Origin of the sequence: Vibrio gangliei (assembly GCF_026001925.1) — a bacterium.
Lineage (GTDB): Bacteria > Pseudomonadota > Gammaproteobacteria > Enterobacterales > Vibrionaceae > Vibrio > Vibrio gangliei.
Genome location: NZ_AP021869.1, coordinates 1,614,800 through 1,730,142, shown reverse-complemented (window position 1 = coordinate 1,730,142; position 115,343 = coordinate 1,614,800). Strand labels below are relative to the sequence as shown.

Sequence of the window (115,343 nt, the reverse complement as noted above, 5' to 3'; positions counted from 1 at the left end):
ATCTACTCAACATTGATGCTAGAGCACGGCTTTATTGCCCCAAGCATTAACGTTGAAACGCTTGACCCTGAAGCGGAAGGTTTAGACATTGTCACTGAACCTCGTCAACAAGCGCTTAAGACAGTTATGTCAAACAGCTTTGGTTTCGGTGGAACTAACGCGACGCTTGTGATTAAAAAATACGAAGCTTAATACCTTTCGTACTTGAAGCTACAGCTTTGTTGACGGCGTTCATTCGCCCCAATCACTTAGTAAACTAAGCTCATGGGGACTCATTCACTTGTCGCCTCGCTGTAGCTCCAATTACTTTAGGTATAAATATTCAGTTTAATTAAAAAATCCTCGGTTTATGCCGGGGATTTTTTTATTATGGCCATCTTGTTCACTACCGAGATCTCCGAATGAAAATCGTCATTGATGAAAATATGCCATACGCCGAGGGTTTATTTAGCCAGTTAGGTGAAGTAGAAATGAAGCCAGGGCGAACCTTGTGTGCGGATGATCTGGTGGATGTGGATGCATTAATGATTCGCTCTGTGACTAAAGTCAATGCCGAGTTACTGAGTAAGGCCAATAAGCTGAAATTTGTTGGAACGGCAACCGCAGGTATGGATCATGTTGATCAGGCGTTATTAGCGGCAAAAGGCATTGCTTTTACTTCAGCGCCGGGTTGTAACAAAGTCGGTGTAGCCGAGTATGTGATTAGCTCATTATTGGTGATCGCTCAGCAACAAGGCTTTTCACTGTTTGATAAAACCGTGGGTATTATTGGCGCAGGGCAAGTTGGCAGTTATTTAGCGCAGTGTTTGCAGGCGATTGGAGTGAAAACTCTGATTAATGATCCCCCTAAACAAGCCGAAGGCGATGCACGCTCCTTTACCGAATTGAACATGCTGCTGCAACAAGCGGACGTGATTTCACTGCATACCCCAATCACCAAAGAGGGGACATGGCCAACGCATCACTTAATTGGTCAAGCAGAACTGAGTTCATTGCGGGCTGATCAAATTTTGATTAATGCCGCTCGTGGGCCGGTGGTGGATAATCAAGCCTTAAAGCAGCGCCTAGCAAAGCAAGATGGATTTACCGCCGTGCTCGATGTGTTCGAGTTTGAGCCTTGTGTGGATTTAGAGCTCCTGCCATTGCTGACTTTTGCCACCCCGCATATCGCTGGCTATGGTTTAGAAGGCAAAGCACGTGGCACGACCATGATCTTTAATCGTTTTTGTCAGCATCTTGGGTTGGAATTGCGTGCGTATCCTGAGCAATTGTTGCCGGTTGCACCTGTCTCAAGCGTGAACCTCTCGCAAGGTTGGAGCAAGAAGGATGGTAATAAAAACCAAGCATTACTGCACAATTTAACTCAGTTGATTTATGATGTGCGCCAAGACGATGCATTATTTCGCCGAGTGATCGATGAAACCGACGCGAAAAAACAAGCAAAAGCCTTTGATGTAATACGAAAAGACTACTGGGATCGACGTGAATATTCGGCGATATCGGTATCTGGCTATCCATCAGCAGAGGTTGAACTGACACCTTTTTATCAATTGGGATTTAAGCAGGCATAATTGGCTGCTTAAACTATGTTTATTCCCATACGCTCCATATCTAAATTGAGGTTTTAATGAGTCAAGAATTTAACGTTGCTATCTTTGGCGCAACCGGCGCAGTTGGTGAAACCATGCTGGAAGTATTGCAAGAGCGCAAATTCCCAGTTGGCGAACTTTTCCTATTGGCCAGTGAACGTAGCGAAGGCAAAACATACCGTTTCAATGGTAAAACCATCAAAGTGCAAAACGTTGAAGAATTTGATTGGTCACAAGTGCATATTGCGCTGTTTTCTGCCGGTGGCGAATTGTCTGAAAAATGGGCACCGATCGCAGCGGATGAAGGTGTGGTTGTGATCGACAATACCTCGCAATTCCGTTATGAGTTTGATGTACCGCTTGTGGTGCCAGAAGTGAATCCAGAAGCGATTGCAGAGTTCCGTAACCGCAATATCATTGCGAACCCGAACTGTTCAACTATTCAAATGTTGGTGGCTTTAAAGCCGATTCATGATGCGGTAGGCATTGAGCGTATTAACGTATCCACTTATCAATCCGTGTCTGGTGCGGGCAAAAAAGGTATCGATGAATTAGCAGGCCAAACTGCGAAATTGCTCAACGGTTTACCCGCAGAGAATGATGCTTTCCCTCAGCAAATTGCATTCAACTGTATTCCTCAAATTGATGTGATGATGGAAAACGGCTACACCAAAGAAGAAATGAAAATGGTGTGGGAAACACAAAAAATCTTTAACGACCCATCGATTCAAGTGAATCCGACCTGTGTTCGTGTGCCAGTGTTTTATGGTCATGCCGAATCGCTTCATATCGAAACACAGGCTCCGATTGATGCGGAACAAGTTATGGATATGCTTGAGCAAATGGAAGGCGTAGAAGTGTTCCGTGGTATTGACTACCCAACGCAAGTGCGTGATGCAGGTGGAAAAGATACCGTTATGATTGGCCGTGTACGTAATGATATCAGCCATCACAGCGGTATTAATATGTGGGTTGTGGCGGATAACGTACGCAAAGGTGCAGCCACCAACGCGGTACAAATTGCTGAAGTGCTGATTAGAGATTACTTCTAATCGCCGAAAACATTGTGATACTCAGAGCCTCACCCATCGGTGGGGCTTTTTATTGGCGTTGTGCTTGCCGAGAGAAGCTTGTCAGATAAGAGCGAAAATACTGCTCATGGCGCAAAAATTCCCTGAAAAATGAATGTTTTTTGTCATCTTTACTACCCGAATAGGGGTATTATCCTATATATTTAAATTTATTGATGAAACCTTTGGATTAGCCGATTTTTTATGCGCCGTACATTTAAGCACCTTATTACACCGGTTGTACTTTTATTCGCTGCTCAAATGCCGACTGCTTGTGCAGATGAAGTGAAAACAGCAGAAGTGCCAATAAGCCATGTGTCGAGCCAACCTGAATCAGTGACACAATCTGAAGATTCATCGAATGCTCTCAATGCTGATATCGCATCAATTTATGGTCCGACCCAAGAAGATGAAACCTTGTGGTCTATTGCTAAGCAATATCGGCCCTCTAAAACAGTGTCTGTCGCGCAAACGGTATTGGCAACCTATAAACTCAATGCCAAAGCGTTTGAAGACAATAATATCCACGGTTTAATTCCTGGCAGCATGTTGCGCTTGCCAACCTTAGCCGCGATAAAACGTGAAACAACGGATAATGCTGTGGCGGTTATTCAAGCGGATAAACAGCGCCCTGTGCCATCTCAGGTTGATCCAAGTATCACGCCACCACCACCGGCAACATTAGAAGATTATGTGACTTCTTCGGCGAATGAGGAAACAGCGACGGCTGATAATGCACCCAAACCGGATGTTACCGCGGAATCACAACAAAATGTCGTCTCTGACAATGAATCTGATGAGCCGGCTTTGTCTGTTGATCAAGTGGTAAGAGTCGAATCAGAACATTCTCCGCAAAGTGCTGCCCAATCCACATTACCCCAAAGCTCTACTTCGAGTGATGTAACCAGTTCCGAAAAAATTGATATCGAAAAAGTGGAAGAGATGAACTCTCGCTTGACCACAGAGCTGACTAAAATTCAGCAGCAATTAAATGAGTTAAAAGATACATTGGCGATGGATGAACACAACCGAGCCAACGTAGTGCAAGCTGAAGAGGCGCCATCGACGTCGATTGATTCACCGCAAGCATTTGTTCGTATTGCTAATCAACACCCTTGGTTGTGGGGCATTATCTTACTGCCGATTGTGTTGATTTTATTGATTATTCGTTTGTTGTTCACGCGTCAATCCAAACATGTTGAGCCACTCCAAGCGCTTTCCCCATTGGCGGTTGAACATAAAGCTGACTCAGAAAAAAGCGATACCAAGGCTGAAGTTTTGCTTGCGGATGTTTCTGCTGTAGATAACCATTATCAAGAAACAGAAACAGAAACAGAAACAGAAACAGAAACAGAAACAGAAACAGAAACAGAAACAGAAACAGAAACAGAAACAGAAACAGAAACAGAAACAGAACTCTCTGATCTTTCTGAGTTAATTTACGATGAAGAGCAAGCTCGTCTTGACGCAGAAAATGAACCTGATGATTTCGATGTCGAGCAGCCTGAAGCCACGGATAATGAGCCCCATGAGTTTGATGAATCCTTGATCACCCAAGCGCCGTTATCAGAGGCGGTTGATCAACAAAACCTCGAACATACTCAGCAGGAAGGGGTGGAAAGTGATGTCGATATTGATCTGAATGTCTCACCACAAACCTTTCCAGATGTTTTATCTATCGATGATATTCAAGAAGATTCTCAAACTGAGACAATGGCGCAACCGGAGAAACATACCGCCTATGCGGATTATCAAGATAGCGATGAAGATCCTGACCTAGATGTTGGCCTCGATGATTTCCCTGATGTATTGGGTGATGTGAATGCGTTTGATGTGGATGTTGATGCTGAAATGAATAGCAACCTTGATCTTGCAAAAGTTTTCATTGAAATGGATGACAAACGCACAGCCGAAAAATTGCTCAAAGTCGTGCTGGCGAAAGGCGATGATACTTTAAAAGCGGAAGCAACCAAACTGTTGGCTTCGCTTTGATGGTGTTCATTTAGAGTCACATCGCACCTCGATTGGACTTGATCTCAGTTGAGTATATACTTTGCAGCCCATTTTTGATGTAGAAAAAAGAGTAACCACACATGCGCATTGCTTTAGGTATTGAATATGATGGTAGCAAGCTATTTGGCTGGCAACGACAAAAGGATGTTCCGAGTGTTCAAGAACATTTAGAGAAAGCGTTGTCGATTGTCGCGAATCATCCTGTCGAAGTGCAATGTGCTGGTCGAACGGATGCTGGCGTTCATGGTACCGGACAAGTCGTGCATTTTGATACAACCTCTAAGCGTAAATTGGTAGCTTGGACAATGGGTGTTAATGCCAATTTACCAAGTAACATCGCGGTTCGTTGGTCACATGAAGTGTCAGATGAGTTCCATGCTCGCTTTACCGCGACCGCTCGTCGTTATCGCTATATCATTTTCAATAATACGTTTCGTCCTGGCATTTTGAGCTCAGGTGTTAGCCATTACCATAATCCACTTGATGAAGATAAAATGCACCTTGCTGGGCAATATCTGCTTGGCGAAAATGATTTTACTTCTTTCCGAGCAGTTCATTGTCAATCACGTACCCCTTGGCGAAATGTGATGCATTTGAATGTTTCACGCCAAGGTCAGTATGTGATTGTGGATATCAAAGCCAATGCTTTTGTGCATCACATGGTGAGAAATATCGTCGGCAGTTTAATTAAAGTTGGCACAGGTGAAGAAAAGCCGGAGTGGATTCAGTGGTTGCTCGAACAAAAGGATAGAACTTTAGCGGGCGCCACGGCTAAAGCAGAAGGGTTGTATTTGGTCGATGTTGATTATCCGGAAACGTTCAATTTACCGCGTGTCGATATCGGTCCACTGTTTTTACCCGCGAACTAATGAATGACAACTATGTATTTCTTAGGGTCTGTTGACCTTTCGTGATTGTTTTTGCAGCGAATTGTTGGGTATTTGAACAAGGCAGAGGCTCCGTGGTGTAGCTAGCCTACACGAGGAGCCGATAACGCAGTACAAATGACCAACAAACGCTGCCCGAAGGGTTCGGCTAAAAGCATTTTATACCTTAGTTTATAATAAGACAGGTTAAGTCTCATTTACTTAGAGTAACTAGGCTACAATCGACTTGCCTCGCCTAAAATGCTTTTATCTCGAACAAAATTTAACCACGAAAGGTCAACAGACCCTAGGAGCGGCGGCTTATATAGGCTTTTGATGACTCAATGCGGCTAATAGCCTTATCAATAGATTAGTTGGATTTTTTTTACATTCTGATTACACTAGCGTGATAGCGTCACTTTACAGTGTGAGCTGAAGAGATAAGCTGGTTAAAAACTGTCCTGCTTAGAAGGGCGAAATGGTTTTTTTGCTGTTTTTTGAAGCGCGTAAATATAGGTACAACCAGTTTTTTATCTACAGTGTGGGCATTATGTGTTTTAATTTGCCCCGTTATTTCATTCTCAAATTCTCATCTCTTGCATTGAGCGAGAGATCTAGCTAAAAGGTCTTCCCATGAGTTGGCTTGAAAAAATTTTTACAACTACCAACATTGTTAACACTCGTAAAGCCTCTATCCCTGAAGGCATTTGGACCAAATGTACTTCTTGTGAGCAAGTGTTATATCAAGCAGAATTAGAGCGCAATCTTGAAGTGTGTCCAAAATGTGATCATCACATGCGCATGAAAGCCCGCCGTCGCTTAGAAACGTTTTTGGATGCGGGCACTCAAGTTGAAATCGGCCAAGAGTTAGAGCCCAAAGATAAACTGAAATTTAAAGACTCAAAACGCTATAAAGACCGTTTGTCTACTGCTCAAAAAGAAAGTGGCGAAACGGAAGCATTAATTGCAATGAAAGGTGAACTACAAGGTATGCCACTAGTGGCATGTGCATTTGAGTTTTCTTTCATGGGCGGTTCAATGGGTTCAGTGGTTGGCGCACGATTTGTTCGTGCAGTTGACGCGGCCATTGAAAATAATTGCGGCCTTGTGTGTTTCTCTGCTAGTGGCGGTGCGCGTATGCAAGAGGCATTGATGTCTTTGATGCAAATGGCGAAAACCAGTGCGGCACTTGAGCGTCTATCACAAAAAGGTCTACCGTTTATCTCTGTGATGACTGACCCAACTTACGGTGGTGTTTCTGCAAGTTTGGCGATGTTAGGTGACATTAATATCGGTGAACCTAAAGCTATCATTGGTTTTGCTGGTCGTCGTGTTATTGAGCAAACGGTACGTGAAAACTTACCAGAAGGTTTCCAACGCAGTGAGTTCTTATTAGAGCATGGCGCAATCGATATGATTGTTGACCGTCGTCAAATGCGCTCACGTATTGCTGGTTTAGTAGCAAAAATGACCAACTACACATTTGAAGATGATGCGAAAGAATCTGATTATGAAGTTCCATTTGCTGCTGAGAAATAAATCTCATTAAAGTTTGATAATCGCGGCGTTATTATGACGATAATGCCGCAGATACATGCTATCTTATCGCTCACTGATGTAAAGATATAATGAGTTTAGCCTTTCATGAGCAAACAACATTCTCCTGAAGCCACATCACCTTTGTCGATGTGGCTTCATTATTTAGAAAACATTCATACCAGCGCCATCGATCTTGGCCTGGATCGAGTGAGCCAAGTCGCTCAATCTGCCCAACTAACAAAACCCGCACCCAAAGTGATTACCGTCGCCGGGACAAATGGTAAAGGTTCAACTTGCGCCTTAATGGAAGCCATTCTCCTCGATGCTGGCTTTACGGTAGGGGTTTATAGCTCTCCTCATCTTATCGAATATAACGAACGCGTTAGAATCAATGGCGTTAATGTATCTGATCAACAATTATGCGAATCTTTTGATTTTGTTGAAAAAGTGCGTAAAGACATTAGCCTCAGCTTTTTTGAATTCGGTACCTTATCAGCGTTGCGCATTTTCCAAGTAGAACAAGTTGATGTGGTTTTGTTGGAAGTAGGCTTGGGTGGCCGTTTAGATGCGACCAATGTAGTGGATCACGATGTTTCAGTTATTACCAGTTTGGCTATAGACCATGTTGACTGGCTTGGTAGTGATATTAATGTCATTGGGTTTGAGAAAGCGGGTATCTTCCGTTCTGGAAAACCGGCGATTTGTGGCCAACCTAAAGCGCCACATACTGTTGCAGCACATGCCGATGATATCGGCGCAGAATTTTTTCAAGTTGGACAACAATTTCAATATCAAGTGACGGATGAAACTCATCAACAGTGGCGTTGGCAGTCTGGCGGTTTTGATCTTGTTGATCTGCCTATCCCATCTTTACCGCTTGCTAATGCAGCGACCGCATTGATGGCGTTAAGCACCTCTGGTTTAGCGTTAAGTGACATTAATATTGTTAATGGCTTACGCAACGTTAAACTTGCTGGCCGTATGCAAGTGCTTGTTGAACAGCCCTTGGTTTTACTGGATGTCGCGCATAATCCTCATTCAGCAGAGTATCTCGCTCATCAATTGCAGACAAAATTTGCAGGAAAAACGATTCGCACGGTGGTTGCTATGTTGCATGATAAAGACATCGCTTCTACCTTAGCGGTGTTATCACCTGTTGTTACACATTGGTATCCTGCTTCTTTGCATGGTCCACGAGCGGCAAAGGTCGAGGAACTCTTGGTTCATATTGGTGAGGCTGAAGGACAATTCGACCAACCGGTGGAGGCATTTCAAGCAGCATACGATCAAGCTCAAAAAGACGATGTTGTGCTTGTGGTAGGTTCTTTCCACACTGTAGGTGAAGTTTTAGATTATTGGCAAAAAATGAATAAAGGGAGTCAAAATGGCGAGTAAATTTCAAAGCCGTTTGATTGGTACGGTCATTCTGGTCGCAATAGGTGTGATCGTATTACCGGATGTATTTGATGGTCAGAAAGAACATTACAAAGAAGAGTTTGCTGCGATTCCCATTAAGCCGACCGATGAGGTTGAGCAGAGTGGTTCAGTGGCCGAAGTGAAACAGCCGGTTGAGTTGGATGTGGCTTTGCCTGATGAGCCTGTGAGTGCAACGGTAGAATCAGAGCCAGCGGTTTCGCAGACAACGAATATTTCGCAGACAGCACCACAGCCCGCTGTTAAGCCAGAAGCGAAGCCAGAGCCTAAACCTCAGGCAGTCGCTGAGAAGCCAGCCCCGAAAAGGGAAACGAACCAATATGCAGACAGCGCATGGATTATTCAACTGGCAGCTCTTAGTAATAAAGAAAATGCTCAAAAGTTGGTGGCCGATTTACAAAAACGTGGATTTCAAGCACACCTAAAACAAGATGGTAGATTATCTCGAGTGATTGTTGGTCCTGATGTTTCGAAAGAAAAAATGGAACAACAAATTGATAAGCTACAAGAAATTACCGGTCTAAAAGGTCAATTGCAGACTTTTAAGCCACTTAATTAAGAAGAAAACGTTTGCGTCGCGTATTTTTCTGTTAAAATGCGCGCCAACTTAAGATGTAAATTTTATGATTTGGATAGATTTTGTCATTTTAGGGGTGATCGGCTTTTCCGCTTTGATCAGCTTAGTTCGCGGTTTTGTAAAAGAAGCATTGTCATTAGTGATTTGGTGTGGGGCGTTTTATATTTCGACCCAATATTACCTAAAGCTAGCCGCTTACTTTACCAATATTGAAAATGACATGGCTCGTAATGGGGCAGCCTTAGGGGCTTTGTTTGTTGCGACTTTGATTGTCGGTGCTTTACTGAACTATGTGATAAGCCAATTGGTTGTCAAAACCGGTTTATCGGGAACGGATAGAGTACTTGGCATTGTATTTGGTACGTTACGAGGCGTACTGATTATTGCTGTCATGTTATTTTTTATGGATGCGTTTACCGCGTTTCCAAGCTCAGATTGGTGGAAAGCATCGCAATTGATACCGCATTTCAAGGTCATCATTGCACCATTTTTCGATCATATAAAACAAACTTCTAGCTTTTTATCTGGCGCGCCTCTCTAACTGGGTCGGAGGCGCCAGTTCTCTATCAACCGAGGGTTTAAGACATGTGTGGTATTGTTGGAATCGTAGGGGTAACGCCTGTCAATCAATCGATTTATGATGCTTTAACGGTATTACAGCATCGCGGCCAAGATGCTGCCGGTATTATTACCATAGATAGCAATCGTTTTCGTCTACGTAAAGCCAATGGTTTAGTGAAAGATGTGTTTGAAATTAAACATATGCAACGTCTTCAAGGGACAGTCGGAGTTGGTCACGTTCGTTATCCAACCGCTGGCAGTTCTAGCGCTTCTGAAGCTCAGCCGTTTTATGTGAACTCGCCATATGGGATTACATTGGCTCACAACGGTAACCTGACAAACGCCAATGACATTCGTGACTGGCTATTTGAACAAGGTCGCCGCCACATTAATACCACCTCCGATTCAGAAGTACTGCTTAACATCCTCGCACAAGAAATTGACCAATCAGAAAATTACCCACTCACCCAAGCCGATGTATTCGGTGCGATTCGTAAAGTGCACAAAATTGTAAAAGGGGCCTACGCGGTTGCTGCGATGATCATTGGTCATGGTATGGTGGCCTTCCGTGACCCGAATGGTATTCGTCCATTATGTCTAGGCAAACGTGAAGTTGAAGGCCGTACCGAATACATGGTGGCTTCTGAATCGGTTGCGCTTGATGCTGTTGGTTTTGATTTTGTGCGTGATGTTGCGCCTGGTGAAGCGGTTTATGCGACCTTTGATGGACAGTTATTCAGTGAGCAATGTGCTGAAGAACCAAAATTAAATCCATGTATTTTTGAATTCGTGTACTTCGCTCGCCCAGATTCTTTCATTGATAAAATTTCTGTGTACAGCGCACGCGTTGAGATGGGCAAAAAGTTGGGTGAAAAAATTAAACGTGAATGGGATGATTTAGACATCGATGTCGTTATCCCTATTCCTGAAACCTCATGTGATATCGCGTTAGAGATTGCTCAAATTATTGAGAAGCCATATCGCCAAGGTTTTGTGAAGAACCGCTATGTTGGCCGTACTTTCATCATGCCGGGGCAGCAGCAACGTAAGAAATCAGTACGTCGTAAATTGAATGCGATCCGTTCTGAGTTTAAAGGTAAAAATGTCTTGTTGGTTGATGATTCCATTGTACGTGGGACGACATCTGAGCAGATCATTGAAATGGCTCGTGACTCAGGCGCTAAAAATGTGTATATGGTATCTGCGGCGCCTGAAGTGCGCTTCCCTAACGTGTACGGCATTGATATGCCAAGTGCGAATGAATTGATTGCGCATGGTCGTGATATTGATGAAATCGGTAAGATGATTGGTGCCGATGCGTTGATGTTCCAAGACTTAGGCGATCTTGTTGATGCGGTCGGTGTAGGTAACCCAAGTATTACTCAATTTGAAACTTCAGTATTCAGCGGTCAATATGTCACGGGTGATATCGACCAGGCTTATCTTGATCATATCGATGCATTGCGTAATGACGATGCGAAGTTAGACCGAGATATGCAAGATGTTGCAAACCTTGAGATGCATAACGAAGGCGCTTAAGAGAGCTTATTGTTAATAGGTATGGAAAAGCCTGAGTATTGAATGAAGTGACCCCCAATAGTTGGACACCAATTATTGGGGGTCTTTTTATGTCCAAGTACAGTCGAGCATTGAAATGCTCTATTGCTAAACAATATCTACAAGGCGAGAGTTCATCTGAAGAGCTTTCTCGTCTTCATTCCATACCATCACGTCAAATACGTTACTGGGCACAAGTGTTTGATATTCATGGTTATCAGGCATTTAAACCTCATGGATTTGCGAAGACCGCACAAACCAAACTGCAAGCTTTAAAACACACGTGGACGAATGGTTGGTCTGTCAGTCACACTAGTGCGATATTGAATTTTTCGTCTCCTGGCACTCTCTCTGTTTGGCTCAAACAATATCAAAGAGATGGTATTCAGGGACTTGAGCGCAACAAAGGACGACCAACAATGAGTAAACACCCTTTTATTCAAGATAAGCACGATGATGAGAAAACACTTGAAGAGCTCAAAGAGGAGTTAGCGTACTTGCGAGCAGAGAACGCTGTCCTAAAAAAGTTAGAGGAGCTGGAACAGGAGAAACGTCGTCGAACAAAGAAAAAACGAAAGTAGTTCTAGCTCTTAGAAATCAATATTTACAACAACATCTCTTATATACCCTTAAGTTAGCGAGAAGTAGCTTCTACTATCATACGCAATCAAGCAACGCCGCAGATAGTTATCAAGATGAGAAGCAGTTGATCGAGAAAATATACCATGACCATAAAGGGAGGTATGGCTATCGTCGCATTCACCTAGAGTTAAGGAAGCAGGACGTGATGTTAAACCATAAGACAGTTCAACGTCTGATGAGGTTACTTGGCTTGAAATCAACGGTTAGGCCCAAGCGGTACAGCTCATATAAGGGAGGAGCAGGAACAACCGCGCCGAATGTACTAGATCGTGACTTCAATGCAACGAAGCCAGATGAGAAATGGGTAACAGATGTCACTGAGTTTAAAGTTAAACAGCAGAAGGTGTACTTATCACCAATCGTCGATCTATTTACACAGGAAGTCGTCGCTTATAAGGTTGCTAAAAACGCGTGCTTACCTCTCGTCACTGACATGCTAACAGAGGCAGTTTCGACCTTAGATAAGAACGCAAAGCCAATCGTTCATAGCGATCAAGGGTGGCAATATAGGCATAGGAAATATCAGAAAGCTCTCGCTGACCGAGGGTTAACTCAAAGTATGTCGCGAAAAGGAAACTGTTTAGATAATGCAGTAGCAGAGAACTTCTTTGCCTTGCTGAAAACAGAAATGTACCATAACCAGCACTTTGAAAATGCGGATGACTTAATCACACAGATTGAAGAATATATCGAGTACTACAATACGAAACGCATCAAGGTGAAATTAAAAGGCCTGACTCCGATAGAATATCGAAATCAGGCCTTACAAGCCGCTTAACAGAACTGTCCAACTTTATGGGGTCACTTCAGAACTCTGGCTTTTTTGTTTGCACGAGGCGCATTTCTGAATTTGAATCGATAATTAAATCACTTCATGTTGGGCAATGAAGTCGATTAGTAAGCGTACTTTTTCAGGTTGATGATTTTTGTGATTGTACAACATGTAAATATCACGAGAGTTTGCACTCCAGTCATCTAAAACGCGAACGAGACGGCCTTCACGAAGATAGGCTTCAATCATGACATCAGGCAATAAGCTGATCCCTAAACCATAGCTACAGGCTTTTCGTACGACGTTTAATTCACTGGCTTCTAAACGGCCTTTTTCATTAATGGTGACGGTTTCGCCTTGAGAATTCGTCAACTGCCACTTCACCAAGGGTAAGCCTTTCAGTAGAGCATGATGGCGTAAGTCTTCTGCATGATGCAAATCACCACAGTCAGCCAAGTACTTCGGGCTAGCTACGAGAATATCTTTCACTTGGTTGATTTTACGTGCAATCAATGTGGAATCACGTTGAGGGCCGACACGGAAAATCACGTCCCATTCAGTTGGGTCAAGTTGATCAGCATAATTCGTCATGGAGAGTTCAATACGAATTTGTGGGTACTTGGCCATGAATTCGTTCAGCATCGGCATGATCATGCGCTTAGCGGTATTAGATGGCGCAGAGATGCGAAGTTTACCTGATGCACCACGGCATTCATCGGAGATGTTTTCAGTCGTCTCAGCCAAATGTTTCAGCAGTGGAGAACATTCATCGTAGAAACGTTGGCCCGCTTCAGTAAGAGACAGTTTACGGGCATTACGATTGAGTAAACGTAGATTCAAGCCTTCTTCTAGAGCTTGAATGCGTCGAGTAATCGTCGCGACAGGGATATTGGTTTTACGGGATGTCGCTGTATAGCTTCCATTGTCAACGACTAGTCGAAATAGATTCAAATCATCAAGTTTCATGGTGTGCGCACTTATCTGTTACATCAAGTAATGAAGTAGTGTAACCAAACATTAGGCTGGATGGTTGTTTAATATCAAAAATGGTTGTTTATTTTTAAAATTTGTTGAGATAAACCGAAGCATCATCATTACGTCATACCGTTTTAAACTCAAGTCTTATGTGAGCTATTCTACCTAATTGATAAAAGTTCAAATAAGTATGATTTTTTGAGAGCTAGCCATAATAATCTAGAGCGTGAGTTGAATTTAAACCCTTTGGTTACTACCTTTTAAAAGGTTCAATCAATGCACTGGATTGAATACTTTCTATTTTCGGTTGTAATCTCAATAAGCCAAATTGGCAGTCAGCCGTCCTAATTAAAGTTGGTTTTACCTTTCAAATTAAAGGGTTGTAGGGCCTGAATAATCACAAATAAGAGGTTATCCCAATATGCATAAATGTGTTTCTCATATGCAGAGTGTTGATACCGCTCTAAGTCGTGCAATGCAAACCATTATGTTGGTGGATGACGACCCGACATTTCGCACAATGATTGCTGCTTACCTTAAAACACTCAATTATGATGTTATTGAAGCCGGTGATGGCTTGGAGGCGTTGAAAGCATTGCGTCAACATGTGCCGGACTTGATGATCTGTGACTTAAATATGCCGATCATGAGTGGTATCGAGTTAGTTGAAGAAGTCAGCTGGCAGTTTCCCATGCTGCCGATGATTGTGGTATCTGCAACAGAAGACATGGGCGATGTGGCAAAAGTGCTGCGCTTCGGCATCAAAGATTTCTTAACCAAGCCCATCACTGAGCTTGAGCATTTTACTTCCGCGATTAAGACAACCTTAGCGGAATCACACGATAATCCTAGCGTTGTTCGTGACTTTTCGAGTCAATGGTTTCAGCTTGATCACGCAGGCCAAATTGACCAAGAGAAAGAGCTGTATTGGCACCTTAATCACCTCAAAGATAATGTCGTGACATCACGTGATTTACTGCATGCACTGCAACCAGAACGCGACACGCAACAGGGCAGGTGGAAATGCAGTTATTTGGTGTTGCAACCATCAGAAATGATGCCATTGGTGTTTGATTATGCGTGGTTAATGGATGGACGTTTTGCGTTTTATTTAGTGGACTCTTCTGACGGTGGTGAAAACGGTGTCGGTACAGCTTTGCTAATTCGTGCCTTGTTTAATGACTTTCTCCGTACTCGAAAACGTTGTCAATCCGATCTAAAAGATTTAGCTGATGCCGTTGAAAAGGGGATCAGTTGTACTCAATGTTCCTCACCTATCAATGCTCTGTTCGGCATTGCCGATATGGTTGAAGGTACCATTTCAATTCTTCCTGCTGGTTTAAAAAGTAATTGGTTTCATGACGGACGTAATCAAGCGATAGAAACAGGCATTAAACTAGGCGAGGGATGCACGAAAAATTTCATCACAAGTGATTTACCTATGAAGCAGGGCGGTGAGCTCGTGTTGAGTGAATTGGGCGTGCGTAGTTTTAAGCTGGTGATTAAAAATATGAGTTATTAGCTGTTGAGTTAACATTTCTACGGAGAAGTGGCTATTTTTGTGATTACAGTTGCAGCTTGATAATAACCACTGTTTTTGTCTGTTTTTGTCGCAGGGTAAATCTCCTATATTGCGCTATTCGAACTTGTCACAGACTACCCGCGCAAAAGGAATGAACGATGGCTGATGAAAACTTCAACGAACCATTCAATATTTTTTACTTTTTAGGTGTTATCCTCGCTTTACTTTTACCTACGCTTCCTGCAACACTTACATGGATTAAACTTCTTACTCAATAGTGTTGTTATAAGCGGTAGCGGTAAGAAGTCATACCGTGTCACTGTTTGATTAGGAAGTACCACCATCATACGTAAAATATTATTGAATGCCGTAGGTGGCTTAGCGCTTATTTTAGGCGTTTTGGGGATTTTCCTGCCCTTACTCCCAACCACTCCCTTCTTATTACTTGCTAGCGCTTGTTTCATTCGTAGTAATGAGCGCTTTCATTATTGGATTCATCATCATCCGCACTTAGGGCCGATTATCGATAATTGGAATCAACATAAGGCGGTCAGCTCAACCATGAAAAAACGGGGCTATGTTTTATTGGCGGCCAGTTTTCTTTTTTCATTAGTGATGTTGCCACATTGGTGGATGAAACTGGGTTTGGTGATGGGGTATAGCGTGTTGTTTTTCTTCTTTCACCGTTTACCGATTCATGATCCCCATGGTGATGTTGCTGAAAATGGCGAAAATCACTAACATATACCCAAGTGACCTCAAGATGCAGAATTCAGAGCTATCATCCAAGTTCTTAGGCAAGGAAGATTTATGCGGAATGTAAACACCTTTCAATTAAATCTGACGAAGGCTAAGGACTTGGATGAAGCTCCCGAAGGGCAAGTTAAAACAAGCTTTATGCTGCGTTAAATTGAATAAAGATAGAATGACTATGATCATATTCAATTCGCCTTGCCTAAAACTTGTTTTATTCTTGCTGAAACTTGCACCTTGAGGTTTTTTGGGTATACATCCATTCAACATCGCCCTAGGGTATAAATCATTACCCCTAACCTTTAGGAGTGTTATGATTACTTCTAAAGTTACTAAAGAAAGAATTCAATTATGACAACAGAAACTCAGGCTTTTATTCAAGCGAGCATTAAAACCATTCCAGATTACCCAAAAGCAGGGATTTTATTCCGTGATGTAACGAGCTTGATGGAAGATGCAAAAGCCTATCAAGCGACCATTCAATTGCTGGTCGAGAAATATAAAGATCAAGGCTTTACTAAAGTGGTCGGTACCGAAGCCCGTGGTTTTCTATTTGGTGCGCCGTTAGCACTTGAACTTGGTTTAGGTTTTGTACCTGTACGTAAGCCGGGTAAATTGCCGCGCGAAACCGTGTCACAATCTTATGAATTAGAGTACGGCACCGATGTTTTAGAAATTCACACGGATGCCATTCAAGCCGGTGACAAAGTGTTGGTAGTGGATGATTTACTGGCGACTGGCGGTACTATCGAAGCGACGGTAAAACTGATTCGTCAACTGGGTGGCGAAGTGACGGATGCGGCCTTTGTGATTAACTTGCCAGAGATTGGCGGTGAAGAAAAACTGAAAAGCCTTGGCCTGAATGTGTATAGCATTTGTGAGTTTGCTGGCCATTAATTACTCGCGTATTGGCCCTATATCCAAGTTATTTGATATCACTTGGAATACTCTTTTCACTTATCGGAACAACTAAGCCGGAATCATTAATGAGTTATTTAGCGTTAGCCCGAAAATGGCGACCAACTAAGTTTGAAAATGTCGTTGGCCAGAGCCATGTCATTACCGCTTTAGAAAATGCATTGAAGCAGAATCGCTTGCACCATGCTTACTTATTTAGTGGAACGCGTGGGGTAGGTAAAACGTCCATCGGTCGATTATTTGCTAAAGGGCTTAACTGTGAAACCGGCATAACCGATAACCCATGTGGTGTTTGTGATAGCTGTGTTGAGATCGACCAAGGTCGTTATGTCGATCTACTCGAAATTGATGCGGCTTCACGTACCAAAGTCGAAGATACGCGCGAGTTGCTTGATAATGTGCAATACAAACCTGCGCGTGGACGCTTCAAAGTTTATCTTATTGATGAAGTTCACATGTTATCGCGTCATAGCTTCAATGCGCTGTTAAAAACGCTTGAAGAGCCGCCGGAATATGTGAAGTTTTTACTTGCCACTACGGATCCGCAAAAATTGCCGGTGACGATTTTGTCACGCTGTTTGCAGTTCCATCTTAAGCCTATCAATGCTGAACAAATTCATGAGCAGTTAAGCTATGTGTTAGGTGAAGAAAATATAACTTCTGAGCCAAGAGCGTTAAGTCTGATTTCACACGCAGCGGATGGCAGTATGCGTGATGCGTTAAGTTTATCTGATCAGGCTATCGCACTCGGTAATGGTCATATTGATAGTGCGACTGTGTCGAATATGCTTGGCACATTGGATACTGAGCAAGCGATTTACTTACTGGAAGCGATCAGCAGTAAGCAGCCGCAAACCGCGATGGATTGTTTAGATCAACTGGCGGCAAATGGCATCGATTGGGATGGTTTATTTAAAGAACTGAGCACTCAATTGCATCGTATCGCCATGTACCAAGCCTTGCCTGCCAGTTTAAACAAAGAACAACCGGATGCCGAGCGTGTTGAATTACTCAGCCAATCTCTCACGCCGCAAGATGTGCAGCTGTACTACCAAATGACGCTCAAAGGTCGCCAAGATTTACCGCTTGCACCTAATGAAAAAATGGCAGCAGAGATGCTGGTATTAAGAATGTTGGCATTTAGACCTGCAGCGGCGATTTCGGGTAACCCGATCGTGGAGCCAAGTAAGCAAGCGCATGTCATTCCTGTTATTGAGCAAAAAGCGATGACACAGGCTCCAGCGCCTCATCGTCCGATGAATGCTCCTGTTCAGTCTAATCATGTTCGACCACATCAAGGCAATACTTCGGTTCCAACGGCGAATCAGATGGGTAACAGCGATTATACTGCTGCGAGCTTACCCTCGGTGGAACATCCTACGCAGTCTGTTCAGCCTCCTCAATCTCAGGCGCCTCAGGCTAAACCTCAACAGTCACCAGCACCACAGTCGGAAGCTCAGCCAGCGGCTCCTGCCTCACCACTGACAGGATTAAGGCATCAGTTGCGCAGTAAGCGAGAACATTTAAAGTCTGCGCCTCAGAGTAATCAAGGGAACGATGGCGTAAAAAAGTCTGACGCGACGTCTGCTAAACCAACAAAAACTTCCGTGCTAGATCGTATTGCGAGTAAGCATACGGCGGCTGCGGTAGAAGCTGTGCAGGGGTCGCCAATATCATCTAATGGCACACCGATTTCTGGGGCCGGTGCGCCGGATAATCCAGACGAACCATATCAGTGGAAACCGTCACAACCTCAACAACAGGTTGAAAATACGGAGCTGACTCCCACACAAATTAAAAAAGCGCTTGAGCACATTAAAACGCCAGAAATGGTGGAAAAGTTATTTCAAGAAAGTATTGAGCAAGATGAGTGGGCAGCGATTATTGCCAAACTCAATACCGCAAAGTTGGTTGAGCAATTAGCACTCAATTCTACTTACCAAAAACAAGACGGTAAAATTACCCTTGGTTTGAGAGTAGAACAATCACACTTAAATACCGACAAAGCGCAACAAGAATTAACAGAAGCTTTATCTCAGCACTTTCAACAAAGTTGCGAGCTCATTATTGAGATCAGCGAAGAGGGGATTACCCCACTTGAGCTGCGAGAAAAGCTTTATCAAGAGAAGTTAAAACAAGCATTTGAGCATCTGGATTCAGATCCTAATGTTCAATTCTTCATGAAACGATTTGCAGCGGAGTTGGACCCTGATAGCGTTCGCCCGGTGTAAGTTACTTGGGTATAACAACTGGCTGATGGATAATTGTGCATTTAGTTTGCTTAGCATTGAAATCGACACTAAGTAACCCCATAAACACAGTAACCTTTTTTTATTCTATTTAGACAACAAGCGAGAAATGAGCATGTTTGGTAAAGGCGGAATGGGCAACATGATGAAGCAAGCCCAGCAAATGCAAGAGCGTATGCAAAAGCTTCAAGAAGAAATTGCGAACATGGAAATTGTTGGCGAATCTGGTGCGGGCTTAGTGAAAGTGACCGTAACTGGTAGCCATAGCGTTCGTCGTGTCGAGATTGATGAAAGCCTAATGGAAGATGACAAAGAAATGCTTGAAGATTTGATTGCTGCTGCATTCAATGATGCTTCTCGTCGTATCGAAGAAACACAAAAAGAAAAAATGGCTTCAATCACTGGCGGTATGCAACTACCACCAGGTATGAAAATGCCGTTCTAATTGAGCCAGTAGAGAGCAATACATGCGCACAAGCGGTATGCTGGAACAATTGATGGAGGCCTTACGTTGCTTACCTGGGGTTGGCCCCAAATCGGCACAACGTATGGCCTTTCATTTATTGCAGCGAAACAGAAAAGGCGGTCTACAACTGGCCGAAGCGTTATCGCAAGCGATGACGGAAATTGGCCACTGCGATCAATGCCGTACTTTTACTGAAAATGACACCTGTCATATATGTACTAACCCTAAGCGTCAAGCCAATGGGCAAATTTGTGTGGTGGAAACACCGGCAGATATTGCCGCTATTGAAGCGACAGGCCAGTATTCAGGGCGTTATTTTGTTCTGATGGGACATTTATCGCCGTTAGATGGCATTGGCCCAAGTGATATTGGTTTGGATTTACTCGATCGCCGTTTAAGTCAGGGCGATATCGAAGAAGTGATTTTAGCCACCAACCCGACCGTGGAAGGTGAAGCGACGGCACACTACATTGCTCAATTGTGTAAAGCGCACGAAGTGAATGCTAGCCGTATCGCACATGGTGTACCCATGGGTGGGGAGCTGGAGCTCGTAGATGGCACTACGCTGTCTCACTCTTTGCTTGGGCGCTTGAAGTTGTAGATAAAATTCGAAGCTTGATTTCAATGTTGATGTTTTTAACATGCTTTCGAGTTTCGAGTTTCGAGTTTCGAGTTTCGAGTTTCGAGTTTCGAGTTTTCTAAGTGATCTTTTCTAGATCAGAAATAATAAATAAAGCCTCCTGATCGGTTTTGCCACAAATCGATTCTTCTGCTTTAAAAGCGTGACATACCGCTGGCCTTTCTGGCTGACCAAAAAGTTTACATAGATTCTGCTCATTAAGTTGAATACAACGAACACCAGCCGGTTTACCATTTGGCATGCCTGGGATCGGTGATGAAATGCTTGGTGCAATACAACAGGCTCCGCAGCCGAGACGACATTCCATAAAACGAACCTTTTTTGAACACTTATTTAGGGCGGCAGAGTGTACCAAAGTGACTAGCTAGAAAATAGTCAAACTTGAATTCTAGTGTCAATGAGCGTATAAAACGCAGCCTATACTTATCTTAGTATGCATTTTTTGAGTAATACCTTTTCAGTACAAGAGCAGGCATCGTTATGACAACCCCTTTTTGGCAAGCAAAAACATTACAGCAGATGAGTGAGCAGGAATGGGAGTCCTTGTGTGATGGCTGTGGTAAGTGTTGTCTACATAAGTTAATGGATGAAGACAGCGATGAAGTTTATTACACCAACGTGGCGTGTAGTTGGCTAAATAGTAAGACTTGTAGCTGTAAAGATTATCCAAATCGCTTTCAGTCGGGCGAAGAGTGTCTCAAATTGACTCGTGATAAAATCGATGAATTTAATTGGCTACCAGAAACTTGCTCTTATCGTTTGCTCGCTGAAGGCAAACCGTTACCAGAATGGCATCCATTGATCACTGGATCAAAATCAGCCATGCATGCCGCAGGTGAAAGTGTACGTAATAAAGTGGTGTATGAGATCGATGTTATCGACTGGGAAGACCACATCATTAATCATCCGCATAGATAACTTTGCACAGGTAACCTATAGATAAAGCCGATAACTCGTTTTTCGCGATTAATCCGCATGTATCATCGTGAAAGGTTAACGCTACTAAAACCGCCTTATCCATTGTTTGGGTAAGGCGGTTTTATTTATGTCACTATCCACCGTTGAGGTACGTTAATTACATTCCAACGGTTTGGATTGGGCAAACATGCTCTTGAATGCGGCCTGCTGGTTTTCTTCTTTTATGTAACGAACCGGTGGTGTCAGTACTTTCAATTGGTAATCACTACTTTGCTCGCTAACTTGCTCAACAGGCGTGACCATCATGACTTTAAGGTTAGGGTTGAGCTTGTGGATTTGCGCGGCAGTTCCCAGTCCATTTTCGGTATGAAATTTACCCGCAGTGTGAAGAACGGTTGTGCCTGGATGTTGGCTTAGGTAGCGGACAATGCTTTCAGCCATGGTTGCATCCCACGTCAATTGTGAAGCGTACATATTGATGTGTTGGCTAGGCTGGCCGTGGTGCATCGATGCCATGAACTTCGCTTTATAAGGAGAATCCTCAAGGTCAATTTTTTTAGCAATAGTCGCGCGTTGGTCTGAATCGAGCTTATCCAAATAACTTAACCCTTGCTTAGCGATACAGCGAACAATGGGTTTAGGGGCATTCGTGGCAATGACATCAATTTGGGCTGTTTTCGCAAGTTCTATTAAAGGCCGGTAATCACTTTCATAATTTGGCCATGCGTTACCTTGCGCGATTAAGGTTTGCTCGCCAATCTCACCTTTCAAGTATTCATCCACGACTGCTTGCGTATCACGACTAAATTGTTCCATCGAAAGGGCAACAGGCTTCTTACTTTGCTTTATCAGCTGTTGTAAAGCTTCGGTCTGAAAGCGATGGATACCCGCATGTGTGTGCCACTCACCGACAAGAATAACATCAGCTTCCTTAGCCGTGTGTGCCCATTGTTCTAGCGTCAGCGGCTGCTGCTGAGGGCTATACAGCTGGTAGTCGTAAAATGAGCTAACAGTCGGTGAGTCGGAAACAGTATTGCTACTGCTACAAGCATTGAGTAATAAGGCTGTGGATAGTGCGGAAACAAGGCGAGTTAAATGAGTGAGTTTTGGCATGATGATCTCCGTATGTGCGAACATCTTAAATGGCATGAGAAAATCAATCAATACAATTGAGAATTATTTTTATTTGGGTTTGTTTGGTGGTTTATTGAGCAGGTTATAAATAATAAGTATGAAAAAAGTATTAAATAAACCGTAAAATAGAGGCTTCACAAAAGGAAGTCTAAAATGAAAAAATGGCCAGTTGTAGCGCGTGCTGTGCTCCCGTTAGTATTACTCCCATTCACATTGTTATCTGGAGTCGCGTCGGCAAATCAAAATACGCAAATCGATTCATTTTCTAAAGCAAAACGTTTGTTAATGGAAAATGTCTATAACTCACCACAAATGCGTAAAACCGTTTATTGTGACGCCGCATTTGATGCCAAAAAGAACGTCACCTTGCCTGCGGGCTTTGATGATAATTTGTATACCTCTCGCTCTAAACGAATCGAGTTTGAACATATTGTCCCTGCGGAAAACTTTGGCCGTGCGTTTGTTGAGTGGCGTGAAGGTGATGCGCAATGCGTCAGTAGTAAGGGAAAGCCTTATAAAGGTCGTAAATGTGCCGATAGGGTGAATAAAGAATATCGCTTCATGCAAGCCGATGGGTACAACTTATTCGCCGCTATTGGCAGCGTGAACGCTTACCGCTCAAATTACAATTTCCAGATGATGTCGGGGACAAAATCTGACTTTGGTAGTTGTGATTTTCATGTTGAAGACCGCAAAGCTCAACCGCCAGAAAATGCACGAGGTTTGATTGCTCGGACTTACTTATATTTTGAGGCAACGTATCCGAAGTTTCGCTTGAGTAAGCAGCAAAAACAGCTCTTTACCGCTTGGGATAAACAATACCCAGTGAGTGTGTTTGAATGTAAAAAAGCCGAAATTGTTGAAAGTTATCAGCACAACGTGAACCCTATTTTAGCTCAGCGTTGCGCAGCTCGTTAAGCTAACTTCTTATACACACGTTTTTTATACACACGTAGTATGAAATCGGCTTCGCATTCAAATTGCTCGGTCGATTTCAACTCGCCACGCATCGCCTCTGATGCTTTCCATGCAAATGGCGTCATTTGCAATAAATCATCCGCTTGCTCGCCATTCATTGTCATGGTGTAGTGCAACTTGGTTTCGACTGTCAGTTCAAAGCCATTAATGACTTCAGGTGTTTCATCATGCAAATGAACATCCTGGTACACCATTTCGCGTAATTGATATAAGTGGCGTGCTGCTGGAGTGACTGTGATTACCAATCCGCTATCTGTGGTTACCCTAGCTAATTCTGCGGGTTGGCACGGTGCGTAAATACGTAACACGGCATCTAAACTGTTATCGGCAAAAGGTAGTCGGTGACTCGATGCGACACAGAACGGTAAGTCATCACGGCTATAACGCTTGGCCGCATAACGAATAGCGACTTTTGAAATATCTAACCCATAGCAGGTAGCTTGAGAATGTTGCTGCTGTAATTGTGTGGCAATAAAATCGGTGTAATAGCCTTCTCCACAGCCTATATCGAGCAGTTGATGTGACGTATTAGTTAAGTGCTCGACACAGAGCTTAGCCACGGCTTCACGCATGGGATGATACTGGTTCGAATCTAAGAAGCGACGGCGTGCTTGCATCATTTCTGCATTGTCCCCAGGCTGTTTCGAGCGTTTATGCTGTACAGGCATTAAGTTGACATAGCCTTCTTTTGCTCGATCAAATTGATGATTACGTTCACACTTGAATCCACTAGGCATGGCGGTCAGTGTTTGATGGCAAAGAGGGCATTGATAAGTCATAGTCTTTTCTTACGCAGGGAATGAAGCGGGATGATAGCAGAAAATGAATGCTCGTTGTCTAAAAGCGATTAGGCTTTTTGAGCAACGAGCAACGAGCAACGAGCAACAATTACTGCAGTTTTATCTTAGTACTGAGTAAATAGCTTTCGCCAGGCTCAAGTGAGTGGCCATCTTCTAGCGTTTCAGCGAAAAGAGTGGATTCTACACACACCATATTGATGTAGGCTTCATCTTTCATGTCCACCATGCCTTGAGCAATTTCCCACGGGTTCCAAATCACCGCTGCCGTGTCGCCTTCATTCTCCACACTGATCGTACGTTGATTGTTTGGATCAGAGATTAAGATTTGTTTTGATGGATGGGTGTAAACACGGTCAACACCCGCTGTGATGTTCAGTGTATCACCGCCTAGACACACTTTACCGGCTTGCAATTTGTCGATGTAATGATCACCCATGCCAGTAATTTGAGTATCCAGAATATTGGCAATGTTGAAGTAAGTATGTAACGCACCAGAGAACTTCCAAGCGTGGTCATCCGTATTTTTAATGCGTAGGCTCGTGGTTAATTGTTCTGAGACTTCAATATCAAGAAACACTTCAAATTGATGTGGCCAAATCGAGAGTGTTGCTTCAGAAGGCTTTAATTCAATACGAACCATCACGCCATCTTCATTTTCACGATGCTCAACTAAATGCCATTCTGTTGTGCGTGCAAAACCATGGCTAGGTTCAGCAGCTTTAGCAAACCATGGCCAGCAGACAGGAATACCACCACGTAATGGCGTTTCACCATCATAAATAGCATCTTCACTGGTAAAGATAAGATCTTGTTCGCCCTGTGGTTTAAAGGAAATAACATGACCGCCAAATAAAGAAATGGCCGCTTCGGCTTTAGGGTGCTGAACTCGGATAATTTTAACTTGGTCTTTTTGAACAACCGTAATGCAATCAGATAGGGTACTGATAATCGGTAGATGAGTAAGGTTCATAGAGCGTCGTTCCTCGTTGCTAGGGTTTTCGTTTCTCGAATCGTCTGTTTTTTATTTATTAAGTTCGCTCGAGATACGAGCGACGAGATTCCGAGTATCGTAAATCAAAAAAGGCGACACAATGGCCGCCTTTTATTCGCTTATCTTCTATAGAAGAAGACCTTTCAAAGAAAGTTTACGCTAATGCTTACTTAGAGATGTGAGCGATTAGGTCAAGAACTTTGTTTGAGTAGCCGATTTCGTTGTCGTACCAAGATACAACTTTAACGAATTTGTCGTTTAGAGCGATACCAGCAGCTGCATCGAATACAGAAGTGTTAGTTTCGCCGATGAAGTCTTGAGAAACAACTGCATCTTCAGTGTAACCTAGAACGCCAGCTAGTTCGTTTTCAGAAGCGCGTTTCATTTCTGCACAGATGTCAGCGTAAGAAGCAGCGTTAGTTAGGTTAACTGTTAGGTCAACAACTGAAACGTTAGCAGTTGGTACGCGGAAAGCCATACCAGTTAGTTTGCCTTGTACAGCTGGTAGTACAACGCCTACAGCTTTAGCAGCACCAGTTGAAGATGGGATGATGTTTTGAGAAGCACCACGACCACCACGCCAGTCTTTCGCAGAAGGACCGTCTACAGTTTTTTGAGTAGCTGTAGTAGCGTGAACAGTAGTCATAAGACCAGACTCGATGCCCCACTTGTCGTTAAGAACTTTAGCGATTGGCGCTAGGCAGTTAGTAGTACAAGAAGCGTTAGAAACGATGTCTTGACCAGCGTAAGTTTCGTGGTTTACGCCCATAACGAACATTGGAGTTGCGTCTTTAGAAGGACCAGTAAGAACAACTTTCTTAGCACCTGCAGTGATGTGTTTACGTGCAGTTTCGTCAGTTAGGAAGATACCAGTTGCTTCAGCAACTACATCAACACCGATTTCGTTCCACTTAAGATCTTCTGGGTTACGCTCAGCAGTTACACGTACAGTTTTACCGTTAACGATTAGGTTACCGTCTTTAACTTCAACAGTACCGTTGAAACGACCGTGAGTTGAATCGTACTTAAGCATGTATGCCATGTACTCAACGTCGATAAGGTCGTTGATACCAACAACTTCGATGTTGTCACGCTCAACAGAAGCACGGAAAACGAAACGTCCAATACGGCCAAAACCGTTAATACCTACTTTGATAGTCATTGTAGTTGCTCCACAACTTAATTTTCAGATTAAAGATAACTGGTAGTAAAATTACAAAACCCAGTCAGTGACTGCAAGGCATAATCGGCTTTTACTTGTTTAAAGTCAAAAAAAAGAGTTACTTTCTTTCTGAATTCATCAAAATCGGTCAATTACTGCCCATACGTTCACGTTTCAAATTTTGCTGTTACTACAAGTTTGTACATATCCTATGTGTACAGACAAGAACCATACTCTAACGTGATTCAAGTCACTATTTCAAATCGTTGGAAAGTATGTGCCACATTGTAGCCAATACGCAAGTTTTTGTTGAAAAACATTCAGTGTTAAATTCAAAGGTTCGTAAAATAGAGACTTATTTATCAGATTGATCGGCTGGTTGTTGACTTAGTTGCCAGCAATGTTGAACATCAGCACCATCATGAGTATTGATCTTATGTTGTTAATGATAGTACCAATCCAAATGGAGTCATCCGGTGAAGAAAACAGATAAAGAATGGAAACAAAGTTTAACCGAAGAGCAGTATCGTGTATGTCGCTTGGGAGGAACGGAAGCTCCATACTCAGGAACATTGCTGCATAATAAAGACACCGGAACTTATCAATGTACTTGCTGCCATGCGGATTTGTTTTCATCGGACGATAAATATGATTCAGGCTGTGGTTGGCCTAGTTTCGATAAACCGATTTCTAAAAGCGCCATCCGTTATTTGGAAGATCATAGCCACGGTATGATTCGTACTGAAATTCGCTGTGCTCAGTGCGACAGCCACCTAGGTCATGTCTTTTTAGATGGGCCTCAAGATACGACAGGACAGCGTTTTTGCGTGAACTCGGTATCTTTAATTTTTAACCAGTAACGCAGGGTGTAAATCAACGCGCTTAAGCTGTATTAAGGAAAGCACATGAATGTAGAACAACTTCTTAACGCCATGACACCGGAAGTGTATGAGCGATTGAACTATGCCATTGAAACTGGTCGTTGGTTAGATGGTACGCCGATTACAAAAGAACAACGCGATTCTTGCATGCAGGCGGTGATGCTGTATCAATCGAAACATAACCACGATGCACAACACATGACGGTTGCCGCGGGTGGAGAAGTTTCGTTTAAATCAAAAGCAGAATTGAAAAAGCAGTTTGTGCAAAATGAAGCGGATATTGTGAGAGTGAAAGTAGATAATGAGTTTTGACAAAGCCGCCTCTCATTTCTCGGGCGCTTTGCTGCTCGTTGCTCGAATTATCTTTTCCGAGCAACGAGTAACGAGAACCCGAGTAATGTTTAAATACTCATCTCCCCACGCAGTACTTGTTGCATCTGCGCTTTGATTTCTTCGTAGCTTAACTCTTTACTTAATAAATAATGTAGCTTGGCAAGGGCGGCTTCGTGCGTCATATCAAATCCACTGATCACACCAGCTTCTGCTAATGAAACCCCAGTAGCATAACCATCCATATTTACTTTCCCAGTTAAGCATTGGGTTAGGTTCACCACAATCACGCCACGTTCTGAGGCTTCTTTTAAGTGCGCAAGCATCTCTTTATTTTGTGGTGCGTTACCGACACCAAAAGTGAGCAAAATCATCGCATTTACTGGTTGGCGTAATGTATTGCGAATAACCTCATGAGAAATGCCCGGATACATAGTAATCACACCGATCGGTTGTGGCGTGATGTTGTGTACTTTGAATTCACCTTGTGGCTTCTTGTTGATCAGTTCAGGGTTACTCACTTGAATGCTGATCCCTGCTTCTAACAAATGTGGCAAGTTAGGTGAAGTAAAGGCATTAAAACCATCAGCGCGAGACTTGGTGCTGCGGTTACCTCGCATGAGTTGGTTATTAAAAAACAACGTCACTTCATTGATCGGGTAGTTTGCCGCAATATGTAAGGCATTCAGTAAGTTTGCTTGACCATCAGAACGCAGCTCAGCTAATGGGATTTGTGAGCCCGTCACGATCACCGGTTTACCCAAGTTTTCAAACATGAATGACAACGCAGAGGCGGTGTACGCCATGGTATCGGTGCCGTGTAAAATCACGAAACCGTCGTATTTGTCGTAATTAGCTTTGATGTCATCAGCGATATGCTGCCAATCGTTAGGCGTCATATCGGATGAATCCATTAGAGGTGAATACTCGTGCACGGTAAACAATGGCATTTCTTCACGATGGAATTCTGGCATTGCAGCAAGTTGTTGGGTCATGAAACCATCAGCAGGTACGTAACCGTGTGAGGAACGTTTCATGCCAATGGTGCCACCAGTGTAAGCGATGTAGATGTGTTTTCTTGTCATAATGAATATCAAATTGAGTAGGGGGAACAGTTGGGCGCAATTATAGCGGCATTTATCCCAATAAGAAAATGGCAAACACGCAAAGAAAAAAGCCAGCATTGTGAGTTACTGGCTTTGATTATTGTTTTATTTTTCAGTTAATTAGTTTGGCAATTTAAACAAAAAGCATAATAGCCTTTCGGATCATTAAAGCTGTTGAGTAAATCGGCACTTTGGCTAATTTGTGCGGCGGCTGGTTTTAGCGCATCCGGCAAATATTTTTCTAGTGGGTTACCTAGTGATGCATCGACAGTGCTGAATAAATCTTGCAGCATTTGTTGAGTTGGCGTGAGTGGCTTATCAACCCAAGTTAACTGGTAATCTGTCACTTTAGCTAACTTAGCCGCTTCAGTAATCGCATCATCAAAGTCACCCATTTGATCCACAAGACCACGTTTCATGGCATCTTGACCGGTCCAAACTCGACCTTGGGCGACTTTATCAACCTCTTCAGTTTTCATGTCTCGGTTCTCACCCACCAGTGAGATAAAACGATGATAACCATGCTCAATGCCCATTTGCATTGCTTCTGACGCACCTTTTGATAGACCATTGGTTAAGCCAACACCAGAGAATGGGCTGGTGCCAATTCCATCCGTATGCACGCCTAGTTGATTTAAGCCTTTTTCAAATGTGGTGATGACACCAAAGATACCGATTGAACCCGTGAGCGTGGTTGGCTGAGCGATGATTTTATCGGCACTCATTGAAATCCAGTAACCACCCGATGCTGCAAGGCTAGACATTGAAACAACCACAGGTTTCCCCGCTTGCTTTAATGCTTCCACTTCATTACGAATGACTTCAGATGCGAAAGCGCTGCCGCCTGGGCTGTCGACACGCAATACCACAGCTTTAATGTCTTTATCTAGGCGAGCTTGGCGTAATAGACGAGCCGTTGAATCACCACCAACACTGCCTTTAGGTTGATCGCCATCTAAAATCGTACCACTGGCAACCACGACTGCAATTTTATCTGGGCTGGTTGTGATTGGTTGTGTCACGGTATTTTTATATTGATAGTAGCTTATGCCGTTGTAGCCATTCTTATCCGTGCCGCCAAATTTATCACGTAAGAATTGGGTCGCTTGTTGGCGAGTCATAAGCTCATCAACCAAACCGACTTGTTTCGACAATTGTGCTAAATCACCATCAACGACTTTCATTTGTGCAAGGAAATCCTCCATGCTTGGCGTTAGCGTTTTACCATCTACGTTACGGTTATGAGCAACATCATCAATGTACGCCCCCCACAATTGAGTTAACCATGCGCTGGCAGACTCTTTTGCAGCGGGTGACATATCATTACGAATAAAAGGCTCTACCGCCGATTTATATGTGCCTACACGGAAAATATGAGTAGAGACATTGAGTTTTTCCAGAAAGTCTTTGAAGTACAAATTGTAAGCGCTGTAGCCTTTTAATAGCACTGCTCCATCTGGTGAGAGCATGATTTTATTGGCGTAACTGGCTAGGTAATATTGGCTTTGATTATAAAAATCACCATACGCGTAGACTGGCTTGCCACTGGCTTTGAACTCACTGATGGCTTTAGCTACATAGCGTAATTTGGTTAGGTTGGTTTCTGGCATCTGCTTTAAATTCAGTACGAGCCCAGTAATGGATTCGTCTTTTGCTGCTGCACGAATCGTCGTCACAATATCGTAGAGCACATTTTCTTTTGGCAGATCTTTTTCCATCAATGTTCCCGATAAGGAGTCGAACGGATTGATATAAGAACGTTGCTCAACAATCGGCCCTTCCAAATTGAGGATTAAGGCTTCTTTTTTTGACGAGATATCATCCGGTGCTGCTGATTTTTGCGGGAAAAAGGTGAAGTAGGCGAAAACTAAAATAGCGAGAAAGGCAAGATTCAACATTGCGACACGTAGAAAACCGATAAATTTCCAAATGCCTTTGATGATCTTTGCGATAAAGCAAAACAGTTTTTTCATATTTCTGTCCGGTTAAACATGATGTAAATCTGAGGTCGCTTAAGCATAAGCGTAAGACTATTTGCAACAATGTAACATAAGCAATGACATTAATGTTACGGTAATTTGGGTTACTTGGGGATAACCCCTCAAGCAGTAAGAAAATTTGTGCCTTTGAATCAACTTTACGATGAAAATTGAGCTAGGTTACAAAAATGTAAACGGATGTTTGAATAGTTGAAGTGCAAGCGATACTCTGGTCAGACCATATAATAATTATTAGCTTGAAAGGTGAGATATGTACCCACATCTACTAGCACCACTGGACCTCGGATTTACACAATTACGTAATCGCGTCTTGATGGGTTCAATGCACACCGGTTTAGAAGAAGAGCGCGGTGAACTGAAAAAGCTAGCAGCATTTTATGAAGAACGTGCAAAAGGTGGCGTTGGTTTAATTGTGACTGGCGGCTTTTCTCCTAACTTACGTGGCCGTTTAACCCCGTTTAGCGCACAATTAAGTCGTCAATCTCATGTGAAAAAGCACCGTGTTGTGACTGAAGCGGTTCATAAACATGGCGGTAAAATTGCACTGCAAATTCTGCATGCCGGTCGTTATGCCATGCATCCTTTTTCTCAAAGTGCCAGCGCAACTCGTGCACCGATTTCAAAATTCACTCCCTGTAAAATGAGCGCACGACAAATTCGTAGCACCATCGATGATTTTGCCAATACCGCGAATCTAGCCAAAAGTGCTGGATATGATGGGGTAGAAGTGATGGGCTCAGAAGGGTATTTGATTAACCAATTTATTTGTCAGCGTACTAATCAACGGGGCGATGAATGGGGGGGCAGCTATCAAAATCGAATTCGTCTGCCTCTTGAAATCGTTAAAGCTATTCGTGCCAAAGTGGGTAATGAGTACATTATTATTTTCCGCTTATCTATGCTGGACCTCGTTGAGCAAGGCAGTACTTTTGATGAAGTGGTGGAGCTGGCAAAAGCGTTAGAACAGGCAGGCGTGACGCTGATTAATACTGGTATTGGGTGGCATGAAGCACGGATACCAACGATAGCAACTCAAGTACCCCGCGCCGCCTTTAGCTGGGTGACGGAAAAAGTGAAACCACATTTGTCGATCCCGGTGATCACTTGTAATCGTATTAATACACCGGAAGTGGCAGAGGACATTTTATCGCAAGGCCATGCGGATATGGTGTCAATGGCACGTCCTTTCTTGGCTGACCCTGATTTTGTCAATAAAGCGGCAGCACAAAAATCAAAATTAATTAACACCTGCATCGGCTGTAATCAGGCTTGTTTGGATAATATTTTCAAAGGCAAGCAAGCCAGTTGTTTGGTGAATCCGCGTGCGTGTAATGAACTTGACATGCCGGTTAGAGCGGCAACCACGAAGAAAAAAGTGGCAGTGATTGGTGCTGGTCCCGCGGGTTTAGCATGTGCAACAATTGCGGCTGAGCGTGGTCACCATGTTGACTTATATGAGAAAAACGACCGTATTGGGGGGCAGTTCCGTCTTGCGATGCAAATTCCTGGTAAAGAAGAATTCCGCGAGACGATTCGATACTTTGCAAACCGCATTGAAGAAACGGGTGTGAACCTTAAGCTTGAAACCGAAGCAACCTTTGAAATGCTGACACAATACGATGAAGTGGTGATGGCATCGGGCGTTAAGCCTCGAGTGCTGAATATTGAAGGTATGGAAGGCAGCGACAAAGTTATTGATTATCAAACCTTGATTCGTGAAAAGAGTGCATTAGGTAAGAAAGTGGCCATTATTGGCGCTGGTGGTATCGGCGTTGATGTAGCAAGTATGATCACAGAGCCTAACCAGCATGGTATTGGTGATTGGCTGGATGATTGGGGGATTGACCAAAATCTACAGCATGCGGGGGGGTTAGTGCCCATGTCGGAAATGTTGAGTGATAAACACGTGTGGTTGATGCAGCGCCGTCAAGGGCCAGTCGGCAAAGGGCCAGGTAAAACAACCGGTTGGATTCATCGTGCTACTTTGAAAAAACGCGGTGTTAATTTGATGGGGGGAGTGAGTTACCAGAAAGTGAGTGAGCAAGGCCTACATATTACGCTCAATCAAAAAGAAACAGTGTTGGATGCCGACAATATTATTGTGTGTGCCGGGCAAGAGTCTGTGCGTCCCTTTGAAGAAAAATGGGCGTCTCTTAATGGCAAGTTACATGTGATTGGTGGCGCAGATGTTGCCGGTGAATTGGACGCGGTACGTGCCATTCGTCAAGGCACTAAGATTGCGATATCTATTTAACGGTAGCGGAGGTTATTTAGATTCTAGCTTTACGTTAAATCGATTAAATAGATGAAATGCAATGAGAGTCATGGTCAAAGAAGTGATATTTGATTATGATTCTCATTTGTCGTTTTAAAGCCAAGGAATGATTATGCAAGCGTTAGATTTATTGTTGGAGCGCCGTTCTGTAGCCAATCTGATTGAACCCGCACCGGAAGGCAAAGTGTTGGAAAACATCATTAAAGCGGGATTCCGAGCGCCTGATCACGGCAGCTTAACACCTTGGCGCTTTGTTATCGCGCAAGGTGAAGGGTTACGCAAATTGGCGGATATTCTTGTGCACGCTGCAAAGGCAAACAATAGCGATGAAGCAGTGATTGAGAAGTTGAAAAAAGCACCATTTCGAGCCCCTATGGTGATCACCGTGATCGCTAAGGTCACGCCTCATGAAAAAGTGCCAGCGTTCGAACAACACCTTTCTGCTGGTTGTGCAGCACAGGCAATGCAAATGGCGGCGATCGCACAAGGTTTTCAAGGCTTTTGGCGCTCGGGTGAATGGATGTTTCATCAAGAAGTACACCAAGCCTTTGGACTTGAAGGAGAAGATCAAATCGTGGGCTTCTTATATTTAGGCACACCGGGAACCACACCAATGAAAGTACCTGAACGTAAAATTGGTGATTTTGTCTCTTTCCTTTAATTGAAAATCACTGTATAAAATCACAGTTAAATTGACTCTAAAAAGGTGACCTTGAGTGTTGCCTTTTCTTTTATATTTTCGCTATTTGAGATTGCTGTGCGTTTATTTATTGCTGAAAAACCAAGCTTAGGTCGCGCCATTGCGGCTGCTTTGCCTACACCTCATAAAAATGAACAAGGTTTTATTCGTTGTGCCAACGGCGATGTGGTGACTTGGTGTATCGGGCATTTGCTGGAACAAGTGGAGCCAGATGCTTATGATGAGCGTTATAAAAAATGGAATATGGCGGATTTACCCATCATTCCACAGCAATGGCAATTACGCCCACGCGCCGCCGCTAAAAAACAACTCTCAGTGATAAAACAGCTTTTTAAGCAAAAACCAGAACTTATCAATGCGGGAGACCCTGATCGTGAAGGGCAGCTGCTGGTGGATGAAGTCATTGATTATCTCAAAGCGACCAAAGCACAAAAGCAATCCACTCAGCGTTTATTGATCAGCGATTTAAACCTACCTGCGGTAAAACGCGCGTTAACACAAATGCGTTCCAACCAAGAATTTGTTCCTCTTTCTGTTTCGGCTTTAGCGCGCTCTCGCGCCGATTGGTTGTATGGAATGAATATGTCGCGTGCGTATACCTTGCTCGGGCAAAAAGCTGGTTATCAAGGCGTTCTGTCGGTAGGGCGGGTACAAACCCCTGTACTGGGTTTGGTGGTGAGACGTGATGAAGAAATCGAAAATTTTGTACCACGAGATTACTTTTCCTTACATGCGTTGATCCCGTATCAAAATGGGAATGAAGAATTTGATATTCGCGCTAAATGGAAACCAAGTGAAGCAATCAAACCGTGGCAAGACGAAGAAGGGAGAGTGCTAAACCGTAAGTTGGTAGAAAATGTGGCGAGTCGTATTCAAGGTCAGCCCGCGATGGTAAAAGACTCTGAACAAAAGCAAACTAAACAAGCGCCACCACTACCTTATTCCCTTTCTGCTTTGCAAATTGAAGCGGCAAGACGTTTTCAAATGAGTGCGCAAGATGTGTTGAATGTGTGTCAGTCGTTATATGAGAAACATAAGCTGATTACTTACCCTCGTTCAGACAGTCGTTATTTGCCTAAAGAACATTTCAAACAAGCGGGAAGCGTGGTTGAGGCGATAAATAATAACGATGCTCAATTACAACAAGCGGTTGCTGGCGTAGATCTGTCTTTAAAATCAAAAGCGTGGAATGACAGCAAAGTGGATGCTCACCACGCCATCATTCCAACCCCAAAGAAAATGGCGAGTCATGTTCTGTCTGGTCACGAAGCAAAAATTTATCAAATGATTGCACGTCAGTATTTGATGCAGTTTTATCCTGCTGCGGTCTATGCCGAGTCGAAGTTAGAGTTTGATATTGCCGGTGGCGTGTTTATTGCCAAAGGTCGAGTGCTGATTGTCTCAGGTTGGAAAATACTTCAATCTTCAAAAACACAAGAGGCCGATGAGGAGGGGATTGATCAAGTCCCTGCGCTAGCTATCGGGGAAAAACTATTGTGTCGAGAAGGTGAAATCAAAGATCATAAAACTGAGCCACCACGTCACTTTACTGAATCTACATTATTGCAAGCCATGACGGGTATTGCGCGATTTGTCGCCGACAAAGAATTAAAGAAAATTCTCCGTGACACAGATGGACTTGGAACGGAAGCCACGCGAGCTGGGATACTCGATACTTTATTCAAGCGTCAGTTACTAGTTCGTGAAGGTCGGTTTATCAAAGCCAGTCAAGCGGGAAGAGGCTTAATTCATGCGCTACCCGCAGAATCGACTTATCCTGATATGACCGCCCATTGGGAACATCAATTACAAGCCATGGCTGAAAAGCAACAAGCCTACACACCATTTATGCAACACTTGCAGCAACAAATTGAACAGTTGATCCACAATGTAAAAACCGCGCCTGTACCAGACTCGTTACGCTCGTTACCGCCAGTGAAAAAGCCCGCATATAAGAAAAAGGGAACCGCCCGTAAAATCTATAAAGCTAGGAAAAGCTAATTTGTAAGGCTAAGAAATGCTAACTTGCACTATTTCTCATCCATTTTGGATCAAACTTGTGCATGATTTTTTATGCCAGTAATCTAAGTGTCTGTTACAACGAATATTTAAAATTGGCTTGGTTATTGCTTAATTGATTACTGCTTAGATTGTAATGTGCTTTGCGCTTGATATTTCAGGTGTAGGCACATGTATGCAGCAGCATAGGTAGAAGTATTGCAGCATAGGTACATGCATTGCAGATGGAAAGCAATGCCGTCCATATTCTTAAGGAGAAGCATTATGGCAAGTCAATACCCAACCAAAAATCAATCGACTTTGATGAATAAGTGCAGTGAATTCTTTCATTCATTATCGGAACAAATGCATCAGGCATCACTGGATCACTTAGACGAATTACAGCATCAAAAATTGTTATCAGGCTCACCGTATTCAAATATTTGGGAGCAAGAATATTTGCGCCAGCAAACTTAAAAGTAGTCTGAGATTCTTTATGTGAAAGCCTACCATTGTGCAGGCTTTTCTTATTTTTATCATCCTCACTTTAGAAATCAGGTTTTTTTTGCGTTAGCACATGCGTTTCTATTCACCATATAGAGAGCCTTTCAGGTAAAGTAAGGAGGTTGAAGCAAGGAGAGTAACGTACCTTATGAGTATTATTTTAGAGTGCATTCGTACCGTCGGACGTGGCGAGCGAGGACGAAAACCATTATCTGAGCAACAAGCGTTCGATGTCATGGACGCCTATTTAAGTGCGAAAGAAAGCGGAAGCAATGCAATTGGTGATGATCAAATAGCGATGCTACTCATGCTTATTCGGGTTCAAAATGAAACGAACGATGAAATTGCAGGGTTTGTGAAAGCATTTCAATCGCGAGTACCGAGTATTGGTGCTGACATAGATTGGCCTTGTTATGCTGGTAAGCGCGCTGGTGATGAGTCTTTTCCCTGGCATGGTCTTGCTGCAAAAATATTATCTTTAAATGGCTATAAAGTGCTTTTGCATGGCTATAACGAACCGAACAACGGCCGAGTACACGTTGAAGATCACTTGATGGACCTTGCTATTCCTTTGGCTCAAGATGCTGAGCATGCAAGACAATTACTCGCGGAACATCACATCGCTTATTTGCCATTACAGGCATTTGCTCCCATTGCCCAAACTATGATTGGATGGAAAGCACGATACGGATTACGAACGCCTATTAATACTGTGGTACGAGCATTAAACCCAGGGGCTGCAAAATTAGGTGTTCGTGGTAGCTTTCACCCAGGTTTCCAGCAACTTCATGCTGAAATTGATCAAGTTATAGACAGAAAGAGCTTGTCTGTCATTTCATATAAAGGTCAAAATGGCGAAGCGGAATATAATCCTAAGGTCAGCCAAACCGTATGGTTGAGTAGTGCTCAAGGGGTTGAATCTTTTTATTGGCAAGAAAGCCTAGAAGAAGGGCTTCCATTACCGTCAACACAACCACCAGGCTTGATGAGTCCAATGTCAGAACAGGCGATAAATGTGGTTATTTCAAGCATGGCGGCGGTATTGTTTGCTGAATGTAAAGACTATGAAATGGCCAATTTACAGGCAAAACAGTATTGGATGGATTATTGTTTAAAGTAGAAGTGATGTGACTTAGATACCAATTAGTACAAGTGGTATTAGATGTCGATGGAATAAAAGTTAGGATAAAGGGAGTTTTATCAATATGCCGCTAGGGAGAAGTTCGCATTCATTTTTCTATCTCTTTGCCACTTGTATAGCGTGCTGGATTGCCTATACCTGTGTGTCTATTTTTAATTATCTTGAAGGTGTGAGCTCTGCGGTTAAAAATGATTTATCCCAATATTTTTCCGTGAATGAACGTATTACCAATAATATTGAAACTCTATTACCTGAGATAAGCGTTCAAGCTAATCATAATGCTGGTTTTGCATTAGAAAAGAATGAGCAAATTGGCATTGAAGGTGTAAATATTATGCCAGACCATTATTCCTTTTATTCAGGTAGTTTTATCGCGTAAGGCAATGTGCAATCGGTGAATTTTGATTTATCGAAACGACTACATAAACTCGATGAATTTTGGATGGAAGAAGACCGAAATGCTTCACCTCAAGCCTTCTTTGTATATTACGGACAAGGTCAAGAATTTGCTTACATTAAATCTCGCATTAATTTAACGGCCACCCCTCCAGAGTTTTCTCCGTTGAGATATCGGCAAAATGGAATCAGTTTAGAACACTCTATCTCATTTTTAACTTCACTTGAGCAGGCTTACCCAAGGGGAAGAAGTGTTGTTATTTTAGTCACGCCAGTGTTTTCTCAAGGAAAATTATTAGGTGATCTAGGCATGACGTTTGATTTGCAGCAATTGATGCAAGATTCATTGGGGCCCTGGTTAAGTCAATACATGGGGCTTGATATTGATTTCAGAGATCAAAGCTATTCAATTGGTGAAAGTCGCTTCTTACCGTTCCTCTTTAATAAACACATTCATTTTAACGACATAACGATCAAGGCCTACATACAAAATGCTTATATCACGCAATATGTACTGCCTTGGTTTATGGCTATGTTGCTGATTATGACGATGGTGTACTACGTGCTAGAAAAAATAAACAGGCCGCTGTGCGATTTTCATTTTTATCCAGAACAGATGAATTAACCGGTTAGAGGGGGCGCTAGACTTGTGATGCCTCGATAACTTGAACACCTGCGTCTTCCAACTCTTGATATAAGGTATTAAGATTATCTTGAGTTGGTATTACTGCTGCAGTTAAATCTTTGATAAAGAAAGTTTTGTATCCAAGCATTGCACCATCAATAGCCGTTGCCTTGACACAAAAGTCAGCCGCTAATCCAACGACATATATATCAGTCACAGCATGGGATTTAAGTACATCATCTAAATCCGTTTTAGCTTGATTATTGTTATCTTTAAAGCCGCTGTAACTATCGACCTTGGGATCGGTCCCTTTGTATGTGATATGAGCAATGTTATCTATGTCTAAGCCATCAACAAACTCCGCACCAATCGAATGTTGCACGCAGTGATCAGGCCAAAGAATTTGCTCAACGCCATTTAACGTTGTCATATCAAAAACGTTTTTCTCTGGGTATTGACTAGCAAAGCTACCATGATCGGCAGGGTGCCAATCTTTGGTGGCAATGACTAAATCAAACTTTTGCTGAAATTGATTAATTCCTTCAACTAATTCACGTCCGCCTTGAACCGCTAAACTATGCACGGTTAGGTCATCACCTTCAACAAAGCTATTTTGCATATCAACAATAATCAGGGCTGATTTATTAATGGATTGCATAGACATATCCTTAGTTAAATTTATTGGGATAGTGATTATACGCACACAGAATATGGGATGGGAATAAATTCCTGATACTCAGATACGACAAAGCCCGCTAAAACTAGCGGGCTTTTGAATAGTGGTGGAGGGATAGGGATTTGAACCCTAGAGCCGCTATTAACGACTGCCGGTTTTCAAGACCGGTGCTTTCGACCACTCAGCCATCCCTCCAAACGCGGTAAATAATATATAGCGATTAAGTTTTTGTAAACCCTTAATTTTAATGGTTTGAAGTATTTTTGAGCGGTTAAACATGAAAATATCAGAAGACTAGAATTTTGGTAGTTACATCTAGGGACTTAAGTATTTCGGTGCTACCAAGATATTCTCAATAACGATCAGATACAAAAAAGGCGCTGTATCTACAACGCCTTTGAATAATGGCCGGTATGAGAGGATTTGAACCACTAGCTGTGATATCCCCATGTTTTGTGGGTAACGACGCTACCAAGCTACGCTAAAGGTACTCTCAATAACCAGTAGATGTAAAAAAGGCGCTGTATGCACAACGCCTTTGAATAATGGTCGGTATGAGAGGATTTGAACCACTAGCTGTGGCATCCCCATGTTTTGTGGGTAACGACGCTACCAAGCTGCGCTAAAGATATTCTCAATAACCATTAGATAGAAAAAAGGCGCTGTATGCACAACGCCTTTGAATAATGGTCGGTATGAGAGGATTTGAACCTCCGACCCCTGACACCCCATGACAGTGCGCTACCAAGCTGCGCTACATACCGATGTCGATAATGTAAGTGATGAAACAGAAACTCGTCAATATGCTTTGTATATCAATGAGAACCGTTCGACTAAAATTTAATCGCTTTGACGATAAAAACGTTTCAGCTCAGATAATCCTTGTAAAACAATCGAAAGTTTCGGTTTTACATCATCATTGCGCTGGTAGTTTTTGTCATAAACTTTGTAATTACCAAATTCATCAACTACGGTGGTTGTATCGTCGGTAATCAGCGCAATATTGTCACTATCACCCGCGAGTATCCAAGGGCGGTTGGTGACATTGAATAGGTTCTTACCACTGCCAAAATCGTATGGATTCGATGAAGACTGGAAAAGGTCTTGCATTAGCGTGGCTGACAAATCCAGATGGCTAGTTTTGTGTTGATATAGTTCGGGGGCTTTGCCAGGCCAATGGATCACCATAGGTACCTGCAACTGGTAACGGCTAAAGTTGCTGTCTGAGCCCCAGCTGTTGCTCTTAGTTTCGTTAAATTCGATACCATGATTTGATGTAATCACCACAACCGTATTATTCAGCATATCTTTGCTATCAAGTTCTGTCAGGATTTGATTGACTTGCTGATCAGTTTCAAAAGCGGCTGATTTATACTGAGCAAGCAGTTTTTCTTTTGCTGATTTAGAGTCAGTCTTGAATCGCTCTAGTACTGTGGGTTTATCTTCGTATTTTTCAACATCAGATAATTCAACATAGCTAAACCAAGGCTGTGTGCTATTCGTGTTGAGCCAATGCTTCCATTCAGAAACGGTATCGGCATCACCATTTATTTTACGGTTGCTTAGCTTTGCAATATCAATGGGTGCAAAAATTTCGTCATAAAATTGTGCGTTATCAAACTCATCACCACTAAACGCAGACATGGCATAATCGCGATTACTCATGGTGGTTATGAATAAAGGCGACGTATCTTGTGATTTGATACTGGCAGCATAACTGCTAGGAAGACCATAAAATAAGCCAAACACGCCATACGTATTGTTACTTGCACTGTAATGATTGATAAAATTTTGATTGTTTTTAGCAAAATCAAATGTCATCGGCATCACGTCTTGTGCCAGCATATCGCTGCGTAAGTTGTCTACCATCACGATCAAAACATTGTATTTTTTACCGCGACCTTCGAATTTTATTGGTTCAAGCGGGTAGTTCACTACTTCACTTGGTTTACCATTTTTTTCTAAACGCTCTAGATATTCGTCTTTATCAAGTAAGCCGTGCTTTTCCATGAACGACTTCGCTGTCATAGGGTAAGACAGTGGGAAGTTCGCTTTTTGATTGGTTATCGGGCTATAGAAAAACGCATCCGCCCAAATATAAATCAGGTGGCTGCTAATAAAGCATAAAAAGAAAATAATGGTGGCAGGTTTGCCGACTTGCTTGCGAGACAGTTTACGCTGCTTTTTCCAAATCCATTCTGAAATGGCGATTTGTAATAGGAAAATAACAGGGACAGCAGCAAACAAGTATTGCCACTCAGCATTGAAAGAAGTTTTCTCTTTACTCAGCAATAGCTCCCAAACTACGGGGTTTAGGTGCAAATGGAGACGTTCGTAAGCTTGAGTATCAAGTATGAGTAGAGTCAAACAAATGGTAGCAAAACACACGCTGATTAAGCGTAAGAGTTTTCTTGATGGAATGATAAAGGTGAGCGGAAACAACACCAAAATATATAAGCCAAAAACAAGGAAACTGAAGTGACCTACCCATGAAATGAGTAAATACAACTGTCCTAGGAAAGTATCAGGCCATGGTGACTGAGCAACAAAGCTCGTACCAATAAGCATGGCTATGATGATGTTAAAGAAGGCGAACCAATGTCCCCAACTGACCAGTCGAGAGACACGCTCTCCGTATGAATTTCCGCTATCTACCATGTAAGATTTCGTTCTAACTCAATTAGTTTTAAGAATACATTTTAGTCATCAAGAGATGATAAAAGAGCTTGAGAAAATTTATCTGCAATGAGTTTACGTTGAGATTTTGGCACATTTGAGTTCAAGATGTTAGTGGCTATATTACCAGCAATCATTAAGCTCAAATCTGGATTTGCATCATGCTTTTTTAATACGGCAGCGATTTCTGCCAGAATTTGTTCGATTTTTTGGTCGCTGTATTTAGAGTTAATAGGCATAACGTTCTTAAATTGTTTCCTAGATTTCAGTTAATGATAGAACCCGATGATATTTTTGCTATTCGATTTAATATCTTGTTGCAGAACATCTTGTTGTAGAGAAGTTTATCTCACTTGGGTATGCAAAGCGGCTTATGATAACCTAGTCTTCCTCACAACTGAAACATCAACTGAAACTAATTTACCATGAGCCTAGATATTTCCAACGTCATACTGCATAAATTGACAAAAAATGACCAAGATGAGCTAGTTGTTAGCTTGCGTGATTCTGCCTTACCAAATGATGGTGTGACTGAACAACTCGTGGCTGAGCTGCACCGAACCTTCAACGCTAAAGCGGGTAAAGGATTTGGCGTCTATAAAGAAGAAAGTGAATTTCAGTCTTGGATGAAGCAATTGCGCCAAGGTGAATTGAAATTTTATGACTTTTCGCAGCAGTCGGCAGAGCGTTTAAAATCTGAATTAGCCAAATATCCCTTTGCAGAAGAAGGTGTATTGGTACTTGCTGAATACCAATCTTTGGCGACAGATTATCTTTTCATTGCCTTGTTACCTTCGAATCAAAGCCTGAAAGTGAACGATGAACTGGATATTAGCGGCACTGATTATCTTGATATCAACAAGATGGATATCGCAGTACGAATTGATTTATCTCGGTATGAAACCGATCCCGATTCAAATCGATACTTATCTTACATTAAAGGTCGTGTGGGCCGTAAAGTGGCGGATTTTTTCTTGGACTTTTTGCAAGCTGAAGTCGGCTTAGACACGAAAAAGCAAAACCAAGTATTAATGCAAGCGGTAGATGATTACTGCGCAGATGCTCAATTGAATAAAGAAGAAACCGTCGCTTGTCGTAAACAAGTGCATGATTTTTGTAATGAGCAGCTGAAAGCCGGCGATGAAGTGACGATTAAAGAGTTATCAGGTGAGTTAAGTGGTGCGGGACATCACGATAATTTCGCTGAATTTACACAAAAACAAGGTTACGAGCTGGAAGACAGTTTCCCTGTTGATCGTTCTACCATTCGTAAACTTGCGAAATATGTTGGCGCGGGGGGCGGATTGTCAATTAACTTCGATAGTATGTTGCTAGGTGAACGCGTTTTTTATGATCCAGAAACCGATACTTTAACCATTAAAGGCATTCCGCCTAATTTGAAAGATCAGCTGACACGTCATTCTTAATATGCCCAACTAAAGCGTAAAAAAGAGTGAATATTACCGATATTGTTCAAAATGGGATTTGAAGATTATCGGCAGCAATGAGATAGTAAAGACAGAATAATGATTGGCGGGCTGAATTGGCCCCTTTTTATAATTTTAATTCATGGAGAGGATGAAAATGAGAGTAGGTTTAGTCGGCTGGCGTGGCATGGTAGGTTCGGTACTGATGCAACGTATGGTAGAAGAAAAGGATTTTGACCTAATTGAACCTGTATTTTATAGCACGTCGCAAGTCGGTATTCCGGCACCCAACCTTGGTAAAGATGCGGGCATGCTACAAGATGCGTTTGATATCGAAAGCCTAAAACAACTTGATGCCATTATTACTTGTCAGGGCGGTTCTTATACCGAGAAAGTGTATCCAGCACTTCGTCAAGCGGGTTGGAAAGGCTATTGGATTGATGCCGCTTCTACACTACGTATGAAAGATGATGCGATCATTACACTCGATCCAGTGAACCTAACCCAAATTCAAGATGGCCTACATTCTGGCACCAATACCTTTGTTGGCGGTAACTGTACCGTGAGTTTGATGCTAATGGGTTTAGGTGGTCTTTATGAAAAAGGCATGGTGGAGTGGATGAGCGCAATGACGTACCAAGCAGCTTCTGGCGCTGGTGCGAAAAACATGCGTGAGCTTATCGCACAAATGGGCGTGATTAACCAGTCGGTTAGCGCTGAAATGGCTGATCCAGCGAGCTCTATTTTGGATATTGACCGTAAAGTTGCCGAGACGATTCGTTCTAGTGAATTCCCAACCAGTGAGTTTGGTGCGCCGCTTGCTGGTTCATTAATTCCTTGGATTGATGTGAAGCGTGAAAACGGTCAGTCAAAAGAAGAGTGGAAAGGTTCAGTTGAAACGAACAAGATCTTGGGCTTGCAAGGTGAGTCAATTGTTCCGATTGATGGTACTTGCGTGCGTATTGGTGCAATGCGTTGTCACTCACAAGCTTTAACTATTAAGCTAAAACAAAATGTGCCAATGGATGAGATCGAAGACATCATTGCCTCACATAACGATTGGGTTAAGGTGATTCCAAACGAGCGTGATATTACCGCACAAGAACTATCACCAGCGAAAGTGACAGGTACACTGTCTGTGCCAGTTGGTCGTTTACGCAAAATGGCAATGGGCGATACTTTCCTAAATGCGTTCACCGTTGGTGACCAACTTCTGTGGGGTGCCGCTGAACCACTTCGCCGTACTTTACGTATTATTTTGCAGAACCGCTAATTTTGCGAAACAGTGGCTAATATTGAAGAGCGCTAAAGGTCATTTTGTAATTTAGCGTATTTCAGAGTCATTAATGAATGAAAAAGTCCGCATGATCATCATGCGGACTTTTTATTTTTAGCTCGGAGATTATGCAGCTGGAGTCATTTAGGAGGCAATCGACTTGAAGCCTTTCTTTATGGCTTTTTGACCGGAACGACTCGTTTATCTGGGTCAGCCAATTCACTGCCACAATGTTTACAAAAAAGCGCATCGGTTTCATGGCCTGGTTTTGCACAGTTAGGGCATAGCACCAAAGTACGGTGTGCTTTCATTTCTTGATTTAATTCAGCGGTAATAATGCCAGTGGGCACAGCAAGGATTGAATAACCCAGTAGCATAGTTAATGCCGCCACGCCTTGTCCTAGAGGAGTTTGAGGCACGACATCACCATAACCTACGGTAGTAATTGTAATGATTGCCCAATAAATACCGCGCGGGATACTGGTAAATCCATTTTCTGGCCCTTCGATCACATACATTAATGCCCCGAAAATGGTCACCAAAATGGCGACCGCGCTAAAGAAAATAAGGATCTTACGTTGTGACATTGCCAGCGTTCGAACTAGCAGATTGGAATCTTGTAGAAAACGCACTAACTTTAAGATGCGGAAGATTCGCATCACGCGTAATAGTCGAATGATGCCGATGAAACTGGCCGTTGGGAAAAAGAAAGCAAGATACGTGGGCAGTATGGCTAGTAAATCGATGATGCCATAGAAACTTTTAGCGTAAGCGCTGGGTTTAGGTGAGCAATATAATCGAAGTAAATACTCCAAGGTAAACAGAGCAGTAAAAAAGTATTCAAGAATGTCGAACTCAAGTTGCCAGCGTTCAGCAAAGTAGGGCACTGAGTCTAACATCAACACCGATAATGACGTGAAAATGGCGATGATTAATAGAATATCGAAGCGACGGCCTGCAGGTGTATGAGTACCGAAAATGATGACATAAAGTTGGTGTTTGAGTTTGTCGTGGTTCATTAGGATCCTTCCTAAACGTTCGTCCTTAGATGTTACTTTGTGCTGAATTTATTGCGAGGCTCATTTTTACATTAGGCCAGGGAATAAGTTACGAACACCATTTGCAATAAATTCGACACCGAGTGCCGCTAGAATTAAACCCATGATACGGGTGATGACATTGATTCCAGTTTGTCCTAAGAATCGAACAATCAGTGGTGCTGAGCGAAATAGTAACCATGAGCAGAAACAGAACACCATAATTGTGGCGACAATACCTAAGGTTTCTAGCATGGTTGGATAGCGAGAGCCATAAACAATCGTAGAACTGATCGCACCCGGGCCAGCCATTAAAGGCATAGCGAGAGGGACGACACCAATTTGTTCACGACTAATGTATTCGGTACGTTCTTGTTTGTTTTGTTTATCTTCACCAAGTTTACCGCTCATCATCGAAAAGGCGATACTCATTAATAGAAAACCGCCGGCAATACGGAATGAATCCAATGAAATCGTAAACATGTCGAGTAAGAACTGGCCGCAAATCAGAGACACAATCAAAATTACGCCAACGGCAATGTGCGCGGTTTGAGCCGTTTTACTCTTTTCTTCAGGAGACATATGCCCAGTCAAGGAGACAAACACCGGCATAATACCAATTGGGTTTACGGCGGCCACGAGGCCAAGGAAAAATTGTAAGTAGATGGCAAATTCAATAGAAGCCATAAGGAAAATCTCAACTTTAAGCGAAATAAGTGAAAGGCGTTGATATTACAACAAGTAAATCAGTAGTTAATGTAAGGTATTTTACCTAAATTCACGAGAAAGTATTGTTATTTGTTGTGAGAAACCGTCTAGCTTACTGCCTGAGTGATGTCTTATATGTGATGGTTTTATCGTCAAGAGTGGAGGTTGGTCGAAAAAATTTCGAATGGAGTAAAAATTACCACTTAAGTATTATATTAGCTTAAAGTTTGCGTATACTCGTTGTAGCACAGGGTTTGCGCCAGAAAACGGTATGTTAATTACTGAAATAAACATACGAAAAGTGTGCTTAATTGGTGTGTTTTGTAAAGACTGGTTAAATATTTTTTACTTTATGAATTAAATTAAATTATAAATAAAATCATAGTGTTATGTTTTTTTCTTGTTTTGTGTTACCGCTTTAGGGGTATTTAGATTGCAGGAACTGATCTACATCAATATTTTTAATATGTGAAAGCATATACTCAGTTTCGAAAGCGATTTACTAAGGCGTTTTACAGTTGGTCAAGCATTTGAACAAGCGAAGCCGTAACAGTCTTACTAAATAGTTTTTAATTTTTAAATCTTAGGAGATTCATTATGCCTGTAACTAACTTAGCTGAACTAGATGCCTTAGTCGCACGCGTTCAAGCGGCACAAAAAGAATTTGCCACTTTCTCACAAGAGCAAGTAGATAAAATCTTCCGTGCAGCTTCTCTAGCAGCTAACCAAGCTCGTATTCCTCTAGCGCAACAAGCGGTAGCTGAATCTGGCATGGGTATTATTGAAGACAAAGTAATCAAAAACCACTTTGCATCTGAGTTCATTTACAATAAATATCGCGATGAAAAAACGTGTGGCATCCTTGAAGAAGGTACTGACACCATTACTATCGCTGAACCAGTAGGCATCATCTGTGGTATCGTTCCAACCACTAACCCAACGTCAACTGCGATTTTCAAATCTCTTATCTCTTTGAAAACTCGTAACGGTATCATTTTCTCGCCACACCCACGTGCGAAAAACTCAACTAACGATGCGGCAAAATTGGTTCTTGAAGCAGCGGTTGCAGCGGGCGCACCAAAAGACATCATTGGCTGGATTGATCAACCATCTGTTGAGCTTTCTAACGCACTAATGAAGCACGATGGCATCAACCTTATCCTTGCAACTGGTGGTCCAGGCATGGTTAAAGCGGCTTACTCTTCAGGTAAACCAGCTATCGGTGTAGGTGCAGGTAACGTGCCTGTTGTTATCGATGAAACTGCTGACATCAAACGTGCAGTTGCTTCTGTTCTTATGTCTAAAACATTCGACAACGGTGTAGTTTGTGCTTCTGAGCAAGCTGTTATCGTAATGGACGAAGTATACGAAGAAGTGAAAGAGCGTTTTGCTTCTCACAAAGGTTACGTTCTATCTAAAGCTGAAGCTGATAAAGTACGTAAAGTACTTCTAATCAACGGCAACCTAAACGCTGATATCGTAGGTCAACCTGCAGTTAAAATCGCTGAGCTAGCGGGCGTTAAAGTTCCTGCTGACACTAAAGTGCTTATCGGTGAAGGCGGTGTAGTAAGCCACGATGACGAGTTTGCTCACGAAAAACTATCTCCAACGCTAGGTATGTTCCGTGCGTCTTCTTTCGAGAACGCGGTAGACCAAGCAGTGACTATGGTTGAAATCGGTGGTATCGGCCATACTTCTGGTCTTTACACTAACCAAGACACTAACGCTGACCGTATCAAATACTTCGGCGACAAACTAAAAACAGCTCGTATTCTTGTGAATATCCCAACCACTCACGGTGGTATCGGTGACTTGTACAATTTCAACGTTGCACCATCACTAACGCTAGGTTGTGGTTCATGGGGGGGGAACTCTATCTCTGAAAACGTAGGTCCTAAACACCTAATCAACAAGAAAACTGTTGCTAAGCGAGCTGAGAATATGTTGTGGCATAAACTTCCAAAATCAATCTACTTCCGTCGTGGCAGCCTACCAGTTGCACTGACTGATCTAGAAGGTAAAAAACGTGCATTCCTAGTAACTGACCGTTTCCTATTCAACAACGGTTACGCTGACGAAATCGTAAGCCTACTTAAAGCACAAGGTATGGAAGTTCAAACTTTCTTCGATGTAGAAGCGGATCCAACGCTATCTGTTGTTGAAAAAGGTGCAGCTCAAATGCAAAGCTACCAACCAGACGTAATCATTGCTCTAGGCGGTGGTTCACCAATGGATGCAGCGAAAATCATGTGGGTAATGTACGAGCACCCAGAAACGCACTTTGAAGAATTATCAATGCGCTTCATGGATATCCGTAAACGTATCTACAAGTTCCCTAAAATGGGTGCAAAAGCTGAACTAGTATGTGTAACTACGACTTCTGGTACAGGTTCTGAAGTAACACCATTCGCAGTGGTAACTGACGACCGCACTGGTGCGAAATACCCACTAGCTGACTACGAGCTAACGCCTAACATGGCTATCGTTGATGCGAACCTTGTTATGAACATGCCTAAGTCTTTAACAGCGTTCGGTGGTTACGATGCAATCACTCACGCACTAGAAGCTTACGTATCAGTTCTTGCTAACGAATACTCAGATGGTCACGCTCTTCAAGCACTTAAGATGCTTAAAGAGTACCTACCATCTAGCTACAAAAATGGTTCTGCTGACCCAATCGCTCGTGAGAAAGTACACAACGCTGCAACTATCGCAGGTATGTCTTTTGCGAACGCATTCCTAGGTGTATGTCACTCAATTGCACACAAAATTGGTGCTGAGTTCCACATCCCACACGGTCTTGCTAACGCATTGATGATTTCTAACGTTATCCGTTTCAACGCGAACGATAACCCAACTAAACAAACTGCGTTCTCTCAATACGACCGCCCACAAGCACGTCGTCGCTATGCAGAAGTTGCTGACCACCTAGGCCTAAGCCAAGAAGGTGACCGCACTGCACAGAAAATTGAGCGTCTATTAGCTTGGTTGGATGAAGTGAAGAAAGACTTGGATATCCCAATGTCAATTCAAGCGGCTGGCGTTAACGAAGCTGACTTCCTAGCGAAACTTGATAACCTAGCGGTTGATGCGTTTGATGACCAATGTACAGGTGCTAACCCTCGTTACCCTCTAATTTCAGAGCTTAAAGAGGTTCTACTAGCGTCTTTCTACGGTAAAGCGTACATCGAAGGTGAAACTTTCGAAGGCACAACTGTTATCAAAAAAACAGAAGAGCCAGCAAAAAAAGCAGCTAAGAAGAAATAATCTTAGTCTAGCGAAATAAAACAAAGCCCTGCTTATTGAATGTAAGCAGGGCTTTTTGGCTTTATAGTAATTATATAGTTAGGAAGAATCTTTGAGTTCCTTGTTTGGGGAATGGCCATTTAATAAGAATCTAACACCCGGCCACTGAAATAGTCATTTTCAACAATGTATTCAGCATTTCGAATTAGCTCATCATAACTGCGAGCCCAGCCAGTATGCTGAGAGTGTTTAGTTGAACGACTAGGTAAAATCCCTCCTACACGTATGTTGAACGGCATCAGCTCTTTTGCCCAATTCTGGGTAAACTCTGAGATCAAAGACGAAGATTGTGCCAGCGTGCCTTGTTCTTGGCTCGAAAGATTGACGATCACACCACGCTTTTGATTATGAAGCATTTGCTTAGCAGCCAGTTTGCTAAAGCAGAGCATCGTGGCGGCGAGTTTAGAAAATTGGTAGCTGTAAGTATCAATAGTTTCATCATTGATTAATGAAGGAGAGGGGAGGCTTGGATATAGGTTAATTAGCACATCAATACCTTTGTCAAAATGCTGATTGATAGAAGAAAACAAAGGTTGAACACTTTCGAAGCTGTCATCATCGAGTAGATATTGGAATACTTGTGAAGAATAAGCCTGACAATGATGCATGGCTTGAGTTAGCGCCTGTTCATTGTTGTCGACTAAGATGACGTTAGCATTCAGAGAAAGAAAGTGTTGCGCTAAATTTTGACCTAAATGAGAGCCTGCGGATGTAATTACAACGACGGAGTTTTGTATATTCATGCTGCACCTCATTGGTATCAAAAGAAAAATACCTAATGCGCTCAATAAATCAGACAACAGGACCGTGCCACAACGGAGAGCATTAGATATTAATAATGGTAGTAAAACGTGTAAAAATCCTGTGAATAACCTCAAAGAAGCAAAATGAAACAATGAAACTCATTCAATAGAAAGGAAAATATTTTATGAAGATTGTTAGCGGCTGCTGTGTATAAAAAAGACCAGCCTAAGCCAGTCTTTTGTGTGTATTGCTCAAGAGAGACTCTTGTTAATCAAAATCATTATTTGATTAGGTTTTCTTCAACGAATGACCAATTAACTAGAGACCAGAAACCATTCATGTAGTCTGGACGTACGTTACGGTAATCGATGTAGTATGCGTGCTCCCAAAGGTCTACTGTTAGTAGTGGCGTTACGCCTTCTTCAGTTAGCGGAGTCGCCGCGTTTGAAGTGTTAACGATTTCTAGAGCGCCGTCAGCTTTCTTGATCAACCAAGTCCAAGAAGAACCGAAGTTGTTGATTGCAGCGTCAGTAAATTTCGCTTTGAAGTCTTCGAAAGAACCAAATTGTTGTTTGATTGCTTCACCAACTGCGCCTGTTGGTTCACCACCACCGTTTGGTGATAGGCAGTGCCAATAGAACGTGTGGTTCCAGATTTGCGCTGCATTGTTAAAGATGCCACCTGTTGAAGTCTTGATGATTTCTTCAAGTGATTTACCTTCAAACTCAGTACCAGGAATTAGGCCGTTTAGTTTTACAACGTATGTGTTGTGGTGTTTACCGTGGTGGTAATCTAATGTCTCTGCTGAGATGTGTGGTTCTAGTGCATCTTTTGCGTAAGGCAGCGCTGGTAATTCAAATGCCATTGCTCAAATCTCCATGTGTTAGAAAGGGACTTTCTTGTGCTTTGCTGAATTTTGTTTTTACAAAATAAGCGTAGCAGCTTCCGATTGTTATCATACTAACTGATGATGCCATTTTAATGACGGTGAAACCTTAACGCAGGTTCAAATAAATGAAATCGCAACTGCAAGGATAACTACATCAGTTTGAGCCATTTAACGACTCCGCTTAGTTTAGCAAGTTTTTACTTTATTAAAAGGGGTTGTAAATAAAAAGTTCTTATAGGTCACCATGTTGTAATTTTTATAACACTTCAGGTGTGCAGAAATGAAACAAATTGAATAACCTTATAAAGAATGCCTTTTTATTCTGGTAAAGATACAAGTAGAATGGAGCATAACAAGAAAAGTGATACCGATATCCGAGAGAGGAAGTAATGGAAACTATCGACAAAATTAAACAACAGATTTCTGAGAACACCATCCTGCTATACATGAAAGGCTCACCTAAATTACCTAGCTGTGGCTTTTCTTCACAGGCTGCTCAGGCTCTCATGTCTTGCGGTGAAAAATTTGCTTATGTAGACATTCTACAAAACCCAGACATTCGCGCAGAATTACCAAAGTACGCTCAATGGCCGACTTTCCCACAGCTTTGGGTTGAAGGTGAGTTGATCGGCGGATGCGACATCATCATCGAAATGTTCCAAAAGGGTGAACTACAGACGCTGATCAAAGAAGCAGCCTCTCGTGCACCAGCAAGTGAAGAGTAATTCTTCGTCAATTTGAAAGAAAAAGGGCCTATTGGGGCTCTTTTTTTATATCTATACCTCAGCTGAGGTTATTTAATAAGATTGTCGAGTGAGGTAAGCATGGACGCGACTTTATATTATATTCACGACCCGATGTGCAGTTGGTGTTGGGGTTATACGCCGACATGGGAAAAACTAAAAGCGGCCTTACCGCAAGAGATCAAAGTTGAATACTTACTCGGCGGATTGGCTCCTGATAATGATGCACCTATGCCGCTGGAAATGCGTCAAATGTTACAGCAAACCTGGCAGCGTATAGAGTCTCAGCTAGGCACGCAGTTTAATTATGATTATTGGCAGCTAGCTAAACCCGTTAGAACCACTTACCCAGCCTGCAGAGCAGTGATTGCCGCTCAATTGCAAGGAAAGGGTGAAGCGATGAATACCGCCATTCAAGAGGCGTATTATTTGCGCGCCATGACACCGCATATTGAGCAGACTCATATTCATCTTGCGCAAGAAATTGGCCTGGATGTTGATAGGTTTATTACCGATAGAAACAGTGACATAGTGGAACAAGTGTTTAGGCAGCAAAGGTCATTCTGCCAGCAGCTAGGCATTGCTTCATTTCCGAATTTGGTCTTAAAGGCGGGTGAGGTATATCATTTAATCGAATTAGATTATCGCTCTGAAGATACAACATTACGAGATATACAAGCTAAGTTAAGCTCTGCTTTAGGCTAATTTGATAGATACAATAAAAAAGCGCAGGTTACGTTATGGTAGCCTGCGCTTTGTATTTTCTATAGTGACTAGAGTCAATAAAACCTAGGGTTTACAGAACCATCGCGGCAATCCAGCCGAAGATCACAAGTGGTACGTTGTAGTGCAAGAAGGTTGGGATAACCGAGTCTTTAATGTGGTCGTGTTGACCATCCGCATTTAGGCCTGATGTTGGACCTAAGGTTGAATCCGATGCTGGTGAACCTGCATCACCTAACGCTGCCGCTGTACCCACAAGTGCAATGGTTGCTGCCGGTGAGAAACCAAATGAAATCGCTAATGGAACATAAATAGTGGCAATAATTGGAATGGTTGAGAATGACGAACCGATACCCATAGTGATCAGTAGACCAACGATCAGCATCATCAGAGCTGCAATCGCTTTATGACCACTCATGCTTTCTTGCAAGAAGGCAACCAATGTTTCAACCCCACCAGTCGCTTTCATCACACTCGCAAAACCGTTGGCTGAAATCATGATAAAGCCGATCATCGCCATCATTTGTACGCCGCGAGTAAAGTTGTCTTGACTCGTTTGGAATGGTTTACCGAATGATAGGATGATGAAACCCACTAGGGCACCAACAATCATAGAACCAGAGTAAAGCTGGGCAGATATCGTTGCGATGATGCTGATCACAGCAACAATCACCGCTTTTTTATCAATGCCTTGCTGTTGAGCTTGTTGTTCAGTTGCTTCTTCTGACTTATAAACGCGTGGTTTACGATATGTAAACAATACGCTCACCAACAGACCAAAAATCATACCGCAAGCAGGAATAAACATCGCGGCTGGAATTTGTGAAGCTGTCGTCGAGGTTAGGCCGTTACTTTGAAGAGCTGGTAATAAAATGTCGTTTAAGAAGATGCCGCCGAAACCAATTGGAAGCGTCATGTACGGGGTAACTAAACCGAAAGTAATGATACAAGCCACCATACGACGGTCGACATTCATTTTATTGAATGCAGATAGAAGCGGCGGAACAATGATTGGGATGAACGCAATATGCACAGGAATTACGTTTTGCGAGAAAATCGCCATGATGAATAGCGCGCCAAAAATAGCGTATTTAAGTGTATTGGATGCTTTTTGATTTTCTTTACCGTGTACACGTTTAATGACGGCATTCGACAGTAAATCAGTAATACCCGTTTGAGATAGAGCAACGGCAAATGCACCGAGTAGGGCGTAGCTTAATGCAATCTCTGCACCATCACCTAAACCAGATTGGAAAGCGGCAATAGTATCATTAAGTGACATGTGAGCCAGCAAACCACCAGCGATAGCACTCAGTGTTAATGCAATAACAACGTTTACTCGAAAGACTGACAGTGCCAGCATTAAGCAAACGGAAATAACGACAGGATTCATTGTGATTCTCTTATTAAAATGTTGTGTATAGTTATTTTATTTTTCTTCAGTTGAAGCCAGTGGCCATCCACCCAGCGCTTTCCACTTATTGACGATATTGCAAAATAGCTTAGCGGTTATTTGCGTATCATACAGGGCAGAATGAGCAGCTTGGTTATCAAACTCAAAACCTGCTGCGCGGCAGGCTTTAGCCAGAACGGTTTGTCCATAAGCAAGGCCACTCAGGGCGGCAGTGTCAAAAGTCGCAAAAGGGTGGAAAGGAATGCGTTTCAATTTACTGCGCTCGGCGGCGGCCATAACAAAACTGAGATCGAAATTGGCATTGTGAGCCACCATAATGGCACGGCTGCAATCCGCTGCTTTTTGTTCTTTGCGCACTAATTTAAAGATTTCTTTCAGCGCTTCGGCTTCTGTCACCGCCCCTCGTAGTGGGCTATATGGATCACGGATACCGGTAAATTCAAGCGCTTCCTTTTCAAGATTCGCACCTTCAAAGGGCTCGACATTAAATTGCAGTGTGGTTGCTGGATACAAATCACCGTTGTCATCCATGGCTAACGTTACCGCACAGATTTCGAGTAATGCATCAGTCTGAGCGTTAAACCCCGCGGTTTCCACGTCAATAACAACGGGAAAATAGCCACGAAAGCGGTGTTTTAGTGTCAAAGCTTCATTTATGTCGGTCATGCGTTTTCATATCCGTGAATTTGGTGCGTATTATTACAGATAAGAAATGGAACTTCACTCACAAATGTGACTTGTCGCGATGAAAATATGAGGTTTTATTTAAAATAAATGATTTTTTATTGCTACTGCAAAAGAGTCAGAGAGATTTGATTATTGTGGTGGATAACTGTGTCCGAAATGAAGTGCCATTTTGGGTGGCTGCGAAAGTGAAAACAAAAAGAACCCAGTGTAGGGTTCTTTTGGGGGAGCTATCCTCAGCTGAGGGCATTTAGACAAGAGGCAGGTACTTAGCCTTCTAATCCAGCAGACATTTGGCTGCGCTGAATAAGCTCAATCATGTAGCCATCAGGGTCTTTCACGAAGGCAATATGAGTTGAGCCGCCTTTAACTGGGCCGGGTTCACGAGTGACTGTACCGCCCGCTGCTTTAATTGCATCGCATGCTGTGTAGATATCATCGAAACCAATCGCAATGTGACCATAGCCTGTACCAAGATCGTATTCCGACGTATCCCAGTTGTAGGTTAACTCGATTACAGCACCTTCAGATTCATCACCGTAACCGACAAATGCTAGAGTGTATTTGTATTCAGTGTTTTCATTTTTACGTAGCAATTGCATGCCAAGTACTTTGGTATAAAACTCGATTGAACGATCAAGATCGCCAACGCGTACCATAGTATGCAAAATTCTTCCGTTCGACATTGTGTGCTCCTTGTAATGATTATGGGCAATCAAAGTAATGATTACTCTTCAGGATAAACTTTTTCTTTAAACTCACATAAATCTTCAATGATACAACTACCGCAGCGTGGCTTACGCGCAATACAGGTATAGCGACCATGCAAAATGAGCCAGTGATGCACATCGAGTTTGAATTCTTTTGGTACTACTTTTAAGAGCTTAGCTTCCACATCGTCGACCGTTTTACCCATCGCAAATTTCGTGCGATTAGAAACTCGATAAATGTGAGTATCGACGGCAATCGTTGGCCAACCGAAAGCGGTATTGAGTACGACATTGGCCGTTTTTCGACCAACACCCGGCAAGGCTTCTAAAGCGGCTCGATCTTCCGGAACTTGGCTATTGTGCTTTTCAATCAAGATTTTGCAGGTCTTGATGGTATTTTCAGCTTTTGAATTAAATAAGCCAATGGTTTTGATGTATTCTTTTAGCCCATCGACACCAAGAGCCAAAATAGCTTCCGGCGTATTGGCGACAGGATATAACTTATCTGTCGCTTTATTGACACTCACATCTGTGGCTTGCGCTGAAAGTAAAACGGCAATCAATAACTCAAAAGGGGTTGACCAATTCAGCTCTGTTTGCGGATTTGGATTGTGTTCTCGTAATCGTTCAAGGATCAGACGACGCTTTTCATTATTCATTTTTGATTCTTTTCATTAATGGTTTTTTGTTATTTGTCGTTCAAGTTAAGCATTAGTGACACGAGCACGTTCTATTTTTGCTTTTTCTGCTTTTGGTTGGCGCTTCTCAATTTGTTTATCAATGACTTGTTTGAGTGCAATTAAGAAACCGACACCAATGAAAGCGCCCGGTGGTAATAAGGCCAGTAAAAAACTGCTATCAATATGAAACACTTCGATACGCAAGGATTCAGCCCAAGCCCCCAGTAATAAGTCTGCTCCATCAAATAGTGTGCCTTGACCGATCAGTTCACGTAAGGCACCCAGTAGAGTCAGAACTGCTAACATGCCAAGCCCCATCCAAAAGCCATCTAATGCCGCTTTCTTCGGGGCATTTTTAGAGGCATAAGCTTCGGCGCGACCAATAATCACACAGTTAGTCACGATCAACGGAATGAAGATACCGAGTGATAGATACAAGCCGTATGCGTAAGCGCTCATTAGCAATTGAACGCAAGTCACGACGGAAGCAATGATCATGACAAAAATCGGAATACGTACTTCGTTAGGAACATGATGACGAATCAGCGACACAATGGTATTGGTGGCGATTAATACCATCATGGTGGCCAAACCTAAGCCAAGCGCGTTGGTTACGGTCGATGACACTGCCAGAAGAGGGCATAAACCCAAGAGTTGAACTAAGGCAGGGTTGTTATCCCATAAACCATTTTTCATGAGTTGTTTATTTTCAGGATCAACCACTTTAACTTCGGATTCTAAAGGGGTATCAAGTGTTGCACTATCGTCAGACATATTATCCCTCACAGTTTAATGGTTGATTAAGGATGGTTTGCTTATTTTGTTTAAAGTAAACCACGGTGTTTTTGACTGCTTTGACGACAGCGCGAGGCGTAATTGTCGCACCGGTAAATTGGTCAAATTGACCACCATCTTTACGTACCGCCCAATCAGAGTCGTTATCCGTTGTGACCGTTTTTTTATCAAAACTGAATATCCAACTGGTTTTTCTGGTTTCGATTTTATCTCCAAGCCCGGGAGTTTCATTATGCTCTAACACGCGAGTGCTGGTAACGACACCTTGCATATCCAGGCCAACAATGATTTTGATTGCACCATTGTAACCATCCGGCGCGTAGGTTTCGATAGCGATAGCGGTTGGCTCTCCATCTTTGGTCGCCAAATAAGCAGGCATCGGATCGGTCGTCACTGTGGTTTGAGATGGCAACAACATACAAGAAGCAAACAATTGATTGTCGTGCATGCTTTGTGGGATCACTTGGTTCAGAGTTTGTTGTAAATCGCGTTGCTGTTGTTCAACGATAGTATCGTGTGTGATCCAGTTTGTAATGGCAACCAGTGACGTTGAAGCCACAGCAAAAATTGCCAAGATCCCACCATTTTTCTTCATAGCTTTAAGCATAGTGTGATTACCTTACATGGCCATAAGTGCGTGGTTTGGTGTAGTAGTCAATCAGAGGTACCGCCATATTGGCCAGTAATACCGCGAAGGCAACACCATCAGGAAAACCACCCCAGCTACGAATTAAGAATATGACTAAGCCGATAAAGGCACCATAAATGATGCGTCCTTTCGTGGTGGTGGATGCGGTTACCGGATCGGTGGCAATGAAAAAGGCACCGAGCATGGTTGCGCCAGACAATAAGTGCATGATTGGTGAAGCCGTAGTGCCTGGGGCGATCAGCGAACAAAGGGTGCTCACAATTAACAAACTTGCCAACATGGCAATCGGGATCTGCCACTGCACTATACGTAAGCGTACTAGCAGTAAGCCGCCTAATAAAAACGCAATATTGACCCATTGCCAACCCACACCAGCTAAACCGGCGAAGACAGGCTGCTGCATGATTTCACTAGACAAATGACCGGCTTTGATTGACGTTTTGAAAGTATCCAGTGGTGTGGCCATGGTGACACCATCAATGCCTGCACGTACTTGCTGCAAAGATAAGCCATCAGCATTGAAACCAGTGAAGAAGAGTTTCAAACAATCGGCAAAATGCATGTGAACGTGGGTAATGGACTCCGGTGTGACCCAACTGGTCATTTGTACGGGGAACGAGATCAATAACACCACGTAAGCCACCATCGCAGGATTAAATAAGTTTTGACCCAAGCCACCATACAAATGTTTGCCAATTACGATGGCAAAAAACAGACCAATAGCCAGCAACCACCAAGGAGAAAGTGGTGGAATTGCAACCGCAATCAACATGCCCGTCACTAAGGCACTGTTATCTTGTAAGCTACGTAAAATGGGGCGTTTACGTACTAACATCACTGAGGCTTCAAATAACCAAGCCAGCATAATGGCGAAGACCACTTGAATGAGAACGCCATAACCAAAGAAATAGGTTTGAACAGCAATGCCTGGGAGCAGACATAAAGCAACCCACATCATGATATTGGCGGTATTACGCTTTACTCTCACATGAGGAGAACTCGTGATGAAGAAAGGCATTATTTTTTCTCCTGAGAGGATTTATCGATGAACACTGGTATATCTAACAAATCGAGTGTCACTTCTGAATCTTGCTTATCTTGTGAGTCTTTATCATCAGATGATGCTGATTTTTCTACTCGAACTTGTTCATCTGGTTTTGATTCAGCTGCATGTTGTTGGATTTCATTTTGCTCTGCTGGGTTTTGCTCGGTTTTATTTTGCTCAGTTTTATGTTGTTGCTGGGCTTTACGAGCTTTAGCGCGGGCAATAGCAGCCGCTACAGCAGCTTTTTTCGGATCGCTTTCGGTCGCTGTTGTGGCTTCAGGTACTTGAGTTTGCTCACTTACTTCAGCTTTAGGTTCTACATCGGTTTCTGGCTCAGATTCATGTTGTTGCTGCTGTGCCTTGCGAGCTTTAGCGCGGGCAATCGCAGCGGCTACCGCAGCTTTTTTCGGATCGTTTTCGGTTGCTGTTGTAGCTTCAGGATCTTGCTCTTTTGAGCTTGCCTCAGCTTTAGGTTCTGCAGCGGTTTCTGGCTCAGATTCATGTTGCTGCTGTGCTTTGCGAGCTTTAGCGCGGGCAATTGCAGCGGCAACCGCAGCTTTTTTCGGATCGTTTTCGGTCGCTGTTGTGGCTTCAGGAGCTTGCTCTTTTGAGCTTACCTTCGCTTTAGGTTCAGCATCGGTTTCTGGCTTAGATTCATTTTGTTGCTGTTGGGCTTTACGAGCTTTAGCACGCGCAATCGCAGCCGCGACAGCCGCACTTTTACTTGGTGCTTGTGACTCGGATTCATCACTTTGCACTGCTGTTTCTGCTTGTTGAGCTTGCTCAGCTTTACGCGCACGAGCCTGCTGTTTACGTTCTTCACGTAATTTCATCATTTCAGAATTATCAGGCTCAGCTTGTCCGGCTTTGGCTGCTTCGGCTTGCTTGGCTTTCGCTCTTGCAATCGCTGCTGCAACCGCGGGTTTCACTTCGTTACTTACAGGCGCGGCTTGTTTCGCTTTCACTCTGGCAATAGCGGCCGCTACGGCATCGTCACCACCGGATTGTGTCATTTCGCCGCGACGCTTTTCTGCTGCTTGCTTGAAGCGCTGTTCACGTTCAATTTTGTCTCGCTCTAAGCGTTTTTGACGTTCTTCAAAGCGTTGTTTAGCTCGTTCAGATTCTTTCGCTTCTTGTTTGCGAGTCCAAATTTCAGATTTTGCTTGGCGGTAATACTGCACCAATGGAATCTCACTTGGGCATACGTAAGCACAAGCGCCGCACTCAATACAATCGGACAGGTGGTATTCTTCACACTTGTCGTAATCTTGTGCTTTGGCATACCACTGCAACTGTTGTGGCAGTAGCGAAGCAGGGCAGGCTTCGGCGCAAGCGGTACAACGAATGCAGGCAACTTCTTGAGTTGGGGGCGCTAATTCTTTGCGTTTTGGCGCTAAAATACAGTTTGTGATTTTGGTAATCGGCACGTCTGCATGAGGCAAAGTGAAGCCCATTAACGAACCACCCATAATCAATCGTGGGTTTTTACGTTCGGCTTTATAACCAAATTGGCGCAGTAAGGATGAAATTGGTGTACCAAGACGCGCTAACACATTGCCTTTTTGCGCAAAGGAATCGCCGGTTAATGTAACGACACGTTCGATTAATGGTTCACCATCAATGATGGCACGTTTGATTGCAAATGCCGTTCCTACGTTTTGCATCAATACGCCAATGGCTGCCGAGTGTTCCTTACTTGGTACTTCACGGCCAGTTAAGATTTTGATTAACTGTTTTGAACCGCCTGAAGGGTATTTAGTGGGTACAACACGAATGATCAGATCAACGTCTTTGGCTGCGACTTCTAATGCAGCAATGGCTTCTTTTTTATTATCTTCAATACCGATAATGGTGATTTCAGGTTGCAGAATATGCTGAATAACTTGCACACCTTGAATCACTTCATCGGCATAATCCTGCATTAAGCGATCATCGGCGGTGATATAAGGCTCACATTCCGCCGCATTGATGATTAAGATCTTGGTTTTGGCTAAACCGGTATGCAGCTTTCGAGCGGTTGGGAAACCCGCACCGCCCATACCAGAGATGCCTGATTGACGAATTTTTTCGATCAGTTCTTCCGCGTTACGTTCCGTGTAGTTGTCTATTGCTTCTTTTTCACACCACTTATCTTCACCATCCGGTTTGATCACAATACAGAGATCGGACAAACCAGAAGGGTGAGCAATCGTGCGTTTTTCTATGGCGGTGACGACACCTGAGCTTGGCGCATGCACTGGAACCATGAAGGCTAAGTTAGCCTGAGTCAGTTGTTGACCTTTCAGTACGGGATCACCAACTTTGACGCAAATGTCACCCGGGCGGCCGATATGCTGCTTTAAAGGTAAAACGAATTCTTCTGGTAACTCAGGTTGTACGATAGGTGTGCCAGACGACTGCACTTTATTTTCAGGTGGATGGATGCCTCCGGGAAAATCCCACATCATACCCTGACGAATTTGTTCAATTAACGACAACATAGAGCGATTTTCCTTAATTCACGGTGGATTTTTCAGAGTCAGCTTCAGCTGAGGTTGGCTCAAGATCCGTCACAACAGGAATCAGTTCAAGTTGCCATTTCCACGTATCTGGCGTGGTTTCGATAGGAATCATTTCAATACAATCGGTTGGACAAGGCGCAACGCATAAATCACAACCCGTACATTCGCTTTTAATGACGGTGTGAAGTGCTTTGGTGCCACCTACAATGGCATCCACTGGGCACGCTTGAATACATTTAGTGCAGCCAATACACATATCTTCATGAATAAAAGCCACTTTTTTAACCGCTTCTTCGACTTCACCTGCAGCGCTTGGCACATCGACTCCCATCAAATCAGCGAGTTTTTCGATACCTGCTTGGCCACCGGGAGGGCATTTGGTGATGTCATCTCCATTTGCGATAGCTTCGGCGTAAGGGCGACAACCGGGATAGCCACATTGTCCGCATTGAGTTTGCGGTAAAATACTGTCAATTTGATCGACAATTGGATCCGCTTCAACTTTAAAGCGAATCGAAGCAAATCCTAAAATAACACCAAAAATAGCGGCTAAAACAGCAATAGCAGCGATAGCAATAAAAACAGTAGTCACAATTATTTCACCAAGCCGGTAAAGCCCATGAAGGCAAGAGACATAAGACCTGCGGTAATCATAGCAATGGATGCACCTTTAAATGGAGCGGGTACATCAGCCGCCGCAATTCGTTCACGCATCGAAGCGAACAGAATCAAGACAAGTGAGAAACCAACCGCTGCACCAAAACCATAGATGATGGATTCGATAAAGTTGTGGTTTTCGTTAATGTTTAACAACGCCACACCTAATACTGCACAGTTGGTAGTGATCAGCGGGAGAAAAATACCCAGTAAGCGATAGAGCGTTGGGCTGGTTTTGTGTACCACCATTTCGGTAAATTGCACCACAAAGGCAATCACTAAAATAAAGCTCATGGTTTGCAAATATTCGATGCCAAGAGGGCGCAAAATGTAAGTTTGGACGAGATAGGAACAGACCGATGCCAAGGTTAATACGAAAGTTGTCGCAAGCCCCATTCCAATGGCGGTTTCTAGTTTTTTAGACACGCCCATAAACGGACAAATACCAAGGAATTTAACCAGAACAAAGTTGTTGACCAGGACAGTGCCAACAAGCAACAGTAAATAGTCTGTCATATCGTCTCTTAGGGTTACTTATGATCTGAACATTATCGTCATTTGTGCTATCAATAACAACCCTTTGATCTCCTACAAGCTAATAGGTACAAGCTATAAGGAAACAGGTATTTGATGCCATTGGAAGGCGTAGTCGTTAAATGAACAAATTTTAGACGAAAAAAAGCCGCATGTTTGACGATGCGGCTTTTTCAATTTGGCTCCCTGTGCTGGACTTGAACCAGCGACATACGGATTAACAGTCCGCCGTTCTACCGACTGAACTAACAGGGAATAATATGGAGCGAATTCTAGCTAGAGCTTTTTTCTCTGTCAACGTTCTGTAGAGGTAAAAAAGTCAATTTTTTCTTGTTTTTTCTCTTTACTTTTTTGTATCCCGCATCAGATAAGGGTAGTGGATAGTTATCCACTAAATTTGTGGATAAGTGTGTTAATGAAATCTGGGCAAGTTTGGTTTTGAATTTAATGATAGCGATATAAATAGCGACGTCATGGCTAATGCTTTGTATTGAAAGATTTTTTCTTGCTTTTTCCGGTATTGGCTCGTGTGGATAAAAAAAGCGCTTGTTACAAAATGAAGCAGTGATGCCCAGTTTTGGGGAAAACCAGTGGATGAAAATATGAGGTAATTACAGGCGCGTTTTGCGTGGGACGAGAATACTATCAAAGTTGGAATTAGCACGCCAGAGTGAACATGACTTTTTTTAGTCTAATTGTTAGAGAAAAAAACTATCGCTGGAATAGTGCTGGATGAGTATCCAGTGTCATGCCAAAATAGAATCGTGAAAGGTCAATTGAGTCGTTCACTTTTATGTTAATAAACCAGTATGCTTTAGAGATAAATGCGGTTTAGAGGCAAATTTGGTTTAGAGACATATGTGGTTTAAAACACAAGCATGGTTTAAGAGGCAAGTATGAGTAAGTTGTACCAATTGGTATCGGATTATCAACCAGCAGGCGACCAACCTACGGCAATAGCGCAATTGTCGGAAGGGTTAGATGCAGGATTGGCACATCAAACTTTACTTGGTGTGACGGGTTCAGGTAAGACATTTACACTTGCTAATGTCATTGCAAGAGCGCAACGGCCAACGATTTTGCTTGCGCCGAATAAAACCTTAGCCGCGCAGCTTTACGGTGAAATGAAGAGCTTCTTCCCTAACAATGCCGTGGAGTACTTTGTCTCTTATTATGATTATTACCAGCCTGAAGCCTACGTACCCACGACGGATACCTTCATCGAAAAAGATTCATCGGTGAACGCGCATATTGAACAAATGCGTTTATCCGCCACTAAATCTCTTATTGAAAGAAAAGATGCCATCATTGTTGCGTCCGTATCCGCAATTTATGGTTTGGGTGATCCCGATTCGTATTTAAAGATGATGTTGCATATTCGTCGAGGAGACATGCTCGAACAGCGTGACATTATTCGCCGCTTAGCTGAATTGCAATATAGCCGTAATGACATGGTGTTTGAACGCGGTAACTTCCGAGTTCGAGGTGAAGTGATTGACGTGTTCCCAGCCGATTCAGAACATGATGCTATTCGTATTGAAATGTTTGATGAAGAAGTCGAATGCATCAGCATCTTCGATCCTCTGACCGGTGCGATGAAGCAGCGGGATATAGCGCGTGCCACTATTTATCCTAAAACGCACTACGTTACGCCGCGTGAACGAATTTTAGAAGCCATTGAACAAATCAAAGAAGAATTGGTTGATCGTCAAAAAGTGCTGCGTGATAACAACAAATTACTTGAAGATCAGCGCATTACTCAACGCACTCAATTCGACATTGAAATGATGAACGAATTGGGTTTTTGTTCAGGTATCGAAAACTACTCGCGTTATCTCAGTGGTCGCAAAGAGGGCGAGCCGCCTCCAACATTATTCGATTACTTACCGCATGATGGTTTGTTGATTATCGATGAATCTCATGTCACGGTGCCTCAAATTGGCGCAATGTATAAAGGTGACCGTTCGCGTAAAGAAACCTTAGTGGAATTTGGCTTCCGTTTGCCGTCAGCTTTAGATAACCGCCCGCTAAGGTTTGAAGAGTTCGAGGCACTTGCTCCGCAAACGATTTATGTTTCGGCAACGCCAAGTGATTATGAATTAGATAAATCAGCAGGCGACGTGGCTGAGCAGGTTGTGCGCCCGACAGGTTTACTCGATCCTGAAATTGAAGTTCGCCCCGTGGCTACCCAAGTGGATGATTTGCTGTCTGAAATTCGTCAGCGTGTTGCTGTTAATGAACGTGTTCTGGTTACGACATTAACCAAACGCATGGCTGAAGATTTAACTGAATATCTCACCGAGCATGATGTGAAAGTACGTTACTTGCACTCGGATATTGATACGGTCGAGCGAGTTGAAATTATTCGCGACCTACGTTTAGGTGAATTTGATGTGTTAGTGGGCATTAACTTACTTCGAGAAGGATTGGACATGCCTGAAGTGTCGTTAGTGGCGATTTTGGATGCAGATAAAGAAGGTTTCTTGCGTTCAGAGCGCTCCTTAATTCAGACCATTGGCCGCGCCGCGCGTAATGTGCAAGGTAAAGCGATTTTATATGGCGACACGATTACTAAGTCGATGCGAAAAGCGATTGATGAAACGGAAAGACGTCGCGCTAAGCAGCAAGAGTACAACGAAAAAATGGGCATGTCGCCGCAGGCTTTGAAGAAAAGTATTCAAGATATTATGGAGCTTGGTCATGTTGGCACGCGTAAAGGTAAGAAAGACAGCCATGTGATCCCATTGTCTAAAGTGGCAGAGCAAGCGGCGAATTATCAAGCTCTGACACCGCAACAATTAGAAAAACAAATCAGTCAGCTCGAAAATGAAATGTATCAACATGCGCAGAATTTAGAATTTGAACAAGCAGCGCAAAAGCGGGATGAGATAGAAAAGCTAAGAGCGCAGTTTATTGTGAATAGTTAAAACGGAAGATTGTGACTTGAGCGCTTCGCTTCTCGTGTCTCGATGTGTTAGTCGAGTTACGAGAAACGAGTTTCCGAGTACCGTTTTTATTTACTGCAAAATAATCTTCTCGATTTCTTGCTGTAATTTTTTACGGTCGTGTCGCCATTCATGGTTAGGTGAAGCGAGATTGACTTCAACGCATTGGTAGTTTTGTTTTAAGGTTTCGGTAAAGTTTTCTCCAAGCAATACATCAACCGCTCGGCCATCGCAGGCACGTTTACACCATTTCAGTCTTTCTTCTAAATCCATCATTCCGGCAGGGCCAAATTCGTTATCGAGGTTATCGACAAACACCACTTTTGCTTGGGTGTTTTTCGCTATCGCTTTACCAATATCCGGTAGAAGTAGAGGGGGCATAATACTCGTAAGAAAACTGCCTGGGCCTAAAATAATGCAATCCGCCGCGAGGATGGCTTCGACGCCTTCTGCGGTAGCCGGTACTTCCGGTTCAACATACAATCGTTGCAAAGGTTCAGCCATATCATCCACATTGGTTTCACCGCGTACCCATTGGCCAGACTTAGACAAAGCCGTAAGATCGGCAGGGTGTTCTGACATCGGCACAATATTGACTTCAACCTTGAGCATATCGCAAATAAGGTGAATGGCGTCGAGTGGGCGAATAGACAAGTTGTCTAAAGCGGTGAGCATCAAGTTACCTAAATTGTGGCCGTTCAGTTCACCTTGTCCACGGAAACGATACTCAAACATCATTGAGCTGATATTGGGCTCGGTGATTAACTGGTTAATACAGTTGCGAGTGTCACCCCATGCGATCCCTCCTTGGCACTGACGAATACGGCCGGTTGAGCCCCCGTTATCCGTTGTGGCCACAATGCCGGTTGCGTTGGAGCCAAAATCTTTTAATGCGGCCAGCATTCGTCCGAGTCCGTGACCACCGCCAATCGCAACGACTTTTTTGGTTTTATGAATAGGCATGAATGAGCTTCTCTGGTTTTAAACCGCTAATCAACCTTAGGTTAATTAATCATTTATTGATATAGATGCGCTAAATATAACGGTCTTGCTTCTAAATGGGTATGGAAAAAGTATGCTTTCTTGCGTACTATTTACAAACAGTGTTGCTGATCAACTTATGTTCATGTTACTTAGATCTCATGTGACTTTCTTTAACAGCAATAACGTCATAACTCCGAGCGTTAATCACTAAGTTCATTATTCTACCAATGAATAAAGGATATGTTTTTAGGGCCAGTGACAATTTGTCACCAGGGTTTGCTTAGAAATGGGCTGACCTCCCGTATTTGGAAAGGTGTTTCGTGACTCAATTTGTGTCTCATTATACTCCGGAATTTTCTGGCGTATCGGATGTTGGTGCTCCAACGTCAACAACAGAAAGCGCTCAATTTGTCGATCGCTACGAACGAAAATTTTATTATTTACGTTTGTCGATTACTGACGTCTGCAATTTCAAATGTACTTATTGCCTACCTGATGGCTATCATCCGACAGGGCGTAAAAACTCATCTTTTCTTAATCAAGCAGAAATCAAACGTGTGGTGAATGCGTTTGCCGATTGCGGTACCACTAAGGTTCGGATTACTGGTGGTGAGCCAACTCTGCGTAAAGATTTCAATGATATTGTGGCATCGGTTGCTCAAACCCCTGGTATCAAAAAAGTGGCGACCACTACCAATGGTTATCGCATGGCGAAACAAGTGGGTGAGTGGAAGCAAGCTGGTTTAACGCACATCAATGTCAGCGTGGATAGCCTAGACCCACGTCTATTTCACCAAATTACTGGTGAGAACAAGTTTCACGATGTGATGTCGGGAATCGACCGTGCTTTTGCGGTTGGTTACCAGCAAGTCAAAGTGAATGTGGTGCTATTGAAGCAATTCAACGGTAATTCACTACCTAACTTTTTGAACTGGATTAAAGACCGCCCCATTCAGTTGCGTTTTATCGAGTTGATGCAAACCGGTGAAATGGATGAATTGTTTGAACAACAACATCAATCTGGCGTAACGATTCGTAATCATTTGATTGCCAACGGTTGGTTACTCAAAGTGAAAGAAGCCAATGATGGCCCGGCGCAGGTGTTTGTCCATCCGGATTATCAAGGTGAAATTGGCCTTATCATGCCTTATGAGAAAGGCTTCTGTGAAACTTGTAACCGCTTACGTGTTTCCGCTACCGGCAAATTGCATTTGTGTTTGTTTGGTGAACAAGGCGTTGAACTGCGTGATTTACTGCAACAAGATGACCAAGAGCAAGCGCTTATCCAACGAATTCAAGGTGCGTTAGATACCAAGTCGGTTAGCCACTTCTTGCAAGAGGGCAATACGGGCATGACGCCGCATCTGGCTTCTATCGGCGGCTAATTTTCAATTTTCGTCGTATTTGAATTTGTCGCTGTGTTGACTGCGTTCATTCACCCCAATCGAGTAGGCAAATTACACTCATGGGGCTTCGTTCTCTTGTCGCCTTGCAACAATTTCAACTACTTTGAAAATCATTATTGATTAAAATTTTATTAAAGGTTTTCTCATGGCTCGTGTTTTGAAAGAATTTAAACCCGCACGAATTGCAGTAATGACGGTATCCGATTCCCGAACGTTGGCAGATGATACGTCTGGTGATTATTTTGTCGAACAACTGCAAGCAGAAGGGCATCAGTTGGCTGAGCGAGCCATTGTTGCTGACAATAAATACCTTATCCGCGCTCAAGTGTCTCAATGGATCGCAGATGATTCTATTCAAGTGGTGCTGATCAGCGGCGGTACGGGTTTTACCGCGAAAAATTATACCACTGAGGCTCTGATGCCTTTATTTGATAAGCCCGTTGAAGGCTTTGGTGAGATCTTCCGCATGCTGTCGTTTGAAGATATAGGTTCATCCAGCTTGCAATCTCGTGCCATCGCTGGCATGGCCAATCAGACCATTATTTTTGCGATGCCGGGTTCGACAGGCGCTTGCCGTTTAGGTTGGGAGAAACTCATAAAAGAACAGCTTGATGCGCGTCATCGCCCATGCAACTTTATCCCTCATTTATCGATTTAATTTTGGGGTAGATCCCTAGGTTAATGCCTTCAAGGAAACATTGAATGTCTCAATTTACTCATATTAATGCTTCAGGCGAAGCGAACATGGTTGATGTTTCAGCCAAGCAAGAAACGGTACGTGAAGCCCGCGCTGAAGCATGGGTAAGCATGTCAAAAGAAACGTTAGATTTGATTGTGTCTGGTTCGCATCATAAAGGTGATGTGTTTGCCACCGCGCGTATTGCCGGTATTCAAGCCGCAAAGAAAACTTGGGATTTGATCCCGCTTTGTCATCCATTATTGCTCTCTAAAGTGGAAGTGCAGCTAGAGGCTAAGCCTGAAACGAATCAAGTCCGTATTGAGTCGGTGTGTAAGTTGGCCGGTAAAACAGGCGTTGAAATGGAAGCGTTAACCGCTGCATCGGTAGCAGCGCTGACGATTTACGATATGTGTAAAGCGGTACAAAAAGACATGGTCATTGGCCAAGTGCGTCTATTGGAAAAAACCGGTGGCAAATCGGGTCACTTTATTGCCGAGTAATGGCAGACATATTCTCAAGGTTTTATCATGATTAAAGTTTTATTTTTTGCTCAAACCCGTGAACAAATTGGCGTTGATTCAGTGTCAGTTGATGCGGATAACATTTCGGCAGAGGCGTTACGTGACCAGTTGTGTCAAAAGGGCGCACCATGGGCTCAAGCATTACAATCTGGCAAATTGCTGGTGGCAGTGAATCAGGACATGGTGAAAATGGATACCATATTGAAATCGGGCGATGAAGTGGCGTTTTTCCCACCCGTTACTGGAGGTTAATGGATGTCACAAGTGGATATGATCAGTGTTCAGTTTGAAGATTTTGATATCGGTGTTGAATACCAACGTTTAGCGCAAGGCACGCAAGCCGGTGCGGTGGTGACATTCGTGGGTAAAGTGCGAGATATGAATTTGGGTGACTCGGTCACAGGGTTAAGCCTTGAGCATTATCCGGGCATGACGGAACGTTCTCTTACTCAGATTTGTGAACAAGCCAAATCACGTTGGCCGTTATTAAACATTCGCGTGATTCATCGTGTCGGTGATCTCGACTTAGGCGATCAAATTGTGTTTGTTGGCGTCTCTAGTGCACACCGTAATGCGGCATTTGAAGCGTGTGAATTTGTGATGGACTATCTGAAAACGCAAGCGCCGTTCTGGAAAAAAGAGCGCATCACAGATAACGTACGTTGGGTTGAGTCGCGAGATTCAGATGCCAAAGCGGCAGAGCGTTGGAAGTAGGTCTACTTCATAATATTCCTTCGATTGTTAATTGCATTAAAGCTTCTGAACGTACTCACTCAGAAGCTTTTTTATTATTGAGTTGTGGAGCGGCTTAGCTGAGGTTTTCGACCGAGGTTAATTTAGGGTAAGTTTGGAAACGAACGCCCATCATGTGCTCCATGCAATGAACTACTTGGCAACTATAACCAAATTCGTTGTCATACCAAATGTACAATACGCAGCGATTATCTTGTGCGATGGTGGCAGCGCCATCAACCACGCCTGGGTAGCGAGAGCCAACTAAATCCGTCGAAACAATTTCCGTGGATTGGGTATAGTCAATTTGTGGTGATAACTTTGAGCGATACGCCATTTGTTGTAAGTAGTGGTTTAACTCTTCTTTATTGGTGCCTTTTTCAAGATTCAAATTAGCCACTGCCATGGAGACATTTGGTGTTGGCACTCGAATAGCGTTACCGGTGAGTTTGCCTTGTAATTGAGGTAAGGCTTTGGCGACGGCTTTCGCGGCTCCGGTTGAGGTTAGCACCATATTTAATGACGCACTGCGACCACGGCGTTCACCTTTATGGAAGTTATCAATTAAATTCTGGTCATTGGTATAGGAGTGCACGGTTTCGATGTGACCGGATAAAATCCCATAACGGTCATTAACCGCTTTTAAGACCGGCGTGATTGCATTAGTGGTACAACTGGCGGCAGATACAATGCTATCGCACGCTTCAATATCTTGATGGTTGACACCAAAGACAATATTTTTGATTTCACCTTTACCGGGCGCGGTTAATAATACTTTTGAGCTGCCTGGACATTCTAAATGCTGACCAAGCCCTTGCGCATCACGCCATACCCCTGTGTTATCCACGACTAATGCATCTTGAATACCGTATTGAGTGTAATCTACTTCCTGCGGGGAATTGGCATAGATAAACTGGATGTAGTTGCCATTGACAATGAGCGCACTGTTTTCATTGTCAATAATGATGCTGCCATTAAATTGCCCATGTACCGAATCACGGCGTAACAAGCTGGCACGCTTTTCTAAATCTCCCTCTTTACCACCACGCACAACCACAGCACGTAAACGCAGCGGGTAACCCGGACCGCTTTTTTCAATCAAAATTCGAGTCAGTAAACGACCGATTCGACCAAAGCCATACAGAACCACATCCTTAGGCGCGGCAACAGCTTGACCGTTTAACGCTTCGCTCAGCTCTGAAACTAAGAAGTGATCCACGCTACCGGACTCGTGACGTTTATATTGTTGGCCGAGCTTACCGATATCAATATAACAAGGAGAAAGAGTCATATCGCAAAGCTGTTCAATAAGTGGTTCAATTTGTTGTAGGTTAAGTGATTGGTGGCTGTAGCGCTGAGAGAGGTGGGTGAGTTTGATCATGTCGATGGTGCTGGCATTAACGAGTGTCTTACCAAACATGAGGAGTTCTACGCCTTTTTGTCGATAGAGCTGAGCAACTTTGGGCAGCAGGTTCTCAGCAATGGTTTGAGCTTGTTGCCATTCTTGTTGATGGGCTTGAGCATTCATGTCTTTACCTTTTATGAGTATTGGATTAGTTAAATAACCTGAGTTCAGGTTAAATAGATTTTCTGGCCATGGCTTCACTCTTATTGGTGATTATTTTGCGCGTAATCGACGTGCCAGAAAATTCGCCGAAGATTGTATGGCTAGGCAGATGATTATGCTAAGGAAATGTCAGATTGGATTGAGGTTTTGTTAACTGGTTCACGTCAGTATCTGGTTGTGAAAGAGACTTAGGAGATTTGCAAGGCTTGCAATTTAGAGTCTTGATTACTCATTAAAACGAAAGGCTTACTCGTAAAAATGAGTAAGCCTTTGAAGTTTATTTAATCTAGGATTTAGTGGATCCGGATTTTAGTTAATTTGGACTTTGAAAACTTAGTTACAGTTGGCTGCGCCCAAGTTTTTCCAAACACCCCATTCACCCGTTTGCGATGGGTTCTCACCTGTGGTCCACCATTTCGCTTCGTACAGTACGCCATCTAGTGTGACTTGATCACCACCCGTGTAAACGGCTGAGGCATCCCAAGCGTTATCACAAGTTGGATCTGGGTCGACAGTGCCAGATGTTTTCAATACCACAACAGAAGCGCTTGCTTGGCTGGTCAACTCACCATCGCTAACAGTGACAGAGAAAGTCAGCGTGGTGTCTTGCTCATATTCACCCGCAGTAAAGCTGATGCTTGAACCTGAACCAGTTATGCCAGAAGGCAACGTCCAGGTATAAGTCAAGGCATCGCCTTCTGCATCGGTTGAACCTGACGCATCGACAACAACCGTATCACCTGCATTCACTTCAGATGGGGCTGACAGTGCTGCTACTGGTGCTGTGTTTACTGGGTCAACAGAAACAGGATTGACTGTGATCACAACCGTATCGGTATCTGTAGCGCCTTCGTTATCGGTCACGGTCAGTGAGAAAATCAGCGTTTGAGTTTCTGTAACTTCACCAATATCAAATCCAGTTGTTGCAGAGGTTGGATTTTGAATGTTGACAGATTGACCTGAGGTTTGTGTCCATTGGTATGAAGCAATCGTGCCATTACGATCACTCGATGCTGAGCCATCTAGCTCAACAGCAGCCGGGCCAACAACCGTTTTATCCGTGCCCGCATTTGCCGTTGGAGCAACGTTTGTCGTTTCACCCGCTAAACCTTCATGCATGGCATTGAGAATATCGCCGTTATCAGCATCAATTTCCCAAGAGAACAGACCGGCTAAACCAAGGCTACGAGCATATTGGCCTTTAGCAATGACAGAACGTTCATTATCATAAGTCACCAATTTGCCATTAGAACGGTTCCAAGCCCAAGCCGCTTTCGCTTGTTCATCATAGCCAGTTTCAAAGCCATTGATGCCATTGCCGTCAGCGCCAAGCATCGTGCTCTTAATGCCTTTATAGTCGATAACGCCAGCTTCCCAAACGCCTTGCTCTTTAGTGCCAGTAAGTTTGCCATTCCCGGTACCTGTCATAGGATCACCAGCCACTTTTAAGCTATCTGGCATCACGCCATCCCAACCTCGACCGTACATTGCTGCACCAACCACTAGCTTGTTCGCTGGTACACCTTGGTCAAGTAAGATTTTAATTGCGTTATCGGTAGTATAAGCAGGACCTTTGTATGGTTCGCCTTCTTCATCCACACCAGTGCCATCACATTGGCCAGGGCGCATAAAGCTACCACAGTAAAGGGTAGTTTGGTGTCCTGGAACATTATTCCAACCGCCGTAGAAGTCATACGTCATAGCAAAGATGTAGTCCATGTATTGCGCAGCATCGGCGTAATTTACATCTTCTAATTTATCGTAACCCACACCAATCGCTGAAGTTAGCTCGTATTCTTTACCATTTTCCACTTCTAGCTCATCGAGCATGGCGCGAAGTTCACTCATTAATGCCACATAAGCCGGGCCATCTTTAACTGGATCACCTAGGTTAGCATTTTCACCGCCACCGCCAGGGAATTCCCAGTCGATATCCACACCATCAAAGAATTTCCAAGTGGTTAGAAACTCTTTCACTGACGCCACAAAGATGTCGCGTTTGGATTTATCAGTGAATGAGAAGAAGGGATCAGAAAGCGTCCAGCCACCGACAGAGGGGATAATTTTCAAATCTGGGTTACGTTGCTTAAGCGCCATCATCATCGCAAAGTTGCCTTTGATTGGCGTATCGTACTCGTGACCCGCTTGTTTAAAGCTCTTTTGATAAGCAGCCCAAGGGTCATGAATCACGACATTATAATCTGGCACGCCACGACAAGCGGTTTGTAGCGCGTTAAAACTATTACCACCGACCGATTTCAACGACTCATTTGGCCCACAGATTGGGATAAATCCATAAAGGATGTGGGTGAGGTTGTCGGCTGGAATGTTATCGACCGTATAGCCGCGATCATAAATACCCCATTCAACAAAGTAAGTCCCTACGACCGTATTGGGATCGGTATTGTAGGTTTTATTGTTTGGATCAACATTCATGGTTAATGGTTTTAAATGAGAACCATCGGTGTCAGCAATAGACAGTTCATAAGCCGGTGTTTTAGTACAGCTATTGGCATCACAGGCTTCGATTTCCATTTGGTATATGCCGCCTTTAGCATAGGTAAATGAAGCGGTGGTTTTGCTGCCCGTAATTGACCCTGTTGCGACTTTATTACCATCAAAGTAGATGTTGTAAGTGTCACCCGTTTCGCCACTGTATTGGTTAAAAATAATATCGATTTGTGCTTCGTCATGGTACTTCACCATGTCGTTGTAGCCTGATGTCGTTTCCATGGCTAAATCGATTTTGGAGAATTTTAAATTTTTTGAACCGTACATATCTAGGCTCGGTGCGCCTGGAGCTGCTATTACCGATGCAGATCCTAACGCTAAAGCAATACTCACGGCTGTGAGATTGAAACGTTTCATATCACTTCTCTCTATATTCCTTTTAATTTGCTCACCTTAAATCTCCGGTGAAATCTGCGCGTTTAAACGAGCATCTTGAGCAGTGTTGATGACATTGTGGCGTGCTACAAAGTGGAAAAAATGGTTTTTGAATCGAAATTCAATTAATCGATTTGGTAGTGAAAAGGCTTTCAGAGAAAAGTGCTATAGAGTCGATATTTGATAAAACTTGTCAAAACGCTGGTTGCAAGTGTTCAGAAATTGAACTAGCGAAGTTTTGGTGTGTTTTAACTGGATGAATTGACTTGTTAAAAAATTTGGCTAGTGAGTTCTACTTTGTAATCGATTGCATTTGGATTAATTCGCTGAGAAAACGAAAAAGTGTAATCTATGTAATATTTTTATGACTTTGTTGTGGTAGCTCCCAAAAAATATTGCTAGGTTAAGCCGATCTTTATATCGCCAGTAGGGCATGAATTAGAGCAAAAATTCTACAAATCATTAAGTTCTAGTGAAGCCTGCTGCATAGGCCGGACTTACTTGGCGATAAACGATATGAAGATGTCACGGATGCATTACTATAAAATTGGAGTTAATTCATATGCGTAAAAACACAATCACTAAAGCGATCTTGCTTGGTGCCGGTCTTGCTATTGGCGCTGCTTCTCTCCCTTCTTTTGCCGCTCAAGTTCCTGAGGGTACCAAACTTGCTGAAAAACAAGAGTTAGTTAAAGGTAATGGTGCAGAAGTTGCCTCTATCGATCCGCAAAAGACCGAGGGTGTGCCTGAATCTAACGTTTTACGTGATTTGTTTGAGGGACTGGTTAACCAAGATGCTGATGGTAATGTTGTACCAGGTGTCGCAGAAAGCTGGGAAACCAAAGACAACAAAACTTTCATTTTCCACTTACGTAAAGATGCAAAATGGTCAAACGGTGATCCAGTAACCGCTGATGACTTCGTTTTCACTTTCCAGCGTGCTGTTGATCCTGCGACTGCATCACCATATTCATGGTATTTAGAAATGACTACTATGAAAAATGCCGCAGCCATTATTCAAGGCAAAGCCGATAAATCAACACTAGGTGTTAAGGCATTAGATGCCAATACATTAGAAGTGAACTTAGAATCAGCAGTTCCTTACTTTGTTAAAATGATGGGCCATACAACGGTGAAGCCTGTTAATAAAAAAGTGGTTGAGAAATTTGGTGACCAGTGGACCAAGCCTGAAAACTTCGTCAGTAATGGTGCTTACGTACTCGATAAGTGGGTATTGAACGAGCGTATGGTTTTGGTTCGTAATACCCATTATTGGGACAATGAACACACAGTGATTGATAAAGTGACTTATCTACCAATTGAAAGTCAAAACGCTGAAATGAATCGATTCTTATCTGGTGAATTGGATATGACCGATGAATTACCAAATGAGCAATTTAAGCGTTTACAGAAAGAGCACCCTGAAGATGTAAAAGTGGTAGGTAACCTATGTTCTTATTACTATGGCTTCAATAACTCTAAACCACCGTTTGATGATGTCCGTGTTCGTAAAGCTCTGTCTTATACCATTGACCGTGATGTAATGACGCGTATTTTGCTTGGTCAAGGTCAAAAGCCAGCTTATTTCTTAACCCCTGAAATTACAGCCGATTTCAATCCAACCATGCCAGAATATGGTACGTGGACACAAAAAGAGCGTAATGAAAAGGCAAAACAATTACTTGAAGAAGCTGGGTACAATAAATCTAACCCGCTAAAATTCAAGCTTTTGTATAACACAGATGACAACCATAAGAAAAATGCGGTTGCAATTGCTTCAATGTGGAAGAAGTCACTAGGTGCTGTTGATGTGACACTAGAAAACCAAGAGTGGAAAACCTACTTAGATACACGTCGTCAAGGTAACTTCGAGGTAACACGTGCAGGTTGGTGTGGTGATTACAATGAAGCTTCAGCATTCTTATCTCTAATGCAATCTAATAACAGTTCAAATGACCCACGCTATCATAGCGAAGAATATGATGCTGTTATGGAAAAAGCGCTCAATTCAACTAGCGATGAAGAGCGTGCAGCACTTTATAATGAGGCAGAGAAATTACTGGCTCGAGATATGCCAATTGCACCTATTTTCCAATATGTGAAGGCGCGTTTAGTATCTCCTTTAGTCGGCGGCTATCCAATGAATAACGCCGAAGATAAAATTTATACTAAGGATCTCTACAAGATCGCTAAGTAATTTATCAACGCCTATAGGTTCTGCACATTGCTGCAGAACCTATTTTTTATGCCTAACTCCTCTCACTTATTCCTAAGATTGAAAATACGACTCGTTGTCTAGATAGGCTTATTAAGTCATCAGATTGTCTGTATTTTGAACTAACTGTTAATGGATTATGCTGATGTTAGAGCTAAATATCACAATATCCTCTGTATTTGTGCGGTATTTGTAGATTATTCTGTGGAATATTGGTAGGGTAAGGTTAGGTTGAGTAATAACTTATCGCAGTACGGAAACCGTGATGACTTACTTTTCTTTATTTGAGGGACACAAGCTTGTCCTGAAATAAAGCACCTGAACATGCAGAAATGTTATCCCTGTGTGTATTTGAATGGAACTCAACACTGTCGAGATATGATCACTTGGCTGATCATACTATCGAGTGAAACACTTCCAAGAAAACATTGGTCTCTACTCGTGCGATCATGTTTCCAATCTGATACCTCATTGATACTTCTGTCGTTTCAATTAAACATAATAAAAATAACAAGGAATGTCGCCGTTCAAGGACGACACATCATATTTAGTCACAACTGGAAGTTTTACTATGTTGAAATTCATTTTTAAAAGACTGATCGAAGCAATACCAACCATGCTGGTATTGATCACGGTGTCTTTCTTCCTGATGCGTTTTGCGCCAGGTAACCCGTTCTCAAGTGAGCGCCCGTTGCCTCCGGAAGTTATGGCGAATATCAACGCCAAATATGGCCTAGATAAGCCAGTTTTGGTGCAATATACCACATATCTGACCAACATCATCAAAGGTGATTTTGGTCCGTCGTTTAAATATCAAGATTATACGGTGAATGAGTTGGTCTACGCCGCCTTGCCGGTGTCAGCCAAAGTCGGCTTTTTCGCATTTGTGTTTACTGTCATCCTGGGGGTTGGCATAGGGACGATTGCGGCGTTGCGGCAAAATACCTGGATAGACTACACCATAATGTCGACCGCTATGCTCGGGGTCGTAATGCCTTCATTCGTATTGGCTCCTGTATTGATTTACGTATTTTCGATTAACCTAGGCTGGTTCCCTGCGGGTGGTTGGAAAGACGGTGGTTTCTACTACATGTTCTTGCCTATGGTCGGTATGTCGCTGCTTTATGTGGCAACCTTTGCCCGTATCACTCGCGGCAGTATGATCGAAACGCTCAACAGTAACTTCATCCGTACCGCGCGTGCGAAAGGGTTGAGCTATAAATACATCATCTTCAAACACGCTTTAAAACCAGCCTTGTTGCCTGTTGTGTCATATATGGGCCCAGCGTTTGTTGGCATCATCACTGGCTCGGTTGTGATTGAAACCATCTTTGGTCTCCCTGGTATCGGTAAGCTCTTCGTAAACGCTGCCTTTAACCGCGATTATTCATTGGTGTTAGGTATTACGATTCTTATTGGTTTCTTGTTCATTTTGTTCAATGCCATCGTTGATGTGTTATTGGCTTATATTGATCCGAAAATTCGTTATTAATCAGGGATAGACGATATGTTAACTAAAAAAGAAAATTTAGAAGCGATCGAAAAGTTCTCTGAAAGTTTAGAGATCGAAGGTCGCAGTTTATGGCAAGACGCCCGTATTCGTTTCATGCGTAACCGCGCGGCAATGGTCAGCCTAGTGATCTTGGTTTTGATTACTCTGGCGGTGATCTTTTTACCTATGTTTGCTCAATACGCTTATGACGATACGGATTGGTATTCATTACAAGCCGCGCCATCGGCTGAACACTGGTTTGGTACCGATAGCCTAGGTCGTGATTTGTACGTTCGTACATTGCTAGGTGGCCGAATTTCACTCATGGTGGGTGTGCTTGGTGCTTTAGTAGCCGTACTGATTGGTACACTTTACGGTGCGGCTTCTGGCTTTATTGGCGGAAAAGTTGACCGTGTGATGATGCGTATTTTGGAAATTTTATACGCCGTTCCTTTTATGTTCCTTGTGATTGTATTAGTGACGTTCTTTGGTCGAAATATCATTTTGATCTTCGTTGCCATTGGTGCGATTGCTTGGCTTGATATGGCGCGTATCGTACGTGGTCAAACACTGAGTTTACGTAATAAAGAATTTATTGAAGCAGCGCATGTGTGTGGCGTGAGTAACTGGAAAATCATTACTCGTCACATCGTACCGAACGTATTAGGTATTGTTGCGGTTTATTCAACGCTACTGGTTCCAAGTATGATCTTGACTGAATCATTCTTATCTTTCCTAGGCTTGGGTGTGCAAGAGCCGATGACTAGCTGGGGCGCATTACTGCAAGAAGGCGCGCAAACCATGGAAATTGCCATTTGGCAGCTTGGTTTCCCTGCAGCATTCATGGTGGTCACACTATTCTGCTTTAACTATGTCGGTGACGGCTTGCGTGACGCGCTTGACCCGAAAGACCGCTAAGCCAAAGATTTAAGGAAAGACGATGAGTAATTTATTAGATGTAAAAGACCTGCGAGTTGAATTTAAAACTCAAGACGGCATGGTGACGGCGGTTAATGACCTGAACTTCTCGCTAAAGCAAGGTGAAACGTTAGGTATCGTAGGTGAGTCTGGCTCGGGTAAATCGCAAACCGTATTTGCCATTATGGGCTTGCTAGCCAAAAACGGTGTCATTAGCGGCAGTGCCAAATTTGAAGGTAAAGAAATTCTTAACTTACCTGAAAAAGAGCTAAACAAAATCCGCGCCGAACAAATTGCGATGATTTTCCAAGACCCGATGACTTCGTTAAATCCATACATGAAAGTCAGCGCTCAGTTGATGGAAGTATTGATGCTGCATAAAGGCATGGGCAAAGCGGAAGCGTTTGAAGAATCGGTGCGCATGCTAGAAGCGGTGAAAATCCCAGAAGCGCGTAAACGAATCAACATGTACCCGCATGAATTTTCCGGCGGTATGCGTCAACGTGTGATGATTGCGATGGCGCTGCTTTGTCGCCCAAAACTATTGATTGCTGATGAGCCAACGACTGCACTAGACGTAACGGTTCAAGCGCAGATCATGGAATTGCTTAATGAACTAAAAGATGAGTTCAATACCGCAATTATTATGATCACGCACGATCTCGGCGTTGTTGCTGGTTCATGTGACAAAGTGTTGGTGATGTACGCAGGCCGCACCATGGAATACGGTAGTGTGGATGATATTTTCTACAAACCGACTCACCCATACAGCGAAGGTTTATTACGTGCAATTCCTCGCCTTGATACTGAAGGGGAAGAATTACCAACGATTCCAGGTAACCCACCTAACTTGTTGCGCTTACCGACTGGCTGCCCGTATCAAGAGCGTTGCCACCGCGTATCCGACCGTTGTCGTCAAGAAGCGCCACAACTTCTTCCATTTGGTGAAGATCGTTTCCGTGCTTGTTTTTCTGATTGGGAGACTTGGAAGTCATGAGTATTCAAACCAATGCAGCGGCAGAGAAAGTCGCACTAAAAGATAAAAATTTACTGCTTGATATTAAAGATCTGAAAGTTCACTTTAACATTGCCTCTAAGTCAGCTTGGCCTTGGTCAAAACCATCAAAACTGAAAGCGGTTGATGGTGTCAATGTACGCTTATATGAAGGCGAAACCCTTGGCGTTGTAGGTGAGTCAGGTTGTGGTAAATCGACCTTTGCTCGCGCCATTATCGGCTTGGTTGAAGCCACTGAAGGCGAAGTACTGTGGCTGGGTCAAGACTTGACTCGCATGCAAGCGGTACAAAAGCGTGAAAAGCGCAAAGAAATTCAGATGATTTTCCAAGATCCATTGGCGTCACTGAACCCACGTATGACCGTTGGTGACATCATTGCAGAGCCATTAGTGACGTTTTATCCAAAGCTCACTAAAGCGGAAGTGAAAGCCAAAGTGAAAACCATGATGGACAAAGTAGGCTTATTGCCGAATGTGATCAACCGTTATCCGCATGAGTTTTCTGGTGGTCAATGCCAGCGTATTGGTATTGCCCGCGCGTTGATTTTGAACCCGAAAATGATCATCTGTGATGAACCAGTTTCAGCGCTGGATGTATCGATTCAAGCTCAGGTAGTGAACCTACTAAAAGAACTTCAACGTGAACTTGGCTTGAGCTTGGTCTTCATTGCGCATGATTTATCGGTGGTGAAACATATTTCCGACCGCGTATTAGTGATGTATCTCGGTAATGCGGTAGAGCTTGGCGAAGCCGATGCGTTATTTGCTAACCCTAAGCATCCATACACCAAAGCCTTGATGTCAGCGGTACCGATCCCAGACCCACATAAAGAACGCGCCAAAGTGATTCAGATGTTGGAAGGGGACTTACCATCGCCAATTAACCCTCCATCGGGTTGTGTATTTCGCACGCGTTGCCCAATGGCGACAGAGCAATGTGCACAGCAAAAACCGCAAATTAAAGGCACAGACGTCCACGCCGTATCTTGTTTGCTGGTGGACTAATATTTTAGTGCATAAAATGCTTTAGAACGAAAAACAGCGCCAACTTTACGAGTTGGCGTTTTTTTATCTAGAAAATTGCAATCTATATTCACTAGCAGTTTTTGATTTCACTGATTGAGCTCATTGCTTTCAACCCATAGAATGTTTACAAAATTATTTATAACAAAGAAAAATAAAATAAAGTATCAGTGCTGTTACGCTTTATCGAGGGAATGAGAGTGAAGGGAAAAAAAGTATCTATGCCGACTGTCTATGACGTGGCAGAGCTTGCGGGGGTTTCACCGAGTACAGTATCAAGGTTTTTAAATCGCACTACGTTTGTTGCGCCAGATAAGAGTCAATTAATTGAAAATGCGATTTCTAAATTGGGCTATAAACCAACGACGCGACAAGGCTCGAAAGCGATCACACGTAGCATGACGCTAGGGGTGTTGATTCAAAGTGCTGAGAGTCCATTTTCCAGTGAAATCTTATTAGGAATGGAAAAGGCGGTAACGAGCCGTGGCTATAACTTAATGATCGCTACTGGCTATTGGAATAATGAAGCTGAAACGAAGGCGATGGATAAGCTTATCGCTCAAAAAGTAGATGGCATTATGACATTGACCGGTACGCTCAGCGACGAACAGATGAATCGATATGCGGCGAGTAAGCCGATTGTTGCGATTGGCCGCCAAATGGAAGGAAAGAACTTAACTTCAATTAAAGTTGATAACAGCATTGGGGCTTATATGGCCACTAACCATTTAATTCAACAAGGTCATAGTCGTATTGTTCATTTACAAGGCATCGTCAGTCATACCGATGCGCAGCAGCGTTTAGAAGGGTATAAAAGAGCATTAAAAGATGCCGGGATCCCAATCAATGAAAAATTGATCCGCCGCGGTGAATTTGAAATGAAAGACTCGTTTGAAGCCGTTACACGCTTACTCAAAGAGAAACATCAATTCAGTGCTATTTTTGCGGCTAACGATCAAAGTGCGTTTGGGGCTATGCAAGCCTTATATCAACATGGGTTAAAAGTGCCAGATGATGTGTCTGTGGTTGGGTTTGATGATTTGATTCTATCAAGCTACTTTATCCCGCCACTAACGACGGTGAAGCAACCATTAGAAGGGTTTGGGCAAGCGGCGGTATATACGTTGTTAGATTTGATTAACGGCAATAAGCAGGCACATCGTTTACCACCTGTGGAGCTTAAATTAAGGGATTCAACCGCTCCGTTCTCATTATAACCAAAACCTTCCTTCATCCTTGCTCGTTAATAACCCACTGCCGATGGATGGCTTGCAAGGATGAAGGAGGATGATGTTAGTCTAGCGTCGCAAGTGAACGGCCGTTGTCTTTATCGAACAGATGTAGCTCATTCAAATCCCATACGATATCCACTACGTCGCTTTGAATATCGACTACGTTGGTTTCGACGAGTAATTTCTGCCCACCTAAATAGGCTTTTAATAGCATGTTTGCGCCTAGCAGTTCTTTGTCTTCTATCTTTACATTAAATGATTGAACTTGCTGGTGGTCGATATGATTGGTGCGTAAGTAAATATCCGTTGGGCGAATACCGACACGAACCGCTTGTCCACTGCGAATTTTGTCGTGGAATCGCTGCGGCAGAGTAATGGTTTCATTACCCACTTTGACCAAATATTCTTCGCCATGACGTTCAATTTTTCCATCGAGTAAATTCATCGATGGATTACCAATGAATTGAGCGACAAATTCATTAGCCGGGTGGCGGAAGACGTCTTCTGGCGTTCCTACTTGTTCAATATAACCATCTTTCAAGATGACAACACGATTCGCCAACGTCATGGCTTCAATTTGATCGTGAGTTACATAGATAGTGGTGGTGCCTAATGCATTGTGCAGCGCTTTAATTTCATCACGCATCGTGCCACGTAATTTTGCATCAAGGTTTGAAAGCGGTTCATCAAACAAAAATACCTTTGGTGTTCGAACCATAGCGCGCCCCATGGCAACACGTTGGCGCTGCCCACCGGAAAGCTCTTTTGGCTTCCTATCCAGTAAAGGCTCGAGTTCCAGCATTTTGGCCGCTTTTCTTACTTCGGCATCAATGTCTGGTTTTTTCATCCCTTTGAGTTTGAGTGCAAAGGCAATGTTTTCATACACGGTCATGTGAGGGTAGAGGGCGTAGCTTTGGAATACCATCGCCAAGTCTCTGTCTTTTGCATCAACATCATTGACGATACGGTTGCCAACGATAACATCGCCAGATGTAATGTCTTCTAAACCGGCGAGCATACGTAAGATGGTTGATTTACCACAGCCGGAAGGGCCGAGTAAAACCAAGAATTCCCCATCATTTACGGTTAAATCAAACTGTTTAACGACTTCAACATCGCCAAACGACTTCTTTAGATTTTTAAATTCAACTTGTGCCATAAGTGTTTCCTTACTGATGAACGTCTTATTCATCACAAAATAATTGAGAGATATTTATCCTTTGACCGCACCAGAAGTCAGGCCACTGATCATTTGTCGTGAGGCAAATAAATAGAAAGTTGCGATCGGTAAAATTGAAATAAAGGTTCCGAGCATTACCGCGCCCCAAGGGGTATTCGGTAAGTTTTGTACCGAACGCAGCGCCAAGGTGACGACATAATTATCGGTTGAGTTCAACACAACCAATGGGGTTAGGAAGTTGTTCCAGAAAAAGACGAATTGAACGATCGCCAATGTCGCGAGAGCCGGTTTAAGTAATGGCAATACCACACTCCAGTACGTTCGAAACTCACCAGCCCCATCCAGTTTTGCTGCCTCTAACAGTTCACGAGGAACTGACGCGATGATGTGTTGGCGCATTAGGAAAATACCAAAGGGTGTTGCGGTAAAGGGCAGCCATACCGAGACATGGTTATCAAGCAAACCTAAGAACTGCACAGTCAAATAGTAAGGAATAATGCTGAGTACAGGCGGGATCATCATAGAACCGACCAGTAAACCAAATAGCATGTTTTTGCCCTTAAATTTGTAAACCGCAAACGCATAGCCACCCATACTACAAAACAGCAGAGAAATGGTTGTGCCTAAAAATGCCACTTTGAAACTGTTAAACATCGACTGCCAAAATGGCATGATTTCAAGCAGTTTGTCGTAGTTAAACGCCAAGCTGTCCCCAAGAGCAAAACTGAGATCGATACCAAAAATTTCAGTACGGTCACGAGTTGCAAGTATGGCTGACCATAAAAAGGGAAAGACAGTCATGATGGCCGAAATGATTAAAATGATGCCAAGCACAATTAAAATGATTTTTGTGGCGACATCTGTCCAGCGTACGCTGGGTTTGTTGTGTACGATATCCATATTAATTCGCCTCTAATCCTTTCTTACCAAAGAAGAAAAATTGTAATGCTGTCATGGTGGCAATTAGGGCAAACAGCAGCCAAGAAATCGCCGAAGCGGTGCCCATTTCTAACCACTCCCAACCGACTTTGTAGAGGTACATCGAAATAGTCAGACCGGATTGACCAGTACCGCCTGTACCACGGGTCAAGACAAAGGGTTCTTCAAATAGCTGTAAGTTACCAATGATCGTTAGGGTTACGGCAAAGAAAATGAATGGGCGGATCATAGGCAAAGAAATATGCCAGAAGCGTCTTATTGCATTAGCACCATCCATACGGGCGGCTTCTAAAATATCTTTTGGAATCGTCATTAAACCTGTGGTGTAAAGTACGATATTGAACCCTGTGTATTTCCAAAAAACCACAAAGGCAATTGAAGGTTTTATTAGGGTTGAATCCTCTAACCAGCGAATGGGCTGAAATTCTAGCACCCAACTGAAGGCCCACCCCAAAATAGGGCTGTTAGCCAGTGACACTAACGTTTGGTTAATGACACCTGAGGTTGGTGAATACATGTTGAAGAAAATCAATGAAACGGCAACGGTTGACGTAATGTAAGGTAAAAAATAAGCGGATGTTAGCCAGTGACGTAAACGGTCAGAAAAAGACACTAAAATATAGGCCACCGGAATCGCAACTAGGTGCTGCATCACACCAGAGGTTATGGCGAGCCATACCGTATTTTTTAATGAGCGCCACAGCCATGGGTCGGTTAAAGCAATGTCGTAGTTTTCAAGCCCGACATATTGCATAGCGTCTAAACCTTCGACTGGGTTCCAGGCGTGGAAAGACAAAAATACAGAAAATAACAATGGGAATAAGCCAAACATGGAAAATAAGACAATAAATGGCATTAAGAAGCCATAAGGGGTCAATTTAGACCATGAAAAGCGAGAGGCTTTTTTATTACAGTGAGCCGACACTACGGATTGAGTAGCTTGAGTCATAATCGGTTCTCTTGGCAATATTATGATAGAAAAATGGCAAAGAGACAGCGCCTCTTTGCCATAGGGAGATTACATATTACGAGTACGACGTTTGATTAAGCGTTCAGCATCAGCCAAGGCTTGCTTAATATCTTTGCCTTCATCAAGCACTTCCATTAAAGCATTTTCAAGAATGATAGAACGGGCAACGTGATCGCCTTTTGCAGGTAGAACCGGTTTTACTTTCTGAGCCACTTCAGCGAATAATTGACGAGCTTTTTGACCACCCAAGAATGGAATGGACTCGTTGAAAATATCGCTGTCGTAAGTCGTGACGTTAGCAGGGAAAGCCCCAATTGTTTCGAAGTGAGTTAACTGAACATCACGTTGGGTAGTCATGTATTGGATCAATTTCCAAGCTGCTTCTTGATGCTGACTTTGTTTTGGAATCGAAAGGAATGAACCGCCCCAGCTACCATAAATACCATTTGGTAGGTGAGAAACGCCCCATTTTCCAGAGGTTTCAGGCGCAATCCAGTTTTGTAGATGACCGAGTAACCAAGCACCAGATAGCTGAGTCGCGAAGGTACCTTTACGGAAACCTTCATACCATTCATTACTCCAAGCGGTAATGCGAGCATCTAAGTCTTTGTCTCGAATTTCTTTTGCCACAGTAAAGGCTTTAACGAAGCGAGGACTGGTGACCAATGGCTCACCTTTGGCATCGAAGTACAGACCTTCATTGTCACCAACGGTGGTATAAATAATCGCTTGCGCCACATCCGCAGCTGATGCAATTAAGTAGATGCCTTGTTTTTTAAGGTCTTCACCGTAAGAGATATAGCTATCCCAATCTTTGATAACCTCATCCATGTCATCGCCAGTTTTCGCCAGCAGATCACGACGGTAGTACATGACACCCGGACCGAGATCGACAGGGATACCATAAATGCCACCATCTGCACCACGACCTTGTGCCCAGGCATACGGTGCAAAATCTTTCTCATATTGGTCAGCTTTAAAAGTGGCAGAAAGATTAACGAGACCGCCAGAAGCGACAAATGGACCAATTTTTTCGACATCCACGACCACAACATCACCCGCACCCGAACCAGTGGCTAAGTTGGTGGTTAATTTGGTGTGATGGTCACCGTGGTTATTCATTAGGTAGTCTACATGGATCCCTGTTTGTTTCTCAAAGTCAGGCAGTATGACTTTAAGGCTACTATCAAAGTCGGGAAAACCATCAAAACGAATATTTTCTTCAGCGTACGCGGTACCTAATGTCGCGGCGCTGACAACAGCAGCTAGGGTCAAAGACTTTAGATTCATCATTATTTCGTCCTTAAAATGTTATTGGAATAAATGGCTTGTTAGAGAGGTGCAAGCGCCATGGTTGATTCACGAACGACGAGTGTCGGGGTGAATTTAAATTGCACATCGGGTTTTTGTTTATTCAGTTTTTGCAGTAATAAATGCACAGCTTCAACACTCATTTTTTCTATTGGGTATTGAATCGTTGACAGTGGTGGGCTGACATATTGGCTAAAAATAATATTGTCGAAGCCCATGACTGAAATTGTTGGCGCTTGGTTCGAGCGTAATTCGTTTATGGCCTCTAAAGCGCCAATAGCCATAAGATCGTTGCAGCAAAAAACAGCAGAAAAATCCAATTCGCGGTTGAGTAACTTTTCCATGGCGCGTGCCCCGGTTAACTCAGTAAAACCCGCTTCGGTCACTAATCGTGAGTCGTAAGCAATATTGGCTTCTTCTAGTGCTGATCTATAGCCTTGTAATCGAGCTCGTGCATCGGGTTTTGACAATGGCCCTGTGATGCAGGCAATTTTACGGTGGCCCAATTCGAGTAAGTGCCGAGTGGCAGTTTTTCCTCCTAGCTCATCATCCACTTCGATGCAGCTATGATTCAGCTCAGGAATAGAACGGCTTAGCACCACAAACGGATTTTTTTGATTAGATAAATCAATTAAGAAATCATCAGAGAGATACGAGGTATAAAGTAACAAGGCATCCACTCGACGGCTGATTAAAAAATCAACGGCCATTTGCTCCGATTGCGCACTTTGTCCTCCGGCAGTTACCAAGAGTTGGTAACCCAACGGGCGGAGTGTATCCTCGACCGTGCTCATGATATTTCCATAGTAAGGCCCTGATAATTCAGGAATCACTAAACCAATACAGCCAGAACGGTTAATGGCAGCTGAATGTGCAATCGACTGCGGGCGGTAATCCAATTCTTGGATGGCTTTTTCAACACGCAGTTTCTTGTCGTGGCTTACACGACTACTTCCATTAATAACGCGTGATACCGTTGCTTGCGATACGCCAGAAAGCTCCGAAACTTGTTTGATGGTTGCCATATTAATCCCTTAGATAGTTCGCTGATATACTCGGAAGCTCAGCTGGAAACCGGTTTCCGCATAATCAGATTCTAAGCACTGCCGATGCGAGTGACGAGAACAAAGTCTGTAAGTTGTATGATCTCGCACAACAAACCTTCAAATATTGAAAGTCCAATCAAAAAATCATAGGGCCATGAAATATTTCAGCTTTGTTTCATAAAAGTCATCCACTCCAATGGTGAAAACTTTTATCAAAAAAAGCCTTTCTGGCAAAATCTGGCTGGTACCAGAAAGGAAATATGAAATCAAAATAGTAGGATTATTACTGTGTGAGGCATGATGGCCGTCATGCCTCACCTCTTGCGAGTTTACGAGTGTGGCTTACCACCATGCTTCAAACATTGCACCAACAGTTAGAGCATCAGAGTCGCCGTATTCAGCACCTGACTGTCCAACATACTCAGTATCAAGTTGGCCGTAAGTGGCGTAGAAGCGTAGCATTGGGCGTGAACCCATGAAGCTGCCCATACCAATATTTTGTGAAAGGGTGGCTTTCCAAGAGGAGTTGGTACCTAGGTCATCGTCAAATTTTACTTGGTCGTAACCCAGTTCAAGCCATGTGCTCATGCGATCATTCCAACGATATCCAGGGCGGATAACCGCTTGTGTCCATAGCTCATCACCATTTTCATTGGTCGATAAATCATTGTCTTCCATGCTAAACGCATATTGCATTAAGACGTTTTCAGTAAAGGCTAATTCACCGTAGGTAAATGCACCTAATGAACCACCGTCTTCTGCTGCATTACTCCATAAAATGCCGTTACGAACGCCTTCACTGTAACGAACCGCAAATTCGTTCCAACCGTTTGACCAAGTTAAGCGGTGAATGGCTGCTACTTGGAATGCGTCATTATCTTCAACATCTGTGGTGATGCCAGTATCTGCATCGGTTTGAGAACCATTGCCAAAACCGTAGTTAAAATGGAAGCGTAGGCTCTGTGAATCCGTCAGATTGATATCATGCAGCTTAGTGGTTACAGCGTAGCGACCGTTGCGGCCTTTATCGCCAGCAACTAAAGAGAAGTCTAACTTAGCAAAGCCAAGGTCTAGGTTATCAACACCTGTACCTGTACCATCATTTTGCAGGTAGAAATAATCGTTCACATCAATTTGTTCACGGTCGTTAAAGCGCTGACCTGCCCAGATATAAGCATCTGGCTGCGCAGCAAAAATACCTTTACCGCCCGCGTAAGCCTGTGAAATACCGGTTGGGTTGCCGTCATAACCATCATCAAGCATCACAGCAACATCCCATTGCATGTCATCTTGCTGGAACATTTTTTGTAATTTGAATTCGAAACCGTTGCCTTCGTTACCAAGACGACCCGTTGCTTGATATTGGCTAGCAGCGGTTTTAATTACGTTAATACCGTTTTTGACAGAACCGTTATACAGCGCATCGTCAGCAGTGTAACCAGCTCCGTAACGAGCATAACCTGTAAATAAGAAGCTATCGTCTGCTTGAGCGATTGAAGGTAAGACTGTGGCGGCAGCGATGGCCAGAGCGAGTGTTGTGTTTTTCATATAATTTCCCTTTATGCGCACTATAGAAAGTGCTTGTTATATTTGTATTTTTATTGGTGTTGCTTAACTTCTGGAGCTCAGTATAGGTAGTGAAAGGCTTGAAATTATTGAATGAAATCACAGGAGTTCAGAGGATGATGTGTCCATGAAATTGCTTGGCGGAAAGGTAAGTGTTATCAAGATCACATTCGATGGCAGATTGATGTCGGAAACCGTTTTCCGGGTCACGATTTTTGCGCTAGCTCACAACGTTTTTTCTTTGAATGTGTACAGGTGAAAAAAATCAAGTTTCATGAAACAAGTGATTTTACGAGAGCATGGTCACGGTTCTTGTTTCAAAAAAAATGAAGATAAATGGATGAATTATGAAATATTTCATAATGGTGAAATATTTCAAGTTGATGTGTTTGAATATTAAATAATGAAGATGACTTTATTTACATAAGTTGCAACTTTGATAAAAACATCGCAATCTAGTTCAATCGGAAATGAAATAAACGGCATGTGATGTTCAAATTGATACAGGATTTTTAGCCCAGAAAGCTGGGGGGTATCATCAAAACGCTATATGTCGTTCTTTTTAGAGAAATAAGAATAATTAATTAAAGGAATAGAGATGAAAAAAATATTAGCTTTGGGCGTATTATTAACCATGACCGGTTGTGCAGACAAAAATGGGAATATATTTAATCCGAATTTGTTTGGATCGAAAACGCAAGAAGTGACAACGAAAGAAGTCGCGACAGTGGCCGATTTAAAAGATATTTCAATCACCGCTGGGCATTTTTCTGATGTCGAAGCAACGTATTTACAACCTAATAAAACCGTGCCTTTTACTTTATCTCACGATGATGCTGTCATGCAGTTAGATTCAGGAAAAACATTCGTTAAAGTATTTGCGTTACCTGCTTTAGAATTTGACCAAGGTATCCATGTGATTAGTGGTGCGAGAGAAACCGTCGTGGTCCCTTATTTACAACTTTTAGATGGTCAATTTCAACCTGTCGGTGATGAAGTTACAGCCACTTTTGTCGAAAAATATGACCAATTTGATCTCGTTGCACCCGTTGGAGATGATTACCAATCCATACGATATGTAGCGATATACAGTCATCAAGATGATTACGGGCAACGTACTCAGCTGTTCGACGCTGAGCAGCAGCACGACAAAGAAAATGGTGTCGACGTACCACCTAAGCCATGGTTAAAAACTACACATGTACCGGTGGGAAATATGACAATCAAACTAGAGCGATTGACGGAGGAGTAATGTCATTCACTATCCTCTGAACAGCACTCCTTAAAATGACAAATCCCACAACCTTAACGGTTGTGGGATTTGTACTTTTAGGGCAGTTAATGCTTTATTTTAACTGGTGACCAGGTCTTGTCGCTGAAGGTAATGGTAAAGTGCACCGATCAAATTAGCGTCATTTCCTGCTTCGCACACACTGAGTTTAGGGCGGACACTAGAAAAAGGGTTTTCTGCAAAAATGAGATCCAATTTTCGCTCAATTTGTTCGACAAAATCCGGGCGGGTACTGATTGCGCCACCAAGTATGATTTGTTCAGGATCGACACAATATTGCACATTATAGACACCATATGCCAGCATTTGGTACCACTTATCAATCACTGCTTGAATGTCTTTATTACCTGATTCCGCCAGTTCAAAGACGGCTTTACCATTCAATTGATGTTCCTCTAAACCCAGTATTTTGGCACTATTTTGAATTAACGAGCGTGTGGCTGCACAGCCGCTCAATGTCACGGGCTTATTGTCATCATCCACACCCACAAACATATAGCCGAACTCGGCCCCGTGAAGGTGATGACCATGGTGAACTTTACGGTTGATGACCATGGAGCCGCCAACACCTGTGCCTATGACTAATAAGCAAATATCGCCTTGAATATCAGATCTCCATAATTCTGCTAATGCGGCGCAATTAGCATCATTTTCAATTTCACAGTTAAGTTGATAATTGTGTTGAATATGCTGGCGAAAGTTTGGTCCATGCAGGTAACGCAATGCACTGTGGCCATATATGATACTGGAGTCGCAGTCGACAGAGCCGGGTGCACTAATGGCAACACCTTTAACTTGGTACTGCTGCGCAAGCGGCAGTAGGTTGGCTTCAAATGTCTGCCAAAAAGCATCAATCGTGGTGGTGGGGCTTGGGTAGCTTCCTTGAGTGATGATTTCAGCTTGCGCCGTCATGATGGCATATTTAACGGCACTGCCACCGATGTCTAATACTAAATAATGTTGTGTACCCATATTACTACCTGAGCTTGTTATCTACGGTTAATAATACGTTAACAAAGGCGCGTAATGGGCAAACGGCTATTTAAGAAAAACTGAGACTAAGAGGAATGTGAATGCTCATATATTGGTGAACACTCACATTTTGTCGGTGAAACTTGCTATGAAACCGTTTTAGTTTCTTGGTTAAGTAACCATTTTTCATGCACTTTAAAAAATGGGCGGTACAACATCCAAGAGTTTAGCATGGCAAAAAGGACCATGATGAGGTTATTGACACTACCATTTGCCGAGAGGTAAGCCCCTAGTGGCGCAGGCATTGACCAAGGAAGCATCGACACAAATGGCTCTAATACACCTAACTGCGTGAAGTGCCAGGCCAAGATGGCATTGATTAATGGCACAAAGACAAATGGCAAGAAGAAAAGAGGGTTCATGATGATCGGAAAGCCAAATAAGATCGGCTCATTGATATTAAATAGGGAGGGGATAAATCCAATTTTCGCCACAGAATTTAGCTGTTTGGAGCGACTCTTCATCGCCATAAACACCAGCGGCAAGGTTGAGCCGACACCACCGATCAACAAGTAATAATCCCAAAAACCCTGTAAATAAATATGAGGCACAGGTTCTCCCATCGCTAAAGCGGCCTGATTGGATATAAGCCCACTGAGCCAAAACGGGTTCATGATACCTGTGACAATCAAAGAACCGTGAATGCCCATAAACCATAGAATCTGACAGAGAAGTAGAGAAATCAGTACGGCAGTGAGTGTATCGCTCGCAATCACTAACGGTTTAAACAACTCGGTAACCAGTTGAGGGAAATATAAGCCCGTATATTCTTTTAAAGATAAGTTAATAATGGTTAAAGATAATACGATAAATAATAGCGGTGGAATTAATCGAAAAGCATTGCGTGTAATAACCGGTACTTCTTCAGGTAGACGGAATGTCCATTCACGCTTATAAAAAAAACGAATGACTTCTATGCTGTAAATACTTGAAATAATAGCCGTGAATAATCCATTCCCGCCTAAAAAGTCTTCGGGATTTCCTTGATTCGCAACCCCAGTTAATAACAAGAAGGCAACACATCCGGTTAAGCCCGACATACGTTCTGGAAATTTATATTGCTTGGCCAAGCTCGCGCTGGCACCAAAGGCAATAAATAAAGCAATTAGCCCCATGGTATGTTCGAAAATCGTATAAAAGAAATGTCGATGATTTAATAAAAACTCATTAATACGAGGGTAGTTACCTGGGCTAAATGGCGGAAATATAAATGGTACAAATAAGCTGCCAACGATAATGAATGGCATTGCTATTTGGAAGCCATCTCGAATAGCAACGAGATGCTTACTGCTCGCAAGCCAATTAGCCACGGGGGAAATGTGACGTTCGACACGTTTTATTATCCGTTGATTGGTCTGGTGATCCATGTGCGTCCTACTTATTTTTATTATCTAGATCTCATTTTGCCAGATTTAATTCTGAGATCGGGTGATCGTACTCACAGTTAAGTTACCGTTATTTGGAAACCGGTTTCCAATTCGTTTCCTTGTGATAGATTAATACCATCAAAACAAAACACAAATTACTTAACAGGAATACTGCCATGAAAAAAATTATGCTTTGTTGTTCAGCTGGTATGTCTACTAGCATGCTAATGAAAAAAATGATCGAAGAAGCGGCTAAACGCGGCTTAGACGTTGACATTCAAGCGTTTGGTGCCTCTGAATTCGACCAACATGCGCCTAACTTCCAATGCGTTTTACTTGGCCCTCAAATCAAATACATGCAAGCGGATCTACAGAAGAAAGCCGATGCATACGGAATCAAAGTTGAGCCAATCAACATGATGGATTACGGCATGCAAAAGGGCGATAAAGTGTTAGACCACGCACTTTCTCTCATCGGTTAAGGGTGCGTTTGGCTCGCTAGTGTAAAACAACAATCAAATAAAGCCAGCCAAAAACAATGACAAAACTTCGCTTGTAAAGTTAAGCCCATCGCCATGAATCATGAATTATAAAGAATGGGCTTGCTAACCTCAGACTAAATAGGACACATGTATGAGCTCAATTAACGATGCGTTGACTAGCTTTATTGAAAATAAAGTGACGCCAATAGCAGGACGCTTAGGCAACCAAAAATACGTAACATCTATCCGTGATGGCTTCATTTCAGCATTACCGTTTATGATTGTTGGTTCTTTCATGCTGGTATTCATTTTCCCTCCATTTTCGCCAGATACCACATGGGGTTTTGCGCGCGCATGGTTGGATTTTTCCAATGAATATCGTGATCAATTAATCCTCCCTTTCAACCTTAGTATGGGGATAATGACCTTCTTTATCTCCACCGGGGTTGCAGCAAGTTTAGCCCGTCATCATGACCTAGACCCATTAGCAACAGGTTTATTGGCGTTAATGTCATTCTTGTTAGTGGCTGCTCCAATTGAAGATGGCAAACTTGTGATGACTTACTTTGGTGGTCCAGGCATCTTCACTGCGTTGATTACGGCTATTTACTCAACGGAAGTGTATGCGTTCTTAAAACGTAAAAATGTAACGATCAAGTTGCCACCAGAAGTACCAGCCGGTGTGTCTCGTTCGTTTGAAATTTTGATCCCGGTATTGGCTATCATTTTAACGCTTCATCCGTTAAATCTACTGATCGAATCAGAAACGGGCATGATTATTCCACAAGCAATTATGTCTCTGCTTGAGCCGCTAGTGTCGGCATCAGATTCACTTCCAGCGATTTTGCTAGCGGTATTTGTTTGTCAAATCTTATGGTTTGCAGGTATCCACGGTGCACTTATCGTAACCGGTATCATGAACCCATTCTGGCTAGCGAACTTAGCGGTAAACCAAACAGCCTTAGCTAACGGTATTGAGCCACCAATCATCTTCCTACAAGGTTTTTGGGACCACTATCTCCTGATTGGCGGTGTAGGTTCAACGTTACCACTTGCATTTATGCTAGCTCGTAGCCGTGCCGTTCACCTTCGCACTGTTGGTAAACTAAGTAGTGTTCCAGCTCTATTTAACATCAATGAGCCGCTACTGTTTGGTACACCAATCATTATGAACCCTGTTATGTTCATTCCATTCGTGTTCGTACCAATGATTAACGCCGTGGTTGCTTACTTCGGCTTGAAATGGGATTTGGTTGCACACGTGGTTTCTGTCACGCCTTGGACAACTCCAGCACCGATTGGCGCATCTTGGGCAGCAAACTGGACATTTAGTCCTGTGATCATGTGCTTCATCTGTATGGCAATTTCGGTAGTCGTTTACCTACCATTCCTAAAAGCCTACGAAAAACAGTTGCTTGAGCAAGAAGAGCAAGCGAAAGCTGAAGAAGAACAAGCGCAACCTGTAACCGCTTAATCAATTAACAATATATAAATGGCGATGGCAATCTGTCACCGCCATAACATGAAAATTTAACAAATTAGGAATACGAGAATGGATATGGATTTAGAAGAACAAGTGATGGGCATTATCATCAATGCGGGTCAATCAAAGAGCTTAGCATTTGAAGCACTTTATGCTGCCAAAGCGGGTGATTTTGACAAAGCAGAAGAATTGATGAAAGAGTCTCAACAATTTGCCAATGAAGCTCACCTTGTTCAGACCAAGCTGATTGAAGCGGATGAGGGCGAAGGCAAAACCAAAATGACGCTCATCATGGTTCATGCTCAAGACCACTTGATGACCAGCATGTTAGCGAAAGAAATGATGGCTGAATTGATTGCCTTACATAAGAAAGTTGCAGAAAAATAAAAACACCTGCCCATTGAGCCTAAATGCAAAATGGGCAATTTTTTAACAAGAGATAAAATTGAAAGACCGTTTTAACTTTTTTGGTTTTTTTGAGTTCAAGCTCCAACAATGAGAGTTAGGTATGTACTCACAAGGTTTAAACGGGGTATAATCCATTCAGTTATCAGCAGTTTGAGTGAGATAAGCGTACATGGTCACTATCACAGATGTATCACGATTAGCCAATGTGTCAAAAGCCACCGTTTCAAGAGTATTGAGCGGTAGCCGTGGCGTTCGTGAAGATAGTCGTTTGGCCGTGTTAAAAGCTGCGGAAGAATTAAATTACAGCCCGAATATCGCCGCTCAAAGCCTGGCGACTCAATCAAGTAACTATGTTGGCGTTGTGCTTAATACCAATGATGCGGCCAGTTTAAGCAGTTACTTACCTCTCATTTCTCGTAAACTGAAAGCCATGAATAAGCTGATGTTAGTGCAATTTGCCGAAAGTGAGATGGAACAGCAAAACGCCCTAGTTGAGCTGCATAGCCAATGTGAAGCGGTGATCATGATCAATGGCAGTATCAATACGTCTGCTTTTGAGCATGTGTTACACATGGATGGCATCATGAGTGACAGCCAATCTTCAGTAGGTTTTGATTATCAATTTGCTGCGGAAAGCGCGTGCCGTTATTTATTAGGAAAAGGGCACCGAAAAATTGCTCTGTTAGTGGATGATTTAGAATCGAGCAGTTGCCTTGATTTATTAACCGGCTATAAGAATGCACTGCAAAACTCGTCACTTCCTTATGATAGACGCTTGATTTTAGAAGCGAAAACCAATTTAGAACAATCACTGCTTGGTTTAATTAATAGCTTTACTCAATACAGCGCTATTGTGGTAAAAAGAGACAGTTACGCCGCTGAAGCGATGAGAATTATGCGTGAGTTTAACATTCAGGTACCAAAAGATGTGTCGGTGATTTCATTAGAAGATTCTCCGTTAGCACAGCAGCTCAACCCAACGTTAACTTGTATCAGCCATTCTACCCAGCAGTTAGCCGACTCTTGTATGGACAATTTGGCTGCGATGCTAGAGAAAAGCATACAAAACATCAAACAATCGCCACTTATTGCAGGACGTTTAGTCAGCCGAGAGTCGGTGTCTAATATTTAGCCTGAATACAGAATAACCTAAGCCTCATTAAGCATTTTGTTTTTTGAGGCTTTTTTGCGTTTTAGTCCTTTAATCCGGGATTTTTTTCATCTTATATTGGCGTTTTTAAGTCTTGTATCGTGACTTTGTAAGTCTGATATTGAGAATGAATCTACATTGAAAATTTCATGCTGATGAAACAAAGTGGCTCAGTTTCATGGCTAAATCATGGTTTGTGATTTCAAAACCGAATCGAGTACTTTTTTAGTCGGAACATTGTCTTTAGCCCCGAAATATTAAGCCTTATAGCGGGATTTTGGTTACTGTAATGGTAATGAAAACAACCGAAAAAATTCAAAACTAATAAGGGACATTATGGCATTTCAACAAGATTTTTTATGGGGTAGTGCATCGGCTGCTTATCAAATTGAAGGTGGCGCAAGTTTAGATGGTAAAGGCCCATCGATTTGGGATACCTATTCTCGTATTCCAGGCAATACGTTTAAAAATACCACCGGTGAAGTGGCGATCGACTTTTATCATAAGTTTGAAGAAGACATCGATCTGATGAAAGAAATGGGGCTAAACGCATATCGCTTTTCGGTATCTTGGCCTCGTGTTATGGCCGATGGTCGTACGGTTAACCCGAAAGGCGTTGAGTTTTACCATAACGTGATTGATAAGCTGATTGAAGCAGGTGTTGAGCCAATTCTGACGATTTATCACTGGGACTTGCCGCAAGCGCTACAAGATGAATATGCGGGTTGGGAAAGTCGTGAAATTATCAAAGACTTTACGGCGTTCTGTGAGCTGCTCTATAAAGAATACGGCAACAAAGTGAAGTATTGGGTAACCTTGAACGAGCAAAACATCTTCACCGGTTTGGGCTACGTACAAAAACTGCATCCGCCAAAAGTGTCTGATTATCAACGTTTCATTAATGCTAACCATATTGCTAGCCTAGCGAATGCGAGTGCGATCAAGTTGTTCCGCGATATGGGCATTAAAGGTCAAGTCGGTCCTAGTTTTGCTTATGGTCCTGCGTATGCCAAAAGTGAGAAGCCAGAAGATGTGATTGCGATGGAAAATGCGCAAGAAATCGAAAACTTCTTATGGATGGATGTGTATGCCAAAGGTGAGTATCCACGCATTGGTTTGAAATTGCTGGAAAATTTAGGCATTAAAGTCGACTTCCAACCGGGCGATAAAGAACTGCTTAAAGCCGGTATCTGCGATTTCATGGGCTTAAATTATTACCAATCAGCAACCTATATTGACCCTGAACAAAAACAAGAAAACGTTCAGGCGGGTAATGCAGCGCAAGTGTCGGTTGTGTCGGAAGTGAAAGACATCCCAACCGATAAAATCTACGCTCGTGCCGATAACGATTACCTTAAAATGACCGATTGGAACTGGGCGATTGACCCGAACGGCTTACGTGTTTCGTTACGTCGTATCGCGTCACGTTACGGCTTACCTGTCCTGATCAGTGAAAATGGTTTAGGTGCGTTTGATACACTGACCGAAGACGGCCGAGTACATGATGATTACCGAATCAACTTCCTAAAAGAGCACGTTCAAGCGATTAAAGCAGCGATTGAAGACGGTTGTGAAGTCTTGGGCTACTGCACTTGGTCATTCCAAGACTTGTTCAGCTGGCTAAATGGTTATGCGAAACGTTATGGTTTTGTGTATGTAGACCGTGATGAAGAGAGCGAGAAAGAGCTGAAGCGTTATAAGAAAGACAGCTTCTACTGGTATCAAAAAGTGATTGAAAGTAACGGTAAAATACTCTAATCACGAATGGTTTTATCTTTCTAACTGCAGCGCCAGATGTTTTATTACATCTGGCGCTGCTTTTTATTGCCTGCAAAAAAAATAGTGATATCTTATGCGCCATTATTGACTGACACTGTAGTGAGAGCCTTATGCCACCGATTGTTATTACCATTTCTCTGCTGATATGCAGCAATGTTTTTATGACTTTTGCTTGGTATGCACACCTTAAAGAGTTAAGTAATAAACCGTGGATCATTGCCGCTCTGATTAGCTGGGGGATTGCGCTGTTTGAGTATTTATTGCAAGTACCAGCCAACCGAATTGGTTATACCGTGTTGTCGGTAGGGCAGCTGAAAATCCTGCAAGAAGTGATTACTTTGTCGTTGTTTGTGCCATTCTCTGTGTGGTATCTCAAAGAGCCATTAAAGCTAGACTATTTATGGTCAGGCATTTGTTTGGTCGGGGCGGTTTATTTTGCGTTTCGTAGCAAATTAGGCTGAGCTTAGCGAATTGGCTGTTTTTCAAGGCAAGCTCGGCACAAGCAAGTGTCGTGCTGCTGAGTGATTTCACGTTCTTCGACATGAAAACACCAGCAGGTCTTCTTTCCTGCGGCCAAATCGCAAAAGCTGTTATTGCCGCATTCTGGGCAAGCATGGGTATGTTGAGCGCCTTGCAGTTTGTCTATCACTTGTTGGTGCTCCACATCATCGAGATGTCGCCACTGCAAAATTTCATCCATCGTGCGGTGGCAGCCTGAGCAAATTCCACCGTTATTTTTGCACGCAGCAATACAGGGCGTTTTCATCGTTTTTTAATCCGTTTGATTTCAAGCCGAAAAGTCTAGCATGTAAGCACTCTTGCTCATACCTTCAAATCTTTCGAACAAAACTATCAAATACATACAGCGTCTTTGATTATCTTCCTATCTATACTGGAACAAATTCAAAAAGATAAAGGTGTGAAGGTATGGGTAAGTTAGTCGAAGGCGTATGGCACGATGTATGGTATGACACCAAATCCAGTGGCGGTAAATTTGTGCGTGAAGATGCCGGTTTTCGTGACTGGGTAGAAGATAAAGCGGATGCCAAGTTTCAGCCTGAATCTGGACGTTATCATTTGTACGTTTCTCTGGCTTGCCCTTGGGCGCATCGTACGCTGATCATGCGAGAACTAAAAGGCTTGGTGGAGCATATTGATGTCACGGTAGTCAGCCCAGACATGCTCGAACACGGCTGGGAATTTATCGAACCTGAACCACTGTTTGGTTTTACTAAACTGCGTCAAATATATACTCAAGCCAAAGCGGATTACACTGGTCGTGTGACGGTGCCTGTTTTGTGGGATAAAAAAACCAATACTATTGTCAGTAATGAATCATCTGAAATCCTGCGCATGTTTAATTCGGCGTTTAATGGTTTGACGGGCAATCATGATGATTATTACCCACAAGATTTGCGTAGTGACATTGATGAATGGAACGAGTTTGTTTACCCGAATATTAATAATGGTGTGTATAAAACCGGTTTTGCCACCACACAACAAGCCTATGAAGACGCGTTCGATAAATTATTTGCTGCGCTAGATAACGTTGAGTCACATCTTGCTCACCAGCGCTACCTTGTTGGCGAGCAAATCACCGAAGCCGATTGGCGATTATTTACCACTCTTATTCGTTTTGATGCGGTGTATGTGGGGCATTTCAAATGTAACTTAAAGCGCATTGCGGATTACCCGAATATTCAAGGTTACATGAAAGAGTTGTACCAAATCGAAGGAGTAAAAGAGACGGTCAGTTTTGAACATATCAAGCGTCATTACTACTTTAGCCATAAGAATATTAACCCAACTCAGGTTGTGCCAAAGGGCCCTGATTTGGACTTAGACTCACACCACGGACGAGATTAGTTAGCATGCGCTAAAATTATTAATTCGAGTGATTATAAAAATTCACTTGTAATTCATAGGGTTTATTGACTAAATTAATAATTCGAAGTCGTCCCTCGAAGTTAATGGGTGTAAAGGTTAGCTTCGAATGAATAAAGGGTATTTGAACTATGTTAAAGAGTAATAAAAAACTGATCACGTTAACGGCGCTAGTGTCAGCGGTTGCGCTATCTGGCTGTGCGTCTAACGATGAATTGATTGAGCAACAGAATCAACAAGCAGAGCAAATCAGCTCACTGCAATCTGATCTGCAAGCTCAGCAAGAAGCCAATCAACAGCTTTCTGATAAAGTGGATCAAATTGCTGCTGACCAAGATGAAATGAAACAAAAAATGGCAGAATCGAGTAATGTTTATGTGATCAAAGAAAACGATACGCTCTATCGCATTGCTCAAGACAATGGCATGTCTGTAGACGAATTATTGCAACTGAACCCAGATATTAAAAACCCGAATGCCTTATTGATTGGACAAAAAATTAACCTTAATTAAAGGCGTTTGATTTACCAATGTATGAACTAAAAATGGCTGATCAATTGATCAGCCATTTTTTATCGAGTGGATTATTGGTTTCTTAGCCAAGAATAGTGGTCGAAATAAAGTAGCCAATGATAGTTGCAGTGGTTACGCCAATAATGCCTGGAATGAAGAAGCTGTGATTTAACACATACTTACCAATCGATGTGGTGCCTGAGCGGTCAAAGGTAATCGCTGCCAAATCTGATGGGTAGAATGGGAAGAAGAAATACGCATAACACGCAGGGATCACACCGACTAACACTTCCGGTGGAATACCTAATGAGAAACCCAACGGGAACATAATGGTTAATACCGCGGCCTGGCTTTTTAGGAATACTGAAGTGGCAAACATCGCAAAAGCAAAGGTCCAAGGGTGAACGCTAACGACATCACTCACCATCTCAATCAAGTAAGGTTTGTGATGCTCAATAATAGTGTCACTCATCCAAGCAATACCAAAAATGATGATCACGGCCGTCATCCCCGCGGTAAAGACATTACTCTTGGCGATTTCTTTCGGGTCGACCTTAGTACACAGCAAGATAATGGCACCCACAGCAAGCATTAAGAACTGAATTGCAACCGACATTCCTACGCCAGATGGTAACAGGTTTAAGTCTTTGCCAAACATGGCGACGAAGACGACGACCGCAATGCCCGCTAAGAACACGGTTAAGCCGGTTTTGGCCTTTTTGCTCGTGGCAATATCTGCACCATCCGTTGCACTCTCATCAATCAATGCTGCTTTGAATTTAGGATCTTTGCAACGTTCGATAAAGGCTTCATCTTTGTCTAAATCTTTTCCGCGGAATAGGCTCCAAGTACAACCTGCCATCAGACCGCAGAAGGTCGCTGGAATGGTGACCATCAACACATGAATCAATGAAATATCCAAATCATTTTTGGCTGCCGTTGCCATCACCACGGCTGCGGCTGCAGCAATTGGGCTGGCTGTGATACCCATTTGTGAGCCAACCGATGCCATCGCCATAGGACGTTCAGGACGAATACCTTTTTTGATTGAAACGTCGTAAATCACAGGGAGTAGTGGGTACACACTGTGGCCTGTGCCGACAAGCACGGTTAAAAGGTAAGTACAAAATGGGCCAAGGAATACGATTTGATTTGGGTGTTTACGCAGTAGTTTTTCCGCAAATTTAACCAGTCGCTTTAGGCCACCTGTGGCTTCTAATGTCGCAGAAGCGGCTACTACCGCTAGAATGATCAGCATTACGCTAATCGGTGGGTTGCCTGGTGCAATGCCAAACACGAAAGCGAGCACGGAAACCCCTAAGCCACCGAGTAAACCAAAGGCGATACCACCAAATCGTATCCCGGTAAAAATCACTGCCAGTAATAGCAGCATGTGAACATAAAACATACCTGTTTACCTCTAAAGTATTATTACTTTCAGAGAAACTAACATCGATATTGATGCTAGGTATTGATCTAGTGCAATGTCATAGTTCGGTGTGATACCAAACGGTAAAAACTGTGATCGGCGAGATGAAATGACTTTGCATGGAAATGACTGTGCCTAGAGCGCGTTCTAGTACAGTCATTGGTAGGGAGTGGTTTGGGCGTTAAGAATCTAAAAAACAGTGCCTAACGTAACTTCATGGCTTTTTCAGCCAAGCGTTTGGCTGCATGACGATGTTGAATCAGGAGAGCTTCTAAATCTAAGCCAATCACATGACCATCGTGGACACGCCACTCACCGTTGATCATGACGCGATCCGCTTGTTGTGCGCCACACATAATCAGAGCCGCCAGTGGGTCATGTGAGCCAGAGAAGCGAATATCATCAAGTGTAAACATAGCTATATCCGCTTGCTTACCAACGGCCAGTTCGCCAATATCCGAGCGTCCCATTGCGGTTGCTGACCCTTTGGTTGCCCAACGCAGTGCATCAAAATGCGAGACATTGGCTGAGCCATAACGTAACCGTTGTAAATACATCGCCATGCGCACTTCGGCAATCATGTTCGAACCATCATTGGACGCAGAACCATCGACGCCAAGACCAACTTTAACGCCTGCCGCTTCCAGTTCGTTGTTACGGCAAATACCCGATGCCAGCATCATGTTTGAGGTCGGGCAGTGGCTGATGCCAACACCGGCTTTACCTAAGCGTTGAATTTCTTCATCGTTAAAGTGAATACCGTGCGCTAACCAAGTTTTGTCATTAAGCCAACCAACGTTTTCTAGGTAATCAACTGGGCGATAGCCAAAGCGTTTTAAGCAGAACTCTTCTTCATCAATGGTTTCACATAAATGAGTGTGCATCATGACGTTTTCACGATGGGCGATACGCGAGGTCTCTTTCATTAGATCGGTCGTGACCGAGAAAGGCGAGCAAGGTGCAAGCGCGATTTGTGTCATCGCCCCGTCTTCTCGCTGGTGGTATTGCTCAATCAAACGCAGGCTGTCATCAATGATGGTTTGTTCAGTTTGAATCGTATGACGCGGTGGTAGGCCGCCATCGTCTTCACCTAGGCTCATTGAACCACGAGTTAAAATAGCGCGAATACCGAGGTTCTTAGCAACGTCAACTTGAATATCAATGGCATGCTCTAAGCCGACAGGGATCAAATAGTGATGATCGGAAGCGGTAGTACAACCTGACATCATCATTTCTACTAATGCTACCTCGGTGGAAAGGGCATGCATTTCCTCATCGAGACCCGCCCAGACCGGGTAGAGAGTCTTGAGCCAATTAAAGAGCTCTTTGTCGAGTGCATCAGGGTAGGCGCGAGTTAAGGTTTGATAAAAATGGTGATGGGCATTGATGAGCCCCGGTGTGACAACGTGATTTTTCGCATCAACTACGTTATCGACAGGCTGAGAAGGCTCGGCATTCAGCGCCACTAATTCTTTGATGATATTGCCTTGCACGACAATGCCACTGCGCGCATCGTGTTGGCTGCCAGAGTAAATGGCGAGAGGATTTTTTATCCAAGTGGTTTTTTGTGTTTCTGTGTTTATAGATTGTGAGTTTGCTGCTTGTGAGTTTGCTGCTTGTGGGTTAGCAATACGAGACATTCATAATCGTCCTTAGCCTTCGCAACCATTTCAGGGGAGAAGGTCTTATTGATTCAATTAATGGGAGTGGTGATATGAAAGCAAAAGCCACTCACTCGGGCTTTTGCTTTCAATTTATACTCAAGTAACTTGGGTATAGATTTACCTTATTTCATCGCCGTACTGGGTGAGAGCCGACTGTCTGAGTTGGATTGTTTATCATTCAATTCGTCTTCAGATTGCGCTTCCAATAAAACTTGGTTGCGTACTTCTTCACGTTCAGCCGCTATCGTGGCAATCGCTTTAGAAATGGTGGCTTTTGATTCCATCACTTTGATGGCGGCGGTATGTGTATCTTCATCGCGGGTCATCTCAGCAATTTCTTGTTTCTTGACCGCACGTTCTTCACTCATATTTTGTGGTAGTAATTGATGAAGCAATACCGCAACAATCGTACCGGTAGTAATCCCAGAGTGGAAAAACTCCGCTAGCGTATGTGGTAAGTGTTGAATAAGGCGAGGTTCAATAGTGACCGCCAGACCAGCCGCTAAACTCACGCAAATAATTAAAGCATTACGACGTGTATCGGCCGCTTTGATTAACATACGGATGCCCGCATAAGCGATCATACCGAACATAATAAAACCAACGCCACCAAGTACAGGTTTTGGAATGGTTACTGCCATGGCTGCCAGTTTCGGGAACATTCCGCCAAGAATTAATAGACCACCGGTTGCCGCCACAACGTATCGACTCGCAACACCAGTAATACCGACGATACCTACGTTTTGGCTAAACGAAGCCAATGGCATTGCAGAAAGCAGTGAACCTAACGTACTTGCCAAGCCATCACCCAATACCCCTCGTTTTAATTCTTTACCACTTAAATCTTTTTGGCAGTTTGCGGCCAGTGCCATGAAGTCACCTGTGGCTTCTGCCACTACGATAATGTAGACCAAGCTAATACTTAGAATCGGTCCCCAAGAAAATGTCAGGCCATATTTCAATGGCTCAGGGCCAGCTACCCAAGCGGCATTGCTGATTTGGTCTAGGTCAACCATGCCCATACCTAAAGCTACTAAATAGCCACCGAATAAACCAATCACAATGGCAGAAGCCGCAATCACGCCTCTGCAATACACTGAGACTAAAATAACGATGCCTAAGGAAATCACAGCTAAAAAGAGTTTAGGTAAAGTGGCAAAGTCCGTACTGCCTTGTGGCGCATCACCGATCCAATTCATAGCAACAGGGAGAATGGTTAAACCGATTAAAGTAATCACAACGCCACTGACGACATCAGGGAACAGTTTCTTAATTTTTTCCATAAAGAAGCTAGCAATGATGACTAAGAAGGAGCCTGCAAACGCCGCTCCCATGATGCCACTGACGCCATCACTCTTACCTATCGTGATTAACACACCGAGAAAGGCGAAACTCGATCCCATTACCACAGGTAATCGAATACCCACCGCGCCAAATCCGACACATTGAATGATGGTGCCGATCCCTGATGCCAGTAATGCTGCATTGATCAAATCCGCAATTTCAACAGCAGGTAGGTTAATGGATGAGCCAACAATGAGAGGAACGGCCACGATGCCCCCGATCGATGCCAACATATGTTGTAGTGCCAGTAGTAATGTGGTGCCGATAGGCGGGCGTTGATTCAGCGTGTATAAAAGCTTCATGACATTTCCTTATGTGTCTATTCCACTAAATGTTGAGGCAATCTGGGGTTACCTTCCCAAGTTTTTAGGATCTGTGACCCTTGGTTGTGCAGTTATTGGTGTAATTATTTCTGCATCCATTTATGTATAGGTGTGCTTTAACATTAATGCAACAATATTGAATACAATCAAACTTGTAAATTAGTGGTGTTAATTTCTGCAAGCTAGGTCTAATACGCAACATTTGTGCCACTTTTCTGTTTTTGAAAATAACACGCTGATTCAAGTGATTAGGATGTATAACCTATTGTTTAATATGAAGGTTGATAGCTTGTGGTGCAAGGGCTGCGTTATTGTGGTGCAAATATAGAGTGGAAATTTTGTATACAATTTTATGCTATTTTTGTTTTTTCATTTATTGCAAAGATGTGAAGTGAGGCAGGTTTCCTGTTGAAAAAGAGCCTGTCTAAGGGAAGGAAAATTCCGTGTAGAGATCAAAAAAGCCAGCTACTTGAGCTGGCTTTAAGAAGAATGGTGGAGGGGGACGGATTCGAACCATCGAAGGCGGAGCCGGCAGATTTACAGTCTGCTCCCTTTGGCCACTCGGGAACCCCTCCACAAATTGTGTTTGTTCATGATCAAAATGAATGGCTGGTTCATCTCTAGAACGTTATTACCTGACAGAATGAAAATAAATGCTCAGATAATAGAATAATGGTGGAGGGGGACGGATTCGAACCATCGAAGGCGGAGCCGGCAGATTTACAGTCTGCTCCCTTTGGCCACTCGGGAACCCCTCCACAAATTGTGTTTGTTCATAATCAAAATGAATGGCTGGTTCATTTCTAGAACGTTATTACCTGACAGAATGAAAATAAACGCTCAGATAATAGAATAATGGTGGAGGGGGACGGATTCGAACCATCGAAGGCGGAGCCGGCAGATTTACAGTCTGCTCCCTTTGGCCACTCGGGAACCCCTCCACAAATTGTGTTTGTTCATAATCAAAATGAATGGCTAGTTCATCTCTAGAACGTTATTACCTGAATCAATTTGATTGCTCAAGCAATAGAAATAATGGTGGAGGGGGACGGATTCGAACCATCGAAGGCGGAGCCGGCAGATTTACAGTCTGCTCCCTTTGGCCACTCGGGAACCCCTCCACAAGTGTGGGGCGCATAATAGCAAACTCTTTTTTGCTGTAAAGATTTTTTTTTAATTTATTGATTAAGTGTTGAGTTTTCGAACTATTCGTACTTTTTATGCCATTTTATTGACCAAAATGACCAAAAAAGGCGAATAAAACATCGTTGCAAAAAATTTGATCTTCCTAGGGTTTATTTACATTGCTTTACGCTCAGCCATATTTTCTGCTGTTAGAATTAATTCATCGATGTAAACGGAATTCTGACATGATTAAACACTCATTTTTGGCGTTGGGAATTGCTTTTTCTTTTCTCTCTTTTCATTCTCAACCTGTAGAGGCGGCCACATCTGCGATTCCTGTAGGAACGCAAATTGTTGAGCAGCACGATGTTCAACAATCTCTTACCTTAGTGGCAAAACTGGCGGCACAAGAGTCGGTACTTATCACCCCAGAGGTTTCAGGCAAGGTTGATACTATTTTGGTGAGCTCTAATCAGGAAGTAAAAGCCAATCAACCTTTGATCGTGCTTGATACCATGAAAGCAAAAGCGACCCTTAATGAAGCGCGAGCTTACTATCAAGATGAACAGCGTAAAGAGCGTGAATATGCTCGCTTGGTTAAGCGTAATGCGATCACTCAAACCGAGCTGGATGCTCAACGAGCCAGTGTTGATATTGCGAAAGCGCGGTTAGATGCGGCGTTAGCGGATCTCTCTTACCTTAATATTAATGCGCCCTTTGCCGGTACGATTGGATTTATCGATTTTAGTAAAGGTAAAACCGTCAGTACCAATGAAGAGTTATTTACGCTAGATAACTTGGACCGCATGCGTCTTGATTTACAAGTGCCAGAAAAGTATCTTTCGGAAATCACTCTTGGCATGGAAGTGAAAACCCACAGCCGCGCATGGAGTCATCAAGAATTTTCAGGCAAGGTGACGCACATTAATACGCGCGTTAATGATGCCACCTTGAGTGTGCCTGTGCGCGTCGATATTCCTAACCCTGATCATAAGCTAAAGCCTGGCATGTTGATGTCTGCCACCTTAACGTTCCCTACAATCAATAAACCAATTATTCCCGTTCAAGCCTTGGAGTATTCAGGTACTAAGCGTTATGTCTATGTCGTTGAAGGTGATAAAGTTACGCGAACAGACATTGTTCTTGGTGCCCGTATTGAAGACAAAATTGTGGTGGAATCAGGGCTAGAAATCGGTAAAACAATCGTTACCAAAGGTTTGGTCAATATGCGTGATGGTTTAACCGTTAAGGTGGTTGAGCAAGAAACGTTAGCGCTGCCGAAGAGTGACTCACAAGGAGCCCAGTAAATGTGGTTATCTGATGTGTCTGTAAAGCGCCCAACGGTGGCTATCGTACTCAGCCTTTTATTGTGTGTATTTGGCTATGTTTCGTTTAGTAAGCTGGCCGTACGTGAAATGCCGGATATTTCTAACCCTGTGGTAACGGTTTCGACCAGTTACGATGGGGCCTCCGCCAGTATTATGGAAAGCCAAATCACCACGGTGTTAGAAGACCAACTGTCTGGCATCAGCGGTGTCGATGACATTCAATCAGTGTCTCGTAATGGCAGCTCACGTATTACGATTACATTTGATTTGGGTTATGACCTCACTACTGGTGTCAGTGATGTACGTGATGCGATTGCTCGTGCACAGCGTGCTTTACCGGATGAAGCTGACGACCCGATTGTGTCAAAAGATAACGGTTCAGGTGAAGCGGCAGTCAATATTAACGTCACCTCCAATAAGATGGATCGCACCCAACTGACGGATTATATAAACCGAGTGTTGCTTGATCGCTTTACATTGATCTCTGGTGTCAGCTCGATTGATATCAGTGGTGGCCTAGATAAAGTGATGTACATGAAGCTAGACCCAACTGCGATGGCGGGCTTAGGCATTACCACCACCGATATTAAAGACGCGCTAAGACGAGAGAATGTCGAAAACCCAAGTGGTGAAGTTCGTAATGACACGACCTCAATGACGGTTCGTACCACGCGTAACTACTTAACCGAGGAAGATTTCCGTTATTTAGTGGTCAGTAAAAGTCGTGACCGTCACCCTATTTATTTGCAAGATGTCGCACAAATATATTTAGGCGCAAAAAACGAAAGCTCCATGTATAAGAGTGATGGTGAAGTGGGGGTGAGCATGGGCATCATCACTCAAACCGATGCCAATCCTCTCGAAGTGGCTCAGCGTGTGCGCAAAGAAGTGGCTGAGGTGCAAAAGTTCCTACCAGCGAGTACTCACCTAGATATCGAATACGACGCGACTATTTTCATCGAGCAGTCGATCAACGAAGTTTATAACACCTTGTTCATTACTGGCGGTTTAGTGGTGTTGGTGCTGTATATCTTCTTAGGTCAATTACGTGCAACCTTAATTCCTGCTGTTACCGTACCGGTTTCGCTGATCTCAGCATTCATGGCTGCGTATTACTTTGGTTTTTCGGTCAACTTGATCACTTTGCTGGCTTTGATTTTGGCGATTGGTTTAGTGGTAGATGACGCGATTGTGGTGGTCGAAAACATTTTCCATCATTTAGAAAAAGGTGAGCCACCATTACTTGCTGCGTATAAAGGCACACGCGAAGTTGGGTTTGCGGTTATGGCCACCACCTTGGTTTTGGTGATGGTATTCTTACCAATATCCTTCATGGACGGCATGGTTGGTTTGCTTTTTACTGAGTTTTCAGTATTGCTGGCCATGTCAGTATTGTTCTCTTCTTTAATTGCACTGACCTTAACCCCAGTTCTCGGCAGTAAGTTGCTGAAAGCCAATGTAAAACCGAATCGATTTAACTTGTGTATCGATCGCATGTTTAATCGTGTCGAAAACGCATACCGTGGCGGATTGGTTCGTGCGATTCGCTGGCGCTGGAGTGCCCCTATTAGCATTATTGCCTGTATTGCTGCTAGTGCTGGGCTAATGCAACTCATCCCAAGCCAACTTGCACCACAAGAAGATAAAGGCGTGTTGTTTGCGTTTGTGAAAGGTGCTGATGCCACCAGCTTTAACCGTATGAGTGCCAATATGGATGAAGTGGAAGATCGATTAATCCCATTGCTTGGTCAAGGTATGTTGAAGTCATTCAGTGTCGATGCACCAGCATTTGGAGGGAGAGCGGGGGATGAAACCGGCTTTGTGATCATGGTGCTGGAAGATTGGGATAAACGTACCGTTACCGCGCAACAAGCGCTCGGTATTATTAATAAAACTTTATCCGGCATTCCTGATGTCCGTGTGCGTGCCATGATGCCAGGTTTCCGTGGCCGTTCTGATAGTCCCGTTCAATTTGTATTGGGCGGTTCTGAATATAAAGAGCTACAAAAGTGGGCGGAGTTTTTACAACAAAAAGGTGAGGCTGATGGGGTCATTACCGGTGGTGATTTGGATTATTCTGAAAAAACACCCGAACTTGTTGTGACCGTTGATAAGCAGCGCGCAGCCGACCTTGGCATTAGTGTTAGTGAAATTGCCGATACCTTAGAAGTCATGCTCGGCGGCAGCACGGAGACTACCTATCTCGAACGTGGTGAAGAATACGATGTGTATTTGCGTGGCGATGAAAACAGCTTTAATAACGCGGCGGATTTAAGCAAAATTTATTTGCGTACCGATGGCGGTGAGTTGATCACATTAGATACCGTGACTAAGGTAGAAGAAATCGCCTCTGCCAACCGTTTATCACACACCAATAAACAAAAATCGATCACTCTTAGTGCTAACTTGATGCCGAATTATACTTTAGGTCAGGCATTAGATTATCTGGACCAACAGGCAATTGAGCATCTTCCGAGTGATATTACGATTTCTTACACCGGTGAGTCGAAAGATTTCAAAGAGAATCAGTCTAGCGTCATGATCGTATTTGCTCTGGCGCTATTGGTTGCCTACCTTGTGCTCGCGGCTCAGTTTGAAAGTTTTATCAACCCACTTGTGGTTATGTTTACTGTGCCAATGGGGGTTCTAGGCGGCTTTATCGGTTTATATCTGATGGGACAAGGCTTCAATATCTATAGCCAAATAGGCATGATCTTGCTGATAGGCATGGTGACGAAAAACGGCATACTCATTGTTGAATTTGCTAACCAGTTGCGTGATAGAGGAATTGAGTTTGAAAAAGCCATTGTCGATGCCGCTGCACGTCGCTTACGCCCAATTTTGATGACGGCATTTACCACCATTGCGGGGTCGTTGCCATTGATGCTGTCGGTTGGAGCGGGTTATGAAAGCCGTGTTGCCGTTGGTACGGTGGTTTTATTTGGAATGAGCTTTGCCACCATAGTGACCTTATTCGTTATCCCGCAAATGTATCGTTTGATTTCAAAAGGAACTCAATCACCAGGGCATATTGAAGTCTTGTTAGAGCAGGAGATGGAGCGGGATGTTACCACTCGTCCAGGGCATGGGTAGAGACGTAACTCGTGACTCGACAGCTCGTATCTCGGCTTTGTCGCGGTAACCACATCGAGCTACGAGCAGTGAAACGCCCGAGGCTCCGATAAACGAAAAAAAGTCGTGACGCGTTTCTCTAAAGCTCGTGTCTCGACTTTGTCGCGGTAACCACATCGAGCTACGAGAAGCGTAGCGTCCGATACTCGAGTCCCGAAAATAAAACGCTGCACTCCTGTTGTGAAACAGACAGTGCAGCGTTAAATCTTTCTTTTTCGAGTTACCGAGCAGAGTAGCGCCCGAATCCCGAGAAACGTGATGAATTAGAACGTACGACCTAGGCTGATTTGTACGCCTTTGTAATCGTAATCGTCGTAACCGAACATATCACCCATAGTTAACGCATAAACGTATTCAGCGCGGAAGAAGTAGTCTGAGTTCATCAAATCCCACTGTACACCACCAGAGATGTTTAAGCCGCCAACACCAGACTCATCATCCACATCCATATCTGGAGAGGTATCAAATTTCGCGTAGGTGTAAGTACCGGTTAGTTTTGCGTATAGCTCAAAAGGCGTTTTCCAAATTTGACCCGTCGTCGCTAAGGCTGAAACACCAAATTGGTGCGTATCTAACTTACCCGTACCCTGGTCATTCGAAATATCACCTTCAGAACGTGAATAACGGTAAAAGCCTTCTACAGCAAAGTATTTTGAGTAGTAGTGACCGCCACCAATGGTTAAGTTTGGATGCTCGTACAGTTTCGTGTCTTCGAGGTCGAGTGTTGCGTTGCTTGAAAGTGCAACCTGATCGGTCGTTACACCTACGGTACCTGTTCCTAGATAAAAATAATCTTTGCCAGCAAAATCAGTTGCAGCGTGAGATGAAACAGAGAGCATAGCTAACGGCGCAAGTGCCAGTACGCGTAGTGACTTCATAATTAACCTTTCAAACCTGTTTGATGATATACATCATCAGAGAAAATGTGATAGCGGCTTTACCCACCGGAATTGCGCAACATTATAATCAATAAATGGGCGCAATTCTTGAGCTAAGCCCTGCTTTTACTGATTAATTTCTTGTTACCATTCAAACAGTCAATTCTAGCTTAAATCTGAATATATTTATTTTATAAGTGTGTGATCGTTTTTAACTTTTCACGATATGGCGTAGGGTCACCAATATTTTGTGTAAGCCACTCAGGGTTATAATGACAATTCAAATAACGATCACCACTGTCACACAATAAAGTCACAATCGAGCCTGTCTCACCACGCTGTATCATTTCATGAGCGATATTCAAGGCGCCGTACAAATTCGTTCCGGTTGAAGGCCCCGCTTTGCGCCCAAGGATTTTTTCAAGCCATTGAATGGTGGCAACGCTGGCTGCATCTGGCACCGTGCGCATTTCATCAATCACCCCAGGAATAAAACTCGGCTCGACTCTTGGGCGGCCAATGCCTTCAATCTTACTGCCTGTATCTATGGTGATGTTGGCATCGCCAGTGTTGTAGAAATCGTGGAATACCGAGTTCTCAGGATCGACCACACACAATTTCGTGGCGTGTTTTTTATAGCGCAAGAAACGGCCGATCGTAGCTGAAGTGCCGCCAGTACCGGCACTCATTACAATCCAAGACGGAATGGGATGCGGTTCACGACTCATTTGACAAAAAATACTGTCTGCGATGTTGTTATTACCTCGCCAGTCGGTCGCTCTTTCAGCATAAGTAAATTGGTCCATATAATGACCATTTAACTCATCAGCAAGGCGGCGTGATTCATCATAAATTTGGTCTGAGCGGTCCACTAAGTGGGCTTCACCACCATAAAATTGGATTTGCTCAATTTTTTTCGTAGCCGTGGACTTGGGCATTACGGCAATAAAGCGTAACCCCAAAAGTCGTGCAAAGTAGGCTTCCGATACGGCGGTACTGCCCGATGAGGCTTCAATAATCGTGGTTTCAGGGCCAATCCAACCATTTGATAGCGCAAATAAAAACAGAGATCGCGCTAAACGGTGTTTAAGAGAGCCGGTTGGATGGGTGCTTTCATCTTTTAGGTAAATATCAATGCCGTTCAAATAAGGCAGATCGAGTTTGATCAAATGCGTATCTGCCGAGCGTTGAAAGTCCGCTTCAATTTTATTGATGGCTTGGTTAATCCATTGTCTATCGATACACATACTAAATTCCTTGAAAGCGATGAAAACAGAAGATGAGAATAATTTACCTCTTTGTTGAGAGAAAAAGTTTGCTTTCTATGTTGTAAATTGTTTAATTAAGAGAATATATTTCTCCATTATTGAGATGTATTGAGATGTATTGAGATGAGTTTGTTTGAATTAGACAAAGTGGATAAAAAGCTACTGAATTTATTACAGCAAGATGGCGCAATATCATTACAAGATTTAGCCGATGCGGTCAGTTTAACCACGACGCCTTGCTGGAAGCGGCTAAAACGTTTAGAAGAACAGGGTATTATTGATAAAAGGGTGGCGTTATTAAATCCGGAAAAACTCGGATTATCCTTTGTTGCGTTCGCTTTGATAAAAACCAATGATCATTCCAATGAGTGGTACCAAGGCTTTACCGAGACAGTGGCGGACTTTCCTGAAGTGATGGAGTTTTACCGTATGGCGGGAGAGTACGATTACATGATGAAAGTATTAGTCGCGGATATGAAAGCCTACGATAGCTTTTATAAAAAACTCGTGAATAGTGTGGAAGGGATTTCGAATGTGACGTCTACCTTTGCGATGGAATCGATCAAATACACCACCGCCTTACCCATTAAATAACCCCTTCACCCATGTTGACTTTGTGGGATGAAGGGGCCGATGAAGTCAATTGGCAAAGTGCTTAATGGTTTTTATCACCTGTTGCTTGGCTTATTGACCACGAAAGCGCATGACACCTTCTTGAACTGAGGTGGCAACCAATTGCCCTTGTTGGTTATAAATTTCACCACGCACCAAGCCGCGAGTATTACTGGCGGTTGGGCTATCAATTACATACAGCAACCATTCATCCATTTTAAATGGGCGGTGGAACCACATGGAATGGTCAATAGTAGCGACTTGGAATTTCGGGGTTAGCAGTGACACTTTGTGCGGAAATAGCGCCGTGACTAAAAAGCCCCAGTCGGATGCATAACCGAGTAAATACTGATGCAAAATGGGATCATCTGGCAATGTGCCATTGGCTTTAATCCATAAATACTGTTTAGCGGGAAGCGCTTCTGGTTGTAGTGGGTTATTGACTACCACAGGGCGAACTTCTATTGGCTTATCAGTACAGAAAATATCTTGAATACCGGAGGGTAGAGTTTGCATGATATTGCGAGCAAGTTGGGTTTCAGACATTAACTGCTCAGGTGGCGTCACTTCTGGCATTTGCGTTTCTTGATGCTCAAAGCCTTCCGCCACACCTTGATATGAAGCGGTTAAATAAAAAATAGGTCGGCCGTGTTGAATGGCTTTGACACGTCGAGTAGAAAAACTTTTTCCATCACGCAGTTTTTCAACGTCATAAATGATCGCGGTATGAATATCGCCCGGGTGCAAAAAATAGCTATGAAAAGAATGCACTGTTCTGTCGGACTCAACGGTATAACCTGCCGCCGATAAGGCTTGACCAATCACCTGCCCACCATACACTTGGGGTAGGCCTAAATTTTCACATTCACCACGAAATAGGCCAACTTCTAAACGTTCAAGTTGGTGTAAATCCAGTAATTCTTGTAATTGTTTGCTCATCTGACCTCCGTATTGTATGGTCAATTAAAGCTCGTGTAATATGAGATTACAAGCTCTTAGGACGCTTGCATCACAAAAATCATTTAGGGAATAACATGAAAAAATCATTATTGTTAATTTCATCAATAATTGCGGTTTCGGCAATCACTGGTTGCACTACAAATCAAACCGAGACCGCAATGTCAGCGACAACAACGACGGAGGCTGCACAAATGGCCAGTGTAACCGGCACCATTGCGTACCGTGAGCGTATTGCTTTACCTGAAACCGCTGTGGTTTCTGTGACATTAGAAGATATTTCTCTAGCTGATAAAGCCGCTGATGTGATTGCCACTGATTCTTTTGTTACGGGTGGAAAGCAAGTTCCGTTTGAATTTAAGCTAGATTACGATGCCAATAAGATCATGCCAAATCACCGCTATAATGTGCGTGCAAAGATCACGGTGAATGGCAAGTTACGCTTTACCAGTGACACCATTACTCCTGTGATCACTGACGAGAACAAAACACAAGCTGTACAAATTATGATGGTGGGTGTTCGTTAATCGTCTCGGCCAGCTTCTTAGTATCGTTGGCATAACGTATGGCGTCTATTCTGGGCGCCATAAATAGTTTTTCATACTGACACGGCCCGTGTCGCTTACCTCAATATCTTCTTTTAGCAGTAACGCTTTTTGTCTTTCTAAATCAGCACCTTTGAGTGAAATTTGCCCTTGGCTGTTGAGTACACGAAACCACGGTAGGGTAGAATCTTTCGGCAGGTTTGAAAGCAGTTTACCTACATGACGAGCATAACCTGGGTAGCCAGCCATCGCTGCGACTGCGCCATAGCTAATCACTTTTCCTTTAGGAATCTGGCGTAGGACAAAATACACGTTTTGATCAAATAAAGTCATTTTTCCGTTTTCAGCATCTTCAACAATCTATTACGTTCAAGAGTGTATACCCAAGTAACTTCATCTTGAAGTCACTTGGGTATAAAGTGACAATGACGAAAAGTTAAGCAAACAAATACGAAACCCAAGTTAAGCCTTGCAATGCACCTAAGGTTTCGACATAATCACCGCACTCTTGAGTTGCTTAGCAAAGCAAGAAACAAAATCTATGGAGGCCCTGGTCCTCCCGCAATACTAGTTCGTGAACTTGGTCAGGCCCGGAAGGGAGCAGCCACAGCGGATGACGTGTGTGCCGGGATGTGGCTGGGGCTTCCACCTATCTGACTTCTGAAAATGACTTCCCTATGTCTAAAGATTTTGAGTTCACTACTGAATATCCTCTCGATAAGCACTTTTTTGAAGAATGTTACGACCAAACCAGCCGCCCAGTTACCT

General features: G+C 43.2%; 103 protein-coding genes, 7 tRNA genes, 1 other RNA gene, 1 pseudogene and 1 riboswitch (2 of these 113 running past the window's edge). Of the genes and pseudogenes, 61 read left to right on the top strand and 51 right to left on the bottom strand.

What is annotated here, in order from left to right:
* The 12 genes and pseudogenes from fabB to Vgang_RS07860 form a co-directional block, all read left to right on the top strand.
* On the top strand, positions 1 to 192 hold the 3' portion of the coding sequence (gene fabB / locus Vgang_RS07915) for a beta-ketoacyl-ACP synthase I (RefSeq protein WP_105903276.1). It extends 1,032 nt beyond the left edge of the window; 192 of the gene's 1,224 nt are visible here — the last part of the coding sequence; its start codon lies off the left edge, out of view; it ends in the stop codon at positions 190 to 192.
* Positions 193 to 401: 209 nt separating this feature from the next.
* Positions 402 to 1,571, top strand: coding sequence for a 4-phosphoerythronate dehydrogenase (locus Vgang_RS07910; protein WP_105903275.1), 1,170 nt, complete (start codon positions 402 to 404; stop codon positions 1,569 to 1,571).
* A gap of 56 nt (positions 1,572 to 1,627) precedes the next feature.
* On the top strand, positions 1,628 to 2,641 hold the full coding sequence (locus Vgang_RS07905; RefSeq protein ID WP_105903274.1) for an aspartate-semialdehyde dehydrogenase: 1,014 nt from the start codon (positions 1,628 to 1,630) through the stop codon (positions 2,639 to 2,641).
* 222 nt (positions 2,642 to 2,863) lie between these two features.
* The gene (locus Vgang_RS07900) at positions 2,864 to 4,651 is read left to right on the top strand and encodes a FimV/HubP family polar landmark protein (RefSeq protein WP_264923424.1); all 1,788 of its coding nucleotides are present in this window, start codon (positions 2,864 to 2,866) and stop codon (positions 4,649 to 4,651) included.
* Positions 4,652 to 4,752: 101 nt separating this feature from the next.
* Positions 4,753 to 5,541, top strand: coding sequence for a tRNA pseudouridine(38-40) synthase TruA (truA, locus tag Vgang_RS07895; RefSeq protein WP_105903272.1), 789 nt, complete (start codon positions 4,753 to 4,755; stop codon positions 5,539 to 5,541).
* 630 nt (positions 5,542 to 6,171) lie between these two features.
* Positions 6,172 to 7,077, top strand: a complete 906-nt coding sequence (gene accD, locus Vgang_RS07890) for an acetyl-CoA carboxylase, carboxyltransferase subunit beta (protein ID WP_105903271.1) — start codon at positions 6,172 to 6,174, stop codon at positions 7,075 to 7,077.
* A 105-nt stretch (positions 7,078 to 7,182) separates the two neighbouring features.
* Positions 7,183 to 8,472 (top strand): bifunctional tetrahydrofolate synthase/dihydrofolate synthase, encoded by a 1,290-nt coding sequence (gene folC, locus Vgang_RS07885; protein ID WP_105903270.1) that lies wholly within the window; start codon positions 7,183 to 7,185, stop codon positions 8,470 to 8,472.
* Positions 8,462 to 9,070, top strand: a complete 609-nt coding sequence (locus Vgang_RS07880; protein ID WP_105903269.1) for an SPOR domain-containing protein — start codon at positions 8,462 to 8,464, stop codon at positions 9,068 to 9,070. The genes folC and Vgang_RS07880 overlap by 11 nt, the downstream gene beginning before the upstream one ends.
* 64 nt (positions 9,071 to 9,134) lie before the next feature.
* Positions 9,135 to 9,629, top strand: a complete 495-nt coding sequence (locus Vgang_RS07875) for a CvpA family protein (protein ID WP_105903268.1) — start codon at positions 9,135 to 9,137, stop codon at positions 9,627 to 9,629.
* A gap of 44 nt (positions 9,630 to 9,673) precedes the next feature.
* Entirely contained in the window at positions 9,674 to 11,188 is a 1,515-nt protein-coding gene (gene purF, locus Vgang_RS07870; protein ID WP_105903267.1) for an amidophosphoribosyltransferase, read from the top strand.
* 89 nt (positions 11,189 to 11,277) lie between these two features.
* On the top strand, positions 11,278 to 11,787 hold the full coding sequence (locus tag Vgang_RS07865; protein WP_264923423.1) for a transposase: 510 nt from the start codon (positions 11,278 to 11,280) through the stop codon (positions 11,785 to 11,787).
* Positions 11,775 to 12,626: pseudogene (locus Vgang_RS07860) on the top strand (IS3 family transposase); the annotation flags it as partial. The gene Vgang_RS07865 and the pseudogene Vgang_RS07860, both read left to right, overlap by 13 nt.
* A gap of 84 nt (positions 12,627 to 12,710) precedes the next feature.
* On the opposite strand, the gene Vgang_RS07855 reads toward Vgang_RS07860, so the two are convergent.
* On the bottom strand, positions 12,711 to 13,586 hold the full coding sequence (locus tag Vgang_RS07855) for a LysR family transcriptional regulator (protein WP_105903114.1): 876 nt from the start codon (positions 13,584 to 13,586) through the stop codon (positions 12,711 to 12,713).
* A 430-nt stretch (positions 13,587 to 14,016) separates the two neighbouring features.
* Between Vgang_RS07855 and Vgang_RS07850 the strand changes: the two genes are divergently transcribed.
* From Vgang_RS07850 to recR, 6 genes are all read left to right on the top strand, one after another.
* On the top strand, positions 14,017 to 15,117 hold the full coding sequence (locus Vgang_RS07850) for a response regulator (protein WP_105903115.1): 1,101 nt from the start codon (positions 14,017 to 14,019) through the stop codon (positions 15,115 to 15,117).
* 360 nt (positions 15,118 to 15,477) lie between these two features.
* A complete protein-coding gene (locus tag Vgang_RS07845) occupies positions 15,478 to 15,858 on the top strand; it encodes a YbaN family protein (RefSeq protein WP_105903116.1) in 381 nt (126 codons plus the stop codon).
* 363 nt (positions 15,859 to 16,221) lie between these two features.
* Positions 16,222 to 16,767, top strand: coding sequence for an adenine phosphoribosyltransferase (gene apt / locus Vgang_RS07840; protein ID WP_105903117.1), 546 nt, complete (start codon positions 16,222 to 16,224; stop codon positions 16,765 to 16,767).
* An 89-nt stretch (positions 16,768 to 16,856) separates the two neighbouring features.
* Entirely contained in the window at positions 16,857 to 19,019 is a 2,163-nt protein-coding gene (dnaX, locus tag Vgang_RS07835) for a DNA polymerase III subunit gamma/tau (protein WP_105903118.1), read from the top strand.
* A gap of 133 nt (positions 19,020 to 19,152) precedes the next feature.
* Complete coding sequence (locus Vgang_RS07830; RefSeq protein WP_105903119.1) at positions 19,153 to 19,482, top strand: YbaB/EbfC family nucleoid-associated protein; 330 nt, start codon at positions 19,153 to 19,155, stop codon at positions 19,480 to 19,482.
* Positions 19,483 to 19,504: 22 nt separating this feature from the next.
* A complete protein-coding gene (gene recR / locus Vgang_RS07825; protein ID WP_105903120.1) occupies positions 19,505 to 20,104 on the top strand; it encodes a recombination mediator RecR in 600 nt (199 codons plus the stop codon).
* Positions 20,105 to 20,201: 97 nt separating this feature from the next.
* Here recR and Vgang_RS07820 read toward each other — a convergent pair whose 3' ends face one another.
* Positions 20,202 to 20,450, bottom strand: a complete 249-nt coding sequence (locus tag Vgang_RS07820; RefSeq protein ID WP_105903121.1) for a YkgJ family cysteine cluster protein — start codon at positions 20,448 to 20,450, stop codon at positions 20,202 to 20,204.
* 173 nt (positions 20,451 to 20,623) lie between these two features.
* Between Vgang_RS07820 and Vgang_RS07815 the strand changes: the two genes are divergently transcribed.
* The gene (locus Vgang_RS07815) at positions 20,624 to 21,061 is read left to right on the top strand and encodes a YcgN family cysteine cluster protein (protein ID WP_105903122.1); all 438 of its coding nucleotides are present in this window, start codon (positions 20,624 to 20,626) and stop codon (positions 21,059 to 21,061) included.
* Positions 21,062 to 21,214: 153 nt separating this feature from the next.
* Here Vgang_RS07815 and Vgang_RS07810 read toward each other — a convergent pair whose 3' ends face one another.
* Complete coding sequence (locus Vgang_RS07810; protein WP_105903123.1) at positions 21,215 to 22,174, bottom strand: ChaN family lipoprotein; 960 nt, start codon at positions 22,172 to 22,174, stop codon at positions 21,215 to 21,217.
* A 174-nt stretch (positions 22,175 to 22,348) separates the two neighbouring features.
* Here Vgang_RS07810 and Vgang_RS07805 point away from each other — a divergent pair, with 174 nt between their 5' ends.
* On the top strand, positions 22,349 to 23,113 hold the full coding sequence (locus Vgang_RS07805; protein WP_105903124.1) for an endonuclease: 765 nt from the start codon (positions 22,349 to 22,351) through the stop codon (positions 23,111 to 23,113).
* Here Vgang_RS07805 and rlmA read toward each other — a convergent pair.
* From rlmA to gap, 3 genes are all read right to left on the bottom strand, one after another.
* Positions 23,110 to 23,952, bottom strand: coding sequence for a 23S rRNA (guanine(745)-N(1))-methyltransferase (gene rlmA / locus Vgang_RS07800; RefSeq protein WP_105903125.1), 843 nt, complete (start codon positions 23,950 to 23,952; stop codon positions 23,110 to 23,112). The two genes, Vgang_RS07805 and rlmA, sit on opposite strands and share 4 nt — an antisense overlap.
* 109 nt (positions 23,953 to 24,061) lie before the next feature.
* A complete protein-coding gene (locus tag Vgang_RS07795; protein WP_105903126.1) occupies positions 24,062 to 24,943 on the bottom strand; it encodes a D-hexose-6-phosphate mutarotase in 882 nt (293 codons plus the stop codon).
* Positions 24,944 to 25,130: 187 nt separating this feature from the next.
* Positions 25,131 to 26,126, bottom strand: a complete 996-nt coding sequence (gene gap, locus Vgang_RS07790) for a type I glyceraldehyde-3-phosphate dehydrogenase (protein ID WP_105903127.1) — start codon at positions 26,124 to 26,126, stop codon at positions 25,131 to 25,133.
* Positions 26,127 to 26,602: 476 nt separating this feature from the next.
* Here gap and msrB point away from each other — a divergent pair, with 476 nt between their 5' ends.
* On the top strand, positions 26,603 to 26,986 hold the full coding sequence (gene msrB / locus Vgang_RS07785) for a peptide-methionine (R)-S-oxide reductase MsrB (RefSeq protein WP_105903128.1): 384 nt from the start codon (positions 26,603 to 26,605) through the stop codon (positions 26,984 to 26,986).
* 45 nt (positions 26,987 to 27,031) lie between these two features.
* Positions 27,032 to 27,319, top strand: a complete 288-nt coding sequence (locus Vgang_RS07780; RefSeq protein WP_105903129.1) for a YeaC family protein — start codon at positions 27,032 to 27,034, stop codon at positions 27,317 to 27,319.
* Between the two features lie 89 nt (positions 27,320 to 27,408).
* Here the strand turns inward: Vgang_RS07780 and ansA are convergent, their stop codons facing one another.
* Together ansA and sppA are read right to left on the bottom strand one after the other, a co-directional pair.
* Positions 27,409 to 28,422: an asparaginase gene (ansA, locus tag Vgang_RS07775; RefSeq protein WP_105903130.1), complete on the bottom strand. Its 1,014-nt coding sequence runs from the start codon at positions 28,420 to 28,422 to the stop codon at positions 27,409 to 27,411.
* A gap of 137 nt (positions 28,423 to 28,559) precedes the next feature.
* Positions 28,560 to 30,416, bottom strand: coding sequence for a signal peptide peptidase SppA (gene sppA, locus Vgang_RS07770; RefSeq protein ID WP_105903131.1), 1,857 nt, complete (start codon positions 30,414 to 30,416; stop codon positions 28,560 to 28,562).
* A gap of 277 nt (positions 30,417 to 30,693) precedes the next feature.
* Here sppA and Vgang_RS07765 point away from each other — a divergent pair, with 277 nt between their 5' ends.
* The 7 genes from Vgang_RS07765 to Vgang_RS07735 all read left to right on the top strand — a co-directional run bounded on the left by Vgang_RS07765 (position 30,694) and on the right by Vgang_RS07735 (position 38,082).
* Entirely contained in the window at positions 30,694 to 32,697 is a 2,004-nt protein-coding gene (locus Vgang_RS07765) for an NADPH-dependent 2,4-dienoyl-CoA reductase (protein WP_105903132.1), read from the top strand.
* 133 nt (positions 32,698 to 32,830) lie between these two features.
* Positions 32,831 to 33,379 carry an NAD(P)H nitroreductase gene (locus Vgang_RS07760; RefSeq protein ID WP_105903133.1) on the top strand — a complete coding sequence of 183 codons (549 nt, stop codon included), beginning with the start codon at positions 32,831 to 32,833 and terminating at the stop codon, positions 33,377 to 33,379.
* A 96-nt stretch (positions 33,380 to 33,475) separates the two neighbouring features.
* Positions 33,476 to 35,419 carry a DNA topoisomerase III gene (locus Vgang_RS07755; RefSeq protein WP_105903191.1) on the top strand — a complete coding sequence of 648 codons (1,944 nt, stop codon included), beginning with the start codon at positions 33,476 to 33,478 and terminating at the stop codon, positions 35,417 to 35,419.
* Between the two features lie 282 nt (positions 35,420 to 35,701).
* A complete protein-coding gene (locus Vgang_RS07750; RefSeq protein WP_105903134.1) occupies positions 35,702 to 35,893 on the top strand; it encodes a hypothetical protein in 192 nt (63 codons plus the stop codon).
* Positions 35,894 to 36,068: 175 nt separating this feature from the next.
* Entirely contained in the window at positions 36,069 to 37,040 is a 972-nt protein-coding gene (locus tag Vgang_RS07745; RefSeq protein WP_105903135.1) for a glycosyl transferase family protein, read from the top strand.
* 163 nt (positions 37,041 to 37,203) lie between these two features.
* Positions 37,204 to 37,440, top strand: coding sequence for a hypothetical protein (locus Vgang_RS07740; protein ID WP_157946037.1), 237 nt, complete (start codon positions 37,204 to 37,206; stop codon positions 37,438 to 37,440).
* 63 nt (positions 37,441 to 37,503) lie between these two features.
* Positions 37,504 to 38,082, top strand: a complete 579-nt coding sequence (locus Vgang_RS07735) for a hypothetical protein (RefSeq protein WP_157946038.1) — start codon at positions 37,504 to 37,506, stop codon at positions 38,080 to 38,082.
* A gap of 16 nt (positions 38,083 to 38,098) precedes the next feature.
* Here the strand turns inward: Vgang_RS07735 and pncA are convergent, their stop codons facing one another.
* The 5 genes from pncA to Vgang_RS07710 form a co-directional block, all read right to left on the bottom strand.
* Positions 38,099 to 38,740: a bifunctional nicotinamidase/pyrazinamidase gene (pncA, locus tag Vgang_RS07730; RefSeq protein ID WP_157946039.1), complete on the bottom strand. Its 642-nt coding sequence runs from the start codon at positions 38,738 to 38,740 to the stop codon at positions 38,099 to 38,101.
* 122 nt (positions 38,741 to 38,862) lie between these two features.
* Positions 38,863 to 38,953: transfer RNA gene (locus tag Vgang_RS07725), tRNA-Ser, on the bottom strand.
* Between the two features lie 492 nt (positions 38,954 to 39,445).
* A tRNA-Pro gene (locus tag Vgang_RS07720) sits at positions 39,446 to 39,522 on the bottom strand.
* A gap of 76 nt (positions 39,523 to 39,598) precedes the next feature.
* Positions 39,599 to 41,416, bottom strand: coding sequence for a DUF3413 domain-containing protein (locus Vgang_RS07715; RefSeq protein ID WP_105903139.1), 1,818 nt, complete (start codon positions 41,414 to 41,416; stop codon positions 39,599 to 39,601).
* A gap of 41 nt (positions 41,417 to 41,457) precedes the next feature.
* Positions 41,458 to 41,673 (bottom strand): YejL family protein, encoded by a 216-nt coding sequence (locus tag Vgang_RS07710; protein ID WP_105903140.1) that lies wholly within the window; start codon positions 41,671 to 41,673, stop codon positions 41,458 to 41,460.
* A gap of 186 nt (positions 41,674 to 41,859) precedes the next feature.
* Between Vgang_RS07710 and yejK the strand changes: the two genes are divergently transcribed.
* Together yejK and asd are read left to right on the top strand one after the other, a co-directional pair.
* Positions 41,860 to 42,861, top strand: coding sequence for a nucleoid-associated protein YejK (yejK, locus tag Vgang_RS07705; protein WP_105903141.1), 1,002 nt, complete (start codon positions 41,860 to 41,862; stop codon positions 42,859 to 42,861).
* 157 nt (positions 42,862 to 43,018) lie between these two features.
* On the top strand, positions 43,019 to 44,134 hold the full coding sequence (gene asd / locus Vgang_RS07700) for an aspartate-semialdehyde dehydrogenase (protein ID WP_105903142.1): 1,116 nt from the start codon (positions 43,019 to 43,021) through the stop codon (positions 44,132 to 44,134).
* A 176-nt stretch (positions 44,135 to 44,310) separates the two neighbouring features.
* Here asd and Vgang_RS07695 read toward each other — a convergent pair whose 3' ends face one another.
* Both Vgang_RS07695 and Vgang_RS07690 read right to left on the bottom strand, forming a co-directional pair.
* Complete coding sequence (locus tag Vgang_RS07695) at positions 44,311 to 45,156, bottom strand: ion transporter (RefSeq protein WP_105903143.1); 846 nt, start codon at positions 45,154 to 45,156, stop codon at positions 44,311 to 44,313.
* A gap of 66 nt (positions 45,157 to 45,222) precedes the next feature.
* A complete protein-coding gene (locus Vgang_RS07690; protein ID WP_105903144.1) occupies positions 45,223 to 45,861 on the bottom strand; it encodes a YchE family NAAT transporter in 639 nt (212 codons plus the stop codon).
* 618 nt (positions 45,862 to 46,479) lie between these two features.
* On the opposite strand from Vgang_RS07690, the gene adhE reads away from it, so the two are divergent.
* On the top strand, positions 46,480 to 49,149 hold the full coding sequence (gene adhE / locus Vgang_RS07685) for a bifunctional acetaldehyde-CoA/alcohol dehydrogenase (protein ID WP_105903145.1): 2,670 nt from the start codon (positions 46,480 to 46,482) through the stop codon (positions 49,147 to 49,149).
* A 119-nt stretch (positions 49,150 to 49,268) separates the two neighbouring features.
* Here the strand turns inward: adhE and Vgang_RS07680 are convergent, their stop codons facing one another.
* Together Vgang_RS07680 and sodB are read right to left on the bottom strand one after the other, a co-directional pair.
* Entirely contained in the window at positions 49,269 to 49,931 is a 663-nt protein-coding gene (locus tag Vgang_RS07680) for an SDR family oxidoreductase (protein WP_157946040.1), read from the bottom strand.
* A gap of 281 nt (positions 49,932 to 50,212) precedes the next feature.
* Entirely contained in the window at positions 50,213 to 50,797 is a 585-nt protein-coding gene (gene sodB / locus Vgang_RS07675) for a superoxide dismutase [Fe] (RefSeq protein WP_105903147.1), read from the bottom strand.
* Between the two features lie 413 nt (positions 50,798 to 51,210).
* On the opposite strand from sodB, the gene Vgang_RS07670 reads away from it, so the two are divergent.
* Positions 51,211 to 51,546, top strand: a complete 336-nt coding sequence (locus Vgang_RS07670) for a Grx4 family monothiol glutaredoxin (protein WP_105903148.1) — start codon at positions 51,211 to 51,213, stop codon at positions 51,544 to 51,546.
* Between the two features lie 99 nt (positions 51,547 to 51,645).
* Positions 51,646 to 52,269: a DsbA family protein gene (locus tag Vgang_RS07665; protein WP_105903149.1), complete on the top strand. Its 624-nt coding sequence runs from the start codon at positions 51,646 to 51,648 to the stop codon at positions 52,267 to 52,269.
* Between the two features lie 91 nt (positions 52,270 to 52,360).
* Here the strand turns inward: Vgang_RS07665 and Vgang_RS07660 are convergent, their stop codons facing one another.
* The 11 genes from Vgang_RS07660 to Vgang_RS07610 form a co-directional block, all read right to left on the bottom strand.
* Complete coding sequence (locus Vgang_RS07660) at positions 52,361 to 53,680, bottom strand: Na+/H+ antiporter family protein (protein ID WP_105903150.1); 1,320 nt, start codon at positions 53,678 to 53,680, stop codon at positions 52,361 to 52,363.
* Between the two features lie 36 nt (positions 53,681 to 53,716).
* Entirely contained in the window at positions 53,717 to 54,367 is a 651-nt protein-coding gene (gene rnt / locus Vgang_RS07655; protein WP_105903151.1) for a ribonuclease T, read from the bottom strand.
* Positions 54,368 to 54,654: 287 nt separating this feature from the next.
* On the bottom strand, positions 54,655 to 55,071 hold the full coding sequence (gloA, locus tag Vgang_RS07650; protein ID WP_105903152.1) for a lactoylglutathione lyase: 417 nt from the start codon (positions 55,069 to 55,071) through the stop codon (positions 54,655 to 54,657).
* 41 nt (positions 55,072 to 55,112) lie between these two features.
* Positions 55,113 to 55,754: an endonuclease III gene (gene nth / locus Vgang_RS07645; RefSeq protein ID WP_105903153.1), complete on the bottom strand. Its 642-nt coding sequence runs from the start codon at positions 55,752 to 55,754 to the stop codon at positions 55,113 to 55,115.
* Between the two features lie 45 nt (positions 55,755 to 55,799).
* Positions 55,800 to 56,549 (bottom strand): electron transport complex subunit E, encoded by a 750-nt coding sequence (locus tag Vgang_RS07640; protein ID WP_105903154.1) that lies wholly within the window; start codon positions 56,547 to 56,549, stop codon positions 55,800 to 55,802.
* A gap of 1 nt (position 56,550) precedes the next feature.
* Complete coding sequence (rsxG, locus tag Vgang_RS07635; protein ID WP_105903155.1) at positions 56,551 to 57,177, bottom strand: electron transport complex subunit RsxG; 627 nt, start codon at positions 57,175 to 57,177, stop codon at positions 56,551 to 56,553.
* Positions 57,178 to 57,184: 7 nt separating this feature from the next.
* Positions 57,185 to 58,237, bottom strand: a complete 1,053-nt coding sequence (gene rsxD, locus Vgang_RS07630) for an electron transport complex subunit RsxD (protein WP_105903156.1) — start codon at positions 58,235 to 58,237, stop codon at positions 57,185 to 57,187.
* Positions 58,237 to 60,744: an electron transport complex subunit RsxC gene (rsxC, locus tag Vgang_RS07625; protein ID WP_105903157.1), complete on the bottom strand. Its 2,508-nt coding sequence runs from the start codon at positions 60,742 to 60,744 to the stop codon at positions 58,237 to 58,239. Before rsxC ends, rsxD begins: the two co-directional genes overlap by 1 nt.
* 13 nt (positions 60,745 to 60,757) lie before the next feature.
* Positions 60,758 to 61,357, bottom strand: a complete 600-nt coding sequence (gene rsxB, locus Vgang_RS07620) for an electron transport complex subunit RsxB (RefSeq protein WP_105903158.1) — start codon at positions 61,355 to 61,357, stop codon at positions 60,758 to 60,760.
* Between the two features lie 2 nt (positions 61,358 to 61,359).
* On the bottom strand, positions 61,360 to 61,938 hold the full coding sequence (gene rsxA, locus Vgang_RS07615) for an electron transport complex subunit RsxA (RefSeq protein WP_027697352.1): 579 nt from the start codon (positions 61,936 to 61,938) through the stop codon (positions 61,360 to 61,362).
* 197 nt (positions 61,939 to 62,135) lie between these two features.
* A tRNA-Asn gene (locus tag Vgang_RS07610) sits at positions 62,136 to 62,211 on the bottom strand.
* Positions 62,212 to 62,852: 641 nt separating this feature from the next.
* Between Vgang_RS07610 and uvrB the strand changes: the two genes are divergently transcribed.
* On the top strand, positions 62,853 to 64,883 hold the full coding sequence (gene uvrB, locus Vgang_RS07605) for an excinuclease ABC subunit UvrB (protein ID WP_105903159.1): 2,031 nt from the start codon (positions 62,853 to 62,855) through the stop codon (positions 64,881 to 64,883).
* 90 nt (positions 64,884 to 64,973) lie between these two features.
* Here uvrB and yvcK read toward each other — a convergent pair whose 3' ends face one another.
* Positions 64,974 to 65,864 carry a uridine diphosphate-N-acetylglucosamine-binding protein YvcK gene (gene yvcK, locus Vgang_RS07600; protein WP_105903160.1) on the bottom strand — a complete coding sequence of 297 codons (891 nt, stop codon included), beginning with the start codon at positions 65,862 to 65,864 and terminating at the stop codon, positions 64,974 to 64,976.
* A gap of 200 nt (positions 65,865 to 66,064) precedes the next feature.
* A riboswitch (molybdenum cofactor riboswitch) is annotated at positions 66,065 to 66,217 on the top strand.
* Here yvcK and moaA point away from each other — a divergent pair.
* The 5 genes from moaA to moaE all read left to right on the top strand — a co-directional run bounded on the left by moaA (position 66,206) and on the right by moaE (position 69,205).
* Positions 66,206 to 67,270, top strand: a complete 1,065-nt coding sequence (gene moaA, locus Vgang_RS07595) for a GTP 3',8-cyclase MoaA (protein ID WP_264923422.1) — start codon at positions 66,206 to 66,208, stop codon at positions 67,268 to 67,270. (Overlaps the previous riboswitch by 12 nt.)
* Positions 67,271 to 67,436: 166 nt before the next feature.
* On the top strand, positions 67,437 to 67,949 hold the full coding sequence (moaB, locus tag Vgang_RS07590) for a molybdenum cofactor biosynthesis protein B (RefSeq protein WP_105903161.1): 513 nt from the start codon (positions 67,437 to 67,439) through the stop codon (positions 67,947 to 67,949).
* A gap of 44 nt (positions 67,950 to 67,993) precedes the next feature.
* Positions 67,994 to 68,470: a cyclic pyranopterin monophosphate synthase MoaC gene (gene moaC / locus Vgang_RS07585; protein ID WP_105903162.1), complete on the top strand. Its 477-nt coding sequence runs from the start codon at positions 67,994 to 67,996 to the stop codon at positions 68,468 to 68,470.
* 27 nt (positions 68,471 to 68,497) lie between these two features.
* A complete protein-coding gene (gene moaD / locus Vgang_RS07580) occupies positions 68,498 to 68,743 on the top strand; it encodes a molybdopterin synthase sulfur carrier subunit (RefSeq protein ID WP_105903163.1) in 246 nt (81 codons plus the stop codon).
* Positions 68,744 to 68,746: 3 nt separating this feature from the next.
* Positions 68,747 to 69,205, top strand: a complete 459-nt coding sequence (gene moaE / locus Vgang_RS07575) for a molybdopterin synthase catalytic subunit MoaE (RefSeq protein ID WP_105903164.1) — start codon at positions 68,747 to 68,749, stop codon at positions 69,203 to 69,205.
* Between the two features lie 94 nt (positions 69,206 to 69,299).
* On the opposite strand, the gene Vgang_RS07570 is transcribed toward moaE, so the two are convergent.
* On the bottom strand, positions 69,300 to 70,751 hold the full coding sequence (locus tag Vgang_RS07570) for a glyceraldehyde-3-phosphate dehydrogenase (protein WP_105903165.1): 1,452 nt from the start codon (positions 70,749 to 70,751) through the stop codon (positions 69,300 to 69,302).
* 372 nt (positions 70,752 to 71,123) lie between these two features.
* On the bottom strand, positions 71,124 to 73,658 hold the full coding sequence (locus Vgang_RS07565; protein ID WP_105903166.1) for a glycosyl hydrolase family 18 protein: 2,535 nt from the start codon (positions 73,656 to 73,658) through the stop codon (positions 71,124 to 71,126).
* 580 nt (positions 73,659 to 74,238) lie between these two features.
* Between Vgang_RS07565 and Vgang_RS07560 the strand changes: the two genes are divergently transcribed.
* The 6 genes from Vgang_RS07560 to Vgang_RS07535 all read left to right on the top strand — a co-directional run bounded on the left by Vgang_RS07560 (position 74,239) and on the right by Vgang_RS07535 (position 81,555).
* Positions 74,239 to 75,873 (top strand): ABC transporter substrate-binding protein, encoded by a 1,635-nt coding sequence (locus tag Vgang_RS07560; protein ID WP_105903167.1) that lies wholly within the window; start codon positions 74,239 to 74,241, stop codon positions 75,871 to 75,873.
* A 589-nt stretch (positions 75,874 to 76,462) separates the two neighbouring features.
* Complete coding sequence (gene oppB, locus Vgang_RS07555) at positions 76,463 to 77,383, top strand: oligopeptide ABC transporter permease OppB (RefSeq protein ID WP_105903168.1); 921 nt, start codon at positions 76,463 to 76,465, stop codon at positions 77,381 to 77,383.
* A gap of 15 nt (positions 77,384 to 77,398) precedes the next feature.
* On the top strand, positions 77,399 to 78,301 hold the full coding sequence (gene oppC, locus Vgang_RS07550) for an oligopeptide ABC transporter permease OppC (RefSeq protein ID WP_105903169.1): 903 nt from the start codon (positions 77,399 to 77,401) through the stop codon (positions 78,299 to 78,301).
* Between the two features lie 22 nt (positions 78,302 to 78,323).
* A complete protein-coding gene (oppD, locus tag Vgang_RS07545) occupies positions 78,324 to 79,298 on the top strand; it encodes an ABC transporter ATP-binding protein (RefSeq protein WP_105903170.1) in 975 nt (324 codons plus the stop codon).
* The gene (gene oppF, locus Vgang_RS07540; RefSeq protein ID WP_105903171.1) at positions 79,295 to 80,320 is read left to right on the top strand and encodes a murein tripeptide/oligopeptide ABC transporter ATP binding protein OppF; all 1,026 of its coding nucleotides are present in this window, start codon (positions 79,295 to 79,297) and stop codon (positions 80,318 to 80,320) included. The genes oppD and oppF overlap by 4 nt, the downstream gene beginning before the upstream one ends.
* A gap of 212 nt (positions 80,321 to 80,532) precedes the next feature.
* Positions 80,533 to 81,555, top strand: a complete 1,023-nt coding sequence (locus tag Vgang_RS07535; protein ID WP_105903172.1) for a LacI family DNA-binding transcriptional regulator — start codon at positions 80,533 to 80,535, stop codon at positions 81,553 to 81,555.
* Positions 81,556 to 81,631: 76 nt separating this feature from the next.
* Here the strand turns inward: Vgang_RS07535 and Vgang_RS07530 are convergent, their stop codons facing one another.
* The 6 genes from Vgang_RS07530 to Vgang_RS07505 all read right to left on the bottom strand — a co-directional run bounded on the left by Vgang_RS07530 (position 81,632) and on the right by Vgang_RS07505 (position 88,564).
* A complete protein-coding gene (locus Vgang_RS07530; RefSeq protein WP_105903173.1) occupies positions 81,632 to 82,729 on the bottom strand; it encodes an ABC transporter ATP-binding protein in 1,098 nt (365 codons plus the stop codon).
* A gap of 54 nt (positions 82,730 to 82,783) precedes the next feature.
* On the bottom strand, positions 82,784 to 83,650 hold the full coding sequence (locus Vgang_RS07525) for a carbohydrate ABC transporter permease (RefSeq protein ID WP_105903174.1): 867 nt from the start codon (positions 83,648 to 83,650) through the stop codon (positions 82,784 to 82,786).
* 1 nt (position 83,651) lies between these two features.
* Entirely contained in the window at positions 83,652 to 84,638 is a 987-nt protein-coding gene (locus Vgang_RS07520) for a carbohydrate ABC transporter permease (protein ID WP_105903175.1), read from the bottom strand.
* 69 nt (positions 84,639 to 84,707) lie between these two features.
* On the bottom strand, positions 84,708 to 85,949 hold the full coding sequence (locus Vgang_RS07515) for an extracellular solute-binding protein (RefSeq protein ID WP_105903193.1): 1,242 nt from the start codon (positions 85,947 to 85,949) through the stop codon (positions 84,708 to 84,710).
* Positions 85,950 to 85,990: 41 nt separating this feature from the next.
* Positions 85,991 to 86,995: a LacI family DNA-binding transcriptional regulator gene (locus tag Vgang_RS07510; RefSeq protein ID WP_105903176.1), complete on the bottom strand. Its 1,005-nt coding sequence runs from the start codon at positions 86,993 to 86,995 to the stop codon at positions 85,991 to 85,993.
* A 363-nt stretch (positions 86,996 to 87,358) separates the two neighbouring features.
* Positions 87,359 to 88,564 (bottom strand): carbohydrate porin, encoded by a 1,206-nt coding sequence (locus Vgang_RS07505; RefSeq protein ID WP_105903177.1) that lies wholly within the window; start codon positions 88,562 to 88,564, stop codon positions 87,359 to 87,361.
* A 616-nt stretch (positions 88,565 to 89,180) separates the two neighbouring features.
* On the opposite strand from Vgang_RS07505, the gene Vgang_RS07500 reads away from it, so the two are divergent.
* Entirely contained in the window at positions 89,181 to 89,834 is a 654-nt protein-coding gene (locus tag Vgang_RS07500) for a MalM family protein (RefSeq protein ID WP_105903178.1), read from the top strand.
* Between the two features lie 99 nt (positions 89,835 to 89,933).
* Here Vgang_RS07500 and Vgang_RS07495 read toward each other — a convergent pair whose 3' ends face one another.
* Positions 89,934 to 90,845, bottom strand: a complete 912-nt coding sequence (locus tag Vgang_RS07495; RefSeq protein WP_105903179.1) for an ROK family protein — start codon at positions 90,843 to 90,845, stop codon at positions 89,934 to 89,936.
* A 146-nt stretch (positions 90,846 to 90,991) separates the two neighbouring features.
* Positions 90,992 to 92,272 carry a PTS sugar transporter subunit IIC gene (locus Vgang_RS07490; RefSeq protein ID WP_105903180.1) on the bottom strand — a complete coding sequence of 427 codons (1,281 nt, stop codon included), beginning with the start codon at positions 92,270 to 92,272 and terminating at the stop codon, positions 90,992 to 90,994.
* A gap of 176 nt (positions 92,273 to 92,448) precedes the next feature.
* Here Vgang_RS07490 and Vgang_RS07485 point away from each other — a divergent pair, with 176 nt between their 5' ends.
* The 6 genes from Vgang_RS07485 to Vgang_RS07460 all read left to right on the top strand — a co-directional run bounded on the left by Vgang_RS07485 (position 92,449) and on the right by Vgang_RS07460 (position 98,035).
* Positions 92,449 to 92,754: a PTS sugar transporter subunit IIB gene (locus tag Vgang_RS07485; RefSeq protein ID WP_105903181.1), complete on the top strand. Its 306-nt coding sequence runs from the start codon at positions 92,449 to 92,451 to the stop codon at positions 92,752 to 92,754.
* Positions 92,755 to 92,905: 151 nt separating this feature from the next.
* A complete protein-coding gene (locus tag Vgang_RS07480; protein WP_105903182.1) occupies positions 92,906 to 94,228 on the top strand; it encodes a PTS sugar transporter subunit IIC in 1,323 nt (440 codons plus the stop codon).
* An 84-nt stretch (positions 94,229 to 94,312) separates the two neighbouring features.
* Positions 94,313 to 94,624, top strand: a complete 312-nt coding sequence (gene chbA / locus Vgang_RS07475; RefSeq protein WP_105903194.1) for a PTS N,N'-diacetylchitobiose transporter subunit IIA — start codon at positions 94,313 to 94,315, stop codon at positions 94,622 to 94,624.
* Positions 94,625 to 94,814: 190 nt separating this feature from the next.
* Positions 94,815 to 95,777 (top strand): LacI family DNA-binding transcriptional regulator, encoded by a 963-nt coding sequence (locus tag Vgang_RS07470; protein WP_105903183.1) that lies wholly within the window; start codon positions 94,815 to 94,817, stop codon positions 95,775 to 95,777.
* A 354-nt stretch (positions 95,778 to 96,131) separates the two neighbouring features.
* Positions 96,132 to 97,553 (top strand): glycoside hydrolase family 1 protein, encoded by a 1,422-nt coding sequence (locus Vgang_RS07465; protein ID WP_105903184.1) that lies wholly within the window; start codon positions 96,132 to 96,134, stop codon positions 97,551 to 97,553.
* Positions 97,554 to 97,684: 131 nt separating this feature from the next.
* Positions 97,685 to 98,035 (top strand): DMT family protein, encoded by a 351-nt coding sequence (locus tag Vgang_RS07460; RefSeq protein ID WP_105903185.1) that lies wholly within the window; start codon positions 97,685 to 97,687, stop codon positions 98,033 to 98,035.
* 2 nt (positions 98,036 to 98,037) lie between these two features.
* Here the strand turns inward: Vgang_RS07460 and Vgang_RS07455 are convergent, their stop codons facing one another.
* Positions 98,038 to 98,340: a cysteine-rich CWC family protein gene (locus Vgang_RS07455; protein ID WP_105903186.1), complete on the bottom strand. Its 303-nt coding sequence runs from the start codon at positions 98,338 to 98,340 to the stop codon at positions 98,038 to 98,040.
* 161 nt (positions 98,341 to 98,501) lie between these two features.
* Here Vgang_RS07455 and Vgang_RS07450 point away from each other — a divergent pair, with 161 nt between their 5' ends.
* Both Vgang_RS07450 and Vgang_RS07445 read left to right on the top strand, forming a co-directional pair.
* Positions 98,502 to 99,440, top strand: coding sequence for a glutathione S-transferase family protein (locus Vgang_RS07450; RefSeq protein ID WP_105903187.1), 939 nt, complete (start codon positions 98,502 to 98,504; stop codon positions 99,438 to 99,440).
* Between the two features lie 149 nt (positions 99,441 to 99,589).
* Positions 99,590 to 99,970, top strand: coding sequence for a LysM peptidoglycan-binding domain-containing protein (locus Vgang_RS07445; protein WP_105903188.1), 381 nt, complete (start codon positions 99,590 to 99,592; stop codon positions 99,968 to 99,970).
* A gap of 82 nt (positions 99,971 to 100,052) precedes the next feature.
* On the opposite strand, the gene Vgang_RS07440 is transcribed toward Vgang_RS07445, so the two are convergent.
* From Vgang_RS07440 to Vgang_RS07410, 7 genes are all read right to left on the bottom strand, one after another.
* Positions 100,053 to 101,378, bottom strand: coding sequence for an anaerobic C4-dicarboxylate transporter (locus tag Vgang_RS07440; RefSeq protein ID WP_105903189.1), 1,326 nt, complete (start codon positions 101,376 to 101,378; stop codon positions 100,053 to 100,055).
* Positions 101,379 to 101,602: 224 nt separating this feature from the next.
* Positions 101,603 to 103,039 (bottom strand): 8-oxoguanine deaminase, encoded by a 1,437-nt coding sequence (locus Vgang_RS07435; RefSeq protein WP_245879960.1) that lies wholly within the window; start codon positions 103,037 to 103,039, stop codon positions 101,603 to 101,605.
* 146 nt (positions 103,040 to 103,185) lie between these two features.
* Positions 103,186 to 104,709, bottom strand: coding sequence for a nucleobase:cation symporter-2 family protein (locus Vgang_RS07430; protein ID WP_105903190.1), 1,524 nt, complete (start codon positions 104,707 to 104,709; stop codon positions 103,186 to 103,188).
* A 511-nt stretch (positions 104,710 to 105,220) separates the two neighbouring features.
* Positions 105,221 to 105,305 (bottom strand) — tRNA-Tyr (locus Vgang_RS07425).
* 98 nt (positions 105,306 to 105,403) lie between these two features.
* Positions 105,404 to 105,488, bottom strand: a tRNA-Tyr gene (locus Vgang_RS07420).
* A gap of 98 nt (positions 105,489 to 105,586) precedes the next feature.
* Positions 105,587 to 105,671, bottom strand: a tRNA-Tyr gene (locus Vgang_RS07415).
* Positions 105,672 to 105,766: 95 nt separating this feature from the next.
* Positions 105,767 to 105,851: transfer RNA gene (locus Vgang_RS07410), tRNA-Tyr, on the bottom strand.
* A 249-nt stretch (positions 105,852 to 106,100) separates the two neighbouring features.
* Between Vgang_RS07410 and Vgang_RS07405 the strand changes: the two genes are divergently transcribed.
* A complete protein-coding gene (locus Vgang_RS07405) occupies positions 106,101 to 107,162 on the top strand; it encodes an efflux RND transporter periplasmic adaptor subunit (RefSeq protein ID WP_105903471.1) in 1,062 nt (353 codons plus the stop codon).
* Complete coding sequence (locus tag Vgang_RS07400; protein ID WP_105903470.1) at positions 107,163 to 110,276, top strand: multidrug efflux RND transporter permease subunit; 3,114 nt, start codon at positions 107,163 to 107,165, stop codon at positions 110,274 to 110,276.
* 302 nt (positions 110,277 to 110,578) lie between these two features.
* On the opposite strand, the gene Vgang_RS07395 is transcribed toward Vgang_RS07400, so the two are convergent.
* Positions 110,579 to 111,193 carry a porin family protein gene (locus Vgang_RS07395; RefSeq protein WP_105903469.1) on the bottom strand — a complete coding sequence of 205 codons (615 nt, stop codon included), beginning with the start codon at positions 111,191 to 111,193 and terminating at the stop codon, positions 110,579 to 110,581.
* Positions 111,194 to 111,384: 191 nt separating this feature from the next.
* Positions 111,385 to 112,440: a PLP-dependent cysteine synthase family protein gene (locus Vgang_RS07390; protein ID WP_105903468.1), complete on the bottom strand. Its 1,056-nt coding sequence runs from the start codon at positions 112,438 to 112,440 to the stop codon at positions 111,385 to 111,387.
* 144 nt (positions 112,441 to 112,584) lie between these two features.
* On the opposite strand from Vgang_RS07390, the gene Vgang_RS07385 reads away from it, so the two are divergent.
* On the top strand, positions 112,585 to 113,055 hold the full coding sequence (locus Vgang_RS07385) for an Lrp/AsnC family transcriptional regulator (protein ID WP_105903467.1): 471 nt from the start codon (positions 112,585 to 112,587) through the stop codon (positions 113,053 to 113,055).
* A 90-nt stretch (positions 113,056 to 113,145) separates the two neighbouring features.
* Here Vgang_RS07385 and tesB read toward each other — a convergent pair whose 3' ends face one another.
* Positions 113,146 to 114,012, bottom strand: a complete 867-nt coding sequence (tesB, locus tag Vgang_RS07380) for an acyl-CoA thioesterase II (RefSeq protein ID WP_105903466.1) — start codon at positions 114,010 to 114,012, stop codon at positions 113,146 to 113,148.
* A gap of 95 nt (positions 114,013 to 114,107) precedes the next feature.
* Between tesB and Vgang_RS07375 the strand changes: the two genes are divergently transcribed.
* Positions 114,108 to 114,557, top strand: a complete 450-nt coding sequence (locus Vgang_RS07375; RefSeq protein WP_105903465.1) for a YbaY family lipoprotein — start codon at positions 114,108 to 114,110, stop codon at positions 114,555 to 114,557.
* A gap of 45 nt (positions 114,558 to 114,602) precedes the next feature.
* On the opposite strand, the gene Vgang_RS07370 is transcribed toward Vgang_RS07375, so the two are convergent.
* Entirely contained in the window at positions 114,603 to 114,908 is a 306-nt protein-coding gene (locus Vgang_RS07370; protein ID WP_105903464.1) for an MGMT family protein, read from the bottom strand.
* Positions 114,909 to 115,123: 215 nt separating this feature from the next.
* Between Vgang_RS07370 and ffs the strand changes: the two genes are divergently transcribed.
* An RNA gene (gene ffs, locus Vgang_RS07365) (signal recognition particle sRNA small type) lies at positions 115,124 to 115,220 on the top strand.
* Between the two features lie 32 nt (positions 115,221 to 115,252).
* On the top strand, positions 115,253 to 115,343 hold the 5' portion of the coding sequence (locus tag Vgang_RS07360; RefSeq protein ID WP_105903474.1) for a YcxB family protein. It continues 395 nt past the right edge of the window; only the first 91 of its 486 coding nucleotides appear in the window; the start codon lies at positions 115,253 to 115,255; its stop codon lies beyond the right edge, outside the window.

Bases quoted from the DNA above. Each gene is read 5' to 3' on its own strand.
- Vgang_RS07910 (WP_105903275.1), top strand. From the start codon at position 402: ATGAAAATCGTCATTGATGAAAATATGCCATACGCCGAGGGTTTATTT.
- Vgang_RS07905 (WP_105903274.1), top strand. From the start codon at position 1,628: ATGAGTCAAGAATTTAACGTTGCTATCTTTGGCGCAACCGGCGCAGTT.
- Vgang_RS07900 (WP_264923424.1), top strand. From the start codon at position 2,864: ATGCGCCGTACATTTAAGCACCTTATTACACCGGTTGTACTTTTATTC.
- truA (WP_105903272.1), top strand. From the start codon at position 4,753: ATGCGCATTGCTTTAGGTATTGAATATGATGGTAGCAAGCTATTTGGC.
- accD (WP_105903271.1), top strand. From the start codon at position 6,172: ATGAGTTGGCTTGAAAAAATTTTTACAACTACCAACATTGTTAACACT.
- folC (WP_105903270.1), top strand. From the start codon at position 7,183: ATGAGCAAACAACATTCTCCTGAAGCCACATCACCTTTGTCGATGTGG.
- Vgang_RS07880 (WP_105903269.1), top strand. From the start codon at position 8,462: ATGGCGAGTAAATTTCAAAGCCGTTTGATTGGTACGGTCATTCTGGTC.
- Vgang_RS07875 (WP_105903268.1), top strand. From the start codon at position 9,135: ATGATTTGGATAGATTTTGTCATTTTAGGGGTGATCGGCTTTTCCGCT.
- purF (WP_105903267.1), top strand. From the start codon at position 9,674: ATGTGTGGTATTGTTGGAATCGTAGGGGTAACGCCTGTCAATCAATCG.
- Vgang_RS07865 (WP_264923423.1), top strand. From the start codon at position 11,278: ATGTCCAAGTACAGTCGAGCATTGAAATGCTCTATTGCTAAACAATAT.
- Vgang_RS07855 (WP_105903114.1), bottom strand. From the start codon at position 13,586: ATGAAACTTGATGATTTGAATCTATTTCGACTAGTCGTTGACAATGGA.
- Vgang_RS07850 (WP_105903115.1), top strand. From the start codon at position 14,017: ATGCATAAATGTGTTTCTCATATGCAGAGTGTTGATACCGCTCTAAGT.
- apt (WP_105903117.1), top strand. From the start codon at position 16,222: ATGACAACAGAAACTCAGGCTTTTATTCAAGCGAGCATTAAAACCATT.
- dnaX (WP_105903118.1), top strand. From the start codon at position 16,857: ATGAGTTATTTAGCGTTAGCCCGAAAATGGCGACCAACTAAGTTTGAA.
- Vgang_RS07830 (WP_105903119.1), top strand. From the start codon at position 19,153: ATGTTTGGTAAAGGCGGAATGGGCAACATGATGAAGCAAGCCCAGCAA.
- recR (WP_105903120.1), top strand. From the start codon at position 19,505: ATGCGCACAAGCGGTATGCTGGAACAATTGATGGAGGCCTTACGTTGC.
- Vgang_RS07820 (WP_105903121.1), bottom strand. From the start codon at position 20,450: ATGGAATGTCGTCTCGGCTGCGGAGCCTGTTGTATTGCACCAAGCATT.
- Vgang_RS07815 (WP_105903122.1), top strand. From the start codon at position 20,624: ATGACAACCCCTTTTTGGCAAGCAAAAACATTACAGCAGATGAGTGAG.
- Vgang_RS07810 (WP_105903123.1), bottom strand. From the start codon at position 22,174: ATGCCAAAACTCACTCATTTAACTCGCCTTGTTTCCGCACTATCCACA.
- Vgang_RS07805 (WP_105903124.1), top strand. From the start codon at position 22,349: ATGAAAAAATGGCCAGTTGTAGCGCGTGCTGTGCTCCCGTTAGTATTA.
- rlmA (WP_105903125.1), bottom strand. From the start codon at position 23,952: ATGACTTATCAATGCCCTCTTTGCCATCAAACACTGACCGCCATGCCT.
- Vgang_RS07795 (WP_105903126.1), bottom strand. From the start codon at position 24,943: ATGAACCTTACTCATCTACCGATTATCAGTACCCTATCTGATTGCATT.
- gap (WP_105903127.1), bottom strand. From the start codon at position 26,126: ATGACTATCAAAGTAGGTATTAACGGTTTTGGCCGTATTGGACGTTTC.
- Vgang_RS07780 (WP_105903129.1), top strand. From the start codon at position 27,032: ATGAATGTAGAACAACTTCTTAACGCCATGACACCGGAAGTGTATGAG.
- ansA (WP_105903130.1), bottom strand. From the start codon at position 28,422: ATGACAAGAAAACACATCTACATCGCTTACACTGGTGGCACCATTGGC.
- sppA (WP_105903131.1), bottom strand. From the start codon at position 30,416: ATGAAAAAACTGTTTTGCTTTATCGCAAAGATCATCAAAGGCATTTGG.
- Vgang_RS07765 (WP_105903132.1), top strand. From the start codon at position 30,694: ATGTACCCACATCTACTAGCACCACTGGACCTCGGATTTACACAATTA.
- Vgang_RS07760 (WP_105903133.1), top strand. From the start codon at position 32,831: ATGCAAGCGTTAGATTTATTGTTGGAGCGCCGTTCTGTAGCCAATCTG.
- Vgang_RS07750 (WP_105903134.1), top strand. From the start codon at position 35,702: ATGGCAAGTCAATACCCAACCAAAAATCAATCGACTTTGATGAATAAG.
- Vgang_RS07745 (WP_105903135.1), top strand. From the start codon at position 36,069: ATGAGTATTATTTTAGAGTGCATTCGTACCGTCGGACGTGGCGAGCGA.
- Vgang_RS07735 (WP_157946038.1), top strand. From the start codon at position 37,504: ATGGAAGAAGACCGAAATGCTTCACCTCAAGCCTTCTTTGTATATTAC.
- pncA (WP_157946039.1), bottom strand. From the start codon at position 38,740: ATGCAATCCATTAATAAATCAGCCCTGATTATTGTTGATATGCAAAAT.
- Vgang_RS07715 (WP_105903139.1), bottom strand. From the start codon at position 41,416: ATGGTAGATAGCGGAAATTCATACGGAGAGCGTGTCTCTCGACTGGTC.
- Vgang_RS07710 (WP_105903140.1), bottom strand. From the start codon at position 41,673: ATGCCTATTAACTCTAAATACAGCGACCAAAAAATCGAACAAATTCTG.
- yejK (WP_105903141.1), top strand. From the start codon at position 41,860: ATGAGCCTAGATATTTCCAACGTCATACTGCATAAATTGACAAAAAAT.
- asd (WP_105903142.1), top strand. From the start codon at position 43,019: ATGAGAGTAGGTTTAGTCGGCTGGCGTGGCATGGTAGGTTCGGTACTG.
- Vgang_RS07695 (WP_105903143.1), bottom strand. From the start codon at position 45,156: ATGAACCACGACAAACTCAAACACCAACTTTATGTCATCATTTTCGGT.
- Vgang_RS07690 (WP_105903144.1), bottom strand. From the start codon at position 45,861: ATGGCTTCTATTGAATTTGCCATCTACTTACAATTTTTCCTTGGCCTC.
- adhE (WP_105903145.1), top strand. From the start codon at position 46,480: ATGCCTGTAACTAACTTAGCTGAACTAGATGCCTTAGTCGCACGCGTT.
- Vgang_RS07680 (WP_157946040.1), bottom strand. From the start codon at position 49,931: ATGAATATACAAAACTCCGTCGTTGTAATTACATCCGCAGGCTCTCAT.
- sodB (WP_105903147.1), bottom strand. From the start codon at position 50,797: ATGGCATTTGAATTACCAGCGCTGCCTTACGCAAAAGATGCACTAGAA.
- Vgang_RS07670 (WP_105903148.1), top strand. From the start codon at position 51,211: ATGGAAACTATCGACAAAATTAAACAACAGATTTCTGAGAACACCATC.
- Vgang_RS07665 (WP_105903149.1), top strand. From the start codon at position 51,646: ATGGACGCGACTTTATATTATATTCACGACCCGATGTGCAGTTGGTGT.
- Vgang_RS07660 (WP_105903150.1), bottom strand. From the start codon at position 53,680: ATGAATCCTGTCGTTATTTCCGTTTGCTTAATGCTGGCACTGTCAGTC.
- rnt (WP_105903151.1), bottom strand. From the start codon at position 54,367: ATGACCGACATAAATGAAGCTTTGACACTAAAACACCGCTTTCGTGGC.
- gloA (WP_105903152.1), bottom strand. From the start codon at position 55,071: ATGTCGAACGGAAGAATTTTGCATACTATGGTACGCGTTGGCGATCTT.
- nth (WP_105903153.1), bottom strand. From the start codon at position 55,754: ATGAATAATGAAAAGCGTCGTCTGATCCTTGAACGATTACGAGAACAC.
- Vgang_RS07640 (WP_105903154.1), bottom strand. From the start codon at position 56,549: ATGTCTGACGATAGTGCAACACTTGATACCCCTTTAGAATCCGAAGTT.
- rsxG (WP_105903155.1), bottom strand. From the start codon at position 57,177: ATGCTTAAAGCTATGAAGAAAAATGGTGGGATCTTGGCAATTTTTGCT.
- rsxD (WP_105903156.1), bottom strand. From the start codon at position 58,237: ATGCCTTTCTTCATCACGAGTTCTCCTCATGTGAGAGTAAAGCGTAAT.
- rsxC (WP_105903157.1), bottom strand. From the start codon at position 60,744: ATGTTGTCGTTAATTGAACAAATTCGTCAGGGTATGATGTGGGATTTT.
- rsxA (WP_027697352.1), bottom strand. From the start codon at position 61,938: ATGACAGACTATTTACTGTTGCTTGTTGGCACTGTCCTGGTCAACAAC.
- uvrB (WP_105903159.1), top strand. From the start codon at position 62,853: ATGAGTAAGTTGTACCAATTGGTATCGGATTATCAACCAGCAGGCGAC.
- yvcK (WP_105903160.1), bottom strand. From the start codon at position 65,864: ATGCCTATTCATAAAACCAAAAAAGTCGTTGCGATTGGCGGTGGTCAC.
- moaB (WP_105903161.1), top strand. From the start codon at position 67,437: ATGGCTCGTGTTTTGAAAGAATTTAAACCCGCACGAATTGCAGTAATG.
- moaC (WP_105903162.1), top strand. From the start codon at position 67,994: ATGTCTCAATTTACTCATATTAATGCTTCAGGCGAAGCGAACATGGTT.
- moaD (WP_105903163.1), top strand. From the start codon at position 68,498: ATGATTAAAGTTTTATTTTTTGCTCAAACCCGTGAACAAATTGGCGTT.
- moaE (WP_105903164.1), top strand. From the start codon at position 68,747: ATGTCACAAGTGGATATGATCAGTGTTCAGTTTGAAGATTTTGATATC.
- Vgang_RS07570 (WP_105903165.1), bottom strand. From the start codon at position 70,751: ATGAATGCTCAAGCCCATCAACAAGAATGGCAACAAGCTCAAACCATT.
- Vgang_RS07565 (WP_105903166.1), bottom strand. From the start codon at position 73,658: ATGAAACGTTTCAATCTCACAGCCGTGAGTATTGCTTTAGCGTTAGGA.
- Vgang_RS07560 (WP_105903167.1), top strand. From the start codon at position 74,239: ATGCGTAAAAACACAATCACTAAAGCGATCTTGCTTGGTGCCGGTCTT.
- oppB (WP_105903168.1), top strand. From the start codon at position 76,463: ATGTTGAAATTCATTTTTAAAAGACTGATCGAAGCAATACCAACCATG.
- oppC (WP_105903169.1), top strand. From the start codon at position 77,399: ATGTTAACTAAAAAAGAAAATTTAGAAGCGATCGAAAAGTTCTCTGAA.
- oppD (WP_105903170.1), top strand. From the start codon at position 78,324: ATGAGTAATTTATTAGATGTAAAAGACCTGCGAGTTGAATTTAAAACT.
- oppF (WP_105903171.1), top strand. From the start codon at position 79,295: ATGAGTATTCAAACCAATGCAGCGGCAGAGAAAGTCGCACTAAAAGAT.
- Vgang_RS07535 (WP_105903172.1), top strand. From the start codon at position 80,533: ATGAGAGTGAAGGGAAAAAAAGTATCTATGCCGACTGTCTATGACGTG.
- Vgang_RS07530 (WP_105903173.1), bottom strand. From the start codon at position 82,729: ATGGCACAAGTTGAATTTAAAAATCTAAAGAAGTCGTTTGGCGATGTT.
- Vgang_RS07525 (WP_105903174.1), bottom strand. From the start codon at position 83,650: ATGGATATCGTACACAACAAACCCAGCGTACGCTGGACAGATGTCGCC.
- Vgang_RS07520 (WP_105903175.1), bottom strand. From the start codon at position 84,638: ATGACTCAAGCTACTCAATCCGTAGTGTCGGCTCACTGTAATAAAAAA.
- Vgang_RS07515 (WP_105903193.1), bottom strand. From the start codon at position 85,949: ATGAATCTAAAGTCTTTGACCCTAGCTGCTGTTGTCAGCGCCGCGACA.
- Vgang_RS07510 (WP_105903176.1), bottom strand. From the start codon at position 86,995: ATGGCAACCATCAAACAAGTTTCGGAGCTTTCTGGCGTATCGCAAGCA.
- Vgang_RS07505 (WP_105903177.1), bottom strand. From the start codon at position 88,564: ATGAAAAACACAACACTCGCTCTGGCCATCGCTGCCGCCACAGTCTTA.
- Vgang_RS07500 (WP_105903178.1), top strand. From the start codon at position 89,181: ATGAAAAAAATATTAGCTTTGGGCGTATTATTAACCATGACCGGTTGT.
- Vgang_RS07495 (WP_105903179.1), bottom strand. From the start codon at position 90,845: ATGGGTACACAACATTATTTAGTATTAGACATCGGTGGCAGTGCCGTT.
- Vgang_RS07490 (WP_105903180.1), bottom strand. From the start codon at position 92,272: ATGGATCACCAGACCAATCAACGGATAATAAAACGTGTCGAACGTCAC.
- Vgang_RS07485 (WP_105903181.1), top strand. From the start codon at position 92,449: ATGAAAAAAATTATGCTTTGTTGTTCAGCTGGTATGTCTACTAGCATG.
- Vgang_RS07480 (WP_105903182.1), top strand. From the start codon at position 92,906: ATGAGCTCAATTAACGATGCGTTGACTAGCTTTATTGAAAATAAAGTG.
- chbA (WP_105903194.1), top strand. From the start codon at position 94,313: ATGGATTTAGAAGAACAAGTGATGGGCATTATCATCAATGCGGGTCAA.
- Vgang_RS07470 (WP_105903183.1), top strand. From the start codon at position 94,815: ATGGTCACTATCACAGATGTATCACGATTAGCCAATGTGTCAAAAGCC.
- Vgang_RS07465 (WP_105903184.1), top strand. From the start codon at position 96,132: ATGGCATTTCAACAAGATTTTTTATGGGGTAGTGCATCGGCTGCTTAT.
- Vgang_RS07460 (WP_105903185.1), top strand. From the start codon at position 97,685: ATGCCACCGATTGTTATTACCATTTCTCTGCTGATATGCAGCAATGTT.
- Vgang_RS07455 (WP_105903186.1), bottom strand. From the start codon at position 98,340: ATGAAAACGCCCTGTATTGCTGCGTGCAAAAATAACGGTGGAATTTGC.
- Vgang_RS07450 (WP_105903187.1), top strand. From the start codon at position 98,502: ATGGGTAAGTTAGTCGAAGGCGTATGGCACGATGTATGGTATGACACC.
- Vgang_RS07445 (WP_105903188.1), top strand. From the start codon at position 99,590: ATGTTAAAGAGTAATAAAAAACTGATCACGTTAACGGCGCTAGTGTCA.
- Vgang_RS07440 (WP_105903189.1), bottom strand. From the start codon at position 101,378: ATGTTTTATGTTCACATGCTGCTATTACTGGCAGTGATTTTTACCGGG.
- Vgang_RS07435 (WP_245879960.1), bottom strand. From the start codon at position 103,039: ATGTCTCGTATTGCTAACCCACAAGCAGCAAACTCACAAGCAGCAAAC.
- Vgang_RS07430 (WP_105903190.1), bottom strand. From the start codon at position 104,709: ATGAAGCTTTTATACACGCTGAATCAACGCCCGCCTATCGGCACCACA.
- Vgang_RS07405 (WP_105903471.1), top strand. From the start codon at position 106,101: ATGATTAAACACTCATTTTTGGCGTTGGGAATTGCTTTTTCTTTTCTC.
- Vgang_RS07400 (WP_105903470.1), top strand. From the start codon at position 107,163: ATGTGGTTATCTGATGTGTCTGTAAAGCGCCCAACGGTGGCTATCGTA.
- Vgang_RS07395 (WP_105903469.1), bottom strand. From the start codon at position 111,193: ATGAAGTCACTACGCGTACTGGCACTTGCGCCGTTAGCTATGCTCTCT.
- Vgang_RS07390 (WP_105903468.1), bottom strand. From the start codon at position 112,440: ATGTGTATCGATAGACAATGGATTAACCAAGCCATCAATAAAATTGAA.
- Vgang_RS07385 (WP_105903467.1), top strand. From the start codon at position 112,585: ATGAGTTTGTTTGAATTAGACAAAGTGGATAAAAAGCTACTGAATTTA.
- tesB (WP_105903466.1), bottom strand. From the start codon at position 114,012: ATGAGCAAACAATTACAAGAATTACTGGATTTACACCAACTTGAACGT.
- Vgang_RS07375 (WP_105903465.1), top strand. From the start codon at position 114,108: ATGAAAAAATCATTATTGTTAATTTCATCAATAATTGCGGTTTCGGCA.
- Vgang_RS07370 (WP_105903464.1), bottom strand. From the start codon at position 114,908: ATGACTTTATTTGATCAAAACGTGTATTTTGTCCTACGCCAGATTCCT.